General features: G+C 70.4%; 94 protein-coding genes, 1 tRNA gene and 6 pseudogenes (1 of these 101 cut by a window edge). 53 read left to right on the top strand and 48 right to left on the bottom strand.

Annotated elements, in window-relative coordinates; genetic code table 11:
• The first annotated feature begins 646 nt into the window (after positions 1-646).
• Together WHN02_RS07940 and WHN02_RS07935 are read left to right on the top strand one after the other, a co-directional pair.
• Positions 647-2,494 (top strand): 2-oxoacid:acceptor oxidoreductase subunit alpha, encoded by a 1,848-nt coding sequence (locus tag WHN02_RS07940; protein ID WP_434742744.1) that lies wholly within the window; start codon positions 647-649, stop codon positions 2,492-2,494.
• Entirely contained in the window at positions 2,487-3,521 is a 1,035-nt protein-coding gene (locus WHN02_RS07935) for a 2-oxoacid:ferredoxin oxidoreductase subunit beta (protein WP_434742743.1), read from the top strand. The genes WHN02_RS07940 and WHN02_RS07935 overlap by 8 nt, the downstream gene beginning before the upstream one ends.
• A 204-nt stretch (positions 3,522-3,725) precedes the next feature.
• Here WHN02_RS07935 and WHN02_RS07930 read toward each other — a convergent pair whose 3' ends face one another.
• Positions 3,726-4,742, bottom strand: a complete 1,017-nt coding sequence (locus WHN02_RS07930) for a potassium channel family protein (protein ID WP_434742742.1) — start codon at positions 4,740-4,742, stop codon at positions 3,726-3,728.
• 259 nt (positions 4,743-5,001) lie between these two features.
• On the opposite strand from WHN02_RS07930, the gene WHN02_RS07925 reads away from it, so the two are divergent.
• Positions 5,002-5,538 (top strand): hypothetical protein, encoded by a 537-nt coding sequence (locus WHN02_RS07925; protein WP_434742741.1) that lies wholly within the window; start codon positions 5,002-5,004, stop codon positions 5,536-5,538.
• Positions 5,539-5,724: 186 nt separating this feature from the next.
• A complete protein-coding gene (locus WHN02_RS07920) occupies positions 5,725-6,360 on the top strand; it encodes a GAP family protein (RefSeq protein WP_434742740.1) in 636 nt (211 codons plus the stop codon).
• Between the two features lie 53 nt (positions 6,361-6,413).
• Here the strand turns inward: WHN02_RS07920 and WHN02_RS07915 are convergent, their stop codons facing one another.
• Positions 6,414-6,980 (bottom strand): GrpB family protein, encoded by a 567-nt coding sequence (locus WHN02_RS07915; protein WP_434742739.1) that lies wholly within the window; start codon positions 6,978-6,980, stop codon positions 6,414-6,416.
• Between the two features lie 257 nt (positions 6,981-7,237).
• On the opposite strand from WHN02_RS07915, the gene WHN02_RS07910 reads away from it, so the two are divergent.
• Positions 7,238-7,378, top strand: a complete 141-nt coding sequence (locus WHN02_RS07910; RefSeq protein WP_434742738.1) for a hypothetical protein — start codon at positions 7,238-7,240, stop codon at positions 7,376-7,378.
• A 225-nt stretch (positions 7,379-7,603) separates the two neighbouring features.
• Here the strand turns inward: WHN02_RS07910 and WHN02_RS07905 are convergent.
• Both WHN02_RS07905 and WHN02_RS07900 read right to left on the bottom strand, forming a co-directional pair.
• Positions 7,604-7,676 (bottom strand) — tRNA-Arg (locus WHN02_RS07905).
• A 368-nt stretch (positions 7,677-8,044) separates the two neighbouring features.
• A complete protein-coding gene (locus WHN02_RS07900; RefSeq protein ID WP_434742737.1) occupies positions 8,045-8,263 on the bottom strand; it encodes a hypothetical protein in 219 nt (72 codons plus the stop codon).
• A 394-nt stretch (positions 8,264-8,657) separates the two neighbouring features.
• On the opposite strand from WHN02_RS07900, the gene WHN02_RS07895 reads away from it, so the two are divergent.
• The 3 genes from WHN02_RS07895 (at position 8,658) to WHN02_RS07885 (ending at position 11,528) form a co-directional block, all read left to right on the top strand.
• Complete coding sequence (locus WHN02_RS07895; RefSeq protein WP_434743865.1) at positions 8,658-9,863, top strand: IS256 family transposase; 1,206 nt, start codon at positions 8,658-8,660, stop codon at positions 9,861-9,863.
• 517 nt (positions 9,864-10,380) lie between these two features.
• Positions 10,381-11,064, top strand: a complete 684-nt coding sequence (locus WHN02_RS07890) for a DddA-like double-stranded DNA deaminase toxin (protein WP_434742736.1) — start codon at positions 10,381-10,383, stop codon at positions 11,062-11,064.
• Positions 11,061-11,528 carry an Imm1 family immunity protein gene (locus WHN02_RS07885; protein WP_434742735.1) on the top strand — a complete coding sequence of 156 codons (468 nt, stop codon included), beginning with the start codon at positions 11,061-11,063 and terminating at the stop codon, positions 11,526-11,528. Before WHN02_RS07890 ends, WHN02_RS07885 begins: the two co-directional genes overlap by 4 nt.
• Here WHN02_RS07885 and WHN02_RS07880 read toward each other — a convergent pair.
• The 4 genes and pseudogenes from WHN02_RS07880 to WHN02_RS07865 all read right to left on the bottom strand — a co-directional run.
• Entirely contained in the window at positions 11,499-12,710 is a 1,212-nt protein-coding gene (locus tag WHN02_RS07880; RefSeq protein WP_434742734.1) for a hypothetical protein, read from the bottom strand. The genes WHN02_RS07885 and WHN02_RS07880 overlap by 30 nt on opposite strands.
• Positions 12,711-12,910: 200 nt before the next feature.
• A complete protein-coding gene (locus WHN02_RS07875) occupies positions 12,911-13,426 on the bottom strand; it encodes a SigE family RNA polymerase sigma factor (protein ID WP_434742733.1) in 516 nt (171 codons plus the stop codon).
• Positions 13,427-13,726: 300 nt separating this feature from the next.
• On the bottom strand, positions 13,727-17,206 hold the full coding sequence (locus WHN02_RS07870; protein WP_434742732.1) for an RHS repeat-associated core domain-containing protein: 3,480 nt from the start codon (positions 17,204-17,206) through the stop codon (positions 13,727-13,729).
• Between the two features lie 42 nt (positions 17,207-17,248).
• Positions 17,249-17,323 (bottom strand): annotated as a pseudogene (locus WHN02_RS07865) (hypothetical protein); the annotation flags it as partial.
• 110 nt (positions 17,324-17,433) lie between these two features.
• Between WHN02_RS07865 and WHN02_RS07860 the strand changes: the two are divergent.
• The gene (locus tag WHN02_RS07860) at positions 17,434-19,926 is read left to right on the top strand and encodes a DEAD/DEAH box helicase (RefSeq protein WP_434742731.1); all 2,493 of its coding nucleotides are present in this window, start codon (positions 17,434-17,436) and stop codon (positions 19,924-19,926) included.
• Positions 19,927-22,953, top strand: a complete 3,027-nt coding sequence (locus WHN02_RS07855) for a UvrD-helicase domain-containing protein (protein ID WP_434742730.1) — start codon at positions 19,927-19,929, stop codon at positions 22,951-22,953.
• Positions 22,954-24,018: 1,065 nt separating this feature from the next.
• Here WHN02_RS07855 and WHN02_RS07850 read toward each other — a convergent pair.
• The 3 genes from WHN02_RS07850 to WHN02_RS07840 form a co-directional block, all read right to left on the bottom strand.
• Positions 24,019-25,143: a hypothetical protein gene (locus WHN02_RS07850; RefSeq protein WP_434742729.1), complete on the bottom strand. Its 1,125-nt coding sequence runs from the start codon at positions 25,141-25,143 to the stop codon at positions 24,019-24,021.
• A 226-nt stretch (positions 25,144-25,369) separates the two neighbouring features.
• Positions 25,370-26,491: an XRE family transcriptional regulator gene (locus tag WHN02_RS07845; protein ID WP_434742728.1), complete on the bottom strand. Its 1,122-nt coding sequence runs from the start codon at positions 26,489-26,491 to the stop codon at positions 25,370-25,372.
• A complete protein-coding gene (locus tag WHN02_RS07840; protein WP_434742727.1) occupies positions 26,488-27,189 on the bottom strand; it encodes a hypothetical protein in 702 nt (233 codons plus the stop codon). Before WHN02_RS07840 ends, WHN02_RS07845 begins: the two co-directional genes overlap by 4 nt.
• Before the next feature lie 307 nt (positions 27,190-27,496).
• On the opposite strand from WHN02_RS07840, the gene WHN02_RS07835 reads away from it, so the two are divergent.
• Complete coding sequence (locus WHN02_RS07835; RefSeq protein ID WP_434742726.1) at positions 27,497-28,510, top strand: DUF6244 family protein; 1,014 nt, start codon at positions 27,497-27,499, stop codon at positions 28,508-28,510.
• Positions 28,507-28,923, top strand: coding sequence for an Imm1 family immunity protein (locus tag WHN02_RS07830; RefSeq protein WP_434742725.1), 417 nt, complete (start codon positions 28,507-28,509; stop codon positions 28,921-28,923). The genes WHN02_RS07835 and WHN02_RS07830 overlap by 4 nt, the downstream gene beginning before the upstream one ends.
• Before the next feature lie 72 nt (positions 28,924-28,995).
• On the opposite strand, the gene WHN02_RS07825 is transcribed toward WHN02_RS07830, so the two are convergent.
• From WHN02_RS07825 to WHN02_RS07810, 4 genes and pseudogenes are all read right to left on the bottom strand, one after another.
• Positions 28,996-29,859 (bottom strand): IS3 family transposase, encoded by an 864-nt coding sequence (locus WHN02_RS07825; RefSeq protein WP_434743864.1) that lies wholly within the window; start codon positions 29,857-29,859, stop codon positions 28,996-28,998.
• A gap of 36 nt (positions 29,860-29,895) precedes the next feature.
• Positions 29,896-30,945, bottom strand: a pseudogene (locus WHN02_RS07820) (IS1380 family transposase); the annotation flags it as partial.
• 150 nt (positions 30,946-31,095) lie between these two features.
• Entirely contained in the window at positions 31,096-31,902 is an 807-nt protein-coding gene (locus WHN02_RS07815; protein WP_434742724.1) for a hypothetical protein, read from the bottom strand.
• A gap of 1,535 nt (positions 31,903-33,437) precedes the next feature.
• Positions 33,438-34,253 carry an ISAs1 family transposase gene (locus WHN02_RS07810; RefSeq protein WP_434742723.1) on the bottom strand — a complete coding sequence of 272 codons (816 nt, stop codon included), beginning with the start codon at positions 34,251-34,253 and terminating at the stop codon, positions 33,438-33,440.
• Between the two features lie 80 nt (positions 34,254-34,333).
• Between WHN02_RS07810 and WHN02_RS07805 the strand changes: the two genes are divergently transcribed.
• The 4 genes and pseudogenes from WHN02_RS07805 (at position 34,334) to WHN02_RS07790 (ending at position 36,617) form a co-directional block, all read left to right on the top strand.
• A complete protein-coding gene (locus tag WHN02_RS07805) occupies positions 34,334-34,582 on the top strand; it encodes a hypothetical protein (protein WP_434742722.1) in 249 nt (82 codons plus the stop codon).
• Positions 34,583-34,802: 220 nt separating this feature from the next.
• Positions 34,803-35,099, top strand: coding sequence for a hypothetical protein (locus WHN02_RS07800; RefSeq protein ID WP_434742721.1), 297 nt, complete (start codon positions 34,803-34,805; stop codon positions 35,097-35,099).
• A gap of 608 nt (positions 35,100-35,707) precedes the next feature.
• A pseudogene (locus WHN02_RS07795) lies at positions 35,708-35,908 on the top strand (hypothetical protein); the annotation flags it as partial.
• 424 nt (positions 35,909-36,332) lie between these two features.
• Positions 36,333-36,617: a hypothetical protein gene (locus WHN02_RS07790; protein WP_434744131.1), complete on the top strand. Its 285-nt coding sequence runs from the start codon at positions 36,333-36,335 to the stop codon at positions 36,615-36,617.
• 258 nt (positions 36,618-36,875) lie between these two features.
• On the opposite strand, the gene WHN02_RS07785 is transcribed toward WHN02_RS07790, so the two are convergent.
• From WHN02_RS07785 to WHN02_RS07765, 5 genes and pseudogenes are all read right to left on the bottom strand, one after another.
• A complete protein-coding gene (locus WHN02_RS07785) occupies positions 36,876-37,568 on the bottom strand; it encodes an excalibur calcium-binding domain-containing protein (protein ID WP_434742720.1) in 693 nt (230 codons plus the stop codon).
• 126 nt (positions 37,569-37,694) lie between these two features.
• Positions 37,695-38,795 carry a thiopeptide maturation pyridine synthase gene (locus WHN02_RS07780; protein WP_434742719.1) on the bottom strand — a complete coding sequence of 367 codons (1,101 nt, stop codon included), beginning with the start codon at positions 38,793-38,795 and terminating at the stop codon, positions 37,695-37,697.
• Positions 38,792-39,799 (bottom strand): thiopeptide-type bacteriocin biosynthesis protein, encoded by a 1,008-nt coding sequence (locus WHN02_RS07775; RefSeq protein WP_434742718.1) that lies wholly within the window; start codon positions 39,797-39,799, stop codon positions 38,792-38,794. The genes WHN02_RS07780 and WHN02_RS07775 overlap by 4 nt, the downstream gene beginning before the upstream one ends.
• Positions 39,796-41,532, bottom strand: a complete 1,737-nt coding sequence (locus tag WHN02_RS07770; RefSeq protein ID WP_434742717.1) for a lantibiotic dehydratase — start codon at positions 41,530-41,532, stop codon at positions 39,796-39,798. Before WHN02_RS07770 ends, WHN02_RS07775 begins: the two co-directional genes overlap by 4 nt.
• A 583-nt stretch (positions 41,533-42,115) precedes the next feature.
• A pseudogene (locus WHN02_RS07765) lies at positions 42,116-42,529 on the bottom strand (AAA family ATPase); the annotation flags it as partial.
• A 171-nt stretch (positions 42,530-42,700) separates the two neighbouring features.
• Between WHN02_RS07765 and WHN02_RS07760 the strand changes: the two are divergent.
• Together WHN02_RS07760 and WHN02_RS07755 are read left to right on the top strand one after the other, a co-directional pair.
• Positions 42,701-43,249, top strand: coding sequence for a hypothetical protein (locus WHN02_RS07760; protein WP_434742716.1), 549 nt, complete (start codon positions 42,701-42,703; stop codon positions 43,247-43,249).
• 61 nt (positions 43,250-43,310) lie between these two features.
• A pseudogene (locus WHN02_RS07755) lies at positions 43,311-43,751 on the top strand (dihydrofolate reductase family protein); the annotation flags it as partial.
• Between the two features lie 64 nt (positions 43,752-43,815).
• Here the strand turns inward: WHN02_RS07755 and WHN02_RS07750 are convergent.
• Together WHN02_RS07750 and WHN02_RS07745 are read right to left on the bottom strand one after the other, a co-directional pair.
• Positions 43,816-44,394: a hypothetical protein gene (locus WHN02_RS07750; RefSeq protein ID WP_434742715.1), complete on the bottom strand. Its 579-nt coding sequence runs from the start codon at positions 44,392-44,394 to the stop codon at positions 43,816-43,818.
• 73 nt (positions 44,395-44,467) lie between these two features.
• On the bottom strand, positions 44,468-45,553 hold the full coding sequence (locus WHN02_RS07745) for a TauD/TfdA family dioxygenase (protein WP_434742714.1): 1,086 nt from the start codon (positions 45,551-45,553) through the stop codon (positions 44,468-44,470).
• Between the two features lie 991 nt (positions 45,554-46,544).
• Here WHN02_RS07745 and WHN02_RS07740 point away from each other — a divergent pair.
• From WHN02_RS07740 to WHN02_RS07725, 4 genes are all read left to right on the top strand, one after another.
• The gene (locus tag WHN02_RS07740) at positions 46,545-47,504 is read left to right on the top strand and encodes an ABC transporter substrate-binding protein (RefSeq protein WP_434742713.1); all 960 of its coding nucleotides are present in this window, start codon (positions 46,545-46,547) and stop codon (positions 47,502-47,504) included.
• A gap of 184 nt (positions 47,505-47,688) precedes the next feature.
• On the top strand, positions 47,689-48,414 hold the full coding sequence (locus tag WHN02_RS07735) for an ABC transporter permease (RefSeq protein ID WP_434743863.1): 726 nt from the start codon (positions 47,689-47,691) through the stop codon (positions 48,412-48,414).
• Complete coding sequence (locus WHN02_RS07730) at positions 48,411-49,256, top strand: ABC transporter permease (protein WP_434742712.1); 846 nt, start codon at positions 48,411-48,413, stop codon at positions 49,254-49,256. The genes WHN02_RS07735 and WHN02_RS07730 overlap by 4 nt, the downstream gene beginning before the upstream one ends.
• 33 nt (positions 49,257-49,289) lie before the next feature.
• Positions 49,290-50,132: an ABC transporter ATP-binding protein gene (locus WHN02_RS07725; RefSeq protein ID WP_434742711.1), complete on the top strand. Its 843-nt coding sequence runs from the start codon at positions 49,290-49,292 to the stop codon at positions 50,130-50,132.
• Positions 50,133-50,179: 47 nt separating this feature from the next.
• Here WHN02_RS07725 and WHN02_RS07720 read toward each other — a convergent pair whose 3' ends face one another.
• Complete coding sequence (locus WHN02_RS07720) at positions 50,180-50,608, bottom strand: cold-shock protein (RefSeq protein WP_434742710.1); 429 nt, start codon at positions 50,606-50,608, stop codon at positions 50,180-50,182.
• A gap of 185 nt (positions 50,609-50,793) precedes the next feature.
• Positions 50,794-51,657: a PhzF family phenazine biosynthesis protein gene (locus WHN02_RS07715; protein WP_434742709.1), complete on the bottom strand. Its 864-nt coding sequence runs from the start codon at positions 51,655-51,657 to the stop codon at positions 50,794-50,796.
• Between the two features lie 116 nt (positions 51,658-51,773).
• Between WHN02_RS07715 and WHN02_RS07710 the strand changes: the two genes are divergently transcribed.
• Both WHN02_RS07710 and WHN02_RS07705 read left to right on the top strand, forming a co-directional pair.
• Complete coding sequence (locus tag WHN02_RS07710; protein WP_434742708.1) at positions 51,774-52,268, top strand: PhzA/PhzB family protein; 495 nt, start codon at positions 51,774-51,776, stop codon at positions 52,266-52,268.
• Between the two features lie 10 nt (positions 52,269-52,278).
• Positions 52,279-53,823 carry an FAD-dependent oxidoreductase gene (locus WHN02_RS07705; RefSeq protein WP_434742707.1) on the top strand — a complete coding sequence of 515 codons (1,545 nt, stop codon included), beginning with the start codon at positions 52,279-52,281 and terminating at the stop codon, positions 53,821-53,823.
• Here WHN02_RS07705 and WHN02_RS07700 read toward each other — a convergent pair.
• A complete protein-coding gene (locus WHN02_RS07700; protein ID WP_434742706.1) occupies positions 53,745-55,718 on the bottom strand; it encodes an anthranilate synthase family protein in 1,974 nt (657 codons plus the stop codon). The genes WHN02_RS07705 and WHN02_RS07700 overlap by 79 nt on opposite strands.
• A gap of 195 nt (positions 55,719-55,913) precedes the next feature.
• Here WHN02_RS07700 and WHN02_RS07695 point away from each other — a divergent pair, with 195 nt between their 5' ends.
• Complete coding sequence (locus WHN02_RS07695; RefSeq protein ID WP_434742705.1) at positions 55,914-56,567, top strand: isochorismatase family protein; 654 nt, start codon at positions 55,914-55,916, stop codon at positions 56,565-56,567.
• 23 nt (positions 56,568-56,590) lie between these two features.
• Here WHN02_RS07695 and WHN02_RS07690 read toward each other — a convergent pair whose 3' ends face one another.
• Both WHN02_RS07690 and WHN02_RS07685 read right to left on the bottom strand, forming a co-directional pair.
• Positions 56,591-58,150, bottom strand: a complete 1,560-nt coding sequence (locus WHN02_RS07690) for an MFS transporter (RefSeq protein ID WP_434742704.1) — start codon at positions 58,148-58,150, stop codon at positions 56,591-56,593.
• Positions 58,147-58,860, bottom strand: a complete 714-nt coding sequence (locus WHN02_RS07685) for a siderophore-interacting protein (RefSeq protein ID WP_434742703.1) — start codon at positions 58,858-58,860, stop codon at positions 58,147-58,149. The genes WHN02_RS07690 and WHN02_RS07685 overlap by 4 nt, the downstream gene beginning before the upstream one ends.
• Before the next feature lie 119 nt (positions 58,861-58,979).
• Here WHN02_RS07685 and yidD point away from each other — a divergent pair, with 119 nt between their 5' ends.
• The 4 genes from yidD to WHN02_RS07665 are packed head-to-tail and all read left to right on the top strand — an operon-like array spanning position 58,980 to position 65,728.
• Entirely contained in the window at positions 58,980-59,360 is a 381-nt protein-coding gene (yidD, locus tag WHN02_RS07680; protein ID WP_434742702.1) for a membrane protein insertion efficiency factor YidD, read from the top strand.
• Between the two features lie 30 nt (positions 59,361-59,390).
• Positions 59,391-61,634, top strand: a complete 2,244-nt coding sequence (gene recD2 / locus WHN02_RS07675) for an SF1B family DNA helicase RecD2 (RefSeq protein WP_434742701.1) — start codon at positions 59,391-59,393, stop codon at positions 61,632-61,634.
• Between the two features lie 33 nt (positions 61,635-61,667).
• Complete coding sequence (locus WHN02_RS07670) at positions 61,668-63,056, top strand: SWIM zinc finger family protein (protein WP_434742700.1); 1,389 nt, start codon at positions 61,668-61,670, stop codon at positions 63,054-63,056.
• Positions 63,053-65,728, top strand: coding sequence for a hypothetical protein (locus tag WHN02_RS07665; RefSeq protein WP_434742699.1), 2,676 nt, complete (start codon positions 63,053-63,055; stop codon positions 65,726-65,728). Before WHN02_RS07670 ends, WHN02_RS07665 begins: the two co-directional genes overlap by 4 nt.
• Before the next feature lie 57 nt (positions 65,729-65,785).
• Here WHN02_RS07665 and WHN02_RS07660 read toward each other — a convergent pair whose 3' ends face one another.
• Positions 65,786-66,130: a hypothetical protein gene (locus WHN02_RS07660; RefSeq protein ID WP_434742698.1), complete on the bottom strand. Its 345-nt coding sequence runs from the start codon at positions 66,128-66,130 to the stop codon at positions 65,786-65,788.
• Between the two features lie 315 nt (positions 66,131-66,445).
• Here WHN02_RS07660 and WHN02_RS07655 point away from each other — a divergent pair, with 315 nt between their 5' ends.
• Entirely contained in the window at positions 66,446-66,736 is a 291-nt protein-coding gene (locus tag WHN02_RS07655; protein ID WP_350895167.1) for a hypothetical protein, read from the top strand.
• A gap of 70 nt (positions 66,737-66,806) precedes the next feature.
• On the opposite strand, the gene WHN02_RS07650 is transcribed toward WHN02_RS07655, so the two are convergent.
• The 8 genes from WHN02_RS07650 to WHN02_RS07615 all read right to left on the bottom strand — a co-directional run bounded on the left by WHN02_RS07650 (position 66,807) and on the right by WHN02_RS07615 (position 78,226).
• Entirely contained in the window at positions 66,807-67,433 is a 627-nt protein-coding gene (locus tag WHN02_RS07650; protein ID WP_434742697.1) for a hypothetical protein, read from the bottom strand.
• A gap of 293 nt (positions 67,434-67,726) precedes the next feature.
• The gene (locus WHN02_RS07645) at positions 67,727-69,862 is read right to left on the bottom strand and encodes an alpha-glucuronidase (RefSeq protein ID WP_434742696.1); all 2,136 of its coding nucleotides are present in this window, start codon (positions 69,860-69,862) and stop codon (positions 67,727-67,729) included.
• Positions 69,863-69,929: 67 nt separating this feature from the next.
• The gene (locus tag WHN02_RS07640; RefSeq protein WP_434742695.1) at positions 69,930-70,613 is read right to left on the bottom strand and encodes a hypothetical protein; all 684 of its coding nucleotides are present in this window, start codon (positions 70,611-70,613) and stop codon (positions 69,930-69,932) included.
• Positions 70,610-72,127 (bottom strand): GH39 family glycosyl hydrolase, encoded by a 1,518-nt coding sequence (locus WHN02_RS07635; protein WP_434742694.1) that lies wholly within the window; start codon positions 72,125-72,127, stop codon positions 70,610-70,612. The genes WHN02_RS07640 and WHN02_RS07635 overlap by 4 nt, the downstream gene beginning before the upstream one ends.
• A 69-nt stretch (positions 72,128-72,196) precedes the next feature.
• Entirely contained in the window at positions 72,197-73,831 is a 1,635-nt protein-coding gene (locus WHN02_RS07630; protein WP_434742693.1) for an ABC transporter substrate-binding protein, read from the bottom strand.
• A gap of 62 nt (positions 73,832-73,893) precedes the next feature.
• Positions 73,894-74,838, bottom strand: coding sequence for a carbohydrate ABC transporter permease (locus WHN02_RS07625; protein WP_434742692.1), 945 nt, complete (start codon positions 74,836-74,838; stop codon positions 73,894-73,896).
• Complete coding sequence (locus WHN02_RS07620) at positions 74,835-75,821, bottom strand: ABC transporter permease (RefSeq protein ID WP_434742691.1); 987 nt, start codon at positions 75,819-75,821, stop codon at positions 74,835-74,837. Before WHN02_RS07620 ends, WHN02_RS07625 begins: the two co-directional genes overlap by 4 nt.
• Entirely contained in the window at positions 75,818-78,226 is a 2,409-nt protein-coding gene (locus WHN02_RS07615) for a glycoside hydrolase family 3 N-terminal domain-containing protein (RefSeq protein ID WP_434742690.1), read from the bottom strand. The genes WHN02_RS07620 and WHN02_RS07615 overlap by 4 nt, the downstream gene beginning before the upstream one ends.
• Positions 78,227-78,514: 288 nt before the next feature.
• Between WHN02_RS07615 and WHN02_RS07610 the strand changes: the two genes are divergently transcribed.
• Positions 78,515-79,558: a LacI family DNA-binding transcriptional regulator gene (locus tag WHN02_RS07610; protein ID WP_434742689.1), complete on the top strand. Its 1,044-nt coding sequence runs from the start codon at positions 78,515-78,517 to the stop codon at positions 79,556-79,558.
• Positions 79,559-79,579: 21 nt separating this feature from the next.
• Complete coding sequence (locus WHN02_RS07605) at positions 79,580-80,572, top strand: acetylxylan esterase (protein ID WP_434742688.1); 993 nt, start codon at positions 79,580-79,582, stop codon at positions 80,570-80,572.
• Between the two features lie 79 nt (positions 80,573-80,651).
• Here the strand turns inward: WHN02_RS07605 and WHN02_RS07600 are convergent, their stop codons facing one another.
• Together WHN02_RS07600 and WHN02_RS07595 are read right to left on the bottom strand one after the other, a co-directional pair.
• Positions 80,652-80,876, bottom strand: a complete 225-nt coding sequence (locus WHN02_RS07600; RefSeq protein WP_350895155.1) for a hypothetical protein — start codon at positions 80,874-80,876, stop codon at positions 80,652-80,654.
• Positions 80,877-81,025: 149 nt separating this feature from the next.
• Positions 81,026-82,129, bottom strand: a complete 1,104-nt coding sequence (locus tag WHN02_RS07595) for a sporulation protein (protein ID WP_434743862.1) — start codon at positions 82,127-82,129, stop codon at positions 81,026-81,028.
• Positions 82,130-82,441: 312 nt separating this feature from the next.
• Here WHN02_RS07595 and WHN02_RS07590 point away from each other — a divergent pair, with 312 nt between their 5' ends.
• From WHN02_RS07590 to WHN02_RS07575, 4 genes are all read left to right on the top strand, one after another.
• Positions 82,442-82,867: a TOBE domain-containing protein gene (locus tag WHN02_RS07590; RefSeq protein ID WP_434742687.1), complete on the top strand. Its 426-nt coding sequence runs from the start codon at positions 82,442-82,444 to the stop codon at positions 82,865-82,867.
• Between the two features lie 2 nt (positions 82,868-82,869).
• Positions 82,870-83,658 (top strand): molybdate ABC transporter substrate-binding protein, encoded by a 789-nt coding sequence (gene modA, locus WHN02_RS07585; protein WP_434743861.1) that lies wholly within the window; start codon positions 82,870-82,872, stop codon positions 83,656-83,658.
• Between the two features lie 92 nt (positions 83,659-83,750).
• Positions 83,751-84,521: an ABC transporter permease gene (locus WHN02_RS07580; RefSeq protein ID WP_434743860.1), complete on the top strand. Its 771-nt coding sequence runs from the start codon at positions 83,751-83,753 to the stop codon at positions 84,519-84,521.
• Positions 84,518-85,576 carry an ABC transporter ATP-binding protein gene (locus tag WHN02_RS07575; protein ID WP_434742686.1) on the top strand — a complete coding sequence of 353 codons (1,059 nt, stop codon included), beginning with the start codon at positions 84,518-84,520 and terminating at the stop codon, positions 85,574-85,576. The genes WHN02_RS07580 and WHN02_RS07575 overlap by 4 nt, the downstream gene beginning before the upstream one ends.
• Positions 85,577-85,587: 11 nt before the next feature.
• On the opposite strand, the gene WHN02_RS07570 is transcribed toward WHN02_RS07575, so the two are convergent.
• The 3 genes from WHN02_RS07570 to WHN02_RS07560 all read right to left on the bottom strand — a co-directional run bounded on the left by WHN02_RS07570 (position 85,588) and on the right by WHN02_RS07560 (position 88,453).
• Positions 85,588-85,920 carry a YnfA family protein gene (locus tag WHN02_RS07570; protein WP_434742685.1) on the bottom strand — a complete coding sequence of 111 codons (333 nt, stop codon included), beginning with the start codon at positions 85,918-85,920 and terminating at the stop codon, positions 85,588-85,590.
• Positions 85,921-85,956: 36 nt separating this feature from the next.
• A complete protein-coding gene (locus WHN02_RS07565) occupies positions 85,957-87,099 on the bottom strand; it encodes a magnesium and cobalt transport protein CorA (protein WP_434742684.1) in 1,143 nt (380 codons plus the stop codon).
• 250 nt (positions 87,100-87,349) lie between these two features.
• On the bottom strand, positions 87,350-88,453 hold the full coding sequence (locus tag WHN02_RS07560) for a magnesium and cobalt transport protein CorA (RefSeq protein ID WP_434742683.1): 1,104 nt from the start codon (positions 88,451-88,453) through the stop codon (positions 87,350-87,352).
• A 176-nt stretch (positions 88,454-88,629) separates the two neighbouring features.
• Between WHN02_RS07560 and WHN02_RS07555 the strand changes: the two genes are divergently transcribed.
• Entirely contained in the window at positions 88,630-90,609 is a 1,980-nt protein-coding gene (locus WHN02_RS07555) for an amino acid transporter (protein WP_434742682.1), read from the top strand.
• Positions 90,610-90,680: 71 nt separating this feature from the next.
• Here WHN02_RS07555 and WHN02_RS07550 read toward each other — a convergent pair whose 3' ends face one another.
• On the bottom strand, positions 90,681-92,222 hold the full coding sequence (locus WHN02_RS07550; protein WP_434742681.1) for a glycosyltransferase family 2 protein: 1,542 nt from the start codon (positions 92,220-92,222) through the stop codon (positions 90,681-90,683).
• Positions 92,223-92,459: 237 nt separating this feature from the next.
• Here WHN02_RS07550 and WHN02_RS07545 point away from each other — a divergent pair, with 237 nt between their 5' ends.
• Positions 92,460-93,359, top strand: a complete 900-nt coding sequence (locus tag WHN02_RS07545; protein WP_434742680.1) for an SDR family oxidoreductase — start codon at positions 92,460-92,462, stop codon at positions 93,357-93,359.
• Between the two features lie 120 nt (positions 93,360-93,479).
• Positions 93,480-93,899: an ATP-binding protein gene (locus WHN02_RS07540; RefSeq protein ID WP_434742679.1), complete on the top strand. Its 420-nt coding sequence runs from the start codon at positions 93,480-93,482 to the stop codon at positions 93,897-93,899.
• 39 nt (positions 93,900-93,938) lie between these two features.
• On the opposite strand, the gene WHN02_RS07535 is transcribed toward WHN02_RS07540, so the two are convergent.
• From WHN02_RS07535 to WHN02_RS07520, 4 genes are read right to left on the bottom strand one after another with little or no spacing between them, the layout of a single operon-like run.
• Positions 93,939-95,735, bottom strand: coding sequence for an IucA/IucC family protein (locus WHN02_RS07535; RefSeq protein WP_434742678.1), 1,797 nt, complete (start codon positions 95,733-95,735; stop codon positions 93,939-93,941).
• A complete protein-coding gene (locus tag WHN02_RS07530; protein ID WP_434742677.1) occupies positions 95,732-96,316 on the bottom strand; it encodes a GNAT family N-acetyltransferase in 585 nt (194 codons plus the stop codon). The genes WHN02_RS07535 and WHN02_RS07530 overlap by 4 nt, the downstream gene beginning before the upstream one ends.
• Complete coding sequence (locus WHN02_RS07525; RefSeq protein ID WP_434742676.1) at positions 96,313-97,605, bottom strand: lysine N(6)-hydroxylase/L-ornithine N(5)-oxygenase family protein; 1,293 nt, start codon at positions 97,603-97,605, stop codon at positions 96,313-96,315. The genes WHN02_RS07530 and WHN02_RS07525 overlap by 4 nt, the downstream gene beginning before the upstream one ends.
• Positions 97,606-97,636: 31 nt before the next feature.
• Positions 97,637-99,202 (bottom strand): pyridoxal phosphate-dependent decarboxylase family protein, encoded by a 1,566-nt coding sequence (locus WHN02_RS07520; protein WP_434742675.1) that lies wholly within the window; start codon positions 99,200-99,202, stop codon positions 97,637-97,639.
• Positions 99,203-99,395: 193 nt separating this feature from the next.
• Between WHN02_RS07520 and WHN02_RS07515 the strand changes: the two are divergent.
• The 13 genes and pseudogenes from WHN02_RS07515 to WHN02_RS07455 all read left to right on the top strand — a co-directional run.
• A pseudogene (locus tag WHN02_RS07515) lies at positions 99,396-101,447 on the top strand (penicillin acylase family protein); the annotation flags it as partial.
• Positions 101,445-101,993: a GNAT family N-acetyltransferase gene (locus WHN02_RS07510; protein WP_434743859.1), complete on the top strand. Its 549-nt coding sequence runs from the start codon at positions 101,445-101,447 to the stop codon at positions 101,991-101,993. The pseudogene WHN02_RS07515 and the gene WHN02_RS07510, both read left to right, overlap by 3 nt.
• 180 nt (positions 101,994-102,173) lie before the next feature.
• The gene (locus WHN02_RS07505; protein WP_434742674.1) at positions 102,174-103,448 is read left to right on the top strand and encodes an ATP-grasp domain-containing protein; all 1,275 of its coding nucleotides are present in this window, start codon (positions 102,174-102,176) and stop codon (positions 103,446-103,448) included.
• Complete coding sequence (locus tag WHN02_RS07500; protein ID WP_434742673.1) at positions 103,445-104,338, top strand: hypothetical protein; 894 nt, start codon at positions 103,445-103,447, stop codon at positions 104,336-104,338. The genes WHN02_RS07505 and WHN02_RS07500 overlap by 4 nt, the downstream gene beginning before the upstream one ends.
• Complete coding sequence (locus WHN02_RS07495; protein ID WP_434742672.1) at positions 104,335-105,411, top strand: PLP-dependent cysteine synthase family protein; 1,077 nt, start codon at positions 104,335-104,337, stop codon at positions 105,409-105,411. Before WHN02_RS07500 ends, WHN02_RS07495 begins: the two co-directional genes overlap by 4 nt.
• Entirely contained in the window at positions 105,408-106,514 is a 1,107-nt protein-coding gene (locus WHN02_RS07490) for an enolase C-terminal domain-like protein (RefSeq protein WP_434742671.1), read from the top strand. The genes WHN02_RS07495 and WHN02_RS07490 overlap by 4 nt, the downstream gene beginning before the upstream one ends.
• The gene (locus tag WHN02_RS07485; RefSeq protein WP_434742670.1) at positions 106,511-107,776 is read left to right on the top strand and encodes an MFS transporter; all 1,266 of its coding nucleotides are present in this window, start codon (positions 106,511-106,513) and stop codon (positions 107,774-107,776) included. The genes WHN02_RS07490 and WHN02_RS07485 overlap by 4 nt, the downstream gene beginning before the upstream one ends.
• Positions 107,773-108,594: a class I SAM-dependent methyltransferase gene (locus WHN02_RS07480; RefSeq protein WP_434742669.1), complete on the top strand. Its 822-nt coding sequence runs from the start codon at positions 107,773-107,775 to the stop codon at positions 108,592-108,594. The genes WHN02_RS07485 and WHN02_RS07480 overlap by 4 nt, the downstream gene beginning before the upstream one ends.
• Before the next feature lie 38 nt (positions 108,595-108,632).
• Entirely contained in the window at positions 108,633-110,198 is a 1,566-nt protein-coding gene (locus tag WHN02_RS07475) for an ABC transporter substrate-binding protein (RefSeq protein WP_434742668.1), read from the top strand.
• Positions 110,195-111,145, top strand: a complete 951-nt coding sequence (locus WHN02_RS07470) for an ABC transporter permease (RefSeq protein ID WP_434742667.1) — start codon at positions 110,195-110,197, stop codon at positions 111,143-111,145. Before WHN02_RS07475 ends, WHN02_RS07470 begins: the two co-directional genes overlap by 4 nt.
• An 11-nt stretch (positions 111,146-111,156) precedes the next feature.
• Positions 111,157-111,921, top strand: coding sequence for an ABC transporter permease subunit (locus WHN02_RS07465; protein ID WP_434742666.1), 765 nt, complete (start codon positions 111,157-111,159; stop codon positions 111,919-111,921).
• Positions 111,918-113,750: an ABC transporter ATP-binding protein gene (locus WHN02_RS07460; protein WP_434742665.1), complete on the top strand. Its 1,833-nt coding sequence runs from the start codon at positions 111,918-111,920 to the stop codon at positions 113,748-113,750. The genes WHN02_RS07465 and WHN02_RS07460 overlap by 4 nt, the downstream gene beginning before the upstream one ends.
• Complete coding sequence (locus WHN02_RS07455; RefSeq protein WP_434742664.1) at positions 113,740-114,330, top strand: GNAT family N-acetyltransferase; 591 nt, start codon at positions 113,740-113,742, stop codon at positions 114,328-114,330. Before WHN02_RS07460 ends, WHN02_RS07455 begins: the two co-directional genes overlap by 11 nt.
• Positions 114,331-114,388: 58 nt before the next feature.
• Here the strand turns inward: WHN02_RS07455 and WHN02_RS07450 are convergent, their stop codons facing one another.
• Complete coding sequence (locus tag WHN02_RS07450) at positions 114,389-114,898, bottom strand: SRPBCC family protein (RefSeq protein ID WP_434742663.1); 510 nt, start codon at positions 114,896-114,898, stop codon at positions 114,389-114,391.
• Positions 114,899-114,905: 7 nt separating this feature from the next.
• Positions 114,906-115,112, bottom strand: coding sequence for a hypothetical protein (locus tag WHN02_RS07445; protein WP_434742662.1), 207 nt, complete (start codon positions 115,110-115,112; stop codon positions 114,906-114,908).
• An 81-nt stretch (positions 115,113-115,193) separates the two neighbouring features.
• On the opposite strand from WHN02_RS07445, the gene WHN02_RS07440 reads away from it, so the two are divergent.
• Positions 115,194-115,343, top strand: partial view of a class I SAM-dependent methyltransferase gene (locus tag WHN02_RS07440; RefSeq protein ID WP_434742661.1) — the start only. Its footprint extends 609 nt past the window's final position; the window shows 150 of its 759 coding nt (coding positions 1-150); it begins with the start codon at positions 115,194-115,196; its stop codon lies off the right edge, out of view.

Here is a 115,343-nt window from a genome sequence, read left to right as displayed (position 1 = left end):
CAGACTACCGGCCGCACAGCGCGACCGCTCCGAACACGTTACGCATTTGTTTCCTTCCGGATCGCTTTCTCGGGGGGCGATTGCCAAATAATGGGTCTCCATCGCACGGTCACTGCGGTCGGACGCCCCGCACTCGGATGATTCCGGCGCTGGTGGCTCCCGACCGCGGCGTACCCGGGCCGGTGCCGGCAACGGCACCGCGTACGGGAAGCTGGGTGACCTGGGCGTTGGCACCGGACGGGGCGGCGGCGGCATCCAACGGCACCGGGGCCGTCGTCGCCTCCCCGGACACCAGCCCCGGACGTCGACGACGTCTCCCCGGCGACCGCGAGGGTCGTCGGAGGCCGCTTCACGGCCACCCCGGCACCCCGACGACGCGGTGCCGCGCGTGATCTGAATTACGGCGGGCGAGGCAAAGTGGGAGGTTTAGCCACCAACCACCCCCCGATCCAGTCCCAGTCGGCGGACCTCCGGGCCGATCGGACGGGCCACGGGACGTAGGCTCTCAGTGGAGAACCACAGCAGGCCGCGTCCCGCCACCGGGCCGGCGGCGGGGAAACCGAGGAGGTCGCGTGTCCGGGCAAGGCGAGGTCACCTTCATGTTCGGCCGCCCGGGGGACCGCACCCAGCGAAGCGAGGTACAGCCGTGACCAAGCAGGTCCGCCAACTGGATCGGGTGATCATCCGGTTCGCCGGGGACTCCGGCGACGGCATGCAGCTCACCGGTGACCGTTTCACCTCGGAGACCGCACAGCTCGGCAACGACATCTCGACGTTGCCCAACTTCCCCGCCGAGATCCGGGCTCCTGCCGGCACCCTGCCGGGGGTGTCCAGCTTCCAGGTGCACTTCGCCGACTACGACATCCTGACCCCCGGCGACTCGCCGAACGTGCTGGTCGCGATGAACCCGGCGGCGCTGAAGGCCAACCTGGCCGACCTACCCCGGGGCGCGGACATCATCGTCAACACCGACGAGTTCACCAAACGGAACCTGGCCAAGGTCGGCTACGCCAGCAGCCCGCTCGACGACGACTCCCTCGACGCGTACGCGGTCCACCCGGTGGCGCTGACCTCGATGACCGTCGGCGCGCTGGCCGAACTCGCGGTGTCGAAGAAGGACGCCGAACGGGCCAAGAACATGTTCGCCCTCGGCCTGCTCTCCTGGATGTACTCGCGGCCGTACGAGTCGACGATCCGGTTCCTGGAACGCAAGTTCGCCAAGCGGCCGGAGCTGGTCGCGGCGAACATCGCGGCCTTCCGGGCCGGCTGGAACTTCGGCGAGACCACCGAGGACTTCTCCGTCCGGTACGAGGTCAAGCCGGCGAAGATGCAGCCCGGCACGTACCGCAACATCACCGGGAACGCAGCGCTCTCGCTCGGCCTGGTGGCCGCCGGGGTCCGCTCCGGGCTGCCGGTGTTCCTCGGGGCGTACCCGATCACCCCGGCCTCGGACATCCTGCACGAGCTGAGCAAGCACAAGAAGCTCGGCGTGGTGACCATGCAGGCCGAGGACGAGATCGCGGCGGTGGGTGCGGCGCTCGGCGCCTCCTACGGTGGCGCGCTCGGCATCACCACCACCAGCGGTCCCGGCGTGGCCCTCAAGAGCGAGACGATCTCCCTGGCCGTGGCGTTGGAGCTGCCCCTGGTGATCGTGGACGTCCAGCGGGCCGGCCCCTCCACCGGGCTGCCGACCAAGACCGAGCAGGCCGACCTGAACATGGCGCTGTTCGGCCGGCACGGTGAGGCCCCGGTCGCGGTGGTCGCCCCGAAGTCCCCGTCGGACTGCTTCCACGCCGCCCTGGAGGCGGCCCGGATCGCCCTGACCTACCGGACCCCGGTGATCCTCCTGTCGGACAACTACGTCGCCAACGGCTCCGAGCCGTGGCTGCTGCCCGACGTGGAGACCCTGCCCGACCTGCGGGTCGACTTCGCCACCGAGCCCAACGGCGAGGACGGCACCACCTTCCTGCCCTACCTGCGCGACCCGGAGACCCTGGCCCGCCCGTGGGCCGTCCCCGGCACCCCGGGGCTGGAACACCGCATCGGTGGCCTGGAGAAGGCCGACAAGACCGGTGACATCTCGTACGACCCGGCCAACCACGACTTCATGGTGCGGATCCGGGCCACCCGGATCGAGACCATCCCGGTGCCGGACGTCGAGGTCGAGGACCCCGACGGCGACGCCCGGGTGCTGGTGCTCGGCTGGGGCTCCACGTACGGGCCGATCGGTGCCGCCTGCCGGGGGCTGCGTCAGCGGGGACTCTCCATCGCCCAGGCGCACCTGCGGCACCTCGCCCCGATGCCCGCCAACCTGGGCCAGGTGCTGCGCTCGTACGACCGGGTGGTCATCCCCGAGATGAACCTCGGGCAGCTCGCCCACGTGATCCGGGCGACGTACCTGGTCGACGCGATCGGCTACAACCAGGTCCGGGGCCTGCCGTTCACGGCCGCGGAGCTGGAGACGATGCTGGAAGAGGTCCTCAAGAATGTCTGAGCCAGTCGCCCTGAAGCTCACCGCCAAGGACTTCAAGTCCGACCAGGAGGTGCGCTGGTGCCCCGGCTGCGGTGACTACGCGATCCTCGCCGCCGTGCAGCAGTTCATGCCGGAGCTGAACATCCCCCGGGAGCGGATCGTCTTCGTCTCCGGGATCGGCTGCTCGTCGCGGTTCCCGTACTACATGAACACGTACGGTCTGCACTCGATCCACGGTCGGGCCCCGGCGATCGCCACCGGCCTGTCGGTCTCCCGGCCGGACCTGTCGGTCTGGGTGGTCACCGGGGACGGCGACGCCCTCTCCATCGGCGGCAACCACCTGATCCACGCCCTGCGGCGCAACGTCAACCTCAAGATCCTGCTGTTCAACAACCGGATCTACGGGCTGACCAAGGGGCAGTACTCGCCCACCTCCGAGGTCGGCAAGGTCACCAAGTCGACCCCGGTCGGCTCGGCGGACGCCCCGTTCAACCCGCTGTCGCTGGCGCTGGGCGCGGAGGCCAGCTTCGTCGGTCGGACCATCGACTCGGACCGCAAGCACCTCCAGTCGGTGCTGCGCGCCGCCGCCGAGCACCAGGGTTCGGCGTTCGTGGAGATCTACCAGAACTGCAACATCTTCAACGACGGGGCCTTCGAGCAGCTGAAGGAGCCCGGCGTCCGGGACGACCACCTGATCCGGCTGGAGCACGGCCAGCCCATCACGTTCGGCAAGGACGGGCAGTTCTGCGTCGTCCACCCGCCGGGCGGGTTCGGTCTGGAGGTACGCGACACCGCCACCACCCCGGCCGACCAGATCGTGGTCCACGACGCGGGGGTCGCCGACCCGGCGTACGCCTTCGCCCTGTCCCGCCTCCCCGGCCTCGACCTGCGCAACACCCCGATCGGGGTGTTCCGGTCGGTCGACCGACCCACCTACGACCGGTCGGTCCAGGAGCAGGTCGCCGCCGCCAAGGCCAGCACCACCGAAAGCCCCGAGCAGCAGCTCACCGGGCTGCTCGCCGCCGGCGACACCTGGACCATCGTCTGACGACGGCGGGATGACCGCCGTACCACGTCGGTAGTGGAAGTGGCCCTCCCCCGGGAGGGCCACTTCTTCCGTCTCCGCCCCCGGTGGGTGGCGGTCGGGATCCCCGTCCTTCGGGACGCGGGGGTCAGAGGCCTCGCCCTCGGGACGCCTCGGATCAGGGGCCTCGCCCTCGGGACGTCAGGTCAGGGGCCTCGGGACGTCAGGTCAGGACGACGAGGTGGACTGCTGGGGGCGGTCGTCGCGGACGTGCACGAGCATGTCGCCGGTCTCGATGGCGGCAGCGGCCCGGTCGGCGAGGGTGACCACCTTCCCCCGGCGGACCAGGGCGATGACCAGGCACTCCAACTCGCGGGGCGACCGGCCCACCTCGTCGCGCTGCGCGGACCGCATGGCCAGGGCCATCCCCTGCCCGGGGGTGAGCAGATCCTCGACCACGTCGATCAGCGGCGGAGCCGAGGTCGACAGGCCGAGGAGCCGACCGGCGGTCGCCGACGAGACGATCACGTGGTGGGCGCCGCTCTGCTTGAGCAGCGGGGCGTTCTCCGCCTCCCGCGCCGCAGCGATGATCCGCACCTGGCCGGCTGTCAGCTGACGAACGGTGAGGGCCACCAGCACCGAGGCGTCGTCGCTGTCCGTCGCGATGATCACCGCCTTGGCGCTGCGGACGTGCGCCTCGTTGAGGGTGGCCGACCGGGTCGCCGAACCCTCGATCGCGACAAGCCCCGCCGAGGTGGCCTGGCGCAGGGCGAGCCCGCTCTTCTCCACCACCACGATCCGGGACTTGTCCAGTCCGTTCTCCAACAGCGCCGAGACCGCGCTGCGACCCTTGGTGCCGTAGCCGCAGATGATGACGTGATCCTTCACCGTTCTCCCCCAACGGGACAGCCGGAGCCCGGTCCGGTACTGCTCGGTCAACACCTCGAGAGTCGTGCCGACCAGGATGATCAGAAAGAGGACCCGGGCCGGGGTGATGAACAGGACGTTCACCAGCCGGGCCGAGTCGCTGGCCGGGGTGATGTCGCCGTACCCGGTGGTGGAGAGCGACACCACCGCGTAGTAGAAGGCATCAAGGAGGGTGATGCCGTCCTCGTTGACGTCCCGGTAACCGTTACGGTCGAGATAGACGACGGCGACGACGGCGAAGACCAGGCCCACGGCGGCGGCCAGGCGAAGGCTGAGAGCGCGGAGCGGGCCACGCCGCTGCGCCGGAAAATGGATCACCGTCGAACCGGGACCACTGCGGTCAGGTGCACGTCCACAACATAGCGGGTACGTCCCCGACCCCACGCCGTGGTCCGCCGGTCCGCCCCTCGGCGGCTCCCGCCCGGCGGCGACCGTCACTCCCCGCCCGGCAGCTTCCGCGGCTCCCCGCCCGGCGGCGACCGCTACTCCCGGAAGCTGACCGCGGGCCGGTCCCGATGCCACCAAGCCGACTTCCCACCGTGACCGATCGGCAACCGTCGATCATCACACTGAAGGAGTGCGACGGACGGGGAACCTGGGACTGATCTGTGCGTTGATGCTGGCCGGGCTGACCGGCTGCAGCGCGCCCATCGAGGGTGCGGTCGGAGTACGGCTGGACGCCGACGGCCGGCTGGTCGGGGTCTTCGACTGGTGCCGGGGCAAGGCCGGGGCTGACACGATCATCCTCTATCTCAGCGAGGGCCTCGACGGGGTCACCGACAAGGTGATCCAACTCCAGCGGGAACCCGGCCGCAGCTCCCCCACCAGGGAGGAGGTCGTGCTGCTCGACCCGGCGGCCGGCTGGCAGACCGAGTCGGCACCGCCCACGTTGAACGACGGCCAGGTCTACAACCTGCGCGCGTGGAACGAGGACGAAGGCGCAGTGCAGAGCTTCCCCTTCCGGATCAGCGAGCTGCGCGGCCTGACCGGCCCAGACGTGATCCTCACCAAGCAGTGGGAGGGCGACGGCAGTGAGCACGGTGGTGGCTACGTGACCACGTTCCACACACCCGAGGGCTTCGCCGGCTACGCCGACGAGGTGTGCGACGCCTGAAGGTCCGCCCGCCCGGCCCCCGCGCCCATGCGGACCCCGCTCGTGCCGGTGCCGACCCTGCTCGTGCCGTGCGGGCCCTGGTGTTCTACCGAAGGCCCGCGACCGACCCGGCCGGTCGGGTCGGATCCTCGGAACAGCAACCTGGCGGGGTCGGTTCGGTGAGGATGTGACAGGAGGGAGGTGACGGTGAACCTGCTGAGTGTCCTACCGCTCGCAGTGGTGATGATCGCCGGTCCGCAGATCATCGCCGCGATCTTCCTCGCCTCCAGCCGGGACCCGAAGCGGAGTTCGCTGGCCTACCTGACGGGCGCCGGTCTCGCCATGCTCGTCGCGCTGACAGTGTGGTACGTCGTCTTCCACCTGGTCCGCGTGGCGGGGAGCGGACAGGACAGACATGACGGCACGCGTCGCGCGATCGACTGGGTGGTGCTGCTGGTTCTGCTGGCCCTGATGGTGACGGTCTTCGTCCGCCGCAAACGCACCCAGCCGCCGAAGTGGATGGGCAGGTTGCAGGAGGCCAAGCCCCGTTACGCCTTCGGGCTGGGCTTCCTGCTCTTCATCGCCATGCCCAGTGACCAGGCCAACATGCTCGCGGTCGCGGCGAGCCTGGCAGGCCACGACAGGCCGTGGTGGCACCTGCTGCCGTTCCTGTTCCTGACACTGCTGCTCCTGGCACTGCCACTGCTCGCCCTGCTCGCGTTCGGCCAGCGGGCGGCAGCGGCGCTGCCGAAGATCCGGGACTGGGCCAACGACCACTCGTGGGTGGTCAGCGAGGCGGTGATCCTGATCTTCATCGCGATCGTCGGCTCCCAGCTACTCTGACCACCACCACTCGCTGTCGCCAAGCGACATCAGGTACGGATGGCCGAGGTCGCTCATGCGTCACTCGCCCCGGGCCGCCAGCCGGTCTCCTGGGCCCAGTCGTCGGCCCGGTGGATCAGCTTCCAGGAGAAGTCCGCCTTCGCGTTCGTGTAGGCCAGCCCGTCGTGGGCGTGCTCGACGGCGACGACACGTTTGAGCTCGGCATACTGCTCCGCCGCGTCGGGGTGGGCGCGCAGGTAGTCACGGAACAGCAGCGGGAACTGCTGGGAGAAGCTGCCCGCCTCACGAACATGGACGTGGGTCCGCGGTTCGCCGGGCGGTTCCCGGAAGTACCGCTTCGTCCGCTCCGGGTTGGTGTCACGGTAGACGTACCCCAGGCTTTGCAACGGCACCCGGAACGGGTCGGTCGGCTCCAGCGCGGCGACCGATATCTGAATGTCGATCACCGGCTTCGCGGCCAGGCCGGGAACCGACGTCGATCCGATGTGGTCGATGCGCTGCGCGACGTCGCCCAGCGCCGCGCGCAGCCGGCTACCCAGCGCACTGAATCGTGCGGGCCACTCGGGGTCGTAGTCGGCGATCCGGATCACGCGTAAGCCCCCGGCGGTCTCCTGAGTCATCGGAAGGCTGCTCCTGTCAGTCACGACGGAATCCTTGTCACGATAGATAACTTTCGTCAGCTCTCCGGGAGAGCACTCGCGTGACCACTTCCGGTGCCTCCCTCGCGCCGCGGGTGCAGTGGGACCCGTGGCGCGGGTGCAGTGGGACCCGTGGCGCGGGTGCAGTGGGACCCGTGGCGCGGGTGTAGTGGGACCCGTGGCGCGGGGAGGTCGGCCGGCGGGTCGCGGTCACCATCCGCCAGGCGCGGAAGCTCCTCGTGGGGGTGTCATACGTCGGTCGGCGGGGGAAGGACGGTCGGCGGGGCGAGCGCCTGGTCGTCCTGTTCAAGGTGTACGCAAAGTGCCTCGACGGGGACCGGAGCCGGATGAACGAGCGGATCGAGGCGGCGCTGAGCTGATGGCCGCCGGTGTGGTGGAAGAGGTCGCGGCGGATGCTGCGGCCTCTTCGCTTTTCGCGGCTGTGACCTGCGGGAACGGGCGGCCCCAGCGGTCCTAGATCATTGCACGTGTTTTGCACGGAGGGCTGCAAACGGTGGCCTCGGGTGGCATCCGGCTGCACAGGTCGGCCGATCGATGCGGGATAGTATCCGCAGGCCAGGGAGCGTTTTCGCTGATCTTCGAGGTGCCCCCGGCAGGATTCGAACCTGCGACACACGGTTTAGGAAACCGATGCTCTATCCCCTGAGCTACGGGGGCGCGAGGCATCAGTCTAACGGCCTGTGGGATCACCCGGGATGGCAGGGAGCCGGCCGCGCGACCCAGGTCGTCCGTGCAGGCTTCACCCAGCCTCACCCCCGGCAGGGGGTCGATGCCGCCCGGGACCACACCGGCGACAGCGGGAACCCGCACAAGGACCCCGACCACCCTCTCCGGGTACGTCGGCGCAGGAGCTCTCGATTAGCTCACCACCGGCCACCCAAAGGCATCACTCGATCTACTTTTGACCGGAGGCAGTGGGACGTCACGGCCGGAACGCTCGGTTCCACGTGACAGCTCGCGGATCGATCCCGATGACGTCACAGCTCCTCGCCCGACCCAGGACAGCGCCCTGCCACTTCGCTCCCTCAGGAGAAGGCGAGACGGTCGACGTGGTCGGGTACCCACGGGCTCGGCTCGACCATCCAGCCGGGATCGTACCCGCGCACCGCCTCGATGAAGTCGGCCGGAGGCCCGTAGGAGTGGACGTCGACGTAGTGCGCGACGAGAGTCGGGGCGGCGAACATCACCCCGGGCCGCGAGGGGATCCGCAGCTCGGCGTGCCCCCGCAGCGCCGCCTCCGTCATCGCACCCACCGTGTCACTCGGGCAGAGGAGACACCGGTGGCACCCACGAGTGGTGTCGATCGAGGGACCTGCGGTGATCTTGAACAGCGCGTCCGTCAACCAGCTCGGGGTCGGTCCCGTGGCGAAGGTGTGCGGGGTGTCGAGCCAGCCGACGTTGACCCGCTCGTACGCAGGGCGGAAAAGTGAGCCACCCCCAGTCCAAACCGATGGTGTCGGCGTCGATGTACGTGTACGCGGCAAGGTCCTCGAAATGGGTCACGCCCCGCTGGTGGGTCTGTAGAAATAACGGCTGATCGACCGATCAAGGGAGAGACGCCAGATGACGACCGAGACCATCGTGGGACAGCCGGCCTCCGGGCCGGTGGGTGCGGTCACGGACGAGCAGTTGATCGCGATGCTGGTCGATCGTGCTCGTGGTGACGGGCTGCGGTTGACCGGTGAGGGTGGGCTGCTGCAGCAGCTCACGAAGCGGGTCCTGGAGTCGGCGTTGGACGGGGAGATCACCGATCACGTCGGCTACGACAGGCATGACCCGGCGGGTCGGGGTAGTGGGAACACCCGTAACGGCAGCAGGAGCAAGACGGTGCTCACCGATGTCGGGCCGGTCGAGGTTCGGGTTCCGCGCGACGCCGCGGGGACGTTCGAGCCGCAGATCGTGCGTAAGCGGCAGCGGCGCCTGTCCGGGGTCGATGACATGGTGTTGTCGTTGTCGGCGAAGGGGTTGACGCACGGGGAGATCGCCGCGCATCTGGCCGAGGTGTACGGCGCTGAGGTGTCCAAGCAGACCATCTCTACCATCACCGACAAGGTGATGGACGGTATGGCGGAGTGGCAGAACCGGCCGCTGGACCGGGTGTATCCGGTTGTGTTCATCGATGCTATCAACGTCAAGATCCGCGATGGGCAGGTCGCGAACCGGCCGATCTACCTGGCGATGGCGGTCACGGTCGACGGGCACCGGGACATCCTCGGTCTGTGGGCCGGTGACGGCGGCGAGGGCGCGAAGCACTGGCTGCACGTGCTGACGGAGCTGAAGAATCATGGCGTCCAGGACGTGTTGATGCTCGTCTGCGATGGGCTCAAGGGCCTGCCGGACGCGGTGGAGACGGTGTGGCCGCGCACGATCGTGCAGACGTGCGTGGTGCACTTGCTGCGCAACTCGTTCCGGTACGCGGCCCGCCAGGACTGGGACAAGATCGCGAAAGCGCTCAAGCCGGTCTACACCGCGGCGACCGAGGACGCCGCGACCGAGCGGTTCCTGGAGTTCGCCGAGGCGTGGGGCCGCAAGTATCCGGCGATAGTCAGGCTGTGGGAGAACGCCTGGGCGGAGTTCGTGCCGTTCCTCGCCTTCGACGTGGAGATCCGTAAGGTCATCTGCTCCACCAACGCGATCGAGAGCGTGAACGCCCGCATCCGCAAGGCCGTCCGCGCCCGCGGGCACTTCCCGAACGAGCAGGCCGCCTTGAAGTGTGTCTACATGGCGTTGATGAGCCTCGACCCCACCGGCACCGGACGCCGACGCTGGACCATGCGCTGGAAGGCACCCCTGAACGCCTTCCAGATCGCCTTCGAAGGCCGACTCACCCCGACCAACCACTGACCGCCTCAACAACCAAGATCAGCCGTTAACTTGACAGACCCCCTTTCGGCAGCGGTGGAGGCCCTGCTGCGCACGAGGGGTGCTACCCGCGCCGTTGAAGGACGCGGGCAAGCCAGGGCAGCTCGGGCAGGTGAACAGTGACGCACTGTTGAGTCCAGGCACGGCGTAGGGCCAAGAGGCTGAGCGTGATCCACCACAGGGCGATGCCAGCGGTGGTGCTGCGAGCGGGGCCGATGGTGGTGGCCCAGACCATCGCCACGGTGGTGGCGCCATCACGCTGTCGAGTTGCCCGCCGCCCACGCGGTGGCCTCCGGTTCCGCCAGCGTTGCGGCTGGTCTCGCCCGGGTGCGACAGGTACTTGGGCATGCTCGCTCCCGGCTTGTCGAGGCTGCGGACGTCCTGGGCGCGGCCTGCCGGTCCGTCGATCCGGTGGCGCACCAGCTGTCGCCGCAGGAGGTCATCGCCGCGCTTACACCTGTGGCGGTGGCGGTGACTGCGGCACAGGGGCGGGTGACCGGTGCGGGGGTCGGCGGTCGGCGAGGCGCGGCGGCTCGTCACGGCGGTGCTGCACGGAGGGCAGCCGGGCCCGACGCCAGCGGGCCTGGAGCAGGTGCTGGAACTCCTGGCCGCCGTTCTCAAGCGGAGCACCGAGGCCCGGGAACACGCCGAAGAAGCGCTGACACGGGCTCGTCAGATCGGCGGTGCGCAGGGTCCGGTGACGGGCGGTAGAAGCGACATCATCCGACCGCCCACCACACCCGACGCGCCCACGACCACGACCGACGTACCGGCATCCTCCGAGCCGCCACCCGCCTGGCTGTCGGAGGCCGCTCGTGACCTGCCTCGACAGGAGGCGAAGGACCCCACCTCCGGTGTCGCCCTGATCGGCGGCCAGCGGGTACCGATGAGATCCGGCCGGGAGCCGGCTACCGCCGCCGACCTCAAACCGGCCTACCAGCTCATCGCCACCACGACCGACCACCTGGAGGCCAAGCTCGCCGCCCGGATGCGCCGCGAACACCTCACCGACGCGGCCGTCGTGACCAACAACCCGCCCTGCGACTACACCCCCTACGGCTGCGAGAAGATCCTCTCCCGGCTCCTCCCCGCCGGCACACGACTGACCGTCTACGTACGCGACGATGACGGACAGGTACGCCACTGGCGCACCTACAACGGCAACGGAAAGGCGATCGCATGAAGGTGACCTGGACCTACGACCGAGGCGACCACCGCGACAACCACGAAACCGACGTGACCGAACCCGCCGCCCTGGAAACCCTCCTGGGTGAGATCCACCAGGCCGGCGAACCGGTCGTCGTCACCATCTTCTCCGACACCGCCGACGACCCCGACGACCTGCCACCCGGCCTCCAGGTCGGGCTCGGCCACCCCACCCACGCCTTCGCAGTCCACATCGCCGACACCGACGGCCACCTAACCCGATCCCACCGCCACCACTCCACGAGGAGATCTCCACTTCGACTTCGGCGGAGTGCCCACCGAGTACCCCGCAGCACACCTCCGGCTCCGCCCCGAGCCGCCATGCAGATCGCGGCCACCTTCGTCCAGAGCGGCGGCGCACCGCCGCACGTACCCGACAGCAGCGAACAGCCGAAGGCGGCCGAGCACGGGTCAGGTGGTTACCGCCGGCCGGCTTCGTGATCGGCGGATGCCCCAGATGGCCAGTGTCACCCCGATGGCGAGGAGCAGTCCGGTGCCGCCCGCGACGAGGGCGTACCAGCGGTACTGGGGTCCGATGCCGTCCGCCGGGAGTGTGCCGGGGTGGGTGAGTCCGCTGGCGATCGCCTGGTCGGCGAGGTCGACTCCGTGTACGGCCTGGTCTTCGCCGGTCAGGAGGGTCCGGGCGGTGCCCTGCGGGTCGAGGGCGGCGACGTCGGTGTCGTAGGCGGTCCACTCCCCGTTGGTGATGCCGTCGGGTGAGTCGAATCCGGCGACGGTGGCGCCGGGTTCGGGGCGGTACCGGGCCACCACCGCCGCCCCGTCGGGTGCCCAGCCGAGCAGCCGGAGAGCCACAAGGCCCTCCTGCTCCGGCAGTGTGAACCCGGGTACGGCCGCTCCGGTGGTGGGGGAGACAAGGGTGAGCTGCCAGCGGGCGGGGTAGGCGTCGCCGGTGCAACATTGCCGCTGCCCGACCAGGGTGAGGCCGGTGCCGTCGGGGGTCCAGGCCCCCTTGCCCGCCAGTCGGGTTCCCGCGGGCACGGTGAGGCGGTGCCGGGTGTGGCCCTCGACCGAGGCCACGACTATGGTCTCCCCCGACTGGTAGGCCAGGGTCCGCCCGTCCGGGGCGAAGGCCACGAGCCATCCGAAGGCGAGGTTGTCCGGTTCGAGGTCGGCGACCCTGGTGAGGCGACCGGAGGCCACCTCCAGCACCGAGAGCACCGCCCGACGCACCCGGTACACCTCTACCCCGTCGGCGCCGGCAACGTGGCCGCCGTCGACACCGACGACTGCCAGCAGGGTTCCCTGCGGTGACCAGGCAGCCGGAATGGTCTCCTCGGTCCCCTCGACCTCTGGTAGGGAACGCGTCCGACCGGTGGCGGCCTCGACGAGCTGATTCGGCAGGGCTACAACCCGACCGTCGGGCGACAGCAGCGCCTCCTCGCCCGCCCGGACCGGCCACCCGCTGGACACAAGCCGGTACTCGTCACTCCCAGCGGCGACCACCGCCACCGAACCCAGACTTGGCGGCTCGTACCACCAGTTCTCCGCCGTAAAGATGACGGAGGCAGCGGCAACCGGGCGGCGCTGCACCGACCAGCCACCCCACTGTGGCGCGCCCACCCGGTCCGGCACTGACAGTGCCACCCCCGGGGCAGCGGTCACCCCTGCGTGTGGACCCCGGCCAGGCCCTGTGAGGAGCCCTGGTACCGCGATGATGCCGAGAACAAGGACCAGCGCCAGTCCCGCCGCTCCCGCTCTGGTGCGCCGCTGCTGCCTGGCCTTGGCTGAGAGTAGGTCCTCGTAGGACAGGCCCGGTGGCAGCTCTGCCGTACCGTCCCGCATGGCCTCCGTGAGTCTGCCGGTCATGCCTCCGCCTTCTCGGTCACGTTGTCCACCAGGTGCGGTGCGATACGGCGCAACCGGGCCAGGCCGTCGTGCGCGTACCGCTTGACCGCCCCGACGCTGCAGTCCAGGACGGCGGCCACGTCGGCCTCGGACAGATCCTCGTAATACCTCAGCACCAGCACCGCCCGCTGCCGTGGTGACAGCACCGCGAGCGCCCGGTCCAGACTGATCCGAAGGTCCGACCTCCCGTGCGGGTCGACCGGAGGCGGCTCCGGCACCTGCCCCGTCACCAGCTCACGGATCCGCCGACGGCGACGGCCGGTCAGGTACACGTGGTAGATCGTCTTCCGGACGTACGCCTCCGGCCCGGTGTCACTGACCCGCCTCCAGTGCCGAAGCACCCGCAGCATGGCCGACTGCACCAGATCCTGAGCCAGATGGCGGTCACCGGTCAGCAGGTAGGCAGCCCGGGACAGCGCCCCGCCACGGGCTGTCATGAACTCCCGAAGTCCGGGGTACTGCTCCTCGGCCATCTGGCACCTCCACCGTCATTCACGCCGGGATCTGCCCTGCTGGTTGGTGACCTCACCGTGTGTCTTGGGTCACATATGTTTTGAAGTGTTCGCTCAGGGTCTACCACCCGTGCTTTGGGCAGAACTGGTCAAGCGATTGCTGGCCATCTTGGCGTTGCGCGGTTTGTTCGAGGACATTGAGAGGATGTCCTCAAGCTCGGCTGCTCTGGCCTGGCGATTCAGCTCACCGATGGCTGATTTTCCGGTCTAAGGAGCCCCGCAGCAAGGTGCACTGCGGGGCTCCGAACCAGGGTCGAGGGTTTAGTGCGGGGAACGAATGTGGTAGCTGCCGTGGACCACCGCCGTCCATCCGTCATTGATCGGGTACCAGATTCCGAAGAACCGATACGAATCAGTGTCCTGGAAGTAGCGCCTGGAACTCTGCGCGACCTGAAGCCACTTGTACTTATTCTTGGCGCACAACCGTACTGCTCCGCACCGATCTCGAGCGATCTTGGTCGGAACCCAGTGGGAGTTGATGACCCGGCCGCATCTCGGCCACTTGCACTTGCTTCCCTTGCCACTCACATCGCTGCAGTTGACGGGGTCCCCGAAGCAGTACTCATATGGGCCCGCGTTGCCGCCGTAGACAGGGTCCGGGGTAAGGAAGGAACCGGTGAGGGGGTTGTAGAGTCGGACACCCATCAGCACGATTCCTGCCGGTGTGTCGGCGGCACGTTGCGAGGTGCCGTACCAGCCGTACCGCCGTTGGCCGATACTACTGTCCTGGTACGCCAGTCCGTACTCGTCAGACCCGTGGACGATGGAAAGTCCCTCGTCCTGTTCCTGCACCGAGGCGACGATGACCTCTCGGAGGTCTTCGATTTGCCAGCTCACCTGCCCGTCGCTAGCCGAGAAAATCCCGACCATTCCTGCGACGCCCTTGATCGGACGGGTGTAGTGGCTGGGCGTCTCCTGGGTCCAGGAGGGGGCGTCCCTGTCACCGTCGTAGTGGTTCACTGACGAGGCCGTCGTACCATTCATGCTGTCCTGCCACGACCGAATTCGTTCACCGGTCACGTCGACCGTGTACTCTGCGGTTCGGCTCCCCTGCTCGAGGCTTCGGACCATGCTCGAGGAGTGGTAGGCCACCGTGATCGGATCGGCGGAATTGGCCGAATCGTTCCCGGGTATTGCCGTGGTCCGGCCCAGTTGGTCATAGGTGTAGCCACTGGAGACCGTTTTCCGGTCGGCTGTGTCGTGTGACCAGGTGCGTGCCCGGATGGCGCCTGTGGTGGAGCATTCGCCCTCGTCGTCTGGCGCGTACACGCTCCATGTGGTGCGGTTGGACGCGGCGTCGAACTGGTGCTGCCGGGTGATGCATTCGCCGTATTGCCGGTTCTCGCTTCTGGTGAGTCTGCCAGCCTTGTCGTAGTGATAGGTGGTGTTCGCCAGCGTCGAGGTGCTGGTGCGGATCTGCCCGTGAACGGAGGCGACCGTGGTTTCGAGAAGCAGGGTACAGTCCCCGGTGGAACAGTTCCGCTTCTCATAGTTGATGGAGTTGGTGGAACCGGCCTCGTCGATGCCGCGGGTCACGGTGATCCCGTCCGGCCAGGTCTCGCCCGTCAGGTTCCCGTCGGGGTCGTAGCTCCCGGTGAAGACCCCGGCCTGCGAGTCGTTGACCGAGGTCAGCAGATCGCGGTGCTCGGTTTCCCCACTGTAGGTATAGGTGCGTAGCGCCTTTCCGTCGTGGGTGGTCGCCTTCCGTCCCAGTAGGTCGTAGGTCGTGTTGGAGGTGACGCCGTCGGCATCGGTGTAGGACGTGAGCCGCCCGAGGCTGTCGTAGCTTCGGATGATCTCGGCGGCGACAGTTCCGGCGGTCACCGACTGGGAGCGCAGCAGCAGACCCGTTGGCGGGTCGTAGACATTCCGCTCTATCGGTACTTGGGTGCCGAGTGAGGTGGCTGCCGTGGTCACCTTCTCGTGGATGCGTCCGGCACTGTCATAGGTGGTCGTGACCGTGCGCAACACGCCTGCGGTGTTCTTCTCGGTCACCGACCTGGTTTGGCCGAACATGTTGTAGGTCGTGACCTTGGTCGGTACCTCCGGTCCGCTGGCGGCCTGGCCGCCGCTCTGCTCGCGGCACGGGATGCCGGCCCACTCGGGCCTGTTGTCGCACTCGCTGTGCCCGGAGCCGGTGCCGGCACGGTAGTGGATGACCTTCAGGGTCGCCGGCGTCGTCGTACTGGTGCCACCCCCCGGGGTGGTCGTAGACGTGACGTGCCCCGTCGCGGGGTCGTACTCGGTGCGTGTGGTGAGGGCCAGCCCCGCAGGATCAACGGTTTCGGCCGTGGGCTGTTGGAGGCTCCAGTTGTAGGCGGTGGTCGTGGTGCGTTCGTCGGAGTCCGTGACAGTGCTGTCGCCTGCCCAGACGCGAACCATTTCGGTCTTCGTCGTGACGAGGTTGTAGGGGTCGTCGCTGACGGGGGCGCCCTCGTCGTAGCTGAAGCGGGTCAACTTGCGACCTCTGGCGCTGTCGCCGTTCGGAAGGATGACGTCCCGTTCAGGCTCGAGCGTGGTGTCGACTCGCTGGCCGTCGGCCGTGTAGGTGTCGAGGGTGGAGAGGCGGCGGGCGATTCCACTTTCTGCGGCGGCGTCATCGGTGGGATGGGCACTCAGCGCGCGGTGGCGGTTCGCGGCCGTCAGGGTCTGGATGTTGTTCCCCCACCGGTCGTACCAGGTGGTGTCGATATGACCGCCGGGTTTGGCGGTGTTGACCAGACGAGCGTTGGCGTCCATGTACGTGACCGTCGCCCGCTGATATGAGGTGGGCAGAGTGCCGGAGGCGGGGTTTCCGTTCGGCAGTTGATCCGGGCGGAAGACGGCGGTGGCGTCGGTTGGTGCTTCCTCCTGCCCCCATCGGCTGGTTTGGGTGGGTGACAGGTCATAGGGTGCGCCGGATCCGGTCGTGGGCACCTTGTACACCACGGTCTGGGTGGCGGTTCCCGCTGCCAGGGCCGTGCGGGTTACCTGGTGCAGGCGGCCCTTGCCGGGGTCGCCCGGGATCGTCGTGTAGGCCAGATGCCAGGGATCCTGTCCCTTGGGCGTGATGGTGGCCAGGACCCCGTCGGCGTTGTAGCCGTACAGGGTGCGTGCCTGCCGGTTGACGCCTCCGTCGATCCAGTCCTGACGCGGGTCCCAGGCGGCCCGGAGCCGACCGGCGTTGTCGTAGGCGTAGCGGGAGACCACCACTGTCCGCATGGCTGGGGTGGCCAGGTCTGGGTCCCACGCGGTGAAGGTGATCTCCCGGAGCCGGCCAAGGTGGTCACCCCAGCCTGCCTCGGTTGTTCCTGTCGCGGTGGTGGCCGTAGCGTAGGTGAAGTTGACGGCCCGGCAGCCCCTAGTCACCGTTACACAGCTGACGCCGCCGGGGACGCCTGCCAGCATCCTGGTCGGGCGAATCACCTCGGTGCCGTTGACCGTCAGCCGTTCCCAGCTCAGGCTGGCGGCCTGACCGGCAGGGACGGTCACGGAGGTCGGGTGGTAGCTACCGACACTGGCGCCGGTGACCCGGGAGAATACGACGACGCTGCCGTCCTGGTTGGTGAGGGTGTACCGGTCGGTGCTCGTGGTGTAGACCAGCTTGAGCGAGTCGCTTCCGACCTCTGGATCGAAGGTGGTGGCGTTCCGGGCGGTGAAGCCGATCGTGTCACCCTCGCTCATCGTGACCTGTACGAGTGAGCCGTAGACGTGCAGGGAGGTGTACGGAGAATCCGCTCGTTCCACCTCGACGCTGGACACCCAGCCCGGGCCGAACATGTTGGCCGCGTCGGCGTCGGCGGACCGGCGCGTGTTGTAGGTGCGGCCGACGGTCAGGGCGCTCTCGAAAGACGTGACACCGACATCGGTCTCGGTCAGGGAGTAGTTGCCGGTAATCAGGTTGACGGCCCCCGGACCGAGGTCCTCCGACGCTGCTGCCGCGAGGGTCCTGTCAAAGGTGAACTTGATCGCCTGAGTGGCAGCACGAGATGCGCGAGCGGTTCGGTTTCGAGTTGACCGAGCTCACCGGTGCGGGGTTGACCGACCTCAAGGACCGGATCGAGTCGGATCGCCTGCACAGGAGGATGGCCTGGATCTGCTCGGTGGAGCGGCTACGGGCGTGGAAGGGGCTGACCGACGTCGAGCAGCTGGGGCTCCAGCTCGACCTAGTGATCGTCGACGAGGCCCATGTCTTCCGTAACTCGAACACCAAGAGCCACGCGTTGGGTGAGCTGCTGTCCCGTTGGGCGGATGCGTACGTTCTTCTCTCCGCGACCCCGGTGAACCTGCGCAACGACGATCTGTACAACCTCCTGGAACTGCTGGTGCCCGGCGAGTTCCAGGACCTGGCGGACCTGCAGGAGCGGATCGAGCCCAACCGTGTCCTGAACCGGATCACGGGTTCGCTGCTCGACGCCTCGGTCAGCAACGCCACACGTCGGCGGTGGTTGTCGGGTCTGTCCGACAGCTCGTTCGGACGGGTCATCACCATGCGGCCCGATTTTCTGCTGCTGCGCGGGCTCCTGGAACGGCCCCACCTGTCCCCGAGCGACGTGGTCCAGGTGAAGCGGATCTGCAGCGAGTTGGGCGGGCTCTCGGCCCAGGTCACGCGCACCCGCAAGATCGAGGTCCAGGAGGACAAGGCGGTGCGGGAGCCGCGCCCCGTCCAGGTGAACTGGACCCAGCGTGAGCAGGACTTCTATCAGGCATACCTGCAGTGGTGCGTCGAGCGGGCGAAGGTCAGGGACACACCGCTGCACTTCGGCATGCAGATGCCCCTACGCCTCGCGGGCAGCTGCCTGCCCGAGGCCGCAGCACTCGTGCTGGATACCGGGCAGACTACGGGCGTACAGGATGAGGTCAACGGCACGGCGACGGCGGTCGTGTCCAGCCCGGATGTGCCGCCGTCGCCGCGGTTGCGGGGGCTGGCAGCCGGCATCGACGTGGACACGAAGCTCGAGCGGCTCCTGGGCGTTGTCGACGATCTGGTCAGCCAGGGCAGGCAGGGACTCGTCTTCACGTTCTCCCGCAGGACGTTGGCCTACCTTGAGCGGCACCTACGAAACCGGTGCAGGACCGCGGTACTGCACGGTGGTGTGGGCAGGGACGACCGAGCCCGGATCATGGCCGAGTTCCGGGCAGGCGGGTACGACATCGTCGTTGCCACCAAGGTCGCGAGTGAGGGCCTGGACTTCGAGTTCTGCTCCGTCCTGGTCAACTACGACCTGCCGTGGAACCCGATGGAGATCGAGCAGCGTATCGGTCGGATCGACCGGATCGGCCAGACCGAACAGGAGATCGTGATCATCAACTTCACGACCCCCGGGACGATCGAGACCGACATCCTCGAGCGGGTACTCACCCGGATCGGGATCTTCGAACACGCCATCGGTGCCCTGGAACCGATCATCGAGAGTATGTGGCCCGAAGTCGAGTCCTGCCTGCTCGACTTCGCCCTGACCCCCGCACAGCGGGTGCAGCGCACCCAGGAGTTCCTGGCGGCAATCGCAGAACAGCAAAGGGCCGCCCACGAGATCGAGGCGGCGGCACCCCACCTCATATCGAGCGACGGCGTCGACATCGAGGGCCTCGAACCCGATCTGCTCGCATCCGGCCGGTACGTGGGGCAACAGGAACTGGCCCTGCTGGTGAGCGACTGGGTGGGCAGCTACGGCGGACACTGCCGGATCCACGGCGACCACGTGACGGTGATCGGCAACAGCGAGCTCGCCGGTCACGTCCGTGACCTCACACGGCGCGGTGACAAGACGAGATCCGAGGTCGACCGGATCCTCAGCGACCTGACACACCAACTGCCGATCCAACTGTCGCTGGACCAAGAGGAGTCCCGTACCACCGGGGTGCCGCTCCTGACGGCCAATCACCCGTTGGTACGGGCGGCGTTGGACGTGCCGGGGCACCGGCAGACGAGGTTCTCCGCAGTCGCGATGTCGGCACGGGAGGCCGGGGTGGCCCCGGGCATCTACCTCGTGCATCTGTGCATCGCCACCTGGAACGGTCTGAGGCCACTGCACGAGGTGTGGACCGTTACCGTTGACGCCCGGACCCTGAAGGTCGCCCCCGACCTGGGTGACGGGTTGATGGCCGCTGTGGCGGCCGGTGACCTGCGGCCCGCGTGGTTCGACGGCTCGGTCGACCTCCGGCCTGCGCTCGACGTGAGCACTGATCTGCTGGTGCAGAAGCAGATCCGGAGCCAGAACACGTTAGCGGCCGAGAACGAGGCGTTCCTCGCCTCCCGACGGCTCAGCGTCGAACAGGTGCATCAACGGCGGACAGAGTCGCTGGAGTCGCGCATCGCGACCCTGCGCGCCCGAGGCCGGCACCGCATGGTGCCGCTCTTCGAGGCCCAACAGCAGCGGGAGGACAACCGCCACGCGGGCCTCCTGCAGGACATCACGGCACGATCGACGGCCATGCTCAGCACCGAGGACCTGGCCGTCTGCGTAGTGGAGGTGCAGTAGATGGCCGGGATCAGCGACCAGGACCTCGCCTACGAGATCGCCACCAACCGGAGCTACCTTCAGGCGTTGGAGCGACGACTCGCCCGGAGAAACCCGGAGATTGCCGTCAGCGCCAACGAGCGCTACGTCGACAACGTCCCCCGAGGCGAACGGGCAACCATCGGTCCCCTCTGCGGCCGCGTCGGCCTCATCGGTCCGGACCGGGATCTCGGGATCGCCTTCTACATCGGCACGCGGTACCTCAACAGCACAGACTGGGACTATCCGGTCATCAACTGGGCCGCTCGGCAGGCGAAGGTGTTCTTCGACCCGTACACCGCCCACGAACTGGACCACGATGTGGTGGTGCGCCGCACCCTGACGGCGCGGGGTTCCGAGGTGGTACACGCCTCCGACGACTGGGTGGTCACGGTGCCCGTCGACCAGTCGCCCTTCAAACCGGGGAAGCTGGACGTCCCTCCGGCACCGCCGCGCCGCCAGTCCGCGCGCCGCGCCGGTTCGACACCCTCGCCTGCCCGTGCTGCCACCCCGACAGACCACCCGGCAGGGCAGACACCCGCAGCCAGGCCGGCAGCTTCACCCGCTCCGCCATCCAGGCCAAGAAAACCGGGGAAGAAGCCGACGCCGGCGGCACCCACAGCGAGTGGCGCCACCTCGGCAAAAAGGGGAACCGCCGGTCGCCTGCCACTGCCGGCCAAGCCTGCGGACCTGGCAACATGGCATCCGAACGGACCGCTCGTCGTCGCCTTCTCGGGGGACTTCCGGGTGGACCCCGACGCTATCGCGGCCGTGCGCTCGGTCGACGTGTTGCGGTACCTGGGCCGCAAGCGACGACGCGTGCTCGTCGTGTCAGCCTGGACCACCCCGATTCCGAAGATCGTCGGCAGGATCCACACCGCCGCAGCTCTCGTCGGACTGTCCACCGCTGATGTTTGCAAAGTCATAACCGTCGTTCAGGAGACCGATTGGCTGGTCGGGATCGCCGGGTACCCCCGCTTCACGGACAGCCGTAAGCCGGACAGGCTTGACGTGGGCCGGTACGTCCAAGACCTCGTGGAGCAGGCCGTGCAGCTCTGCCACCGACGCCTGGGTTGGGCGGAGCGCACCGTGGACCTGTCGGTGAAGCTCGAGGTCGCCTACGAGGTGATCCGCATGGGCGGTGTGCCCACCGAACCGCTGAGGCTCGGCAGGTACTCCGCAGAGTGGATCGAAACCCTCCCGCCGTTTCGATCCGCTTGGGGGCAACTCCGCTATCTCGCGCTCTTCGCCCAACTGGTCACCTCGATCAAAGGACCCGACAGCCAGAAGCCCTACGGCCACGTGATCGTCCATGGCGAGCACGACCTCTCCGGCCTGGCCTGTGCAGTCCTACGCGCGAACAACCCCACCGCCGAGTGGACGGTCCTCACGGAACTATCCGGCCCAGGATCGCCGACCACAGACAGGCGCCGCATGGTCGACTTGGTTGAACGCCTCGGAGTCGCGGACAACCGCAGAGAGATCGACGTGATCGCCGTACTCGGTGCCGGGCTGGTCAGACATACGATCGCCCTGCCCAGACCGAAAGTCGCTCCCGCCCCGCCACCCGAATCCCCCGATCGAGGCCCTCAACCGACCGAGCACCGACAGCGGTCGGCAGCGGCCATCGACCTCGAGAACGGCATGCGTGCCGTCGACGCGGTGCGCTACGCCCTGCACGCGCCCCGGACAGAGGCGATGACCTCCGTGCTCGCCACTCTCCAACCTGACCAGTACCGCCTGGTGACCCAACCGCCGACGATGCCCCTGATCATCCAGGGGCACCCCGGAACCGGAAAGACGATCATCGCGGTGCACCGCGCGGGCTACCTGGTCAACGAGGAGGCGACGAAGAAGAGCAGCATCCCACGGGTGCTGCTACTCGGACCTACCGAACAGTACGTCCGCCACGTCTCACGCACGGTCAGGGAACTCGACACCACCGGAGCCATAACTGTCAAGTCGCTACCCGAATGGCTCGCCGAACTCGCTGGTCTGGGCACTGCGGCACAGCCGGGCGAGGGCACAGCGGAGGACGTCGGCGGCTTCATCGTAGGCTTGGCGAAACACGCGGTCCTGGAGTGCCAGAAACAGCCGGAGTGGAAGGCGAGCCGCCTGCCCGACAAGGTCAGAATCGCCTACGAGGCCATCCGCAGTAGCAGCGACCCGGACGGACGCCCGCCGACCAGCCAGACGGAGCAACGGTGGATCGAGACCCTCCCACCGTTCCCGAAGGCCTGGGGAAAACGCCGCTACCTTCCCCTATTCGCGCAACTGGGCCTTCTCCTCAGCGACAGGCGGTCCAGGTACGGGCACATCGTCGTCGACGAGGCCCAGGACGTCTCGGAACTCGAGTGGGAGATCATCCAGGCCCACAACACCAGCGGACGATGGACGATCGTCGGCGACCTGAACCAACGCCGCCGCCTGGACATCGGCCACCTCGACTGGCACCAACTGGCGAGACGGCTTCACATACTTCCCGACGCCGAGCTGTTCGAACCCGAGGTCGTGGAACGGGGATACCGGTCCACCCAGCCGATTCTCGACTTCGCCAACCGGCTCCTCCCCGCCAGCGAGAACCAGCCCTGCTCGCTGCAGACCGAGGGGCCGGAGCCAGCAGTCATCCGAGCCAGCACACCCGGCAAGCGCGACCTCCGAGCCGTCACCGAGGCGGGCAGGCTCCTGGACTCGTACCCCGGTGGGACGGCGGCGATCATCACCACCGATCCGGAGGCCATCGACAGGTTACTTCTGAGCGACGGGTGGCGACGGACGGACACGGCACCGGGTGCGGGCGACTGGACCAGGGAGGAACGCCGGCTTGCCGTCCGCACGCCCGACTCGGCGAGAGGTGTCGAGTTCGACGGGGTCGTGGTCGTGGAGCCGCGCTACTTCGTGCGACAGGAGGAATTCGCCGGAACCCTGTACACCAGTCTGACCCGGGCGAACCGGGAACTCGTCGTGGTGCACAGCAAACCGCTACCTGATCCGCTCACACAACGCTGACGCACCCGGAAAGTCGTAGGCAGCTCGGAGCCGGGGCTGTGCGAGCATCGGGTGATGGATGCCCTGCCCGGCTCCGCGCCGCCGCCCTCTTCGGCGCAGGGGTTACTGGACCTGTTGGAGAAGGCGGGCGGCTCGCTGCAGGTTCTTGATCCACCCGAGCAGGTGCGGGCGGCGTGGCGTCGACTGATCCACGTGGTGCGCTCTGACGGGCACGTGCCGAAGGGTTGGCATCTGGTCCACCGGGGCCGCAACTCCGGTGACCTCGTCATCGAGTTGCGCAGGGGCCGGCATCCGAGCAGGCGTTACCAGCCGGGTGGCCGCTCGCCGGTCCCCGTCCCGGACCTGCTGGTGGATCCCCATCCGGTCGTCGACGGGTTGCGTGACCAGCCGGGTCGGCTGCCGGAGTCTGAGGAGAACCGGTCCCGGACGCTTCTGCTCCTTCAGGCGCTGTGTGACCAGGCGGGGGCACGCGGGTGGGATGTCCGTTCGGGTCAGGACGCACTGCTCAGCGTGGTGGTGGACGGACAGCCGATCGAGGTGCGGGTACGGGAGGAGAGCGGGGCCCGGTGGGCGCTGCGCCTCGTACTGACCGTGACCGACGCGGAGGGCGGGGTAGCGCAGTGGAAGGACTACGCCCGCAAACGCCTCGAGGACGAGCTGCGCGCGATTCTCGAGGACCTGCGCCGACGCGGTCGGCGGTTGCGCGACCGCCGGGAGGCGGCGGTGCGGGCGAAGCAGTCGCGGCTGCGGCATGAGCGCGAACGGCTGGTCACGGCACACCGGGACCAGATCCTGCGGGAGCAGGTCAGTGCGTGGCTGCTAGCCGAGGACATCCGTGCCCACTGCGGTGACCTGGTCGCCGCCGGCATGCCGGTCAAGGACCCGTGGCTGGCCTGGGCACACACCTACGCGGACGGCCTCGATCCGTTGGCCGACCCGCCGGGCATCCCCGACGATCCCCCACCGTCAGCCACCGTGCCGGTGCCACCTCGACGGTCGGCCGAGGTCGTGACGACACCTGGAGCGGCCGTGGCATCCGAACCGCCGCTGGTACCACGGCTAGTATCAGTGCCCCGGGGGCAGGAACGGTCGGAGGTCGTCGCGCCCGGGTTTCGGGGTCTTCGGCACACCCTCCGGGTTGAGCCGGGGATCCACCCGGTCGGCGTACCGCAGGATCCAGTCCGCCCACGCCCGCACCGGGTCCGCGCGGTCCGGTCGCAGGTCGCCGGCGACGCCCAGCAGCGCTGCGGCGTAGGCACGGGCGTCGTTGGCGAACTGCCGCTCGCCGATACGCGCCTGGATGGTCGTGCGCCGGTGGTTCTCGGCGAACTGGCGTCGGGCCTCGATCTCCCTCCGTTCGCGCTCGCGCATGTACTGGAGCTCGCGGCGTCGGTCGGCCTCGCGGCGCTCTATCAGCAGGTCGGCCCATCGCTCGACATGGGTGAATACCTCGCCGAGTTGTGTGCGCAGGGGTGTGTCGGGCGTGTCGGTCCAGGTGTCGTACCCGCGCCGCCGGGCCGGGTGCACCTGCGTGATCGTCAGTAGCAACGGCTTGCCCTGCTCGCCGGAGAGCTGGATCGGGAAGTCTTCCCGGTCGATGCGCAGGATGAGGTGGCCGCGGTCGTAATGGTCCCGCCTGTTGTGCTGGAACAGGGTTTCGTAGCCCCGGAACTCGGCCTCGGTGATGATGGCCTGCCAGATCTGGCGCATCCGCTGCATCGGCCGACGCCTGGGCATCAGGTACGGACGGTCCTGGTAGATCATCCGCTCCGGGTAGTCCAGTGCCTCGGTCAGGTCCTCCACGATCGGGTGCGGGCGGCGCACCGTTGAGGGGACCGGCACGACCCGGCCGAGGAACTCCCGCGTACGGGGCCGGGGCCGTGGCGGAGCAACCCACTGCCGGGTGGGCGTCTCCGGTGGCGGCATGACGGGCGACTCGACGCCCTGCCGGTCCACCTCGACCAGCAACAGGGACATCCCACCCGGAGACGACCAGGTACGTAGCCGCTGCGGACCGGCCCGCAACAGCCGCAGCCTGGCCACCTTCGCCGCATGCCGCCACCCGGCCAGGGTCACCTCGTCCAGGGCTTCCAGGCTGAGCCGTCCACCCGCCTCCCTCACCCGGTCGAGGACCAACTCCGCCGTCACCACTTCCGGCGGCCCTTCTCGTCCGGGTCCAGCAGGTGACATGGCAACCTCCGAAACGTGCGTGGGTATCGCGTCAGCGGCACTTCACGCAACGAGCGTGTCGTTCATCCGGCAACGGCCCACCAGTCCAGCCTCCTGCCCGCCGACGCACGGCTGTCTCCGGTCACCGGAAGGAGATAGCTCCCGCTATTGTCGTCGGCGTCGTGATCGACGGATAACCCGGCCGGCACCTGCGGGGAGTAGACCGACATTTCCCGTTCCTCCCCTGTCAGGTACCCACGGGGGTAAGTCGTAGCTCGGGGAGGTGTTCGGTGGCGGCGTCGATCACGGTGCGGGCGAGGGCTGGTGGTAGGCCGGCCTGGGCGGCGAGGTGCTCGATGGTCGTGTGCTGTTGGTCGAGGAGGTCGACGGCTTTGCCGAGCAGGGAGGGTTGTTCCCGGGGGCCGAGGTCGCCGGGTTCGGGGTGGCCCCACTGGGCGAGCAGGCTCATGCCCCGTCGGTAGGTGTGGTCGCGGTAGATGCCCAGGTCGTGTCCCCGGTACACGAGGGCCTTGAGGCTGATGCCCCAGCGGCGTTTGACCTCGTGCAGCCGGTCGAAGTCGAGGCGGGCGGGCAGTTCGTCGGCCAGCGTGGTGCTGGGGGCGAGGAATTCTGAGGCGAAGGCGGTGGCTTCCCGTTCCAGGATCTGGCTGCCGGGTTCGGCGTCGTGGTGCAGCAGCAGGTGGCCGAGTTCGTGGGCGGCGTCCATCCTGGAGCGGGCCTTGTCGTTCTTGGCGGGGTTGAGGAAGACGAAGGGGCGTTGGCCGTACCAGTGGGAGAAGGCGTCGACCCGTTCGGAGGCGTCGGGCAGGGACAGCACGATCACCCCGTGTGCCTCCAGGAGTCGTACCATGTGCGGCACCGGGCCGTCGTCGAGCCCGAACTCCTTGCGGGCCGTGGCCGCGACCACGCGGAGGTCCTCGGCCCGGGTTGGTTCCGGCAGGTCGAGGGGGGGCAGCCGCAGTTCGGGCAGGCGCAGGTGTCGGCTGACGACCTCGATCATCCGCCAGGCGACCTCACCGAAGGCCTCCGCCTGGTCCCGTTCCGCCTGGCTGGTGGCCCGCAGGCTGCGGAAGTGCGCCCGCCCGGGCGACGGCGGAGCCGGGACGCCGGCGGCGAAGAACTCCACCGGCATCGCCAACGCCAACGCGAGCCGGGCGAGCACGGCCGCCGAGGGGCGGGCCTGTCCCAGCTCGTATTGGCTGACCGCCGCCGCCGTCACCCCGACCTGCCGGGCCAGTTCGTTCTTGCGCATCCGCCGCCACCGGCGCGCCAGCCCGAGGGCGTGGGGCTCGAACGCGGCGACCGCCGCGGTGACCGGTACTGGTGGGCGGGGGGTTCCGCCCGTCACGCCGGTCGGCCGGTGCCGCCACCGAGCGCACGGCCGGCGACGCGAGCGGACCGCAGGGTTTCGATCGGCAGCTCGGGGACCGGCAGTTCGTCGTGGCGCTGACCCGGCACCCCGGCCGGGTCACCGAGGACGGGCAGGGGCGTTCCCGCCGTGAGGGCCTCACCGAACCAGAGCGTCACCTCGAACCACGGCGATCCGCCCTCTCGGTTGTCGCGGGGCAGGCCGAGGTACGCCGTGGCCTCACCGGTGGTGATGTCGCCGGTGTGGGCGACCCGCAGGTGCCGCTTCGGCGGCACCACGCCGGCGAAGACCTCCGGGAACTGCTCGGCGTCGTCGAAGGCCAACTGCCCGTCGCGGCTGTTCTCCACCGCCCCGCCCAGGCGGGCCTCGCTGCCCTCCCACCGGATCGACTCGATCCCACCCTGCAACGAGTACAGCCGCACCACGTACCCGGCGCAGAGGATCTCCAGGGAGTTGTCCTCCACCCGCACCCGCACCCCGTCGACCCCCTCGAAGGTCGCCTTCCCCAGGTTGGTGAGGTTGCGCCACACGGTGGTGCCGAAGCTCATCGCGTCGTCACCGAGTTCCGGCTCGTGCCGGTCCGCGGCCCGCCGGTACACCTGCCGGATCAACCCGCCCAGCGGCTCCAGCACACCCCGCCCGTCCAGCACCACCACCGCGTCACCCAACAAACTCATGACCCAGAATCTAGCCCACACCACAGTTGATGTTGCGGAAATCAAGCAGACGACACGCCCACCGGTGGCTACCCAGTCCTCACTAGCCCTGCGAACACAGGCGAGGGCGCCTTCGGGTTCAGTAACCCCAGCGGCGCCGGAGGCGGAATTCCGGCGCTGAAGCCCGGCGCAGGATGCCCAACGACCCGGAGGCGAGCGCACCACCGCACCGGCGACCACCGGCGGTCCCAGTTCGACAAACAGCGTTCCGCCAATGGGTCTTACGCTGCCATTGCCGCGTAGGGCGTTGGGGGTGGGTGAGGGCAGGATGTCACTGACCGGCACCGTACGTGCCGACCTGCAGGCGATGGCCGCAGGTGTGGCCCGCGCGCAGCAGGTGGCCACTACGGTCGATCAACGTGTCGAGCAGACCGCCGCCCGCGCGGTGGCCTCCGGTTTCGCCGGCGTCGCGGCCTGTCTCGCCCGGGCGCGACAGGTACTCGGGCACGCCCGCTCCCGGCTGGTCGAGGCTGCGGATGTCCTCAGCACGGCCTACCGGTCCGTCGATGCGGTGGCGCACCAGCCGTCGCCGCAGGAGATCATCGCCGCGCTTACACCTGTGGCGGTGGCGGTGACCGCGGTACAGGGTCGGGTGACCGGTGCGGGATCGGCGGTCAACGAGGCGCGACGGCTCGTCACAGCGGTGCTGCACGGAGGGCAGCCGGGCCCGACGCTGGCGGGCCTGGAGCAGGTGCTGGAACTCCTGGCAGCCGTTCTCAGGCGGAGCACCGAGGCCCGGGAGCACGTCGAGGAAGCGCTGGCACGGGCTCGTCAGATCGGCGGTACGGAGGGGCCGGTGACGGGAGGTGAAAGCCACATCAGCCGACCGCCCATCCCAGGCGACGCGCCCACGACCACGACCGACGGACCGACATCCTCCGAGCTGCTACCCGCCTGGCTGTCGGAGGCCACTCGTGACCTGCCTCGACGGGAGGCGAAGGACCCCACCTCCGGTGTCGCCCTGATCGACGGCCAACAGATACCGATGAGATCCGGCCGCGAACCGGCTGCCGCCGCCGACCTCAAACCGGCCTACCAACTCATCGCCACCACGACCGACCACCTGGAGGCCAAGCTCGCCGCCCGGATGCGCCGCGAACACCTCACCGACGCGGCCGTCGTGACCAACAACCCGCCCTGCGACTACACCCCCTACGGCTGCGAGAAGATCCTCTCCCGGCTCCTCCCCGCCGGCACACGACTGACCGTCTACGTACGCGACGATGACGGACAGGTACGCCACTGGCGCACCTACAACGGCAACGGAAAGGCGATCGCATGAAGGTGACCTGGACCTACGACCGAGGCGACCACCGCGACAACCACGAAACCGACGTGACCGAACCCGCCGCCCTGGAAACCCTCCTGGGTGAGATCCACCAGGCTGGCGAGCCCGTCGTGGTCACCATCTTCTCCGACACCACCGACGATCCCGACGACCTGCCGCCTGGCCTCCAGGTGGGGCTCGGCCACCCCACCCACGCCTTCGCGGTCCACATCGCCGACACCGGCGGCTACCTCACCGACCCCACCGCCACCGCTCCACAACAAGGTCTCCACTTCGACTTCGGCGGAGTACCCACCGAGTACCCCGCAGCACACCTCCGGCTCCGCCCCGAGACTGCCATTCAGATCGCGGCCACCTTCGTCAGGAGCGGCGGTGCACCGCCACGCGTGCCCGCGACCAGCGAATAGCCATGGGCTCTACCAAGGCTGTTGGGGCGGTATTCGGCGGAGTGAGTTCCCCCCGCTTTGATGGAGCGGTGGTTACCTGCTGCCGGCTGGTGCCGGGATGGCGATAGGTGGTTCGGCTGGTTGCGTCTGGTGGGTGTGCCAGGCGGTCTCGTACTCGTTCGGGCTGAGGTAGCCCAGCTCGCGTTGGATGCGGCGGGTGTTGTACCAGCCGTCGATGTAGGCGAAGATCGCGTTCTCGGCCTCGTCGCGGGTCCGCCACGAGGTGCGGTAGACGAGTTCGATCTTCAACGTCGACCAGAAGTTCTCCATCAGCGCGTTGTCGTATGAGTCGCCGACGGAGCCCATCGAGGGCAGGATCCCGTTGTCCTGCAAGCGTTCGGAGAAGCGGAACGACGTGTAGTTCGACCCGCGGTCGCTGTGGTGGATCAACTGGCCGTCGCGGACGTCGCGCGACCAGATGCCGTATTCGAGGGCGGCGAGGATCAGGTCGGTGTCGCAGCGGTCGGAGGTCTTCCACCCCACGATCCGGCGGGAGAACACATCCCGGACCGCAGCCAGCCAGAACACGCCCTCACCGCACGGAATGCGGGTGGCGTCGGCGACCCACAGACGGTTCGGCCCGGCCGCGGTGAACTGCCGGTTCACCAGATCCGGCGCCGGCGTGTGCCGGGGATCCTGCTTCGTGGAGCCGCCGCGCCAGCCGCGACGCAGGAACGCCCCCTGCCAGCCCTGCTCAGACATCAACCGCTCCACGCGTTTGCGGCCGACGTGGATGCCGTCGCGGCGTAGCTGCCGGTGGACCCGGTCCGCGCCGTAGGTGCGCCCGGAGGTCTCCCAGATCTCGTGGATGTTCGAGATCAGGCCCAGGTCGACCACGTCCCGGTCGCAGGGCTGCTCGGCCTGCTTGACCCACGCGTAGTAGGTCGAGGCGCCGATGTTCAGGACCCGTAGCAGGAGCGCGACCGCGAACTGGCGGGCGTGGGCTCGGTGCCGGGCCTCCAGGTGCTGGATGCTGCCGCCGCCGGGCGGGGTGTCGGTGGCCATGACCTGGTGCCGCCAGCCTTCGATGGTGTCGAACAGGGTCAGTTGGGCGCCGGGGTGCGGGCGTTCCCGGCGGACCAGGAACCGGGTGCCGGGCGGCCAGCCGTCGTCGTCGAACAGGCCGGTGATCTCGCAGACCTCGGCATGGTCACGCAGGTCCCCATCGGTGTCGACGGCGGGGGTCCAGTCGGTCGCGGCGCGGATCGCCGTCCGCACGGGTTCGGTGATCGCGGCGCCGACGGAGAATCGGATGTCGAGGTGCTGGGCGCGCAAGGCTCGGATGTGGGTGAGGAAGCCGTGGCTGGAGCCGGCGGAGTCGCTGCGTAGCAGGATGGGGGTGCCGTGCCGGGCCGCGTCGGGGATCTGGGTGAGGGCCTGGTCGAGCACGGTGATGTGGTCGGCGGTGGTGTTGGATCCGGCCCGGCCTTCCCGTAGCAGGCCGGCGAGGGCTTCGCCGGTGTTGTCCAGGAAGCACAACAGCGGGTGGTAGCCGAACGTCTTCTTCCAGGTGCGGGTCGCCGCTTCCTTCTCGGAGTGGCAGATCACGATGGTGGCGTCGATGTCCAGGACCAGGCCGTCGACCGGGCGGCCGGCCACCGTGGGCTGCGGCAGGTCGCCGCGGACCTCGGCGTGTTGGGCCCAGGCGACCTCGCGGGCTCGGGCCCGCGCGGCACGCAGGTGGGCCAGCATCGGCTCGTCCAGTCGGGACAACAGCCGCCACGCGGTCGGGTCGGAGGCCACTGGCCCGAACAGACCGGCCTCGTTACGCAGCACCGCGAGATCAGCGATGGCCTCGCCGCCGTCGGCGAGCATGACCGCCAGATCGACCGCGATCCGACCCGGATCGTGCCCGCCCCGCCGCTGCCGCAGCCCGGCCAGGGCCTCACCGAACGCGCCGGTCAGCCCGGTCGCATCGGCCAGGTCAGCGAGCAGCCGGGCACCGACGTGACCCACCACGCCCCGCCCGCCCCCGGTCACCATGATCTTCGGACGTGTTGCGGTAGCCTTCACCCAGCAGGTGCCTTCCGTGACAGGAACATGGGACTCTCGACAAGCCCTATTTTCCCAGATCAGAAGGCACTTCTTCGTTCTCAGCCCAGTCCGTGGACAGCCCTTACCGAAGGGCCGAGGCTAGAGGGTGATACGCACCTGTTCTACCAGATGCCACACACCCAAAGCCGCCGCGAAAGCTAGGCATATTGAAGCTGCGAAGTAAGTCCAGCGAGGGTTTCGTCTCTTAGCCGCCAAGGCGAGTGTAGGCACAATGAAGGAAGCCAAGAGAATAATCAGTCCACCTGCAATGCTTGTCGCACCTTGTGCAGCGACTCCGTAAAAGGCAAGAGGTGTAAGCGGGTAGACGGCAGGACCTGCAAGAATCCCCACTGTTAGGCCAGCCGCCACCGCCGCGAACTTTTCCTTCTTCGATCCGACAACATATCCCAACGAACCGACTGCAAGCCCTGCGACGATTGAGAGGCCAATCCAGAGGAGGATACCGGTTGCCATAGACTCCAACTGCGCGAGCAACCCCAGGCGGGCAGCCGGCTCACCTTCACGGGGCAGAGCGTATCCCCCCGACCGAGTTCCTGAGGCAACGATGAGAAAATAGTAGGTGACGGTGGCCACAACTAGCGAGGCGATTGCAGAGGAAACACATCTCATCCACTTGGCAAACAAGATGGACACTACGAAGGCAGTCAGAGCCCAAGCGGACCCCGCACTAATCGTCGAGGCCAGCAAATCACGCATAGGCGGCGAGGCAATTTCACTGAAGAACGACAGGAGTCCCAGACCGCCACCAAGCCCCAGTAATGCCATTCCTTGAGCGAGACCCTTAGAAATGATCCGATTAGAGGAGCGATGGGTGACGGAATCTTCGCTCGCAGTCTCGTTCGAGGCGAAGGCAGCGCCCTCGCTTTTATTTTGCCCTATCCGCACTATGCCCTCTTCTGGCAGTTCGTAATGATAACCGCGCGAGGACGCGTCGTGTCGCCCCTCGCTATGGGATCGAGAACCTCTTCGTCGAAGAATCTCCGATCCCTCTCAAGCAAGGTCTTATAGAATGGCGAATTCGGTACGTCGGCAAGCCGCGAGGCCGCAGCCGCCCTCACGGAAGACAACTCCGCTTCGAGCCAGGTCGAACCCCATGAGCAGAACCAATAGAAGCTGACGTCATTCTTGGCGGATCCCTGTTCATAAACCGCTGGCTTGCCATCTGGCCCCTCTCCAGAGTAAGGCTCGGCCGGCCAATTCCAGCCAGGGGCCAATTCCCAGTTCCTTGCTTCAGCTCGATACTCGCCGATCGTCTCATCTTTCGAAAGATATCTATTGCCGCTGACGCCACTGCTACAACCAGCAGCAAGAAGAGCGATGCCACAAATGGCAGTTAAGCCGAATCCGAAGCGCCAATTACTTTTCATAGCTCATCCCGCGAACGCCCTTGGGGATGACCGAGTAAGTCATCCCCAAGCTCCAACATTCTGTCTCTTGAACGATCAGTAGTATTGCTCACCAGTGAACGTGTGACTGCAGTTATTGCAGGTACTGGTCCTCATTAGGGCATTCCTGAAGCCCTGGCCAGCCGGAAGCAGTCCTTGATTCTTGGCTGCGTTGCTAGCGTTGTGGCGAACGGCCGGGTAGAGGTTTCTGCCATCGAGCCCAACCAGAGCAAGCCACAGACCGTCGGGGAGACCCGAAGCGAAGTTCGGAACCTTCGTGAACTTCGCCTGAACCTGCCCCTCCCCGACCTTGAAGCGGTGATTGCTTGAGAAGTGCCAGCGGTCGTTTGAGCTGTAAGTCGCCCCGCTGATCGAGTGCCAACTTGCAGCCTGCGCGGGCGACGGAGCCAAGAGGGTTACGCTTACAAGGACTGCTGCGAGACTGGTCAGTGCGGCCTTAAAGCCGAGACGCATGCCGCTAGGAAGCTTCATTAGCCAACTTTCTGGTTTGCGATGAGGTTTCGATTACCGGCCCTGGTCGAAGTATTGACACTTTCCTGTGATGGCAGAAAAAGAGACACCTCCCCTCAAGAACTGACGCGCTGACATCAACCATCTTCGCAGCATTGATTACCAACGTCAAGATCAAAACTCCGTTTTCTTGTAGTGGCCAGGATCCTGACAGAAGCAGCCATCCGAGTAACCAGAGACTTGGAAGGTGAGAATGATTCGGCCCTGAAGGCGGGCCTCGGTGAAATTCCCGAGAGCATCCAGTTCGGACGGTTAAAGGAAGAAGCGTCGTTGTTTATGCGAGTAGGAGAGGTTCTGGCAATGAACTGGCTGACTGGATCCGGTCGATACGCAGCCCGAAGGACGGGAACAACTACCGGCGCTGCAACCGGTGCCAGCCCGCGCTTCCCGTCGTCTACGAATCTGCTGCCGTGGACACCTACCTCAACGACTGACCGCCCCATAGAGGGCAGGTAGCAGCCAGGACCATTGCGTAGTCGTGTTACCCCTGGTCACGGTCGGTTTTCAGGTGGTCACGGCGTCGATGAGCTCGCGAGGGCGGTGGTTGGCGCGCCGGGTAGCTTCGGCGATGTTGGTGGCCCCGTCGATGCGGTGGCATCTGATTGCGGCGTTATGGAGCGTGGCGAAGACGGCGGGTCCGTTGCCGGTCCGGGCCTGATGAGCATCCTCACGTAACGTGACATCCCGCACATGATGGAGGCGATTCTCGATGTGCCATTCCGATCGGGCCCAGGTGCCCAGATCGGCGGGCTGGGCTTGGCCGGCGGGCAGCGAGACGGTCAGGTACGCCGTTTCGCGGCTGGTCTTGCCCTTGACCGTGCGGGTCCGGGTAATACGGACGGCCTGTTCGGCGTGAGGGAAACCCAGCCCGCCCGGAGTCTGGAGGGTCAGCGCCTTGACGGTGCGGGTCTCCGTACGGCCGTGACCGCTCTCGCGGTTCTGGGCCCCGACCGGGACCTGCGCCCAGGGCAGGGCCTTGAGCGGGGCGAACAGCGTCGGCTGGTTGGCCTTGACCGCGACCATCAACTGCCCGCCGCCAGCGGCGAGTAGGTCAGCGTGTCCGGTCTGGGCGTGCAACGCGTCCGCGACGACCAGGACGCCTTCCTGTGATCCCCACACCGCCGCGACCAGGCGCAGCAGCGCAGTGAACGCCGGGATCTCATTCGACTTCGCCGCAGTCTGGACCTGGGCGAGCACGATCCCGGTGCTCACCTCGTACGCCGAGAGCAGATGAACCTGCCGCCCGTCGGCCAGCCGGGCACCGCGGACGACCTTCCCGTCGACGGCGACGACCAGACGCCACCGGCGCCCGGCGATCACGACCGGCCCAGCCCGGCCCCGTAGCCAGCGGGCCCAACCGAGATGTCGCCCAGAACCAGACCAATACCAACGAGGGCCAGGTGTTGGCGGTCTTCGCGGAAGCGTTGCGGGAGTTCGGCCGGCTGGTGCCGGAGGACCAGCAGCGCCGGTACGAGATGGTCGCTTCCGAGCTGGAGCAGGAGGCGGCCAAGGAGCAGCCGGATAGGGGTTGGGTGCGGTCGCTGCTCGAGCGGGGGAAGAACCTGCTGGTAGGTGCTCCGGCGAACCTGCAGCACCTGGCCCAGGTGGCAAAGATCGGGTTCGACCTCTATGGGCAGGGTCTGGCCTGACCCGCGTACCGTCTTCCTCCGTCGCTAAACCTGCGGCCCAGGTGGACTTCGCGATGTGGTCGCACGCCGGATACCTGCTGCCACCCACGGCGTCGACCGAGCCGCCGTGCCCGGTGTGGTGCGATGGGACGTGTCTCTTCAAGGACGGCGTCCGCCTGCGCGCTCGACACGTGCTGGCTGTGCACGGCCAGCACGTCGAAGCCGCCGACGAGACCAAGTCGTGACGGTCGACCTTGAGGCATTCAACACGCCCGACAGGCACGGAGACCAGCCGCCGTCGGTGACGCTGGCGGTCAACAACCCGGAACAACGCACTGCCGACTACAGCAAGCTCGAAGGGTTGGACCCCGCGACGGTCCGGGGCTTGGCCGCGTCGTTGCTGTCGGGCTGCTGGGAGGGCGCGGCGGTCGGGCTCATCCCCCAGAAGGCGGCGGAACTCGGCGCGTCACCTGATCGCCGCGGCCCGGGCCACCTCCGTAAGCGCGACCGTCGGAACCTGACCTCGACGAGGCGGTGAGCGGGGTAGCCCGGACCTCCGCATCATGAGGTCCGGGCGGCTCACCCAGAGTACGGTCATCTACGGGTTCGTTGGGCACGCTGACCGTGGAAGACTTCACTCGGTGAGGTGAAGTAGACGGGCCAGCGGCCAAAAAGTGCTGAGTCGGCGGTGACTCGGCGGACCTCCGGCAACCGATCACAGCAACGCCGAGCATCGACTGATGTCACTCGAAAAAATGCGCCGACCTCCAGGTCAACCGAACGCGCATAGATGTCCGACAATCATTAGGAAACCGATGCTCTATCCCCTGAGCTACGGGGGCGCGAGGCATCAGTCTAACGGCCTGTGGAATCACCCGGGATGGCAGGGAGCCGCCCACGTGACCCAGGTCGTCTGTGCAGGCTTCACCCAGCCCCGCCCCGCAGGAGGTCGATGCCGCCCGGGACCACACCGGTGACAGCGGGAACCCGGACAAGGACCCCGACTACCCTTGTCTGGCGCGTCGGCACGACGTGCGGTGCACGCGCTAGGCCTTTGCTACCCAACGCCCATTCCGAACATCACCTTGCCGCAAATCGAACACGACCTCCCCCGCAGGTTGAAGACGTCGCGGCTTCCACGGTGCCGTGCCGACACCGCATCTGATTCCGCGGCAGGCCGCCGTGCAGGTCGACGCCGCTCTCGCCGACGCCCGCGTCGTGCTGACCAGTGGGGCACGCAAGGCAGGCTGGAACACGCTGGTCCGCAGTGTCGCTGGCGACCCTCTCGCCGAGCGCCGCGATCTCCACAGGGCGCAGGACCACGCGGCGGCGATCGCCGATCCGGTCGTACGATCTCACCGCCCGCCTCCACTACCGACACGGCCGGTCGGGGTATCCGTGGAGGGCGTAAGGCCACTGCAAGCTTGGCCGGTCCTGGTTGAGGTTCCGCACACTGCTCGTCGGTCACGTCTTCTGGGCACTGCCTCCCGGTCACCCACGATCCGCCCAACACCATCAGCGCTGAAGATTTGGGACCACTATTCACATCGCCGCATCAAAGGACACGAACACGGTGATGAGACCAGGAAAGCCTCGATCAACCGGCAGGGAACAGTTCGGCCAGAAGCCCCACGAAAACGCCGCATGGGATTCCCGGTAGTCGGATTGTGGACCGAAGGAAGAACCTCTCCCCGGCTTAGCATGAACCGCAACATTCATCGACTGACGCCCACGGTCCGACTCGGGGCTTGGGCGCGTGGAGAGGAGCCTGATGCGCAAACAATCGCTGCGGCAGCGACTGACCCGGTCCATCATGGTGGTCACCCTGGTGGCCAGCGGTCTGGGCGTGACGGCCGGGGCCGCCCAAGCCGCCCCGGTTCCCGCCGTCACCGCGGCCGTGAGTACGGCGCCGGTAACGATGGCGGCGGGTGGGTGGGGACTCCAGGGCGTCTTTCCCGACCCGATCACCTGCCACATCGCCGGAATCGCCTCCGGGCGGGAGTACGTCTGCGTCTGGTACGTCCTGGCCTGGGCACTGAACGTCTGGCAGGACTAATCGAGCGGTTCCGAAGTCAGGGGTCGATGTCGGGGCGCGAAGAAGGGGCATCCGGAATCATGCCGTGACGCATGAGAAGGACGTCCTTTCCCACCGCACCGTATGTGAAGATCACCCCGAGCATTCGCACACCCCGCCGACGAGGCAGACCGCCACAGATCACCGATTCCGGACTGGTCTGCCTCGCCGTGGCACAGGTCCTGCCGAAGGTGCGCCAGGAATCCCGCTGGATCTGCGCCCTGGTGGCCCGGCCGCCTCCTACTCGCAGGCGATGCCGTCGCCGTCGCGATCCAGGCGTCGGGAGTAGCCCGGATCGCCGCGCCGGATCGGTGCCTTCCCGGCGGCCCGTACCGCTGTGCAGTTGGCGTAGTAGACGTTGCCGTCGTTGTGGTCCAACTCCCCACGGTCGCCGTTGCCCCGGCCCGGCTCGCAGGCCTCCCCGTCCCCGTCCCGGTCGAGTTCCGGCCGGTAGCCGGGTTCGCCCCTGAACAGGGGTGCCACCCCTGCGGCACGAGCAGCGTCGCAGTTCTTGTAGTACGGCCCCGACTTGCGGGCGGTGGACGTGGGAGCGGGCTTCCGGGTGGTGGTCGCCGGTGCGGGCTTCCGGGTCGTCGTCGCCGGGGCGGGCTTCCGGGTGGTGGACGTGGGGGCCGGGTCTCGGGTGGTGGTGGCCGGGGTGGGCTTCCGGGTCGCGGTGACCAGGGTTGGTTCCGGGGTCGGTGACTCCGACGGCTCGACCGGCTGGTCGGGCGAGGGGGTCGGCGGGGTCTGCTCGGGTGCGCCTTCCGGCTGGAGCCCTTCTGCGCGGGCCTTCGCGGCCTGCGACGCCGAGGGCGGCTGGTCGTCGCCGGAGAACGAGGCTATCGCGCCGCCGCAGCACAGGACGAGGACGACGGCGGCGGCGAGACCGACGATCGGACTGGGGTTCTTTGTGGATGGTCGTGTGGTCACGCCGTGCAGTGTGTTCGGGGGCGACGACGGCAGTCACCGGCTGTTCGGGTGGCGGCGGTGTCAACTAACTGACGGCACAGTCAGGGTGAGCGGCGTGGTGGTCCGGACGTCGGAACGGTGCCCGGTTCACCGTCGGTCGGCGACGAACTGCCGGGCCCGGGCGACAGGTGAGACGTCGTACTCCTCTTCGACCGTGCGGGCCACCAGGTGGCAGAGCAGATAGCGCTGGGTCGGCACGATCCCGATCCGGCTCAGGTGGGAGTAGAGCTGGTTGATGGCCAGCCGGTGGCAGCGGAACCACACCTGCGACAGGACCTCCCTGTGGTGGTCGGGCGTCTCCCGGAGGATGTCGTGGAACTCGATGCGGTGCCGTAGCTCCATGTCCTGCTGGTCGAGGTGGTCGAGGTCGATCGCCCCGGTCGTGAACAGCGGCTCGGCCAGCGCCTTCTGACGTCGGACGATGTCCAGCCAGGCTGCGACGAGGGGTTCCGTCCGGGTTCCCGCCGCGATGGCTTCGGTGGCGTGCAGCCGGTCGCGCAGCGCCGGACGGTGGCGATGGTACCGCTCGTCGAAGGCGCTGCGTACGGCGTCGGGATCGGCGGTGTATCCCAGCAGCGACTCGACGTGCGAGCGGAACGACATGGACCCCCGGGAGATCGGCGGGACGCTCAGGTGACCGAAGGCGAACATCAGGTCCAGGGCGTGTCCGATCCGGTCCACCCCGCCGCTGCGGACGGCGGCCAGGGTGTCGAGGGTCAGGGCGGTGCTGTCGGCGTACCCGTCGGCGAGCAGGTTCGCCAGGGCGGCGCTGCCCAGGACGTGCCGGCGGTCCTCGTGGGGCTCGAACTGGAGGGTGTTGTCCGGGTACCAGGGGGTGAGCGGGCCGGGGTCGGCCTCGCGGACGGCGAGCCGCCGGTGCGCCGCCAGGTGGTCGGCCTCCCGCAAGGTGGCCGTCGAGGGATTGTCGTCCAGGTACGCGGTGAGGTGGCTGTGGGCGGTGGGACGCACCACCTCCGCCCAGAGTTGCGGGGTGGTCCGCAGGTTGATTCGCAGGTGGGGGCCACGGCGCCAGTGTCGGAGCAGGTGGGGTCGGTCGACGACCTCGGCGAGTGTGGCCAGCAGGGGCCGTACGCCGTCCAGGATCAGGTCGTCCTTCTCCTGGGCGTGGTACCGGATCTGGATGCTGTACCAGCCGGGTTCCTCTTGCGGCGGGCGGGTGTGCGTCATGCGTCCTCCTGTTCACGGGCCGGATCACCGATGTCGACGCAGGTCGCGTGGACGAGGTAGTGCAGCTGGGTCTCCTGGTCGACACCGATTCCCAGCCGGTTGCAGAGCAGGTGCACGCAGCGGAGCAGGACGGCAAGGAGTCGCTGCTCGTCGCGGGTCGGACCGGTGTCGGCGGCGAAGCGGGCGGCCACCGCCCGCAGGTCGGGGTGGAACTCTCCGGCCCGGTGCAGCTCCGAGAGCTCCCCGTGGAGCCGGTGGATCGACTCGGACCAGGCGGCGGCGAGGGGTTCCGGATCCCCCGACGGAGGCGACCCCCGATCGGGGGGCCAGCAGCCGGACACCAGTCGGCGGAGCGGGGCGCGTTGCCGCTGGTAACTGCTCCGCCGCCGACCCCGGTCGTCGGGAGGGGGCCAGCCGGACCGGGATCGGGCCAGCAGGTGGGCCAGGCGGTGCCGGTCGGGTTGCCACGCGGCCAGCGCCGAGGCCAACGCGACGACCGCCAGGCGGGAACGGTGGTTCGGGGACACCGGGCGGGCCAACGCCGACAGGGCCACCCGACTGGAGTCGGTGAAGTGGCGTTCGACGGCGCGGGTGGCCGTGGGGCCGCCGAAGACGGCGTACTCGGGGTGGTAGGGCAGGGCCTCCACCACGTCGGGTGGGCGGATCCGCCGGTCGTGGTCGGCCCGGTCCTCGATGTGGGCGTACCGCTCGGCGAGGGCCGACCACTGTTCGACGGAACCGGACAGTGGGGTGGGGAACCGGGCCAGGTGCCCTTCCAGGGCCGACCGGGCCCGGTCGGCGACCTCGGCCGCCAGGTCCGGCCGGGTCGGCAGCAGTCGGAGCCGCAGGTGCGGCCCGCCCTCCCAGTACCTGATGAAGAAGAACTGGGCGAGTCGGCCGTCGGCCTGCAACGAGGTGACCAGCGGTGCGACGGTCTCGGTGAGCAGCCGGTCGTGGTCACCGCTGTGGAAGGCGTGCAGCGACAGCCAGGGCGGCGCTGTCACGTCGGGCCGATCTCGACGACGTACTCGGTCACGTGTCGGCCCTCGGCGCCGAAGGTGGGGGCGTCGGCGAGTTGCGGCAGGGCCTCCCGGAACACCAGCACCGCGTCGGGCTCGCGGAGGAGTCGCTCGAAGAGGCGTACGAGAAGCAGGTTGCCCAGGTCGAGGTAGACCGGCTTGACCGGTCCGGGGGGCCGGTCCGGCCCGGTGGCCGTGACGTACGACCGGTGGGGGATCCGGTGGTCGGCGAACCACCCGGCCAGGGTCAGCAGGTACTCGGCGTCGTCGACCCCCTTGGGGCGGCTCGGCACGAGGTCGGCGGGGACCCGCCAGGAGGCCCGGGAGACCGTCACCCGGCCGATCGAGAGTCGGGGGCTGCGCCACACCGCCCGGGGTGGGTGCTCCGGTGGTCGGTCGAAGATCTGGGTGGTCGGGGCGGCCGCGTTCGGCACGTCACCGAAGAGCTGGACCAGGAGGCGGGCCAGTCTGGGCAGCCGGGCCCCGGCCATCATGCCGGTGTGCGCGATGCGGACCGCCTTCTCGTCGCCGCGCCGGAGCAGGTGCAGCGTCGGGGTCGCCTCGTCGACGACGACGACCAGTTCGTCGAGGGGGATCCGCTGTCGCGGTGGACGGGCGCTGACCGTACCCGGGTAGGAGATCTCGTGGCCGACGGCCGGGGAGCGCAGGTTGACGTTGCTGCCGAAGAGTCCGGTGAGTTCGGCGAGGCAGCCGGACGGGTCGGGGGGTGACGACACGGACAGGTCGACGGTGTCGGTCCCGTCCGGTGTGGCCTTGGCCAGGAGCCGGCGTACCCGGCTGCGGACCGCGCCGTGGCCGGCGCCGACGCCGTTGAGTACGAGCCGGAGCCCGTCGGCGGCGGGTACCTGTTGGACGAAACAGGCCAGCGCCGGGGCGGGCCGGACCCACCCGGGCCACTCCTCCACCGACCTGCGGACCTGCGACGGGTCGACAGTGACTCCGTCCGGCGTGGCCTCGGGGCCTGCCCAGAGGGCGGTGAGGGCCTGCTGTCGGAGCCGGTGCAGCCACCGCACCTCGGCGAGGGTGCTGCGGGCCGGGTCGGTGGGTTCCCCCGGACGCAGCAGCCCGGCGAGCTCGGCCACTGTCGTTTCCGGATCGGGGTCGACAGTCATCCGGGACAGTTCCCGGTGCAGTTCGAGCAGCCCGATCCGGGTCCCCGCTCCGAACCGGTCGACGAGGACCCGGTGGGCCACCAACCGGACGACGGTCGAGTGCTGGAAGAGGGCCAGGAACCGGTGGATCACGTGCAGGTCGGCCACCGCCGGACCCCACCCGGCCCCGCCGAGACGGACCGGGTCGGCGGTGAGGACGGCGTTCTCCTGGAAGAGGTTGCGGGCCGGCAGGGGTACACCTGCGACCTGACCGCTCACCGCCTCGAACCCGGCACGGATCCGGTGGTGCAGCTCTCGGCGGCGGGTGGTCCCGGCGTCGGGGGTCGGATAGGCGTCGAGGGCGTCCGCGAGTTCTCGCAGTGCACCGGCGGCGGGTGATTCGTCGCCGAGCCAGGCATGGAGGTCACGCAGGTGGTCGGCCGACTGGTCGGCGAAGGGCGGTTGGACCTCGAAGAGCCCGACCTCCACCAGCCGGTCGAAGACCCGGGTGCCGGCTTCGCCACCGAGGCGGCGTCCGATCTCCGCGAGGGGCGCCCCGGCACCGACGGCCTCGATGGCCGTGCGGACCGGCGGGGTGAGGAGCACCCCCTGGATCCGCTCGCGTCGCGGGTGGCCGAACCAGATCCGTCCCTCGGCCACCTCGGCGTCCGGGGCGGTGACCACCCAGTTCGACGAGTCCGGCGGCCTCGGCGGATTCCGCGACGTCGGCAGGTAGCCCCAGCTCCTGTGCGGCCAGGGTGATCAGATCCAGGTTGCCTGTGGAGTCGGCCGCCGCCACGAGCAGCCAGAGGCGTACCTCCTCCCCGAGCCGGCACACCTGCCTCAGGTAGTGCTGTTCGAGGTGCCGTCCGACGGGCAGCGGTTCGTCACCGAAACTGGACTCGGTGAGCTGCTGGATCGTCAGCTCTGCGGCCAGGTCGACGAGCGCGAGCGGGTTCCCGTCGGTGGCGGCGACCACCTTGGCGGCGACCAGTGGATCGATCGGGCCGGGCAACGACCGGGTGAGCAGCCGGCGCGCCGCCTCCTGTGGCAGGCCGGTCAGGGCCACCGTGGCGATACCCGCCGCCCGGCTCGGGAACGCCGCCGTCGTACGGGCGGCGAGCAGCAGTGTCACCGGTTCCGCCGCCAGGCGACGCCCCACGAAGGCGAGGACGTCGAGGGACTCCGCGTCCAGCAGGTGCGCGTCGTCGACCGAGCACACCACCGGGGTCGACCCGCCCGCCGCGCCCAGCAGACCCAGCACGCCGAGGCCGACCAGGTAGCGGTCGGGTGCCGGGCCGGTGACCTCACCGGCGGCGACGAGCAGGGCCTGCCGGTGCCCGTCGGGTACGGCGTCGAGGTGTCGACGCAGCGGTCGGATGAGCCGCTGTACGGCGGCGAAGGGCATCGTGATCTCGGCCTCGAACCCGTCGACTTCGAGCAGCTGTCTGCCGGTCAGGTCGCCGGTGGCGGCCTTGAGCAGGGTCGTCTTACCGATCCCCGGGTCCCCGAGGAGGAGCAGGGAGCCACCTCGGCCGTCCCGCCCGTTGCCGAGCAGCGTGCTGATTCTTCCCAGTTCCGCATCGCGACCGAGTAGCTCCACGACTCCCCCACCGAGTGACTCCCGCCGATGGGTAGGACGATACGAAAACCAACACGTGCATCGATACACACATTGTTACGTTGTGTTTACCTCGGGTGTCGGCGAGGCTGTCCCCGGACACCGACCGCAAGCTGCCACGGGTACGTCGTCCTGCGGCGGGTACTCACGACCATGGCGCGATACACGAAGCCCGAGCTGCGGGAACGACTCAAGGACGAGATCCGGGCCGGCGACCGGGGCGGCAAGCCGGGTCAGTGGTCGGCGCGCAAGTCGCAGCTGCTCACCAAGGAGTACGAGAAGCGCGGCGGCGGTTTCGAGGGTCCGAAGGACGAGCGCCAGAAGTCCCTCCAGCGCTGGGGCGACCAGAAGTGGCGTACCCGGCAGGGCACCACCCGGGCGCGGCACGACGGTGAGACCGACCGTTACCTGCCGGACAAGGCGTGGAAGCAGCTCTCCCCCGAGCAGCAGCGGGCCACCGACGCCCGTAAGCGCCGGGAGTCGACTTCCGGCAGGCAGTACGTCCCCAACACCGGGCCGGCCAGACGGGCGCGCCGCGACGCGGCGAGCGTGCCGCTCGCGGAACTCCCGGTGGCCGAGGCGACCCGGCGGGTCCGTGACCTGGACACCGGTCAGTTGAAGGCGGCGTTACGCGCGGAACGGGCCGGAAAGGGGCGTAAGACCCTCATCCAACGGCTCGAATCGGCGCTGGCCCGCCGCTGAGCCGTCTCCGGCTCGCCGGGCGACCGGTTCCCTGGGCCGTCGCTCTGGTACCAAGCCCCCCAGGGGCGAGGAGCTCGGGGAGACCTCGGCGCTGATGTTCGGGCGTCACAGTTACGAGGCCTTCGCCTCGGTCTGGCCCCGGTCGGAGGATCACGCCGCCTACCGGGACCTCCCGAAGTACGTGGTCTCCACGACGCTCGGCGACGACGCCCTCGTCGACGGGTGGGGTGAGCAGTCCATCCTCCGCTCGGTGGCGGACGTCGCCGCCCTCAAGCAGACCGACGGTGGGGCGATCTTCGTGCACGGCAGCGCCGAACTCGCTCGTGGCCTGGCCGACGCCGGGCTCGTCGACCGGTACCACCTGCTGGTCTTCCCGGTGCTGCTCGGCGAGGGCAAGAGCGTGTTCTCCCGTCGGGAGCAGCGGGAGCAGCGGCTGGCGCTGCGGGATTCCGCCGCCTACGGCAACGGCGTCCTCAAGGCCGTCTACGAGGTGGTCCGCTAGCCGTCGGGTGCGACCGCACCGCCGGTACCGACGTCGGTCGGGGGCGACCGGCCCCCGGCGTCGGTCACTCGGCGACGGCGCGGAACACCACTGTCACACTGAACGTCGCACCGTCGACCTGGTACGCGTAGCAGCCCGGGCCGTCGACCGTGGTGCTGGCCGGCAGGTCGTTGTCGGGGCGGGTCAGGACGGCGTGGTGCCCGCCGTCGCGCGGCTCCCCGAGGTAGGAGAACTCCACGCCGGCCCGGCCCGGCCCGTCGATCCGCCCCGCCCGCACCAGCACCGGACCGGCGTAGCCGGATCCGATCCACCGGACCTTCTTCGTGTACGTGCCGTCCGGTCGCCGGTCGAGGTCACGCAGTCGCAGGACCCCGTCGTCGAAGTAGTCGGCGACGGGGTGGAGCGGACCGGGACCGAGCACCCGGCCCGCCTGGTCGGGGTGGGGCCAGGGGCTCGGCTCGGTGACCGGGCAACCGCCGCCGGACGGCACGGCGGGCAGCCGCAGCGGCGGGGCCACGAAGGGGGTGGGCGACGCCGACGACGGCCCGGACGACGCCGACGGGGTGTCGTCGGTGGTGCCGTCGCAGGCCGCCACCGTCACCAGGAGCACGGTGACCACAAGTGCCCGAACCGCTCTCGTCACCGTCGCATTATCGGCCGGTGGCGATGGATTCCGCAGCCCCGTCGGCGGCGTCCGCAGTGGAGGCCGACGCGGGTCAGTGACCCCAGTCCTGCCGGGGTACCACCGCCTCGCCGATCCTGAAGTGCCCCGCCTCGGTCGTGGTGGTGGAGGTGTCACGGGTCTCGGACCTGTCCATCACGACGTGCCGTCCGAAGTGGGGCACCAGTGGCCGACCCACGTCCCGCTTGAGCCAGAGCCGCAACAGGTGACGTCGGCGCTCCGGTTCCGGGTGGTCGACGAACTCCGTCCGGGAGTGCAGGGCGGCGTAGTTCAGCAGCCACTGGGTGTCCCCCGGCTGGAAGTCCATGTCCAGGGCGACTCCGGGCTCCTGGCTGACCTCGTCGAGCAGGTCCAGGACCTCGATCTGCTCGGGGGTGAGTCGGGGCACGTCCCGGTGGTTCTGGGCGGCTTTGATCATGCCGGTGCCGGCGTACATGCTGAAGACTCCCGACGTCCGACTGACGATGGGCGAGGTGTACCAGTCGGCCGGGGCGTCCGGATCCTGCTTGCGCCAGTCGAAGTACCACGGCTCCAGCAGGAGGGGAGCCAGGTCGGGGCGGCGGCGCAGCACCTCGTTGAAGAGGGTGGCCCCGCTGACCAGGCTGCTCGCGCCCCCCTCCTTCGCGGGGCGCAGGCACAGCAGGGCGACCACGTCGGAGCTGTCGGAGTGGAAGGGCAGCCGGTCCCGGACCCGCGACGGTACGGCCGAGCGGTCCCGCAGGGTCTTGTCGCTGGTGGCGATCACGTGGTCGACCAAGTCGCCGAGTTCGTTCTGCCGCATCGGGACTCCCAGGTGGAGTCCCATCAGGTAGAAGACGGCACCGGCGAGGGCGTCGTCGTACCGGTGGGTGGGCAGCCCCCGGACGAGGACGAACCCTCGGCCGGAGTCCATCTCCCGGCCGATCTCGGCGATCACCGCCGCGCAGACCGGCACCGGGTACTCCGCCGGGGTGACGGTACGCAGGTCCGGGTCGTCGGCGACGAACCGGCGGCCGACCCGTTCCAGCTCGTCGACCTGCTCGGGGGTCAGGTGGTGGATCCAGCCCCCGTCGGCGGCGAGTTCGTCGCCGCGCCAGACGAAGGGACCGGTGACGGGGTGCAGAACTGAGGAAGCAGTCATCTGGGGTACGTGCTTTCTGGTCTTTCGCCCACGGACCGGCTCGCGAGGATGGGGTGACCCGGGCGCTGGGGTACGGGTGTCCACCCACCTGCCCGACTGGGGTACGGGAGGGGGCGGACGCTCGTGCGTCGGGTTGCCGGGGGCGGGGCGGGAGTTGACCGGGATCCACGACCGGCCGTACGGCCGTTGCGTCCGGAGGGGACGGTGGCCTGGCGGCCACGGGTCGGGGTGACGGTTCGGGCGCCGGGGTCGACAGGCTCCTGCACACCGGTGACCACCGACGACGGGTCGACTCACCGGCGGGGTGAGTGGCGTCGTACTGGGGTTCGGTGATCCCGTGGTGTTTCGGGCAGGCGGGGACGACCGGGCGCGGAGCGTCCTAGAAGGGGACGAGGGCCTTGCCGGCGCCGGTACCGGGACGGATAGCGGGGAACTCGGGACCCTTCCAGTGACCGATCGGCGCCCGGGTGATGGCTGGAAGGCCCGCGACGGGCTTCTCCATGCTCATGTTCACCCCCGGGGGATCGGTGCCGTGGCGCTATCTGTGAGAGAGAAGGTAGCCGCCCCCACTGGGCGCGTCAACAGAGAGAACGTATCGCAGTGCGATCTGCCCTCATCGGCGGATGAATCCCGGAGAGCCCGCTTGAGCAGGCAATTCGGTCCAGTCGCCGCCCAAGTAACAACCTGGTTTCGACGAGATGCGAGACACCATTTCGCATCTTGACACGGGTGGGAGTGGCCCGTACCTTCTGCTCCAAGCCGGCGAGGCTGACAGGGTGCTGCTGGGGTGCAGCCCGACCGACTCGCGACGATCGGCGACACACTCAGCTTCACGGTGCACCGCACCTTTCTGCCGCTTTCCTCCGGAGTGGGCCACGGGCCTTCCGGATCACCTCATTGTCAGCGAGCACTGCTTCCGACACCCGCTTCCACCACCGAACGTCCTCGGTGGTGGTCGTCGAGGGCACCTGCGCAGGGACCAGGAGACGACATGAACAACCGACGCTTGGGCGCGACAGCGGCCATCTCCGCACTGCTTCTCGTCACCGCCTGCGGTGGTGGCGACGACGCCTCCGCCGACGGCACCACGAAGGTCTCGGTCACCACGTTCGGGTGCGAGATCTGGAACACCTGGGCGACCGGCAAGGGGATCTACGCCAAGCACGGCCTGGAGGTCGAGCTGGTCCGCTCCGGTGGCGGCTCCGCAGCGGTGGCCGCGGTGCTCTCCGGTGCTGCGGACTTCGGCTACGTCAACGGGTACACCGCCATCAACGCCTACAACACCGGGTTCCCGATCCAGATGGTGTCGGGGGCGAACGTCAACGCCCTCCCCCCGGCCGCACCCGCCCAGGGCGTCTTCGTCGGCAAGGACTCGCCCATCACCGCTCCCGCCGACCTGGCCGGAAAGAAGATCGCGGTGAACGAGGCGAACGGCATCAACCAGATCGTCACCGCGAGCTGGTTGAAGGCCAACGGCGTGGAGCCGGAGAGCGTCAGCTTCGTGGCCCTGCCCTTCGCCGAGCAGATCCCCGCCGTCCTCGGCGGCAGGGTGGACGCCGCCCAACTCGGCTACTCCCTGCTCGGCGACCACAACGACAGCGTCCGCAGCCTGGCCGACCCCTTCGCCTCCAGCGAGAAGGTCTACATCGCCACCTACGTGGCGTCGAAGACCTTCGTGGCCGGCGGGGACGCCGCCGAGCGGTTCCACGAGGCGCTGAAGGAGACCACCGAGCAGCTCGAAGACCCCGCGAACACCGCCGAGTCCTTCCAGCTGCTCTCCGAGTGCCAGAAGGTGCCGGCCGAGACCCTCGCCGCCCAGCCGCAGAACGCGTTGGAGCCCAGCCTGGACATGGCGAGCCTGGACCGGATGTCCCAGCAGATGGTGGACCTGAAGCTCATCCAGGAGAAGCCGGACCTCGGTCCCTTCGTCGCCGAGTTCGCCAGGTCCTGACCGGAGTCGGCGCGGGTGACCACACGATCTGCGAGGGAGAGGACGCCAGATGGCCTCCGGGATTCCAGCGACTCGGACACCTGAGTCTCCAGCGCGGCCTGCGCCCGCCTCCGACGTGCCCGCCCGGGCACGTCGGAGGCGCCCGGTACCCGACTGGGTGATCGGGGTGGCGGGGGTCGTGACCATGTTTCTGCTCTGGGACCTGGTGGTCCGGACCGGTGCCGTGTCCCAGGACTCCCTGCCCTACCCGGCGACGACGATGCTGCGCGTCGGGGAGCTCCTGATCGATCCGGGCTTCCTGTCCGAAGTGGCCCAGACGCTCTGGGCCTGGCTGGTCGCCATGGTCGTCGCCAGTGTCGTCGGCATCCCGTTGGGGCTGCTCCTCGGCTACTTCACGTCCCTGTACCGACCCGCCTCCTCCCTGATCCACGCGGGCCGGTCGGTGCCCTCGTCGGCGTTCCTCCCGGTCGCCATCCTGCTGTTCGGGCTGGGCTCGCAGATGAAGGTGGCGCTGGCGATCTACGCCATCTTCTGGCCGATCCTGCTGAACTCCATGTACGGCGTCCGCGACACCGAACCCCTCATGCTGGCCACCGGACGGACCATGGGGTGGGGCCGGATGCGGCTGCTGCGGCGGGTGGTCCTGCCCTCGGCGGCCCCCTCCATCGCCACCGGGCTGCGGGTGGCCAGCTCGACCGCGCTCATCGTGGTCCTCTCCGCCGAACTCCTCGGCGCGACCAGCGGGGTCGGCACCGTGATCACCACCTATCAGCAGGCTCAACGACCCGACTTCGTCTACGCGGGGATCCTGCTGGTGGGGCTGCTCGGCATGCTGCTGTACTACGGCTTCAACCTCGCCGAGCGGGTCGCGGTGCCGTGGGGTCACGCCCAGCGGGGGAGCACACGATGACCGACCACGGTGCCACTCGTACGACATTCGTCGACCTGACCCTGCGGACGGGCCGGTTCGTCCAGTCGCTCTGGCTGCTCGCCCTGGTCCTGCTGGTGTGGGAGGTGGTGGGCCGATGGGTCGGCTCCCTCTTCGTACCCCCGGTGTCGCAGATCTTCGTCGCCTTCGTCGACACCTGGCTGACCACGACGCCCTCGACCCTCTTCCTCAGCGAGCAGTTCCTGACCGACGTCCTGCCCAGCCTGGCCCGGCTCGGCCTCGGGTACGGGGCGGCGGCGGCCATCGGGATCTGCGCCGGCATCCTGATCGGGGTGTGGCGCCCGGCGGGGGCGTTCTTCAACCCGCTGATCCGACTCGGCATGTCTGTGCCGGTCACCGCCCTCCTGCCCATCGCCATCGTGATCTTCGGCATCACCAGCGGCATGAACGTGTTCCTGATCGCCCTGGGCTGCCTGTGGCCGATCCTCATCAACACCTACGACGGTGTCCGGGGCATCGACCGGACGATGGTCACCGCCGCGAAGAGCCTGCGGCTGACCCGACGTCGTTACTTCCTCCAGGTGCTGCTGCCCGGCGCCAGTCCCGCCATCTTCGCCGGCCTGCGGATCAGCATCGGGATCGCCCTGGTCCTCATGGTGATCTCCGAGCTGTACGCCGCCACCGCCGGCCTGGGCTTCTACATCGTCAACCAGCAGCGGTTGTTCCGGTTCCCGGAGCTGTGGTCGGCGATCGTCCTCCTGGCCCTCCTGGGCATCGCGTTCAACGCGCTCTTCGCGCTCGTCGAACGGGTGCTGCTCGGATGGCACCGCAGTGCGAAACCCAACGACGCGGACCGTCACTAGCCGGCACACGCCACGAACCCCGAGGAGAACGAGATGGACCCCGTGACGATCCAGCAGGACCCGCCCGGCCCGGCGGGGACGCCGGTGCTCGACGTCCGTCAACTCAGCAAGTCGTACCCCTCCCGCAAGGGAGACGTCCTGGCGGTACGCAGCATCGACTTCGCCGTGCACTCCGGCGAGTTCGTCTCGGTCGTCGGCCCCTCCGGCTGCGGCAAGACCACCCTGATGATGTGCATCGCGGGACTGCTCCCCATCACCGGCGGGAGGGTGGACTTCCAGGGGGAGACCATGTCGGGTCCCCGCGAGGGCGTCGCCGTCGTCTTCCAGGACTACAGCCGTTCCCTGTTCCCCTGGCTGACTGTGGAGAAGAACGTCACCCTGCCGCTGCGGGACCGTGGCCTGCCGCGTACCGAGATCCGGGAACGGGTTCGGGAGGCGCTGGACATGGTGAACCTGGCGCACGCCGCGGCCCTGTATCCGTGGCAGCTGTCCGGCGGCATGCAGCAGCGGGTGGCGATCGCCCGGGGACTCGCCGTCCGACCCCAGATGTTGATCATGGACGAGCCGTTCGCCTCGGTGGACGCCCAGACCCGGGCGAGCCTGGAGGACCTGCTCCTCAAGGTGTGGGCCGAGACCGGCACCACAGTGCTCTTCGTGACCCACGACATCGACGAGGCCGTCTACCTGTCCGACCGGGTGGTCGTGCTCTCGCAGGGTCCGTCGGTGGTGGTCGCGGACCTGGCCGTGGCCATCGAACGCCCCCGACACCAGATCGCCACGAAGCAGCTACCCCTGTTCGGTGAGCTTCGCGAGGAGGTCTACTCCCTGGTCATGGCCGCCCAACGGCGGACGTCGCTCTCGGGCGACCCGGCCTGACCCGGCCACCGGGGCGGTCCTACCGGTCCGCCCCGGTGGCGTCGGCCTCAGGCCTCGACCCAGCCGTGGGCGCGGGCCCGCTCGGTCAACGCCTGCCTGATGGTCGAGATCTGCCCGGCGGTCAACGCCGGTGCCCGCTCGATGAGCAGCTCGGTCACCTCGGTCATGAACTCCCGCGAGGAGAGGACGTCGCAGAGCCCGTCGTCGTCGCCCGGGGCCACCCGCGCGGGTGCCCGCTCACCGACGGGACGCTCCACCCGGGTCACCGGAGCGTCGAGGATGCTGACGCTCGCCACCTTGAGGCCACGGTCACCCTCCTCGACCTCGTACTCCACCTTCATGCCCGGGTGGACCTCGTGCCGCCGCTCCCCGAAGTCGTTGGCGTGGACGAACACGTCCTCGCCCCCGGCCGACGGGGCGATGAACCCGTAGCCGCGCACCTCGTCGAAGCGGATGACCCTACCTACCAACGCCACAGCAACCACCTGTTTCCCGACAACTCGCCACCACCAACAACGCGTACCGGCCCGGCCGGTACGGGGTGTCGCACCCGGTCGGCGCCGGTCCGGCCCGACGAAGGCCCGGCACCGCACCCCACCGACCCACGATCACCGGCTCCCATTTGACCACGTCCCGACGGAACCGCACAGGCGACTCCACCTCATTCGCCGCCGTCGTCGTCGACCCCGTCGATGAGGAACTCACCGCGTCCGACGACGACGGCGGCACCGGCCACCTCCACGGCGTCGAACCGGTCACCCTGCCCCCAGGCGCTGGCCGTCATCGTCGAGGGACGCCCCATCTCGACGCCCTGCCGGATCTCGATCTGCCTGCCGTGGTCGATCCGGCCGTGTCGAACCAGGTGCACGGCGAGAGGTCCGGCCGCCGAGCCGGTCGCGGCGTCCTCGACCACCCCGTAGGCCGGAGAGAACATCCTGGCCCGCCAGTGGCTGCCGACGCCGACGAAACAGAAGGCGCTCATGTCCGGCAGTGTCGACAGGACTCGCAGATCGGGCCGGAGCCCCGACAGTTCCTCGATGTCGCGTACCGGGAAGAGAACGTGTCGGGGACCGTTGCGGTACGCGTACACGACCGGCTCCGCCGGTGCGGCCCCGAGGCCCTCGGCGAGCGTGGCGGCGTGCTCGTACGGCTCCCACGTCGGGACGGGCTGCCGCATCCGGGCCGTCAGCACCCGCCCCCTGTCCTGCTGGAAGGTGAACTCCACGTCCCCCACCATCGTCTCCATGACCAGTGTCCGGCGCTCCCTGAGGTGGGCCAGGGCGACGGCCGTACCCAGTGTGGGGTGACCGGCGAACGGCAGTTCACGGGTCGGCGTGAAGATGCGGACCCGGACGTCTGCGGTCCCCTGTGGAGGGAGCACGAACGTGGTCTCCGACAGGTTCGTCTCTACGGCGAGTGACTGCATCTGGTCGGTCGACAGTCCGGTCGCGTCGAGGAGGACAGCGACCGGATTCCCGGCCAACGGGGTGTCGGTGAAGACGTCGACGATCATGTACTGGTACATGATCGGAAACCATAGGGCGACAGGCATACCGCCTCCGACCTGGGCTTGCGAGGTGCGAGGTGGTGGGTGACCATCGTCCTGCACCCAACCTCTCAGGCACATTCGAGGATGACGACATGTCGGACAACGATCTTACCGAGCGCAACTTCGACGCTGACCGCGAGTTGCGGCGACAGAACCGGGCGGTGGTGGAGGAGTATCTCCGCGTGACCGAGGGGCCACCCCGGTTGCAACGGCACCGGCTGCTCGCCGAGGACGCACACGGTGGACTGTGGACCACCGACACCGGGGAACCCGCTGCCGTACGCGGCCGGGAGAAGCTCGCCGAGATGGCCGCCTGGTCGCTGGACTGCTTCCCGGACTGGAAGTGGTTCAACATCGAGGTCTTCGAGACACAGGATCCGAACCACTTCTGGGTCGAGTGCGACGGCGAGGGCCAGATCCTCTTCCCGGACTACGAGCCCGGCTTCTACCGCAACCACTTCATCCACTCCTTCAAGCTGGCCGACGGGAAGATCACCGAGATCCGGGAGTTCATGAACCCGTGCGAGCAGATGCGGGCGCTCGGCATCGAGGTTCCCGTCGTCAAGCGTGGCGGAATCCCCCGGTAGGGCAGGAGACATGTCAGTCCCGGTGATCGTGATCGGTTCGGGGGCGGCCGGTCTGGGCGCGGCGCTGGCCGCTCGGGCGGCCGGAGCCGAGGTGACACTCGTCGAGGCGACCTCGACGATCGGCGGCACCACCGCGTTGTCCAGCGGCGCGGTGTGGGTGCCCGACAACCACGTCGCCGAGCCCGGCACGGACGGTGCGGAGTCGGCCACCCGGTACCTGGACTCCCTGGCCGGCGGCGACGTCGCGCCCGCTCTGCTGAGGCGGTACGTCGTCGAGGCACCACGGGTCGCCCGATGGCTGGAGGAGCACACGGCGCTGCGCTGGCAGGCTCTGCCGTACCCGGACTGTCATCCCGAACGGCCCGGCGGCAGGGGTGCGGGGGTGCGGTCGCTGGAACCCCACCCGTTGGCGGCCTCCGAAGCGGTGCTGACGCGGATCCGCCCCCCGCTACCCTGGCGGCCCCCGTTCACCTTGAACGAGTTGACGGCGGGGCACACGGCCGGTGAGGTGGCGGCGCAGCGGCGCAGCACCCTGACCGTGGTCGGTGGGCAGGCGATGGTCGCCGCCCTGCTCTCCGCCGCCCTTGACGCGGGTGTCGTGGTCCGGTCCTCGACCAGGGTCACCGAACTGTCGCCGGACGGCGTGGTCGTCGGGGGCCGTCCGCAGCTCGGGCGGGTGGTGCTCGCCACCGGTGGTTTCGAACGTGACCCCGCTCTGCTGCGGACGTTCCTGCGCGCTCCGGTCCGCGGCCTGGTCGGCGCTCCGGGAGCCGCCGGGGACGGACTCCGGCTGGCGATGGCGGCCGGTGCCGCGCTGGGGAACATGTCCGAGGCGTGGTGGTGTCCCACGATCCGGGTCCCCGGGGACGAGGTGGACGGGTTCCCGGTGTACCGGATGTTGTTCGCCGAGCGGGCCCGCCCCGGATTCATCATGGTGGACAGGCATGGACGACGGTTCACCAACGAGGCGCAGAACTACAACGACGTCGGTCGCGCCATGCACAACTTCTCGGCGGCGGAGTTCCGCTTCGACGCCGACCCGTCGTGGCTGGTGTTCGACGGGTCGGCGCGTGGGCGTTACCCGATCGGCCCGGTGCGGCCGGGTGATCCGACGCCGCAGTGGCTGTCGTCGGCGGCGAGCATCCCCGAACTCGCCGACCGGATCGACGTCCCCCGGGAAGCACTCCTCGACACCGTCGAACGGTTCAACCGGGCCGCCACCTCCGGAAGAGATCCCGACTTCGGCCGGGGGACCGGAGCGTACGATCGTGCGCTCGGTGACTCCGGCGCCGAGCACGTGACCCTGCGCCCGCTCACCGAGCCGCCGTACTTCGCCGTCGCGGTGCACGCCGGTCTGGGGGGCACCAAGGGCGGACCCCGCACCGACGGGGACGGCCGCGTCATCCGGGTCGACGGTTCGGTGATCCCCGGTCTGTACGCGGCCGGCAACGCTGCGGCCAGTCCGTTCGGGCTCGCCTATCCGGGAACGGGGGCGACCCTCGGCCAGGCGCTCACCTTCGGTGTCCTGGCCGGGAGGGCCGCCGCGACGGACTGAGGATCACCGGAGGCCGCCGAGCCGGTCGTGGGCACCGGGTCGCCGAGCAGCGACACCAGGGTCTCCCCGAGGATCGCCAGGCCGTCCAGGGACAGCACCGACTCCGGGTGGAACTGCAGGGAGGTGAAACCGGGGCCGCGCAGCGCGTGCACCTCGCCGCTGTCCGGGTCCCGGCAAACGGTCACCGGGGCGGACAGACCGGGCGGGTACAGCCGGTCCTGGTCGGTCACCGCCGCGAACGTGTTGTAGAACCCCACGGTCCGCCTGGTCCCGAAGAGGCTTATCTCCACCTGCCGGCCCTGGTTGGGCACGGGTTTGCGGACGATGCGCATCCCGAGCAGTGAGGCCAGGATCTGGTGGCTGAGACAGACCGACAGCAGGGGGGTGCCAGCATCGAGGACCCGTCCGGTGAGCCGGCGCAGCCCGGCCATCCTGGGGTTCCCGTGGTCGAGCGGGTCGCCCGGCCCGGGGCCGAGGACCACCAGGTCGTGATCGGTGATGTCGAGGCTCTCGGTGTGCCGCCGGATCGTCGGGACCAGGCCGAATGCCGAAAGCTGGGTGGCCAGCATCGCGGTGAAGCCGTCCTCGGCGTCCACGACGAGCACCCGCCTCCCGGTCAGCAGGGGGTCGGCCACCTGTCTGCCGTGTGGGTCCCGGCGCCAGAACGACGCGAGTCGGCTCTCCCTGCGCGCCAGGACGGTGTGGACCGTCGGGTCGTCGGCCATCGGGCTGCGAGGAGGGACCTCCCGGCCCGGGGAGTCGCCGGCCGTGCCGATGGCCGCCAACAGTCCCGAGATCTTCGCGTGGGTCTCGGCGACCTCCGATCCGGGGTCGGAGTGGCGCACCAACGTGGCTCCGACGCCCACCTCCAGCCGACCGTCGGCGTCGATCTCGGCGGTACGGATGAGGATCGCGGAGTCCATCTCGGGGACACCGGACTCGTCCCTGCCGATCAGAGCCACGACGCCCGCGTAGTAGCGACGACCTGTCGGCTCGTACCTGGAAACCACCTCGCACGCGCTCTTGAGGGGGCTGCCCACGACCGTCGGCGCGAACATGGTCTCGCGCAGCACCTCACGCGGGTCGAGCGGGGTGCGGCCGGACAGCAGGTACTCGGTGTGCGTGAGCCGGGCCATTTCCCGCAGCGTGGGGCCGGTCAGACGTCCACCGAGCGGGCACATGGCGGCCATGGTCTTCAGCTCCTCGTCCAAGACCATGTTCAGCTCGTCGGTCTCCTTGGGGTCAGCGAGGAAGGCGAGCAGGTCGGGCAGGTCGGGTCCGTGCGGCGGATACCTGTGGGTGCCGCTGATCGGGTTCATCACGACGGTGCCCGAGGTGAGGCCGGCGTGCAGCTCCGGGCTGGCCCCCACGAACGTACGCCCCTCGGCGTGGACCAGGAACGTCCAGTAGGAGCCCTGTTCGCCGGTGAGCAGGCGGGCGAAGACAGCCAGTGCCGATCTGACCGAGTAGTCCGGGATCTCGGCGACGAATCTGCGACTGACGACGAAGTTCGACCCCTCTCCCCTTCCAATTTCTTCGGCCAGCACAGCGGCTACGGTATCTGCGTACTCCCGGTCGTCGACGTCGAATTTGGCACCCCTGAGGGAAATCCGGTCCCGAGGCAGGGCGAGCAACGCGTCCGACAAATTCACGCGCTCACTACGACGGATCTTCAGGACAATTATCGGCACGTTGTCGTCAACGCAGGCGAACCCCCTCTCGACGATCTGTCGATAGGGCACGACCACTAGAGATTCCCTGCTGAGGCCGGACTCCACCCCGGCGGCGACCGGGATCTCCCCAAGGGACCAGCAGCTCTCGGAGTCTCCGGTCAGGACTTCGACGAACTGCCCTCGCCCGGGTCGGTACACCAGTGCGAAAGTGGGATCGTCCATTGCGAGCAGATTATCGATGGATTCCACATCAGACACTGGCTCGGGCGCATCCACATCTTCTCCAAACTGCGGGGCGATGGCGTGCGCAGGAGTGTATGCTGCCGATGAGGAACAGCCGAGGAGTGTGGTTCGAGCTAACCCAAAGAATTGCCGATGTCACACTCAGGCACCAATACTGCTGCAGAGCGAGACAGCATGGGCATCCCCGCGATCACCCCGTACCCTATGCCTGACAAGTCCGAACTGCCCGATAAGGTGGTCCCCTGGCGTGCGTCACCCCGCCGGGCGGCCCTCCTGATCCACGACATGCAGAACTACTTCGTCGACTTCTTCCCGCCGAGCGAGCCACCTCGGACCACCCTCGTCGACAACGTGGCCCGCCTGCGGCGACGATGCGTGGAGTTGGGCATCCCGGTGCTGTACACCGCCCAACCGGGTCGCATGACCGACGAGCAGCGCGGCCTCCTCAAGGATGTCTGGGGTGCCGGGATGACCGACTCACCGGAACACACAGCCATCGTTGCCGAGTTGACCCCCGGTCCGGCCGACCAGGTATTCACCAAATGGCGCTACAGCGCCTTCCACCGATCGGCGCTCAAGGACGAGCTGGCCGAACGGGGACGCGACCAATTGATCATCTGCGGAATCTACGCTCACATCGGCTGTCTCGCGACCGCCTCCGACGCATTCAGTCACGACATCCAGCCGTTCCTCGTCGCCGACGCGATCGCGGATTTCACGCCGGAGCAGCACCTGCTCGCACTGGACTACGCGGGGCGGCTGTGCGCCGCCACCCCCGACACGGACACAGTCCTGGCGGACCTGTCGCGTGGCCTCGCCGGAGACTAGGTCCCCGACTCACCCCGGATCGCTCACCGGCCCGCCGGTACGGCCCGACGTACCCCGTCGGGGCGTACCCCGGTCTCCGGCAGGACCGGCTCGGGGCCGGACGGGGCCGGGGTACGCCGACCAGCCCGGTGCACCAGCAGCCCGGCGAGGCATCCCCCGACGAGGACGGCCACCGCGCCGACGGTCTGCCCCACCACCACGGCGTCGTTGAACGCCGAGGCGACCTCGTCCCGTTCGGCGGCGGTACCGGCGGCGGCCACCGCGGCGGGGAAGGACCCGGCACCGGCCAGGGCCACCGGGAGGGCGGCGGTGAACCGGGCGTTGAGGACCGCCCCGAGGACGGCGACGCCGAGGCTGCCGCCCACCTCGGACATGGTCCCGTCGATCCCGGCCCCGGTGCCGGCCCGCTCGGGCGGAATGGAGCTGAGGACCGCCTCCACGATCGCCGGATTGGCCACCGCGCAACCCGCCCCCATCAGCAGCAGACCGACGAGCAGGACCGGGTAGCCGTCGGGCGGGGCGTACGCGGCGACGACCAGCCCGGCGGCGAGGGTGGTCATCCCGGCGGCGATGGCCAGCGGGATCCCGAGTCGTCGGATCAGCAGGGCCGCGACGCCGCAGACGTTGAGCAGCACCACTGTGAGCGCGAAGGGGGCCATCCGGGCGCCGGCCTCCCAGGCCGGGTACTCCCTGACGAACTGAAGCTGCTGGGCGAGCAGGAACAGCGCCCCGGCGCTGCCGAAGGTGATCAGCACGACCCCGGAGATCGCGCCGACGAAGCGTCGGTTCCGGAAGAAGTGAACGTCGAGCATTGGCGCCGGGGTGTGTCGTTCCCAGGCGACGAAGGCGGCGATCAGCACCGCTGCGCCCACCGACGCGCCGAGCACCGGCCGGGACGTCCAGCCCTGCTCCGGCCCCTGGATGATGGCGAAGACGGCGGTGCCGAGGCCGACTGTGGACAGCAGCGCGCCGACCAGGTCGAGGCGACCGGCGCGGTGCCGGGACTCGGGGACCAGGACCAGGGCGGCGACCAGGCAGATCGCCACGACGGGCAGGTTGACCAGGAAGATGGCGGGCCACCGGTAGTGGGCCAGGAGGAGACCACCGACGGGTGGACCGGCGGCGAAACCGAGGGCGTTGACCGCCGCCCAGATCCCGATCGCCCTCGGGCGTTCGGCGGGGCCGAACACCTGCATCGCGACGGCGAGGGTGGCGGTGGTCAGCAGCGCACCGCCGAGCCCGAGCAGGCCCCGGGCGGCGACCAGGTGGGCGGAGGTCTGGGAGGCGGCTGCGGCGGCCGAGGCCAGCCCGAACACCACCAGTCCGACCAGCAGCATCCGGCGGCGGCCGTACCTGTCGACAACGCTCCCGGCGGTGAGCAGGAGACCCGCCATCACCAGGGCGTACGCGTTGATGACCCACTGGATGTCGGCCGTGGTGGCACCGAGGTCCCGGGTCAGCGACGGTACCGCCACGGTGAGGATGGTGTTGTCGAGCACCACGACGAGTTGGACGAGGCAGAGCACGGCCAGGACGAACCACCGGGACCGCACCGGGACGGTGCCGGTGGGGCCGGCGGTCACCTGGCGTTCCAGTATCCGAGGGCGGATATCTGGTGCCGGGGCACGCCGAGGCCCCGACGCAGGTGGCGGGCGACGGCCCGGGTGGTCCCCGCCTCACAGGCCACCCAGTGGTACGCCCCGTCGACGGCGACGGGCAGGGCCGCCTGGACGGTCTCGACGAGGTGTCGTCCATCGTCGAGCCGGGGCACCCACACCACCTCCTGACCGGTGCGGGTCCGGTGGGTGAGGCCCTTCTCGTCGTCGGTGGCGTACTCCAGCCAGATGGTGGCCGGGAGGTCGCCGACGGCGTCGAGGAGGCTGTTGACGGCGGGCAGGGAGGACGAGTCGCCGACCACATAGAGGTGGCTCGGGGTGGGGTCGGGCAGGGTGAAGGCGCTGCCCTGGAGGGTCGCGTGGATGGTGTCCCCCGGTGCGGCGGAACCGGCCCAGCGGGCCGCGCACCCGTCGTGCAGGGCGAACTCCAGGTGGAACCGGCCGGTGGTCGGGTCCGGGTCGACGAGTGTGTACGCGCGCTGGTGCGGACGGCCTCCGTTGTCGAACCAGAGCCGGATCCACATCGTCGGGTGGACGTCGACGGCTGTGAGCAGTCCTCCACCGTCGACGTGCAGCCGGTGGAGGGTGTTGCTGACCCGCTCGGAGTCGAGCACCGTCAGCCGGAAGTCCCGGCCCCCCATGGCCTTGAGCACGAGTGCTCCCCAGCTCCGCTTCACGTCCGCCTCCCACTCCACTCCGGGTTAGGTTAGGTTAACCTAACCGTCCCCGTATGGGGAGGGGTCGATCACCCTCGGGTGACGCTTTACAGGTGGCGGGGGTGTCGGATCATGTCCCCATGTTCCGTGAGATCCGGGAGCGGGCCCGGTACAACCGCCGACAACAACAGAAGAACTCCCGCTCCAAGAACCCCGACGGCTGCTGCGACTGCTGCGACGTCTTCGGGCTCTTCTCCAGCATGCTCCTGCTCGGTTCGGCAGCCGCCGCGGCGACCGGCTCCCCCGTTGTGGACCGGGCCGGGCTGGCCGCCATCCGGGGCTACCGACGGTGGCTCTCCCCGCACTGGCCCGGCCGGTGTCGTTTCACCCCCACCTGCGGCGCGTACGGCCTGACCGCAGTGGAGCGGTACGGGTTGGCGGTCGGCGGACGGCTCGCCGCCGACCGGGTCCGGCGCTGCCGCCCCGACGTCGTACGCGGCACCCACGACCCGGTGCGCTGAGGCGGGCACCACGGCGGCAGGATGACCCTGGTGAACGATCGTCCCTCGACGGCCGTCCTGGACGCGGTCCTGGAACGGCTGACCTACGTCAACGAGGAGACCGGCTACACGGTCGCCAGGGTGGCCACCGAACGCGGCACCGACCTCCTGACAGTGGTCGGGGCGCTGCTCGGTGCCCAGTGCGGGGAGAGCCTGCGGCTGCGGGGCCGCTGGTCGTCGCATCCGCGCTACGGCCGACAGTTCGAGGTGGACTCGTACACCACGGTACTGCCCGCCACCGTCCAGGGAATCCAGCGGTATCTCGGATCCGGCCTGGTCAAGGGGATCGGGCCGGTCTTCGCCGAGCGGATCGTGGCGCACTTCGGGCTGGACACCCTGCGCGTCATCGAGGAGGAGTCGGCCCGACTGGTCGAGGTCCCCGGACTCGGGCCGAAGCGGACCGCGAAGATCACCGCCGCCTGGGAGGAACAGAAGTCGATCAAGGAGGTGATGGTCTTCCTCCAGGGGGTCGGCGTCTCCACCTCGCTCGCCGTACGGATCTACAAGCAGTACGGCGACACCGCCGTCGACGTGGTGACCGCCGAGCCGTACCGGCTGGCCGCCGACGTGTGGGGGATCGGGTTCAAGACCGCCGACACGATCGCGCGGTCGGTCGGCATCCCGCACGACAGCCCGGAACGGGTCAAGGCCGGGTTGGCGTACACCCTCTCCGAGGCGACCGACGACGGACACTGCTACCTGCCGGTCCCCCAGCTCGTCACGGAGGCGGTGAAGATCCTCGACGTCCCGGCCGACCTGGTCTCCACCTGCCTGGACGACCTCGTCGGCGAGGAGGGGGTGGTCCGGGAGACGCTTCCCGCCGAGGCGGCCCCCGCCGGTCGGGCGACCGACGGGGCACCGATCGAGGCGGTCTACCTGGTCCCGTTCCACAGGGCGGAGCAGTCCCTCGCCGGGTCGCTGCTGCGGCTGCTGCACGGCACCGCCGACCGGATGCCGCACTTCGGCACCGTCGACTGGACGAAGGCGTTGGCCTGGCTGCGGGCCCGCACCGGCGCGGAGCTGGCCCCCGAGCAGAAGCAGGCGGTACGCCTCGCGCTGACCTCGAAGGTCGCGGTCCTGACAGGGGGTCCCGGGTGCGGCAAGAGCTTCACGGTCCGCTCGATCGTGGAACTCGCCGCCGCCAAACAGGCGAAGGTGACACTCGTCGCGCCGACCGGGCGGGCCGCGAAACGCCTCGCCGAGCTGACCGGGCACCCGGCCGCCACAGTGCACCGGCTGCTGCAACTGCGTCCCGGTGGGGACGCCGCGCACGACCGGGACAACCCCCTCGACGTGGACCTCCTGGTCGTCGACGAGGCGAGCATGCTCGACCTGGTCCTGGCCAACAAGCTGGTCAAGGCGGTCCCGCCGGGGGCGCACCTGCTGCTCGTCGGTGACGTCGACCAGCTCCCCTCGGTCGGTGCCGGGGAGGTGCTGCGGGACCTGCTCGCCGCCGAGGCGGTCCCCCGGGTCCGGCTGACCCGGATCTTCCGCCAGGCGGCGGAGTCGGGGGTGGTGACGAACGCCCACCGGATCAACGCCGGCCGTCCACCGCTGTTCGACCGGATGACCGACTTCTTCCTCTTCGCCTGCGACGACACCGAGGCCACCGCAGCGCTCACGGTCGACGTGGCGTACGACCGGATCCCGGCGAAGTTCGGCCTGGACCCCCGCCGCGACGTGCAGGTCCTCACCCCGATGCACAGGGGTCCGGCCGGGGCGGGGGCGCTCAACACCCTGCTCCAGCAGCGGCTCACACCGGCCCGGGAGGGGCAGCCGGAGCGGCGGATGGGCGGCCGGGTCTTCCGGGTCGGCGACAAGGTCACCCAGATCCGCAACAACTACGACAAGGGGCAGGCCGGGGTCTTCAACGGCACCGTCGGGGTGGTCGTCGCGCTCTCCACCGAGGAGCAGACGCTCACCGTCCGCACCGACGAGGACGAGACCATCGAGTACGACTTCGACGAACTCGACGAGCTGACCCACGCGTACGCGGTGACGATCCACAGGTCGCAGGGCTCGGAGTATCCGGCGGTGGTGGTGCCGTTGACCACCAGCGCGTGGATGATGCTGCAACGCAACCTGCTCTACACGGCAGTCACCAGGGCCAGGAAGCTGGTGGTGCTCGTCGGTTCCCGTCGGGCCCTCGCGGCGGCGGTCCGGACCGTCGGGGCGGGACGCCGACACACCGCCCTGACCCACCGGCTGGCCGGTCCGCAGCCGCGCATCCGGTGACTTCTGTCGGGGGTCTGCCCTAGCGTCCCGAACGTGAGCGCAGTTCAGACGTACCGGTATCTCGGGTCCTCGGCCCTCGGACAGGGTGGCCTCGCCCTGCAGACCAGCGGTGGACCGGCACCCCACCCCCGTTTCTTCGACGGCTTCCTCACCACGCCGCACGCGGCGGCTGTCGGCCTCCTGGCGGTGGCGGAGGTGGCCCGCACCCGCTACCACCGCCCGGTGAGCCCGGCGAGCCTCGACCCGGTGGTCACCGGCAGCCGGGACCGGCTGCGGTTCGAGTCCTTCTCCGGGTGCTGCGGGGTGTACGCCCGGATGGACGCCCTCCCCGAGGGGCTCGACGGCGACGTGGTGGAGCACGGGACGACGAACGTCGACGTGAACAACCCGCTGCGGGAGGCGTTGGCCCGGGTCGGCGGCCTCGACCCGCTGCACATGTCGGTCGGCCCGGACGACCTCACCGTCTCCACCCTCGACGGCCCGGTGGTGGAGAAGAAGGTTCCGTTGCCGGTCCGCTGGCTGCGCGGATTCGCCGAGGTGCAGGTGCTGGCCGCCAGGTTCGAGCCCCGGGCGGAGATCCCGGCGACCGAGGCGGCGGCGTTCCTGCGTCGACTGCCCCCCACCAACGACCGGGCGGTCCTCTGGGTGGTGCCGGCCGGGCGGACGCTGCGGCTGACCTCCCGACCGGTGCCGGGGGCGGTCTGCCTGGCCGGGGCGAGCCGGCTGGTCGCGCTGCGTCCGATGCTGCGGTTCGCCAGGACCCTCCGGGTGTACGGGCCGACGGTGGCGGCCGGTTCCGCCCCGGTGCCCAGCACGTGGGAGCTGGACACGGGGGCGCTGCGCCTCTCCCTGACCCTCTCCCCCGAGCCCTACCGGGGTTTCTCCGGGGAGGGGGCGGCGTTGACGGCGCTGGCCGGTGACGACGTGGTCGACGACGCCGACCTGGTCTCCGCCCTGCTCTCCTGGGATCCGACGATCGACGTGGACCACCTCGCCGGCCAGGCCGGCTTCGACCCCGCCCGGGTCCGGGGTGCCCTGGCCCAGCTCGGCACCGCCGGTCGGGTGGGGTACGACGTCGCCGAGGGGGCCTACTTCCACAGGGTCATGCCGTACGACGCCGGTCGGGCCGAGCGGGACAACCCGCGCCTGGTCGGGGCCCGCGCCCTCCTCGACGCCGGTGCCGTGGAGGTGGACGGGTCCGGGGTGTCGCAGGGTGCGCCGACGTCGGCGACGGTCCGCAGCGGGGACCAGGTCTACCGGGTCCGGCACCTGCCCGACGGCGCGTTCACCTGCACCTGCCCCTGGTGGGCCAAGCACCGGGGGCAGCGGGGTCCGTGCCGACACGCCCTGGCCACCGGGATGGCCCTGACCCGGGGGTCGGCCGACCAGTCCACCACCGACCAGGTCGAGGAGCGGGTGTGAGCCGGCGCGACGAGATCATGAAGAGCGCCGTCCGGCGGCGGCGGGAGCTGGCCGAGGGCGGCACCAGCGACCTGTTCGAGCTGATCGACAAGAGCGCCGCCCACCTGATCGTGGCGGCCCTGAGCGACCTGTCGGAGCAGCGCCGCCGGGAGATCGGCGTCGAACTGACCGCCTGGGTCAAGCGCCGTGAACGCGACGAGTCACGGTGGTGGACGGCCAGCACCGGCACCGCCCTGGCGGTCGCCGTGGTGGGGTGCCTGCCCACCGCCGCGCAGGCCGCAGCGGTCCTCACCCGCCGCTCCGTCGCCCTGGACGGCGATCGTGCCGCCGAGCTGGTGTGCCAGGTCGCCGAAGCACGGAAGATCACCTGGCTCGGCGACCTGGCCCACCGGCTCGCCGCCCGGCTCAACCAGCAGAGCTGGATCGACAGGTGGCGGTTCGTGGCAGCGCTGGTCCGGGCCACCGGGGTCGAGCCCCCGATCGACGACCAGTCGGTGCAGCTCTGGTTGAGCAGTGTGCAGTTCCCGGACCGCCCCGGTCGGGGGCGACGGCAGCCGCTCGCGGGCCAGCTCCGCGAGGACCCGTTCCTGCCGTACATGCTGCCCCGACTGTTCCAGGTCGACGGGATCGGCACGGCGATGAACTTCGACCTCGTCGACCGCGACTGGGAGAACCGGGAGCGGCACGCCCTGGTCACCGCGTTGGTGAAGCTGGCCGGCGAGGGCCTCGTCGACCGGACGACGCTGATCGACGGCGCGTCGGGTCGGCTCCTGCGGGGGGACAGACCCAGCGCCCTGCGGGCCTTCGTCACCCTGCTCGACCTGCTCGCGCCGACCACCACCGAGGTCACCGCCCGGACCACCGACTACCTCCGGCTGCTCACCGACGCCCCGGCCCCGGTCGCCACGATGGCGCAGAAGCGGCTGCGGGAGCTTCCCGACCTTCCGCTGGACTCGATCCTCGACGCCTCCCGGGAGGTGCTGTACCGGCCGGACAAGACCCTGGTCAAGGCGCAGCTCACCTGGCTCGACAAGGTGGCCCGCAAGCCGCACCGGGATCGGGCGGCGGAGATCGCCGAAGTGATCGCGGTGGCTGCCGAGCACCCCGCGGTGGAGGTACGCGACAGGGCCACCGCCCTGGCCGCCAAGCACGGCTTCGACCCGGCGGCGGGCGACGTCGGCCCGGCGGTCGCCGAACCACGCGGCGACGACCTGCCCACCCCCGCGCCCCCGGCCCCGTCCCCGCCGCCGATCACCGACGTCGACGAGCTGGCCGAGGAGGTCGCCGGTCTGCTCGGCACCCCACGCCAGGGCACCCCGATGGAGCGGATCCTCGACGGGCTGGTCCGGCTCACCGCCCTCGACGCCGCCCGGGTGCACGACGCCCTCGCCCCGGTCGTCGCACGCCGGCACTGGTCGTGGGCCAACCTGCACAGGTGGGACCCGTTCTGCCTCTGCGAGGTGGTCACCGACGTGTTCACCACCGCCGGGGCCAGGCACCCGGTACGGCGGCGCAGCCGGTGGGAGTCGCTGCTGGCCGCCGTACGCCGGGCCGACCCGTCGCCGAAGGAGACGGAGCTGGTCCCCACCGACCCACGGGTGCCCGCCGTACACCGACTCCTGCGGGCCCGACTCGCCGAGATCGGGATGCACCTCGACGACCCCGGGAACACCGGGCTGATCGCCGACCCCACCTCGGTCAACGGTCAGCTCGACCCGCTCGCCCTGCTGGAGCGGCTGACAGCGCTCGGCGACCGGCAGCCCTGGCACTGGGACTTCACCCAGGCCCTCCTGCGGCTGCCCACCGGCCCCGACGACGCCGTCGCCGACAAGGCCGCCGCCCTGGGCACCCCGGCGGGGGACCGGATGGCCGCCTGGCTGCGCGGCGGCGGGCTGCCCCAACCTGTCATGCGGGCCACCACCACCTCGGTCCGCCCGAAGGACGTCAGCCGCTACGACGCCGCCTACTTCCGCGAGGTCGCCCGCCGGGTCCTGGTGGAGCTGCGGCCACCGGAGGGGTACCAGGACCGGTACGGGCTGCTCACCGCCGATGCGGCCTACCCGGGGCACGCCTACGGCGACGTCGGCTGGGACCGGCACTGGCCGTCGCTCCTGCCCGGACACCGGGGAGTGGTCGCCGCGGTCGCCCTGCCGATCGTGGTGAACACCGCAGACCAGGACCAGCGCGACGGGACCGCCATCCTGCCCCTGCTGGCCGAGACGACCGGCCCCGGCGGGGTGGCCCTCGACCTGGCCGTCGCCTACGGTCTGGGTGCCCGGTACGACGCGGACCGGGTGGCCACAGTGGATGCCCTGCTGGCGATGGCGGCGGCCGGCACGTTCGACCCGGTCGGCACCGGGCAGCAGCTCGGCACGCTCGTCGTCGCCGAGCTGGTGAAGCTGTCCCGGGCGATCGGGCCGCTGCGCGACGCCGCCCTGGCCGGTGCCCCGCTGACCGTGTGGCGGCTGCTCGCCGCCGCGCTCCCCGGGATGCTCGCCGCCGGGCGCTCCCCCCGTGGCCTGCCCGATCTGCTGACCCTGTCCACCGAGACGGCCACCACGACAGGGGTCCGGATCGAGGTCCCCGGGCTGGCCGAGGTCGCCGACCGGGGTGGGTCCAGTCGGCTGGTCACCGAGGCCCGTCGGCTCCGTACCGCCCTCGCCACGATCTGACCCCGGGCGGCGGGGACTTCCGATTGGCCGGAGGCCCCCGCCGGATCCGGCGGGCCGTCACCCGCTGGTGTGCCCCCCGTGTCCCGGCCCACGGCCGGTCGACGGTGCCGGTCCGGTCTGGGACCGCTCGGACGGCCGGGTGGCCGAGGACTCGGGACCGGGTCGGGTCCCCTGGTCGGCACCGGGCAGGTCACCGGCCGATCCCGGCCGGCCGGTCGCCCGGGCGGCCTCGGCGGTCGCCGCCTGGTTCCGACCGAAGTAGCCGGGTGGGGCGTTCTGCTCCGTCCGCTCGTACCCCGGCGGGAGTTCTGCCCGGTGGTCGCTGAACCACCTGGGGTTCTTCGGGTCGAAATCGGTGAGGTACCGGGCCACCTCCGTCACCGTCGCGTCGGTCGAACTCACGCTCGCCGTCTGGGGCTCCCGGACTCTGCGGTCACGTAGGACGGGCCGAGGGGCGCGGTCGGGGCCTGACGTCGACGCGGAGCTGCGGCCGGGTCGGGGCGAGGTCATCCGCGCCGCAGCCACCCGCGACACGTCCGCGTCCGGGCGGGGACCCCGGTCCTGGCTCGGCTCGGGCGTACGCCACGCCGAGTGTTGCGCTAACCAGGATCTGTCGTCCTGATCAGGCATCGTCGCTCTCCATCCTGGGGGTTCAGTGGGCCGAACCACTGTCGGTCCGGCCTGCGATCATCCTGCTTGGTTGCTACCGTCGAGGTCATGGCCATGCAGCGGAGCGGCAACCTGCCGAAGCAGGCGAACATCCTGTCGGGCCTCGCCGGGACCGTCGTCTTCTTCGGCGTCCTCGGCGCGTTCCTCATCGTCGTCGGCGCGGCGGACGGGCCACGACTGGCTCCGGCCGCGATCTGCGTGCTCGCCGGCGTGCTCGCCGCCGGCTACTACGGGGTACGCCGTCAGCCGCTGCTCGCCGCCGGTCTGCTGAACATCGCCAGCGTCCTGCTCCTCTTCGGCGCCCTCGCCCTCACCACTGTCCTGCAAGCCGGGGCCTGACCCGCCCGGGTGGCGGTGCCGCACCACCCGGACCGGCCGGCGTCTCCTCCCGACGGCAGGCCGACCTCCGTCAAGAGGTCTTTGCCCGCTTGGCGGAACGGCCTCCCTGAGTGTCGACCTTCGCGGGGGTGGACGGGCTGGACGGGTCTGCGTGGCCCGGCTGGCCGCTCCCCTGAACCCGCGACGCAAGCCATCCCGGAGTGAGCATCCCCGTGCCACCTGGTAGCGGGGAGGCCGAAGCGGCGACAGCCGAGACGTCTCGCTGGTCGGGTGCGGCCTCATCGATGTGGATACGCGGTGGTGGCATCGTCGGTGCCGCGAGGGCATCCCCCAGCGACGGGAGTTGCCCCATCGTCTGCTCAGGCGCTGCTCGCAGGTTCAGCTTCTCCAATTGCTCCGTCAGGTCCCAGTCCTTGCTGTTCTTAGCCCTGGACTTATCCAATTCACCGAGAACCATTTCCGCACCATGAAACTCGCGACCTTCAAGGTAGGTTTCTTTCATCATCACCATTTGGTTGTGCAGATCGGGGTTTGCGCGGGTCCCCGCCTTATCATTCCTCAGAGCTTCGTACACTGCGGCGAATTGACGGTAGTTGCTTTCTTCGAGCAGGTTTCCGTACTCCCGAAACTCGGGCCTTTCGTACCATTCCTGTTCTGGGGTACTCCGACCGTCGTCACGTGTGGGGCTGTCGGCCATGGGTGGGCTCCGTCCGGGGGTCGGGTCTGCCTGTCGACTGCTCTACGTGCCGCCCGTGACTCGGTTCGATCCCTTCGCCGATTTCCGGCGGAATGTGGCGTGGCACTCATGACGCCCCGACCTCGCCCCACCGCCCGGCCCGACCCCGCCCGCAGCGGTCCGCGCCCGAGCGCAGCTCGGCCGCATCGATGCGGACCTTGGACAGAAACTGTCAGGTGCTGACAGAAACCGTCCAAGATTCGCAGGGGATACCGCGCGTAGAGCGTGTTAACAGCCGGGGGGCAGTGACGGGGTCAGTAGATGCGGCGGCCTCGCTCGTCGGGTACGCCGGACTTACGGAAGAAGTACGCGTTGATCTGGTCGCGCCATTCCCGGGCGCTGCGGAGTTGCTCGTCGAGGCGTTCGGCGACCCGGGTGAACACCGGTGCGTCGATCGTCCCGCGTAGTCGACGCCAGCGTCGTCGCATCGTCTCGACCTGCTCGAACCCGGCGAAGTGGGTGTCGTAGATGTGCTGGATCACAGTGCTGCCGTTGTGCAGGACGTGGGCGTACGGAACGTGGTGGAAGAAGAGGAGCAACTCGTCGGGGCACCGCTCGACGGACTCGTACACCTCGGACCAGGGGTACGGGTACTGGCCGGTGTAGCCGGTGCCGGTGGCCCGGGTCCGGTCCACGCCCACCCCGTCCCGGTCGGCGTGGTGGTAGGTGCCCCACCTGCTGTACTCGTACCCGTCGACGTCGGGTCCGTAGTGTCCGGCCGGGTCGACCATGAAGCCGACGCCCAGCGGGGCGGTGTAGCGCTCGTAGGTGTGCCAGGAGTCGCCCATGATCTCGTGCAGGGTCTCCCGGACCAGGTCGGGGTCGGCGGTGCTGCCGGGCGGGAAGGTCAGGTCGATCCACTCGTCGAGGACGGTCCGGGGTTCGAGGCCGGGATCCCAGGCGAGCCGCCCGTAGGCGTACAGGTTGGCCTGGGCCAGGGGGTGTCCACACCAGAACTGGTCGTCACCCACGTTGGCGACGGCGACCATCCCTCCGCCGTGGCCGAGCCCGCTGCGGCTCGGATCGGTGTAGCCGGTCGGTCCGGGGGTGGCCGTCCCGGCGGCGATCTCCGCCACTGTCCCGCCGTCGGGTCCCCAGGGGTGGAACCGGAGGATCTCGCTCCAGTGCGGGCCGAGGTAGCAGACGTGCCGCTGCTGGCCTGTGTACTCCTGGGTGACCTGGAACTCGACGGCCAGGCGGGTCGCCGGCATCGCGGTGATCACCGGGGAGACCGGCTCCCGGGCCTGGAAGTCGATCGGCCCGTACTTGACCTGGAGGATCACGTTGGTACGGAAGTCGCCGTCGAGCGGGGCGAAGTGGTCGTACGCGGCCCGCGCCCGGTCGGTGCTGCGGTCCCGCCAGTCCTGGTGGTGGTTGTAGACGAAGGCCCGCCAGTGCACCACACCCCCGAGCGGGGCCAGCGCCTCGGCGAGGAGGTTCGCCCCGTCGGCGTGACTGCGGCCGTACGTGAAGGGGCCGGGCTGCCCCTCCGAGTCGGCTTTGACGACGTACCCGCCGAAGTCGGGGATCCGCTCGTACACCTGCCGGGTGGTGGTGGCCCACCAGGCGCGGACCTTCTCGTCGAGCGGGTCGGCGGTGGCCAGGCCCCCGAGGGTGACCGGGGCGGCGAAGCTGACCGACAGGTGAAGGCGGATGCCGTACGGCCGGAGCGTGTCGGCGATCTCGGCCACGTCACCGAGGTGGTCGGTGAGCAGTCGCGTCTCCACCGGGCCGACGTTGACGTTGTTCACCGAGATGGCGTTGATCCCGACGGCGGCGAGCAGTCGGGCGTACGCCCGGACCCGGGCCAGGTCGCGTCGGGCCACCCCGTGCCGCCAGAAGATCGACCCGCCCGCGTAGCCCCGTTCGACCTGCCCCATCACCGGATGGCAGGAGACGTTGTCCCAGTGGTTGAGCATCCGGCGGCGCAGACCGGGCCGGTGCCGCTGGGTGGACAGGTCGGGTGAGTACGCCGCCGCCCCGAGCCGGACCAGGTGGAACAGCCCGTACAGCAGTCCGGCCGGGCCACCGGCGAGCAGGACCGTCACCTCCTCCACCCGGGTCAGCAGGAAACCCTCGTCGCCGATCCCGCCGCCGCGTTCGTGCAGGGCGGCGACCGCCCTGGCCGCCGGTTCGGGCAGCGGGCCGGCCCAGCGCAGCGCGAGGACCACGTCGACGGGTCCGGTCGGTTCCGGGTCACCCCCGGACGACACCGGGTACGCCGACCGCCGTACCCGGCCGCCGAACCGGGCGCAGGCCAGGGTGACCTCGGTGAGTACGGTGTCGACGAGCGGCCCGTCGCCGTGCACCAGGACCCGGCGGGAGCCGAGTGGACGGAACGCCTCCGGGGCCAGCCAGGCCGGGTGGACGGCCTTCTCGTCGCCGATCACGAATCCTCCCGAAACACCACGCCGGGCCTGAAATCCACAGTGGAACGATGGTAGTCGATCAGTCGGCTCACGCGACGAACTCCCGGGTCAGCCTGGTGGTCATGGGTTCGCCGATCCGCAGCTGCGCCCAGACGAACAGCACGCCGAACAGGGCGAGCACCGCCTCGGAGAAGACCGCCACGACACCGGCCCCGGCGGCCGCCAGCAGCAGGGTGCCCACCGGCACGCTGGGCGTACGGACCAGGAAGTACAGGGCCAGCCGGAGGACGTCCCGGGTACGGAAGTCGAACAGCGCGGTGACGGTCAGGGCGGTCACCCCGACCACTGTCACCGCGACGCCAACCAGCACCGACGGCACCACCCACCAACCGGGTACGGCGGCGGCGTCGAGGTGGGTGAGGTTCACCGCGACGACCGCCACCCAGAGCAGCGTCGGCACCCAGACCCGCAGCGCCGCGACGACGTTGACCCGGTACCCGCGCAGGAACAGCCGGGCCGGGTGCAGGTCGGTGAGGTCGAGCCGCTGGTGGTGCAGGGCGTAGAGGGCGGCGCAGACGGCCGGGCCGACAGGTGTCAGGCAGACCACGAGCAGTGGCAGGTTGCTCGGGTCGGTACCGAGCCCGACCAGGCCGACCAGGGCGGGGAGGGCGGTGGCGAGCAGGAGGAGTTCCACCACCAACAGGGTGTGGATCCGGGCGGCTGCCCGCGACAGCGGCCCGTCGCCGAACTGCCCGACCGTCTGCGAGGTCACCGCCGGTCCCCCAGCAGGCGGGTGTCGTCGCACCAGGGCGGGGTCTCGTCCACCACCGGGGTCAGTTCGGCGAGGGTCACCTCGTGCCGGGTCAGGCTCAGGTCCAGTTCGACCCGCCCGGCCACCACCGGCGTCGCCCGGTGGGTACGGGTCGGCTCGGACGCCGCCCGCAGGTCGTCGACCTGTCGAGGGCTCGGAGAACGGGGACGACCCATCTCCTGCCAGGCGGCGAAGGCGTTGCCCGCCTCCTCGCCGACCGAGGAGCGGAGCAGGAACGCCGACGCGGTGCCGGGTGGCCCGAGCGGGACCGACAGCTCCACCGTGTGCCGTTCGGGCACCGGCTCGCGGCCGGTGACGTCGACCGGCCCCCAGGCCAGCACCGCGATCCGCCCGTCCGGGTGCCGGGTCACCAGGTGGTCCTCGCCTCGGGCCAGGACCTCGTCGCCGAGTCGGGCGACGAAGGCGTACAGGTGGTAGGTGGGTTTGCGGATCTGCCTGTGGGTGAGCAGGCCGAATCCGCCGTGGAACAGCGCCGTCGGGATGCCCTGCTCCTCGAACACGTCGCAGAACGTCCAGTACGAGAAGGAGTCGACGAGGTCACCCCCGGCGGCCAGCACCGGGGCGAGGTACGCGGCGTGCAGCGCGGTGTCGTGGATCGGGTTGTCCGGCCGGTACGAGGAGTTGAACTCGGTGATGTGCACCGGCAGCCCGGCCAACGGGGTGTCGGCCAGGTGCCGCGCCGGGGCGGCGAACTGTTCCAGCAGGTGGGTCGCCGGTTCCAGGGTCTGGTACGTGCCGAACGGCACGTGCCGGGCCGGTCCGGAGGTGTAGGCGTGTCGGCTGACGAAGTCCACCGGGACCCCCCGAGCGGTGACGTACTCGGCGAAGGGGGCCAGCCACTCGTCGGCCCCGGGTGAGATGGCCGGGCCGCCGACCTGCAACGCCGGGTCGACCTCCTTGACCGCGTACGCGGACACCTCGTAGAGCCGGTGGTACGCGTCGCGGTCGGCGCCGGCCCAGAAGTCGGTCAGGTTGGGCTCGTTCCACACCTCGATCGGCCAGTGCCGGACCTCGTCGAGGCCGTACCTGTCGACGAGGTGGCCGATCGTGGCGCGGACCAGGTCGGCCCACTCCGACCAGGAGGAGGGTGGGGTGACGTTGCCCCGCCACCAGAACACCGTCTGGTCGCCGGAGGCGAGGGCCGACGGCATGAAACCCAGCTCCACGAAGGGTTTCACGCCCAGGTCGAGGAAGCCGTCGACGATCTGGTCGAGGTAGCCGAACGAGTGGTGCACCCGGCGGGTGCCCTCGTACTCGTAGGGGCGGTGGACCCCGACGCCGTCGCTGAGCAGGCCGTGCCCCCGGATGTGCCGGAACCCGATGTCGCGCTGCACCATGGCCAGGGAGTCGTGGTAGTCGCGGCGCAGCGCCAGGTCGAGTCGGCCGGTGCCGACGCAGGCCCGCCAGGCGTCGGGGAACCGGCCGACGGGCTGGTCGGCGACGATGTGACGCATACCTGTCCTCCGTGGGGCGTCGACGCGGGTCGGGGTGGGAGCCCCACAGGTGCCGGGCTCCCACCGTCGTCAGCCGTTGGCCTTGCGGAACCGTTCGTACGAGCTGTTGACCAGCTCCAGGTACGCGTCCATGTTCTTGCTCCGCAGCTCGGCGACGTAGGCGTCCCACTCGGTCAGCGGTCGTTGGCCGAGGATGAACCGCAGGGTGTTCTGAGTGACGTGGTCCTTGAGCGGGGTCTCCCAGAGCGACACCTGTTCCCGTTCCTCGTCGGTGAACGGGTACGGCGGGGCCACCTCGACCGGTCGGCGTGCGTTCATCACCCGCTGGAACTCCATCTCCTCGGCGGAGAAGAGGGACTGCACCAGTTCCAGGTTCCCGCCGTAGGTGAAGACGCCGTTGTGGAAGCCGAAGTCCTTCTGGAGGTGCGTGCCGGCGTTCGGGTTGAGCCCGACCATGTCGACGTCGGAGGCGAGGGTCCGTTTCCCGGCGGCGTCCCGGGTGAAGGTGGTGCCCTCCACCCCCCACTTGGCGAACTCCTGACCGGCGTCGGAGTAATAGAGCCAGTCGACGAACTGCATCATGGCGACGAAGTTCTCGCTCTCCCGGGCCTTGCTGTTGATCATGACCCCGCTCTCCAGGCGACTTGCCGGGTTGATCTCCCCGGCCGGGCCGACCGGCAGCGGGATCTTGGTCAGCTTCGCCTCCGGCAGGGTCTTGGCCAGGTCGGGACGGTACTCGTTGACGAGGCTCTGGGCGTTCGACCCGATGACGAACGACTTGCCGTTGGCGAGCTTCTGCCGGGCCTGGTCGTCGGTCTGGGTGAAACTCTCCGGGTCGAGGAGCCCCTCGGCCACCAGCTTGTTCAGGTACGTCAGCATCTGCCGGTACTGCTCACTGGCCCCGGTGTAGACGAACCGCCCCTCCCCCGGGACCCAGGTGGCGTGCTGGAAGGTCCACCCGGCCCGGGTGCCGAACGAGGAACCGACGATGCTCAACATCGAACCGCCGGGGGTCGGCTTGCTCCACCGGTCCGAGTAGGGGTAGCTCTGCGGGTACCGGGCCTTCATCGCCTTCAGGACCGCGTACACCTCGTCCCAGGTCTTCGGGATCTCCAGGTTCAGCTCGTCCAGGACGTCGGTCCGCACCGCGATCGAGTACTCGTGCCACGGCTTCTCGTGCACCCCGGGGAGCAGGTAGAACTTCCCGTCGGACTGCCGGAGCTGGTCGATCTCCGGCCCGAGGTTCCACTTCTCGATCTTGTCCTTGAGGTTCGGCATCAGGTCGAGGTAGTCGCTGACCGGGAGGATCGCGCCGGAGGCGACGTACGCGTTCTCCTGCGGGTGGTACGTCTTCGGGATGATCAGCGGGGCGTCCCCGGCCCCGATCAGCAGGCTGCGCTTCTGCTCGTAGTCGCTCAACGGCACCGCCACCGGCTCCAGCGTGACGTTGGTCCGCTTGGTCAGCTCCGACCAGAGCAGCCAGTCGCTGCGCAGCGGGTAGAACGTGTGGTTGTTGTAGAGCACCGAGAAGTCGAGTGGTTCGGTCGCCGTGAACTGGTCGCCGACGCCGTAGTCGGCCATCGCGCCGATCCGGTTGCCGGAGAGGTCGGTCGACTCCTGCGACTCCTCGGAGCAGGCGACGAGACTGAGCGCGAGCAGCCCGCTAACGGCGATCGCCGCGCCGCGCCGCATTCGATGGTGCATGGCTCGTCCTTTCGATCGGTGGTGGTGGGTGGGGTGGTGCGACTGTGCGTCGGCCGGCCCGATCACCCCTTGACCGCGCCGAGGAGCACGCCGGAGACGAAGAACCGCTGGAGGAACGGGTAGACCGCCAGGATCGGCAGGGTGGTGAGCACGATGGTCACCGACTGGAGGGTGGCCGCCGCCTGCACCGCGTCGGCGTCGGGGACCGCCCCGGCCGAGCCCGCACCCGTCGCACCGGCGATCAGGTTGCGCAGGTAGACGGTGACCGGGAGCAGTTCCTGCCGGTCCAGGTAGAGGAACGCGGTGAACCACGAGTTCCAGAAGGAGACCGCGTAGAACAGCACCATCGTGGCGATGATCGCCTTGGACAGGGGCAACACGATCCGCAGGAGGGTCCCGTACGTGTTCAGCCCGTCCACCGCGGCGGCCTCCTCCAACTCGGCCGGCAGGCTCTCGAAGAACGCCTTCATGACCAGCAGGTTGAACACGTTCACCGCGTTGGGCAGGACCACCGCCCAGATGCTGTTCTTCATCCCCAGGCTGGTGATCAGCACGTAGTTCGGGATCAGTCCGCCGCTGAAGAACATGGTGAACAGGGCGACCCCCACCAACGCCCCGCGCCCCCGGAGCCGGTGCTTGGACAGGACGTACGCGTAACAGGTGGTCAGCACCAGGGAGATGGCGGTGGCGACCACCGTGTAGACGACGGTGTTGCGATAGTTCGTCCAGAACATCGCGTCGGACGTCACCAGCCGGTACGCGGTCAGGTCGAACCCCCGGGGCACCAGGTTGACCTGCCCCGAGATGATGTACGCCTCGTCGCTGAGCGAACGGGCCACGATGGTGACGAAGGGGTACAGGGTCACCACCACGACGGCGGTCAGGACGATCCCGTTGACGACCTGGAAGACCCGGTAGCCCCGGCTCTCCCCCGGCCCCCGCCCCCGCCGCCCCGGCGTCGTGGGGGTACCGCGTCGGCCCGGCGTCGGCTGCGCAGAGCCGGTCACCACAGGCCCGTCCCCACCGTACGGCGGGAGATCAGGTTCGCCGAGACGACCAGGATCAGCCCGATGACCGCCTCGAACAGGCCGATCGCCGCCGCGTAGCTGAAGTTGCTGGACTCGAAGCCCATCCGGAACAGGTACGTCGAGATCACGTCGGCGGTCGGGTACGTCAGCGGGTTGTAGAGCAGCAGGATCTTCTCGAAACCGACGGCCATGAAGCTGCCGATGTTGAGGATCAGCAGGGTCACCATCGTCGGCCGGATCCCGGGGAGGGTGACGTGCCAGGTCTGCCGCCACCGGTTCGCCCCGTCGATCCGGGCCGCCTCGTAGAGGTTGTCGTCGACTGTGGTCAGGGCCGCGAGGTACAGGATCGTCCCCCACCCGACGGTCTGCCAGACCTCCGAGGAGACGTAGACCGCCCGGAACCACTCCGGCTGTTGCAGGAACGAGACGGGGTCGCCCCCGGCGGCCCTGACGATCTGGTTGACGGTGCCGTCCACAGACAGCAACTGCATCACCATCGCCGCGACGATCACTATGGACAGGAAGTGCGGCAGGTACGACACGGACTGGACGAAACGCTTGAGCCGACGGGCGCGTACCTCGTTGAGCAGCAACGCCAGCACGATCGGCAACGGGAAGCAGAACAGCAGGGTGAGGGTCCCCAGCACCAGGGTGTTCGTGAACACCTGCCAGAACGTGGGGTCGGTGAAGAACATCCGGAAGTAGCGCAGCCCCACCCAGTACTCACCGAAGATGCTCCCGCCGGGCTGGAACCGGCGGAACGCGATCACGTTCCCGACCATCGGCAGGTACCTGAAGATCAGGAAGAACAGCAGCGGCAGGACGGCGAGCGAGTAGAGCTGCCAGTCCCGGCGCAGCGCCTGCCGCCAACTCCGCCGCCGGGGGCGTACCACCCGCTCCCGGACGACCGGCGTCCCGCGCGGCGGGTCCACCGCCGGGGGCCGCCGGGTGCCGGTGGTCATCGTCGCGGTTCCGACCCGACGGTCACCGTCGGCGCGACGTCGGCCCGGTCGACCGTGACGGTGGTGAGCAGCTCCCGGTCGTGACCGACCTGACGCTCGGCACCGGCCAACCGCAGGGACACCGTCGCCGACGCCTCCCCACTGGACCTGCCGAACCGCAGCTGCACGTCGCCGGGCTCCACGATCCGTCGACCGTCGCGCCCGGTGAAGGAGGCGACGTCGGCGGGGACCCGGAACGTCACGTCCGCCGCCGCGCCCGGGTCCAGCGGCACCCGGGCGTACCCGACGAGCCGGACCACCGGGCGGGTGGTCTGGGCGACCGGGTCGTGCAGGTACAGCTGGACCACCTCGGTTCCGGCCCGCAGGCCGGTGTTGCGGACGGTGATCCGTACGGTGGTCTCGCCGTCGACGGGCCAGTCGACAGGAACGGTCGACGTCCCCTGCACCGCGTCGGGAACCCCCGCGTCGGTCCACTCGAAGGTGGTGTAGCCGATCCCGTGCCCGAACGGGTAGGCCGCGGTGGGGTCCACCGAGGAGACCTCCGACCGGCGACCCAGCGGTGGGGAGAGGTACGTCCCGGGCAACCCCCCGGCGGTACGGGGCACGCTCACCGGCAGTCGGCCGGAAGGGTCCACCGCGCCGGTGAGCACCTCGGCGAGGGCCTGTCCGCCACGCTGACCGAGAAAGAACGCCTGGACGACGGCGGCGGCACCGTCGAACTCCGGGCCGAGGGCGTACGGCCGCCCGGTCATCAGGACCAACACCACCGGAGTGCCGGTGGCGAGCACCGCCCGGGCCAGGTCGGCCTGCACCCCGGGCAGGCGGAGGTCCTCGGCGTCGCAACCCTCCCCGGAGGTGCCCCGGCCGAACATGCCCGCCCGGTCGCCGACGGCGAGGACGCAGACGTCGGCGGCGCGGGCCGCCTCGACGGCCGCGTCGATGCCCGTGGTGTCGTCCCCGGTGACCGCGCACCCCGGTCGGTGCACGAGGTCGGGAAGGAACCGGACGAGTTCGTCGCGCAGCGACGGGATCTCCAGGCCCAGCCCGTACTCGGGGTGGACTCCGACGTGGTTGGGGAACGAGTAGCAGCCCAGCAGGGCCGTCGGGTCGTCGGCGACCGGGCCGACCAACGCGACCCGCAGCCCGGAACGCAGCGGCAGCAGCCCGTCGTTGCGCAACAGCACCACTGACTGGCGGGCCAACCGCAGTGCCACGTCCCGGCCGGACTCGTCGTCGAACCGGAGTCCGTCGACGTCGGTCGGCAGCCCCTGCCAGTCCTCGTCGAGCAGGCCCAGCTCGGCCTTCTGGACCAGCACCCGGCGCAGCGCCCTGTCGATCAGCGCCTCGTCGACCCGTCCGGCCCGGACCGCGGCGACCAGACCGGGACCGAACGCGTCCACGGTGGGCAGCTCCACGTCGATCCCGGCCCGCAGGGCGAGCCGGGCCGCGTCCGTACCGTCGGCGGCGACGCCGTGCACGGTCTGGAGGAACCGGACGGAGAAGTAGTCGGCGACGACGGTGCCGGTGAACCCCCACCGGTCCCGCAACAGGCCGGTCAGCAGCCCCTCGTCGGCGGCGGACGGGAGACCGTCGATCTCGGTGTAGGAGTTCATCACCGAACGCGCCCCGCCGAGCCGTAGCGCCATCTCGAACGGGGGGAGGACGACGTCGGCGAGTTCCCGGGGACCCATCGACACCGGGGCGAGGTTGCGTCCGCCCCGGGAGGCCGAGTACCCGGCGAAGTGCTTGAGGGTGGCGACGATCCCGGCCCGTTCCAGCCCCCGGACGTACGCCGCACCTGTCGTTCCCACCAGGTACGGGTCCTCGCCGATGGTCTCCTCGGTCCGCCCCCACCGGTAGTCCCTGGTGACGTCGAGGACCGGGGCCAACCCCTGGTGCACTCCGGCGGCCCGCATCGACCTGCCGATCCGCCCGGCCATCTCCTCGACCAGGTCCGGGTCGAAGGCGGCACCCCAGCCCAGCGGTGTGGGGTAGACGGTGGCCCGCCAGGCGGCGAAACCGGTCAGGCACTCCTCGTGGACCTGGGCCGGGATGCCGAAGCGGTTCGCCGCCACGATCTGCGCCTGGGAGGCCGCCAGCGAGCGGGCGCCCTGCACCGGGTCGACGGGGGCGCTGCCGAACGGGCGGGTGAGTTGGCCCAACCCGTACCGGATCAGCTCGCTCCACTGTGGGGCGTCGTCGGCGAGCATGTCTGCCTGGTGCGGGGCGACCCCCTCGCCCGAGGCGTCCGCGCCGACCCAGACTCCGACGAGTTGGGCGACCTTCTCCTCCAGGGACATCAGCGGAATGAGCGCGTCGGCCCGGTCGGTGGGGGGCAGCTGCGGATCGCGCCAGGCGGCGTCTCCGGACGCCGGGCCGGTGTCGACGGGCAACTGACTTCTCATCCGGACCCCTTAGCCTTCGACCGCGTCTGCCCAGGTGGTGGCCGCATCGCCGCCGCCGAGAACAGCCCGAAAGTTTCGGCAACAAGTGCGGTATCTGTTTCGGAAACCTAGGTGTCCGGCCCGAATGTGTCAAGGCCCTCAGATCGACTGTCGACTTTCCCTGTTCACAGCGGATATGCAGTCGACCTCGTACGATGATCACGAGTTTCAGGATCTTGGTACGCGTCGCGGACAACCCCGCGTGCTAAAGTTCCTCGAAACTTTCGCCATGGTCTGGATGAGGCTCCGATGACAGTGCTGCGCCCGCCCACGGCGTCCCCCACCACTGCCGCCACCATCGCCACCATCGCCGACGAGGTCGGTGTCTCGGTCGCGACGGTCTCGAAGGTCCTCAACGGCCGGTCGGACGTCTCCCCGGAGACCCGGGCCCGGGTCGAGGAGAGCCTGGAACGCAACAGGTACCGGCGACGCAGCCGCCGCCAACCGGCCAGCGCCGGCCAGATCGACCTGGTGTTCCACGAGTTCGACTCCGAGTGGGCCACCGAGATCCTGCGCGGCGTCGAGGCGGTCACCGCCACCGCCGGGATCGGATTGGCGGTCTCCCAGCTCGGCGGCGCACACAGCCCCTCCCAGGCGTGGCTGGACGCGGCCCTCGCCCGCCGCCCCCTCGGCGTCCTCTTCGTCCTGTGCCACCTGACCGAGCCCCAGCAGCAGCAACTGCAACGGCAGTTGATCCCGTTCGTCGTCGTCGACACCGACAGCGCCACCTCGGCGTCGGTGCCCACGGTCGGGTCGAACAACTGGAACGGCGGGCTGCTCGCCACCCGCCACCTGCTGGAACTCGGCCACCGGCGGGTCGCGATCATCTCCGGGCCGCAGGACGTCCTGTGCAGCCGGGCCCGGGCCGCCGGATTCCGGTTCGCCCACGACGAGGCGGGCCTCACCGTCGACCCGACGCTGGTCCGCTACGGAAGCTTCTACGTGGATGCCGGCTACCACCACGGCATGGAGCTGCTCAGCCGGCCGGACCGCCCGACCGCCATCTTCGCCGGATCCGACCTCCAGGCCATGGGGGTCCTACGGGCCGCACGGCAGCTCGACCTGCGGGTCCCCGAAGACCTCTCCGTCATCGGGTACGACAACCTGCCCTTCGCCGCCTGGATCGGCCCCGCGCTGACCACTGTCAACCAGCCCCTCCGGGACATGGCCGGGACCGCCGCGCAGATGCTCCTCGACCTGGCCCGGGGCACGGAGCTGTCGACCAGCCGGATCGACCTGGTGACCGAGCTGGTCGTCCGGGAGAGCACGGCACCACCGAACCCGCATCCCTGACCGCCCCCGCAGCGAGGCCCGATGCCCCTCTTCGACCTCCCCCTCGACGAGCTCGAACGGTACGCCCCCGCCGTCGCCGAACCCGCCGACTTCGACGACTTCTGGCAGTCCACCCTCGCCGAGGCCGCCACCCGCCCGGCCCTGGTCGACGTCAGGCCCACGCCGACCGGACTACGACTCGTCGACACCTGGGACGTCACCTTCGCCGGATACTCCGGTGACCCGGTCCGCGCCTGGTACACCCGCCCCCGTGAGGTCGACATCCCGCTGCCCACCGTCGTCGAGTACGTCGGCTACGGGCGGGGTCGGGGCCTGCCCCACGAGCGGCTGCTCTGGCCGGTCGCCGGGTACGCGCACCTGCTGATGGACAGTCGGGGTCAGTCCGGCCGGTACGGCCCCGGCGACACCCCCGACCCGTACGGTGCTCCCGGCGGCCCGTCACCGGTCACCTGGGGAATCCTCGACCCGTACGACTACTACTACCGTCGGCTGATCACCGACGCGGTCCGGGCCGTCGCCGCCGCCCGGGCACTGCCCGGGGTGGACGTCCACCGGATCGTCGTGACCGGCAACAGTCAGGGCGGAGGACTCGCCCTCGCCGTCGCCGGACTCGTCGCCGACCTCGCCGCCGTGCTGACCACCGCCCCGTTCCTCTGCCACGTGCAACGGGCCCTCGACCTCACCGACGCCTCGCCGTACGGGGAGATCGTGCGGTACCTCGCCGTCCAGCGGGACGTGGAGGCGACGGTACGGCGGACCCTCTCCTACGTCGACGGGGTCACCTTCGCCCGACGGGCCGTCGCACCGGCCCACTTCGGCATCGGCCTGCGCGACCCGGTCTGCCCACCGAGCACCGGATTCGCCGCGTACAACCAGTACGGCGCGGCGAACGGCCGACCCGTGCCGCCGGAGCGACGGATCCACACCTACCCGTTCAACGGGCACGAGGGCGGCGAGGCCGTCCACACCCGACGTCAGCTGGACTGGCTGGCCGACACCCTCGCCGGGCGGTGAACTGCCGACGCCCGGCGGCCGGTGGTCTTCCCACCGGTGCCGCCGGGCGTCGGAGCGGGTCAGTGCCGCCCGGAAGGGGTCAGCGGGCGTCGCCGGTGAGGGCGACGAGCGCCTGCGCGGTCCGGAAGTACGGGTTGCGGCCCAGGTCGCCGACGGTGGTGATGTTGAAGGCCTCCTTGAGCAGCTTGGCGTCGCCGTCGCTCACCCCCAGGAGGGCGGCCACCGGGGCGTCGACCAGCTCGGCCACGCTCTTGTCCTGGTACGACTTGTCGACGAGCTTGGTGAAGTCGGCGGTGACGGGCATCGGTACTCCTTTGCAAGACCCGAACGGGACAATCCCCCTCGGATACGGTTGAACTTCACGAATTACATCATCAATGGCTGCCGTACGTCCACTGTGGACCGTAGTGGCCCGACGGACGGCGCTGGAGATCGACGGAAGTGCGGGTGGGCTCAGCCCTCCTCGCCGCCCTCCTCCTCGTCGCCCTCGAAGGCGTCGAAGACCTCGTCGGCGACCATGCCCCCGGCGAAGCCCAGGGCGGCACCACCGGCCACCCCCGCCACCACCGCACCCATCCCGGGTCCCCGACGCTCGTGGTGTTCCTCCTGGTACCCGCCGTGCGGGGCACCGTACCCGGGCTGGCCGTACGCCGGCTGGCCGTACGCCGGCTGGCCGTACGCCGGTTGGCCGTACCCGGGCTGGGGCGGGTAGCCGGGCTGGCCGTGGCCGGGCTGGGCCGGGTAGCCGGTGGCGGTGCCGTAGCCCCCGCCCAGCAGGGACTGACGCTGGTCCAGCGCCTGACGCAGCCAGCCGTCGACCTGGGCGGCCCAGTCGGTGCCGTCCGCATCGGTGTGGGCCACCCGGTACCGGCCGTACGAGTCGTGACCGGGGGTGAAGAGTCCGCCCCGCTTGTCGAACTCCAGGACCACGTCGACGCCGTACTCGTTGGCCACGAAGGTCAGCTCGACCTCGTTGATCCCGTGCGCGTACTGCGGAGCGGCGAAGTACTCGACCTCCTGGTAGAACGGCAGGCTCTGCTGGAGGCCGGAGATGTAGCCGTGCTCCAGGTCGGCGCCCTTGAACTGGAATCCGAGTCGGCCGAACGCCTCCAGGATCCGCTCCTGCACCGGCAACGGGTGCACCTGCACCGGGTCGAGGTCGCCCTTGTCGACGGCCCCCCGGATCGCCACCTCGGTACGCAGACCCAACGTCATCCCGTGCAGGGGCTGCCCGTACAGGCTGGTGACCGGGGTCTCCCACGGAACCGGGAACTGGAACGGCAGGGCCAGGTGCTGCCCCTCGCCCAGGTGGAGGCCACCGGCGACCTGGATCCGGTGGAACTCGACAGCCGCGTCGTGCTCGGTCTCCGCGCCGTCGACCTCGACCCTGGTGACCAGGCCGAGCACGATGTGGTCGATCTCGGCGTCGCTGCTGCCGCCGGTGAGGTTCACCTGCCCGTCGAGCAGCAGACCGGGCCGCGTGTGCGGGTTGGACAGGACCGTGTCGACGCTGGGTGCGCCCACCCCGAACGCACCCAGCATCCGCTTGAAGACCACGTACTTCTCCCTCACCAGCCGGCGTGTCCGCAAGGACCCGACCTGGACGTGAACAGACCTCACCACAACCCTTGCCAGCAGAGACGATCATCGTCGTCCTCAGTGGATCCAGGCTTGGCGGGGAAGCTAACACCGCTAACTGAGAGGTTGCTGAGTGCATCCGACCGACTACCGAGAGGTAACTTGTCGACACCGGCCGGACGGAGCGGAACGGTCGGGTCGCATCCGCGAACCCAGATTCGCTTCAGTCACCGCATCTGCATGTCCATAAGCCGATTCACCCTCGCAACAACGAGCCGATACCCTGACCCGGTGACCACGTACCGGATCGGCGAGGCCGCCGACCTCCTCGGCGTCAGCACCGACACCGTCCGGCGGTGGGTCGACGCCGGACGGCTCCCCGCCACCCGCGACGACCACGGGCACCGCATCGTCGACGGCGTCGACCTCGCCGCGTTCCTGCGGAGCCAGCGGACCCGCCCCGACGACCGGGCCGAGGAGTCCTCCGCCCGCAATCGGCTACGTGGCATCGTCACCTCGGTCGTCCGGGACGCCGTGATGGCCCAGGTCGACATCCAGGCCGGGCCGTTCCGCATCGTGTCGTTGATGAGCCGGGAGGCAGTCGACGAACTGGGCCTCACCGTCGGGTCCGTCGCCGTCGCCGTCATCAAGTCGACGACCGTGGTGGTGGAACGGGCCGCCCCCACCGTCGGCAGCCAGCGAAGGAGCACGCCGTGACGATCCCGAGGATCCCTCTCGCGCCGGTCGCCCTGATCACTGCGGCGCTGCTCGCCGTCGCCGGGTGCGGCACCACCGACCGACCGGGCGGCGACCGCGACGGCACGACAGTCACCGGCACCGTGACCGTCTTCGCCGCCGCCTCGTTGACCAGCGCGTTCACCACCATCGGTACGCAGTTCGAGGCGGCCCACCCCGGGGTCGTCGTCCGGTTCAACTTCGCCGGCAGTTCCGGCCTGGCCACGCAGATCACCGAGGGTGCCCCGGCCGACGTCTTCGCCGCCGCCGACCCGGCCACCATGGCCAGGGTCACCGAGGCTGGTGCCGCCGAAGGCCCGCCGACCACCTTCGTCCGCAACCAACTGGTCGTCGCCGTCGCCCCGGGCAACCCGAAACGGATCACCGGGCTGGCCGACCTGACCCGACCCGACGTCCAGGTGGCGCTCTGCGCCGAACAGGTCCCCTGCGGGGCTGCGGCCCGTCGGGCCCTGGCCGCCGCCGACGTCGACGTCGAGGTGACAGCGGTGACCCTGGAACGGGACGTCAAGGGGGCGCTGGCCAAGGTCACCCTGGGCGAGGTCGACGCCGCCCTCGTCTACCGCACCGACGTCCGGGCCGCCGAGAAGGTCGACGGGGTGGAGTTCCCCGAATCCGGCGCAGCGATCAACGACTACCCGATCGTCGGTCTCGCCGACGCCCCCAACCCCACCGGGGCGCGGGAGTTCGTCGCGTACGTCCTCTCCGAACCGGGCCGGACGGTCCTCACCCGAGCCGGTTTCCAGACCCCGTGACCGGCCCCGCCCCCGTCCAACCCGGTCGACGGCGGGTACGCCGACGAGACCGGCCCCCGGCCCGACGCAGCGCCGGCACCACCAGGGCGAGGATGCCGGTGGCCCTCCTGGTGCCCGCCGGACTCGGGCTGTTCTTCCTCACTGTGCCGCTGGTCGGGCTGTTGGTGCGTACCCCCTGGGCGACCCTGCCCCACCGACTCACCGAACCGGGCGTCCTCGCCGCGCTCCGCCTGTCGGTCCTGGCCGCCACCCTCGCCACAGTGCTCTGCCTGGTGCTCGGCGTCCCCCTGGCCTGGCTGCTGGCCCGGGTCGACTTCCCCGGCCGACGGCTGGTCCGAGCCCTGGTCACAGTGCCGCTGGTCCTCCCGCCGGTGGTCGGCGGCGTGGCCCTCCTGCTGGTCTTCGGCCGCCGAGGGCTGCTCGGCGGGTGGCTCGACCAGACCTTCGGTCTCACCCTGCCCTTCACCACCACGGCGGTGGTGCTCGCCGAGGCGTTCGTCGCGATGCCGTTCCTGGTCATCGCGGTCGAGGGCGCACTGCGCGGAGTCGACACCAGGTACGAGGAGGCCGCCGCGACCCTCGGAGCCGGACGGTGGACCACCTTCACCCGGGTCACCCTGCCCCTGGTCGGCCCCGGGATCGCCGCCGGGGCGGTGCTCGCCTGGGCCCGCGCCCTCGGCGAGTTCGGTGCCACCGTCACCTTCGCCGGAAACTATCCGGGCACCACCCAGACCATGCCCCTGGCGGTGTACCTGGCCCTCGAAACCGACCTGGAGGCGGCGATCGTGCTCAGCCTGATCCTGCTCGTCGTCTCGGTGGCGATCCTCGCCGCGCTCCGGGACCGCTGGCTCGGCACCACGTGACCGGCCCGCTGCTCGACGGACACCTCGTCGTCGACCGGGGCGACTTCCGGCTCGACGTACGACTGCACGTCGCCGCCGGGGAGGTGGTCGCCCTACTCGGCCCCAACGGCGCGGGCAAGACCACCGCGTTACGGGCACTGGCCGGACTGGCCCCGCTGCACGCCGGTCACCTCGTTCTCGACGGCGTCGAACTGGACCGTCCCGGACACCGCCACCCGGTCGGTCCGGAGCACCGCCGCATCGGGGTGGTGTTCCAGGACTACCTCCTCTTCCCGCACCTCGACGTGCTGGACAACGTGGCGTTCGGCCCTCGACGGCAGGGCCTCGACAGACGGGCGGCCCGTCGTCGGGCCGCCGACTGGCTCGACCAGGTCGGCCTCGCCGACCACGCCCACCGACGGCCCCGGCAGCTCTCCGGGGGGCAGGCCCAGCGGGTCGCCCTGGCCCGGGCGTTGGCAGTCGAACCGACCCTGCTCCTGCTCGACGAGCCGCTCGCCGCCCTCGACGCGGGCACCCGGCTGGACACCCGGGCCCGACTGCACGGACACCTCGCCGAACACCCCGGCGCGGCAGTGCTGGTCACCCACGACCCCCTCGACGCGTTGGCCCTGGCCGACCGGCTGGTCATCGTGGAACAGGGACGGATCGTCCAGGAGGGCGACGCCACCACGGTCACCACCCGACCCCGCACCGAGTACGTCGCCAGACTGGTCGGACTGAACCTGCTACGGGGTACGGCCGACGGACACCGGGTCACGGTGCCGCCGGGCCTGACCCTGTCCACCGCCGACCGGCTCCACGGCGACGTCTTCGTGGCCTTCCCACCCACCGCCGTGGCCCTGCACCCCGACCGACCCGAACCCGCCGAGAACACCTGGTCGGCAGAGGTGGTCGGGGTGCAACGGCACGGCGACCACCTCCGGGTCGAGCTGACCGGCCCGGTCCGGGTGAACGCCGACCTCACCCCACCCGCCGCTGCGGCCCTGAGACTCACCCCCGGCACGCACCTCTGGGCCACCCTTCCCCCCACCACCTCCCACACCTACCCGGCGTGAGGGTCCCTTCCCTACCCCCGGGGGGCGTACATGATGATGGCGACGCCGAGGAGGCAGACGGCGGCGCCGGTGAGGTCCCACCGGTCCGGCCGGAACCCGTCCATGACGACGCCCCAGGCCAGCGACCCGGCGACGAAGACCCCGCCGTACGCGGCCAGCACCCGGCCGAAGTTGGGGTCGGGTTGGAAGGTGGCGACGAACCCGTACGCCCCGAGGGCGATCAGTCCACCGGCGATCCACCACAGGCCACGGTTCTCCCGGAAGCCCTGCCACACCAGCCAGGCACCCCCGATCTCGGCGACGGCGGCGAGGGCGAACAACAGGAGCGAGCGCAGTGGTGTCACCTGCCGGACCGTACCGTGTCGGGTGGGTGGCGTCGGTCAGAGCCAGTTGCGACGCTTGAAGATCAGGTAGAGGGTGCCGCAGACCATGCCCATCATCGCCACCGCGAAGGGGTATCCGAACCGCCAGTGCAGTTCGGGCATGAGGTCGAAGTTCATCCCGTAGACGGTGCCGATCAGGGTGGGGGCGAACAGGATCGCCGCCCACGAGGAGATCTTCTTGATCTCCTCGTTCTGTTCGTAGCTGGCCGCGGTCAACGCCCGCATCTCCTCGTTCTGCTGCTGGGAGACGAGGGTGGCGTTCACGGTGAGCATGTTCTGCAGCAGGTGCCGGAACCCGTCGACCCGCTCCACCACGTGGGTCAGGTGGTCCGCGACGTCCCGGAGTCGGCGTTGGAGTTCGGTGTCGGTGCCGTACTTGGTGTATCCGGCGGCGAGGTTGTCCAGGACGCCGAGGAGGGGGCGGGCGGCCCGCTGGAACTCGATCACCTCGCGGCTGAGTTCGTAGATGCGTCGGCTGACCTTCGGGTCGCCGCCGAACACCTCGGTCTCGATCTCGTCGATGTCGTTCTCCAGCCCGGCGACCACCGGGGCGTACCCGTCGACCACCTGGTCGAGGACGGCGTAGAGGACCGCCTCCGGCCCCCGGGCCAGCAGACCCGGGTCGGACTCCATCCGACGTCGTACGGCGGCCAGGTCGGGGGCCTCCCCGTGCCGGACGGTGATCACGAAGTCGGGGCCGATGAACAGGTGCAGTTCGCTGAACTCGACGTGTTCGCGGGAGTCGACGTACCGGGCGGCGCGGAGGACCACGAAGAGGGTCTGGCCGTACCGCTCCAGCTTGGGGCGCTGGTGGGCGGTGATCGCGTCCTCGACGGCCAGGTCGTGCAGCTTGAACTCGCGGGCCAGCGAGGCGATCTGACCGGCGTCCGGGCGGTAGAGGCCGATCCAGGCCATCGCCCCGTCCTGCCCGTCCAGGCAGCGGTACGTCTCGGCGAGGCTCTCCGGGGACGCGTACCGCCGCCCGCCGGTGTAGACGGCGCTGTCGACCAGTCGGCTCTCGGCGGTGGTCCTGACGTTCACCGGTACGGCGGGCCGGGGGCGGGGTGCGACGGCGGTACCGCCGTTGCCCCACCGTCCGAGGGCGTTGGTGAGGGCGAACGCGCGCAGCTTGGCGGGCATGGGGGGACTCCTCGGCCAGGGATGACGGGATGGTCCGCCCCTGGGGCCGACGGCAGGTCAGTCGGGGGTGCTCGCAAGGGCGGCGGTGGTCGTCGAGCTGGTACTCGGAGGTTCGCTACTCATGGCGTGACCACCTCCCCTCGCGTCGTCGTACGCACACCGACCCGCACCGATGGCGAGTGCGCCGCGCGAAAGCTTAACCCGCCTTCGCGTCGACTCGTCCACCGCCGTAGCGGAATTCACCTGCCCGTCACAACCACCCCCGTCGTTTGAAGATCAGATAGAGGCTGCCGCAGACCAGTGCCATCAGCAGCAGCGCCAACGGGTAGCCCAGTGGCCAGTGCAGTTCGGGCATGAGGTCGAAGTTCATCCCGTACACCGTGCCGATCAGGGTGGGGGCGAACAGGATCGCCGCCCAGGCGGAGATCTTCTTGATCTCCTCGTTCTGTTCGTAGCTCGCCGCGGTGAGGCTGCGCATCTCCTCGTTCTGCTGCTGGGACACCAGTGTCGAGTTCACCGTCAGGATGTTCTGCAACAGGTGCCGGAACCCGTCGACCCGCTCCACCACCTGGGTCAGGTGGTCGAAGACGTCCCGCAGCCGCTGCCGTACCTCCTCGTCGGCGCCGTCCGGCGCACCCCCGGTGACCAGCCCGTCCAGCATCCCGAGGAGGGGGCGGGCGGCCCGCTGGAACTCGATGACCTCCCGGGTCAGCTGGTAGATGCGGCGGCTGGCGTTGGGGTCGCCGCCGAACACCTCGGTCTCGATCTCGTCGATGTCGTTCTCCAGCCCGGCGACCACCGGGGCGTACCCGTCGACCACCTGGTCGAGCACCGCGTAGAGCACCGCCGCCGGACCCCGGGCCAGCATCTGCGGTTCGGACTCCAGTCGGCGTCGTACCGCCACCAGGTCGGGGGCCTCACCGTGCCGCATGGTGATGACGAACCGGGGGCCGAGGAAGAGGTGCAGTTCGCTGAACTCGACCACCTCCCGTCTGTCGACGTACCGGGCGGCCAGCAGGACCACGAACCGGGTGTCCCCGTACCGTTCGAGTTTGGGCCGTTGGTGGGCGTTGACGGCGTCCTCGGCGGCCAGCTCGTGCAGCTGGAACTCCCGGGCCAGCGAGGCGACCTGCACCTCGTCCGGCCGGTAGAGCCCGATCCAGGCCATCGAGCCGTCCCGCTCCTGAAGACACCGGTACGTCTCGGCGAGGCTGGCCGGGGAGGCCTGCCGCCGACCGGCGGTGTAGACGGCGCTGTCGACGAGTCCGCCGGGCTCGGGTGGGTCGGCGTAGAGCGGGTGGGTTCCGTGTTCGTCGAGCCAGCGCCCGAATCCACCGGTCGACGGCTCGGTCATCACCGTCTCCCTCCCGCGAACCGCCGGCGGACCGCCCGCGAACCGCCCGCGAACGAGATGGCCACCACCGGCTCGGCACCCCCACCCACCTGCTGATTCTCCCCGCATCGGCGGATCGGTTGGCGACATCCGGCGCATACTCACGGTGACCGGGCCGGGCATGACGGGGGCAGCGGATGGGTGCGGGTTCGCGGATCCCGACGGCTCCCCGTCGGCTCCGGTCGCTGCGCGCCTGGTTGCTCACCCCACCGGATGTGGGTCCCGCGCGCCATCCCGGCCCGTTGGCGGCCACGCCGCAGACCCGCCGTCACTCCTGGTGGCGGGTGATGTGTCTGACCGGGGTGGACTACTTCTCCACGCTGGGATACCAGCCGGGGATCGCGGCGCTGGCCGCCGGGGCGCTCTCCCCGGTGGCCACCCTGGTGTTGGTCCTGGTGACCCTGCTCGGGGCGTTACCGGTGTACCGGCGGGTGGCGGTGGAGAGCCCGCACGGCGAGGGGTCGATCGCCATGCTGGTCCGGTTGCTCCCGTACTGGCAGGGCAAGCTGTTCGTGCTGGTCCTGCTCGGGTTCGCGGCCACCGACTTCATCATCACCATCACCCTGTCGGCGGCGGACGCCACCGCCCACCTGGACGAGAACCCGTTCTGGCCGACAGCGTTGAAGGGCCACGAGGTGGTGGTGACCCTGGTGCTGGTGGCGCTGCTGGGGGCGGTCTTCCTCATGGGTTTCAGTGAGGCGATCGGCGTCGCCGTGGTCCTGGTCGGGGTGTACCTGACGGTGAACGTCGTGGTGATCGGCGACGCGCTGTGGCGGGTGGCCACCCATCCCGGTGTGTTCGCCGACTGGTCGGCCGCGTTGACCCGGCAGCACGGCGATCCGGTGTCGATGGTCGCGGTGGCGCTCCTGGTCTTCCCGAAGCTGGCGCTGGGGTTGTCGGGCTTCGAGACGGGGGTGGCGGTCATGCCCCACATCCGGGGTACGCCGGGCGAGCCGGAGGCCCGTCCGGTGGGACGGATCCGGGCGGCCCGTCGACTGCTGACCACCGCCGCCGTCGTGATGAGCGTCTTCCTGGTGACCAGCAGCGTCGTCACCACCTTCCTGATCCCGGCGGAGGAGTTCCGGCCGGGTGGGGCGGCCAACGGGCGGGCCCTGGCCTACCTGGCGCACGAGAACCTGGGGCAGGTGTTCGGGACCGTCTACGACGTCTCCACCATCGCCATCCTGTGGTTCGCCGGGGCGTCGGCGATGGCCGGGTTGCTGAACCTCGTCCCCCGTTACCTGCCCCGGTACGGGATGGCGCCCACCTGGTCCCGGGCGGTCCGGCCCCTGGTCCTGGTCTTCACAGCGGTGGCCTTCCTGATCACGATCGCCTTCGGCGCCGACGTCGACGCCCAGGGTGGGGCGTACGCGACAGGGGTGCTGGTCCTGATCACGTCGGCGGCGACGGCGGTGACCCTGTCGGCGCACCGACGTCGGCAGACCGGCCGCCGGTTCGCCTTCGCCCTGATCACCGTGGTCTTCGTCTACACGACCGGGGCGAACGTGGTGCAGCGCCCGGACGGTGTGAAGATCGCCGCGTGTTTCGTCACCGGGATGCTGCTGGTCTCCCTGCTGTCCCGGTTGTCCCGCGCCTACGAGCTGCGGGTGGACACCGTCGACCTGGACCCGCAGGCGCGGTGGATCATCGACGAGGCCGCCCGTCGGGGGCGGATCCGACTCGTCGCGCATCCGGTGGCCGACCAGCGGCCCGAGGCGTACCGGGAGAAGGTGGCCGAGACCCGGGCGGACCACGAGATCCCCGGCGACGCCGACCTGATCTTCGTCGAGGTACGGGTCACCGACCCGTCGGACTTCGAGACCAGCCTTCCGGTCCGGGGCAGGACGGTCGGGGCCGGGACGGGTGAGGGCGGGTACCGGGTGCTGGCGGTGGAGAGCACCTCGGTGCCGAGTGCGTTGGCGGCGCTCCTGCTGCACGTGCGGGACCGCACCGGCCGCCGTCCCCACGTCTACTTCTCCTGGACCGAGCAGGGACCGCTGGCGAACCTGCTGCGCTACCTGGTCGTCGGCCGGGGCGAGGTGGCGTACGTGACCCGGGAGATCCTGCGTCGCCAGGAGCCGGACCGGTCCCGCCGCCCCCACGTCCACGCCGGCTGACCGGATCGCGTCGGCCACGTGCCCGTCGGCCGCCCCGGGTCCGCGCCCGCCGCCGACCGGGGCGGGCCGGGTCAGCCGGTGCCGACCCCGAGGAGTCGGCGGATCCGGCGTCCGATCCGGGCCTGCAACGGGACCCTGGGGGGCTCGGGCGGCGTGGGGGGCGTCGGGGCGACCCCGTCGGCCGGCACCTTCACCGGCTTCGGCAGCCGGGTGTCCAGGGTCCACCCACAGTTGTGGATCCGGGCCTTGAGCACCCAGGTCCCCTCGGTCCGCCCACCGTTGAGGGTGGCGAAGTCGATCCGGGTGGTGCTGCGGTGGACGAGGTGGAACGCGCCGGGTGGACCGCCCGGCGCGGGGATCCGCTCGGTGCGTGACTCGACGGGCAGGAAGACCTCCTCGCTGGTCTCCTTGCGGAGGGCGACGAGATCCATCTTCGCCGCGGCCACCTGGGCGGTGGCGTCGGCCCGGTCCGCGTCGACCTCGGGCACCGGGAGGGTCAGCAGGTCCCGCCCCTCGTCGTGGACGAAGGTGACGGGCTGTTCACCGGAGACCAACCCGCCGGAGACCTCGACGGTGAGGACCGTCCCGTCAAGGTCGCGTCGGTCCAGGGTGGCGGTGGCGCGGATGCCGGTCTCCCACTCGGCGAGGGAGCGCAGGTCGCCGAGGCGGCCCTGCTCGGCGAGGTACGCCACCACCCGCTGTCGGGGTGGCAGCCCGGCGGCGACGCCGGGCGAGAAACGGTCCCGGATGATGTTCCGGACCTGGTGGGCGACCTTCTCCGTCCAGTCCTCGGGGGCCTCCAGCAGCGCCTTCCCGGCGAGCCTGTTGACCATTTCGTTGCGCAGCCACCGGCGGTGCAGTCTGTCGCGCAGCGGTCCGGGGCGGGTGTACCCGTCGACGACGTCGAGGGCCTCACGCAGATTGGTGTAGTAGCCCTCCGGATCGAGCCGGGTGGCGGTGACGTTCCCCGCGTCGGGCCGCCGGAAGTGGTGGTAGCAGGCGTAGTCGGCGAGTACGCAGATCCGGCGGGCGACGAAGTACGACCTGACCACCATGACGTGGTCTTCGAGGCGGCGTCGCCCCTCCGGGAAACGGATCTCGTTGTCCAGCAGCATCGACCGTCGGAACAGCTTGTGACAGGTCATGCTGTCGATCAGCGGGGCGTTCTCCAGGGTCGCGTCGAACCGGTTCCTGCGGAACAGCTCCCGGGGCACCCCGCGCCCGTGGCCGACCATCTTGCCGATGACCATGTCGGCGTCGTACTCGTGGGCGCAGGCGTGCAGGCGTTCCAGGGCCTCGTCGCCGAACCAGTCGTCGTCGTCGGCGAAGAAGACGTACTCGCCCCGGGCCTGGTCGACGCCGAGGTTGCGGGGGCGCGACGGCCAGCCCGAGTTCTCGATGTGCAGGACCCGCATGTTCGGTTCGGTGGCGACCAGTTCGTCGAGGCGGGCCGGGGTCTCGTCGGTGGACCCGTCGTCGACGAACAGGACCTCGAACTGGTCCCGAGGCATAGACTGACGCTGTAGCGAGATGATCAATTTCTCGATGTACGGCCCGGGGTTGTAGGCCGGCACCACGACACTCACCTTGGGCTCGTTGGCTGTGATGGTCATGCTCTCTTCCTGAGCAGTGGTCGTCCTCACCCAGGAAGACGATCGTCGAAGGCGAACGGTTGCGGTGTCGCACTCAGACTATTCCCGTTTTGACGCGGAATCCGCCTCTCATCCGTCGCCGGGAGTGGCGACTCGCCGTGGCGATGCCGGACGGAACCTTCCTCCCAACCTGATTGATCCAGTGCCGACGGGGAAGTTTCCCCAGCACGGACGGGCACCTTTCATGGGAGGGATGAAATGGCTCACAACCAGTTTCAGCAGCAGGACCCCAAGGACCAGTTCCGCTCCCCGGACGAGCAGACCGGCGGGCAGCAGTCGCCGCCGGGCCAGACGGGCAAGATGCCCGACACCCCCGACCACGGGGAACGGAGCTATCGGGGCAGCGGTCGGCTCACCGGGAAGCGGGCCGTACTCACCGGCGGGGACTCGGGGATCGGCCGGGCGGTCGCCATCGCGTACGCCAGGGAGGGCGCCGACGTCCTCTTCACCCATCTACCCGAAGAGGAGGAGGACGCCCGGGAGACGGCACGGCTGATCACCGAGGCCGGGCGGACGGCGGTGCCGGTGGTCGGTGACATCCGCGACGAGGGGCACTGCCAGGACGTGGTCGAGCGGGCGGTCGCCGAACTCGGCGGCGTGGACATCCTGGTCAACAACGCCGCGTACCAGATGGCCCAGGAGGGCGGCATCCTCGACATCGACACCGAGCAGTTCGACAGGGTGCTCAAGACCAACCTGTACGCGATGTTCTGGCTGACCAAGGCGGCCGTACCGCACATGGGCGAGGGGTCGGTGGTCATCAACACCGCCTCGATCCAGGCGTACCAGCCCTCGTTCCAGCTGTTGGACTACGCCACCACCAAGGCGGGGATCGTCAACTTCACGAAGGCGCTGGCGGAGAACCTGGCGGACCGGGGGATCCGGGTCAACTGCGTGGCACCGGGCCCGATCTGGACCCCGTTGATCCCGGCCACCATGCCCGAGGAGAAGGTCGAGTCGTTCGGCGGCGACACCCCGCTGGGCCGGGCCGGTCAACCGGCGGAACTGGCCCCGGCGTACGTCTTCTTCGCCTCGCAGGAGTCCAGTTACATCACCGGTGAGGTGCTCGGTGTCACAGGCGGCAAGCCGCTCCCCTGACCGACCCCGACGCGGCGGTCGCGGGGTGTCGCATTCCTGACCGACCTTCGGCCGACAGGCATGGATTCCGGCTGGTCAGGGTAATTGATCGACATGGGCACGCTCCACTTTTCCGCACCGATGGTGAAGGCCGTCGAGGTGCAGCAGTGGCGACTGACGACCGGGGCGGAGCTTCGTGAACTACGCGCCTCCCTGCATCGCACGCTGACCGGCAACCAGCTGCTCGACGGGGAGAAACTGGACGACGTCCCCGAGCAGATGGCGTTGGTGGCGACCGAACTCGCCACCAACGCCCTGCGGCACGGGCTGCCGCCGACGATCGTCACGCTGTTCAGCGCCGACGAGTGTCTGCTGCTGGACGTTGCCGACCACGACCTGGGCACGGTCCCGGAGTTGGCCGACACCCGCCCCGCCGAATCCGGCGGACGGGGTCTGCTCCTGGCCCGTCGGCTCTCCCTCGACGTGGGCTGGTACGCCACAGCGACCACCAAGCACATCTGGGCGACGTTCCCGCGCCGCGCCGGCAGACCGAGCCCCTGACCGGTGGGGCCGCACCCGGTCAGGGTGCGGCCCCACCGGTCACCGGGGGCGGTGCGGTGCGATGGGGTTGGCGAGGGAACCGATCAGTTGCAGGGCGGCCGACGGGTCGGCCAGGTCCACCATCTGCCGGTTGTTGCGCAGCTGGAGCCGGTTGAGGCAGGAGAGCGCGAACTCCTCGGTGAACAGGTCGTAGCGGGCGAGCCGGTCGGCCAGGTGGGGCACCCGGTCGCGGTAGGCGGCGGCGCACTCGGCGACGGTCCGCCAGAACTCGTCCTCGGCGAGGACACCGGCCTCGGCGAGGACCGCGTTGAGGTGCCGCAGGAAGCAGTCGAAGACGTCGGTGAAGATCGACAGCAGCCGCTCCTCCTCCGGGACCCGGACCTGGATCCGGCCGACCAGGGGCGGCAGCTCGACGTCGGGGTCGAAGACGACGATCTCCTCGGCGATGTCCTTGAAGATCACCCGCTGCACCACCCCGCCGTCGAGCACCAGGATGACGTTCTCGCCGTGCGGCATGAAGGCCAGGTCGTGGGCGTAGAAGGCGTGCAGGAGCGGAGTCAGGTACGCGTCCAGGTAGCGCCGCAGCCAGTCGGCCGCCGGCAGCCCGGACTCCTCGATCAGCGCCGCCGTCAGGGACCCGCCCGCCCGGTCGGTGTGCAGCAGGGAGGCCATCGTGGCCAGCCGCTGCCCCGGCTCCAGTCCGGGCACCGGGCTCTCCCGCCAGAGCGCGGCCAGCATCTTCCGGTACGGGGAGTACCTGTCGGTGGCCGCCTCGTACTGCCTGTTGCGGTAGCCGACGGCGGCCCGTTCCCGCAGGATGGTCAACCCGGTGGACCGGAACACCTCGTCGGCGGCGATCAGGTCGGCGAGCCAGTCGTTGATGGCCGGGGTGGCCTCCATGTACGCCGCCGAGAGCCCTCGCATGAACCCCATGTTCAGCACCGACAGGGCCGTCTTGACGTAGTCCCGGTGCGGGTTGGTGGCGTTGAAGAAGGTCCGCACCGACTGCTGCGGCAGGTACTCGTCGGGTCCCTCGCCGAGACAGACCAGGTGCCGTCGGGCCACCTCACCGGCGAAGGTCACCGACAGCTTGTGGAACCACTGCCAGGGGTGCACCGGGATGAGGTGGTGGTCGTCGAGGTCCAGGCCGAGGTCGGCCAGGGTCCCGGCGAAGTGCTTCAGGGTCTCCTCGCCGAGTTCCTGCCGCAGGAAGGTGGAGTGGTCCAGCTCGGTCGAGCAGGTGAAGACCGAGTGGTCGCGGTGGGCGGCCAGCCAGATCAGGCGTACCGGCTGGGCGGCCTCCGGCGCGTACCGGTGCTGGTCGTGGCTGCCGTACCCGAGTCGGCCGTTGTTCGCCACGAAGCAGGGGTGCCCCTCGGTCATCCCCGACTCGATGCTCTGGAAGTCGGCCCGCGCCAGGGCCGCCGCGTCCACCGCTGGTTTGTGCAGCTTGAACGCCCCGCCGGCCAGGGTGGCGCTGATCTCCTCCAGGTAGACCGGGAGGATCTCGTCGGTGAGGCCGAGCGCGCCGCGCAGCTCGGTGCAGAACTCGACGGCGTCCACCGGCAGTTCGACGCCGTCGCGGTGCCGGGTGAGGCTCGCCAGGTCGATCTGCCAGTGCTCCAGGGCGAGCAGCCGGGCGGTGAACCGGTAGGTGACGGTGGCGTCGTCGCTGCGCACCTCGTACCACCGGGGGCCGGGGTCGGCGGTGGCGACCGGGGTGGGGACGATCAGGCGTTCGTGGGCGAACTCGGCGAGCGCCTTGCGGACCAGGTGTCGGTTCGCGGTGGCCCAGAGTTCGGGGGTCAGGTGGGCGACGGCCTCGACCGGATTCACGCCGGCACTCCCTTCTGCCCGACGGCGGCCGTGAAGGCCGCCCGGGTGGCGGTACTGAGCAGGGCTTCCTTGGTGGGCAGGGTGACGGTTCCGACGACTGTGAACCCGACGGCGGCGTTGAGGGCCTGGACCGCCCTGTTGTCGACGTCCGGCTCGACGACCACCCGGCGCACCGAGGGGTCGGCGAAGAGCCAGGTCATCACCGTGGTGATCACCGCCCGGGTGAACCCGGGGACCGGCTGGTCGGTCGGGGCGCAGAGGAAGTGCATCCCCACGTCCCCCTCCTGCCTGTCGTAGCGGCCGACCAGCTCCACGTGCGCCGGGTCGTACCGCTCGGCGAGGAAGGTCGGTCGCCCCCGCCACAGCCCGAGGTACGCCTCGTGGTGCGGGTGGTCGGCGATCCGCTGGTACTCGGTGACGACGGCGTCGAGGTCGGCCTCCTGCATCAGCCAGTACGCGGCCTTCGGGTGGGTCACCCACCGGTGCAGCAGCGCGGCGTCCCCCACCGGGTCGAGGGTACGCAGTGCGAACTCACCGAGCCGGGGGTCGGTGTGCCGGAACACCGTCTCCCCGGCGGTCACGACGCCTCCCCGGAGGGGGCGCCGAACTCCTGGAAGGCGATGCTCTTCTCGATCGGGTAGTGCTCCCGCCCGAGCAGGTCCCGGATGATCGACGAGTTCCGGTACGGCCCCATCCCCAGGTCGGGTGAGGTGACGCTGTGCGTGTGGGTGCCGCTGTTCTGCAGGAAGACGCCCCGGCCGGTCTGGTCGACGCTGTAGTTGCGGGCCACGTCGAAGCGGCCGTGCGAGTCGAACCGGAGCCGGTCGGTGATCCCGGCCAGGAACTCGGGGACCTGGTAGTGGTAGCCGGTGGCCAGGACCAGCCCCTCGGTGTCCAGTGTGAAGTCCCGGCCCTGTTCCACCTGGCGCAGGCCCAGGGTGTACCGGCCGTCGCCGTGGACGGCGCTGGTGACCTCGGTGTTGGTGAGCAGTCGGGTGTCGACGGGTCCGGCGATGCTCCGGGCGTAGAGCAGGTCGTAGATGTCGTTGATCAGGTCCGAGTTGATCCCCTTGAACAGGTTCTTCTGTTCGCTCTCCAGCCGGTACCGGGTGGGCTCGGGCAGACCGTGGAAGTAGTCCACGTAGTCCGGCGAGGTCATCTCCAGGGTCAGCTTGGTGTACTCCAGCGGGAAGAACCGGGGCGACCGGGTCACCCAGGTCAGCTGGTAGCCGTGGGTGTCCTGGTCGGTGAGCAGGTCGTGGTAGATCTCCGCCGCGCTCTGCCCGCTCCCGACCACTGTCACGCTGCGCCTGGCCCGCAGCGCCTCCCGGTGGGACAGGTACGCCGAGCTGTGCACCACGTCCCCGTCGAGGTCCCGGCAGGCCGGCGGCAGGTACGGCGGGGTGCCGGTGCCGAGGACCAGGTGCCGGGCGGTGAAGGTGGCCTGTCCACCGGTCGCCGCCACGGTGGCGGTCACCGTGTAGGTCTCGTCGGCGTCGTCGTACCGCACGTCGGTGACCTGGTGGCCGAAGCGCAGGTGCGGGAGCTTCCCGGCCGCCCACCGGCAGTAGTCGTTGTACTCGGTGCGCAGCGGGAAGAAGCTCTCCCGGATGTAGTACGGGTACAGCCGCCCCTGTTCCTTCAGGTAGGCCAGGAACGAGTAGGGCGAGGTGGGGTCGGCGAGGGTGACCAGGTCGGCCAGGAAGGGGGTCTGGAGGCGGGTTCCGGCCAGCAGCATCCCGGGGTGCCAGTCGAAGTCCGGCCGGGCCTCCAGGAACACCCCGTCGAGGTCGTCGAGGGGTTCGGTGAGGCAGGCCAGGCCCAGGTTGTACGGGCCGAGCCCGATGGCGACGAAGTCGTGGGTGGACATGGGGTGCTCCAGACGCGAGGGGCGGGTCATCTCAGACGTGGCAGGTGAGGGTGGCGGCGCGCTGCTGTCGGGCGTACCGGCGGGCGTGCCCGGCGAGCAGGTCCAGCACGTACGCGACGTCCGCCCCGGTGGTCTCCGGGTTGAGCACCGTGAACTTGAGGTACTGCCGACCGTCGACGACGGTCCCGGCGACCATTCCCGCGCCGGAGGCGGCGAGGGCCTCCCGGGCGTACCTGTTGGCGGCGTCGGCGAGGTCGTGGTCGGCGTCGTCGACCGGTCCCCCCTCGCCGGTGTCGGGCAGCCACCGGAAGACCACGGTGCTGAGCTGGGAGCGGGTCACCACCTCGAAGCGCGGGTCGGCGTCGAGCATCCGCCACGCCTCGGCGGCCCGGTCCAGCACCTCGTCGAAGAGGTCGCCGAGGGCGTCGGCACCCATGACCCGGAGGGTGAGCCAGAGTTTGAGCGCGTCGAACCGTCGGGTGGTCTGGAGGCTCTTGTCGACCTGGTTGGGGATGCACTCCTGCACCGTCCACGCCGGGTTGAGGTAGTCGGCGTGGTAGGTGGCGTGCCGCAGGGCGGCCCGGTCGCGGACCAGCAGGGCGCTGGAGGAGACCGGCTGGAAGAAGGACTTGTGGTAGTCGACGGTCACCGAGTCGGCCCGTTCGATGCCGTCGAGCAGGTCCCGCCGGGTCCGGGAGACCAGCAACCCGCAGCCGTACGCGGCGTCGACGTGCAGCCGTACGCCGTCGGCGGCGCAGGCGTCGGCGATCGCCGGAAGGGGGTCGATCGAGCCGAAGTCGGTGGTACCGGCGGTCGCCACCACCGCCATCACCACCAGGCCCTGCTGGTGGCACCGGTCGAGTTCCCGGCGCAGCGAGACCGGGTCCATCCGGCGGGTGGCGTCGGTGCCGACGGTGACCACCGCGTCCGGGGCGAGGCCGAGCAGGGTGGCCGCCTTCTGGACGCTGAAGTGCCCGGCGGCGGAGGCCAGGATCCGCAGCCGGGGCAGGAGGTCGGCTCGGGTGGCCGGGCCGGGGCGGTCGGCTGCGGCCCGGGCGCAGGCCTCCTCCCGGGCGATCAGCAGGGCCTGGAGGTTCGACTGGGTGCCGCCGCTGGTGAAGACGCCGTCGGCGGTGGGGCCGAACCCGATCCGACCGGCCGTCCAGTCGATCAGGCGACGTTCGATGAGGGTCCCGCCGGCGCTCTGGTCCCAGGTGTCCAGGGAGGAGTTGACGGCGCTGAGGATGGCCTCGCCGAGCAGGGCCGGGAGCACCACCGGGCAGTTGAGGTGGGCCAGGTAGCGGGGGTGGTGGAAGTAGACGGCGTCGCGCAGGTAGAGCTCGTCGAGTTCGTCGAGGGCGGCTGTCGTCTCGCCGAGGGGTGCGTCCAGGTCCACGGCGGCGATCTGCGGGGCCAGCTGCGCCGGGGTGATCCCGGTGAAGGGTCTGTCGGTGCCGGCTATGCGTGTGGCGACCCTGTCGACTCCGGCTGCCAGGACCCGCCGGTACTCCTCCACCGTCCCGTCGTTGAAGAGGTGCTCGCGGCCGCTGGCCGGATGGATCGGTGCGTTCTCGACGGGCTCACCGGGCTGGCTCATGGCAGGTCCTCCACGATCTACAGTGGACAAACGGTGCCCGGCGCCGTCCCCGGACGCATCGACCGGGCCCTGCTCCGGGCGACACCTCGCGATCGACCGGGGACGACCTGCGATGGCGACTTAGGTTAACCTAACCTAATCACCTGTCAATACTTCTCGCCACTCGAACACACCGGAGCCCACACTGTCTGTCATCAACGAGCGGGTGTTCCGGGACCCCTGGGGCGTCCCCCACCTCCGCGCCGACGACCACCTCTCGCTCGCGTACGCCCAGGGAAGGGCCACTGCGCTGGACCGCGCCTGGCAGCTCGAAGTGGAGCGACACCGAGCCCAGGGCAGTAGCGCAGCGTTCCTCGGCACCGAGGCCGTGCAATGGGACACATTCGCCAGACAGGCCCGCCTCGTCGACACCGCCCGCCGGTGTCACGCAGGCCTCGACCCGGCCACCGCCGCCTGGGTGGGGGCCTACGTGGACGGGGTGAACGCGGGGCTCGCCGAGGGTGCCGCGCGGGCTCCCGAGTTCGCCGCGACCGGTGTCGTCCCCGGGCGGTGGGAGCCGTGGACCCCCCTGACGCTCTGGCTGTCGCACCACATCCTCTTCGCCGGGTTCCCCAGCAAGCTGTGGCGCGAGGAGGTGGCCCGACACCTCGGCGACGGGGCACTCGACCTCTTCGCCGCCGACGGGCCGGTGAGCGCCGGAAGCAACGGCTGGCTGGTCGCCGCCGGGCGGACCGCCACGGGCGCGGCGTTGATCGCCGGTGACCCGCACCGGCTCAGCGAGGACCCCAACGTCTACCAGCAGGTCCGGCTCGCCTGCCCGGAGTACGACGTCCTCGGGTTCGCCGTGCCCGGCGTCCCCGGGATCGCCCACTTCGGGCACGCCGGATCGGTGGCCTGGGCGATCACCAACGCGATGGCCGACTACCAGGACCTGTACGCCGAACGTCTGCGGCGCGACGGCGACGCCGTCCAGGCCCTCGGCCCGGACGGCTGGGCCGACGCGCACGTCCACGTCGAGACGGTCGAGGTGGCCGACGCGGACCCGGTCCGGGTCGAGGTCGTCGAGACGGCACGCGGCCCGGTCGTCGTCGGCGGGCCGGAGGGCGTCGTCGACGACCGGCACGGGTCGAACGCCGTCAGCCTCCGCTACCCACCCCGGGTCCGGGGCGACCTGGGCTTCGACGCCCTCCCCGCCCTGCTGCGGGCCCGGACCGTCGGCGACGTCGACCGGGCCCTCGACGGCTGGGCCGAACCGGTGAACGTGGTCCTCGCCGCCGACACCGACGGGGGGCTGCTGCACCGGGTCGCCGGGGCGGTCCCGGTCCGTCACCCTGACAACCTGCGACGGGTCGTCCCGGCCTGGGACGCCGGACACGCCTGGCAGGGCTGGCACACCACGATGGCGCACGCCGAGGTCGACGGGGTCGCGGTGATGGCCAACCAGAGCGGGATCGCCACCGGGTACGGCGTGGAGTTCGCCCCGCCGTACCGGGCCGACCGGATCAGGCACCTGCTCGACGCGGGCACCGGGTGGACCGCCGACCGGATGCCGGAGGTCCACACCGACACGTACCTCGCCTCGGCGGAGCCGGTGCTCGCCCGGCTCGCCGCCCTCGACGGGCTCGACCCGGCCGCCACCGCCCTGCGGGACCGGCTCCTGCGCTGGGACCGCCGGATGGACGCCGACAGTGCCGACGCCGCCGCGTACGCCGCCGTCCGACACGCCGTGGTACGCCGACTCGCCGCCCGACCCGCGTTCGCCGGGCTGGCCGGGCCGCTGCCGTACCCGGAGATCTTCCGGCCCTGGCTGTCGCTGACCTCCCGGGTCGGGTACGCGCTGGCCCCCCTCCTGGCCGACGACCGCCTCCCCGACCTGGACCGCGACGGCGCCCTGCGAGCCGGGTTGACCGACGCCGCCGCCGACCTGGACCCGACCGTGACGTGGGGGGACGTGCACCTGGTGAACCCGTGGCGGGTGCCGGTGACAGTCGCGGCCGAGCGGTTCCCGGGGATCTCCGGTGACCACGACTGCGTCCTCGCCACCTCCAGCGTCCCCGGGGTGACCGACTACGCCCTGCGGGTACCGGTGGCCCGGTACGTCTGGGACCTCGGCGACAGGGGGGCCGGCGGGTGGGTGGTGCCGTTCGGCGCGTCCGGCGTCCCCGGCGACCCGCACCACCGCGACCAACTGCCCCGCTGGGTGGCCGGTGACCTGGTCCCGGTGGTCACCGACTGGGCCCGGCTGCACCTCTGCACGGACGTGCCCGGCTTCGGGCGGGTGACGATCCGACCGGTCGAACCGGTCGCCGACCTGGACGTGATCCACTCCTGGGTCGGCCAGGAGCGGGCCCGGTTCTGGGGGATGCGGGACCTGGACCGGGAACGGGTCGGCGAGATCTACGCCTTCCTGGACTCGCTGGACACCCACCACGCGTACCTGCTGCACCGGGACGGGGTGCCGGTGGCGTTGTTCCAGACGTACGAGCCGGAGCACGACCCGGTCGGCGAGGCGTACGACGTGCAGCCCGGCGACTTCGGCATCCACCTGCTGGTCGGCCCGCCGTCCACCGACGGGGTGGAGCCCGGATTCACCGGCACCCTGCTGCGGGCCTTCCTCGACTTCGTCCTGGCCACCCCCGGCCGGACCCGGATCGTGGCCGAGCCGGACGCCCGCAACGCCAAGGCCGTCGCCCGGTTCGTCGGTGCCGGGTTCGTCCTCGGCCCGCAGATCGACCTACCGGACAAGCGCGCCCAGCTGGTCTTCCTCGATCCCACCACCCTCCCCGGCTGAGGTCGGCCGGACCCTCGACCTGTCCACCGGCTGTTCTCCACGGCCCCCTCGGTGCCCACCGCACCGAGGGGGCCGTGACCTTTCCACCCGGCGTCTCCGGCGCGCAACACCCGGGGTTCTTGCTAACGGAAATCATTTCCATAAGGATGGGGGTCTCTGAAGAGCTGGACGGGAGACGAGATGGGCCATCTGTTGGTCGTGGAGAGCTGGGTGGGCGCGATGAGCGCCCTGTTGCCGAGAGCCGTGCGGGAAGGAGGACACCGCTTCACCTTCCTCACCCGGGACCTGCACCACTACCTGCGCACCACCCCTGCGGGCACGGTCCACCCCCTGCTGGCGGCGGAGAACGTCCTCACCACAGAGACCAACGACGTACCGGCGCTGTTGGCCCACGTGTCCCGGCTGCACGACACCTTCGGGTTCGACGGCGTGCTCACCTCCTGCGACTACTACCTGGGCACCGTCGCCCGGGTCGCCGCCCACCTCGGGCTCCCCGGCGCCGCCCCGGAGGCCGTCGAACGGGCGTACCGCAAGGACCTGGCCCGCGCCGCGCTGCGCCGCGCCGGGGTGCCGGGGCCGGAGTTCGCCGTGGCCCAGGGGTGGGCCGAGACGGTCACCGCCGCCGAGGAGATCGGCTACCCGCTGGTCGTCAAGCCCGTCGACCTCTGCGCCGGGATGCACGTGCGACGGGTCGACGACACCGCCGGACTCCGGGCCGCCTTCGACGCCCTGGCCGAGTTCCCGGTCAACGCCCGTCGCCAGCACCGGGTCCCCCTGATCCTGCTGGAGGAGCTGCTCACCGGCCCGGAGGTGAGCGTCGAGACCGTCACCTCGGCCGGCGTCACCACAGTGGTCGGAGTGACCGGGAAGCGGCTCGCCGGGGCACCGTGGTTCGTGGAGAGCGGCCACCTCTTCCCCGCCGACCTGCCACCGGAGGTCGGCCGGGCCGCCGCCGACACCGCCGTCGCGGCCCTCGCCGCCGTCGGCCTCGACCACGGGGTGGCCCACACCGAGCTGCGGTTGACGGCTGCCGGTCCCCGGGTCGTCGAGATCAACCCTCGGCCCGCCGGAAACCAGATCACCGAGCTGATCCGCCGGGTCACCGGGATCGACATCCCGATGGCGTACGCGCAGCTCGCCCTCGGCGAACAGCCGGACCTCACCCCCACCGACACCGGGGTACGCAGCGCCGCCATCGCCTTCCTGCTCCCGCCCCGGGCCGGAACGGTAGCGGAGATCACCGGGGTCGACCGGGTGACGGCCGATCCCCGGGTGGTCGACCACTCCCACCGGCCCGCCGGGCACCGGACCGACGACGCCAACAGCAACAACAGCTACCTCGGGCACGTGACCACCGTCGACACCACCGGCCCGGGAGCCCTCGACGTCGCCGAGGACCTGGTCGCCGGCCTCGACGTCCGGTACGCCGACGAGCTGACCGGGATCCCCGCGTGACCGCCCCGACCACTGCCGGCACGCCCCGACCCGGCGACCCGACGGCGGGTCCGACACCTGCGGGTACGCCGATCGGGCAGACCGGATACCTGTCGGTGGACGACCTGCGGGCAGCGGTGTCGGCCTGTCGACTCGGCCCCGACCCGACGGCCACCCGGGTCGACGTCGGGTTCGTCACCAGACAGGGCGCCCGGCACGCCGGGCGCAACCGGGCGTACCGCAACGAGGTGCTGAGTCTGCGGGTCGGGGCGGCCGTCGGCTCCTGTGCCGTGGAGCCGGGGGAACTGCCCGACGACGTCGCGTACGACTGTGTCGGGGCGACCGTCGCCGACCTGCTCACCCACCCGCTCACCCCGGTCCGGGTCGCGGCGCTGGACGCGTACCTGATGGCGGCCCGCCCGCACGGGGAGTCCGGCGCGGAACCGGTGCTCCTGCCCGCCGGGACGTCGCTCGCCAAGTCGACGGCGCGGGCCGCCTCCGTGGTGGACCTCCTCCGGGTCCGGCCGCCGACCACCGTCCTGGTGGTCGGGGTGGTCAACTCCCTGCTCGCCGAGCTGCGCGGCCGGGGGTTGCGCTACCTGCCCTGCGACCGGGTCGGCGGGGTCACCGAGTGGGGCGAGCGGTGTCACACCGACCCGATGCCGCTGCTCGACGCGGCGGGGGCGCTGCTGGTCTCCGGGATGACAGTGGGCAACGGGACCTTCCAGCCGCTGCTGGAACACGCCCGGGACACCGGCAAGCCCCTCGTCGTGTTCGCGCAGACCGGCAGCGCGGTGCTGCCCCGGTTCCTCGGTGCGGGGGTGACCGGCGTGTCGGCCGAGCCCTACCCGTTCTTCTGGCTCGACGGCGGCCCGACCACCCTGCACCGCTACCGGACGGTGCCGGCATGAGCGCCCCGCACCTGCTCACCCTGGTCGGCCGGACCCCGGTGACGTACGTGGAGGCACCGCTGCCGTACCGGCACGGCGGGTTCTGGGCCAAGGTGGAGTGTGCCGGGCCGGGCGGGATGAAGGCCCGTTCGGCGGTGGCCATGCTGACCGCCGCCCGTGCCCGGGGAGAGCTGACCCCGGGTGCCCCGGTGGTCGAGTCGACGAGCGGCACCCTCGGGATCGGGCTCGCCTTCGCCGGGCAGGCCCTCGGCCACCCCGTGCACCTCGTCGTGGACCGGGAGCTGGAACCGTCGATGCGGGCCCTGCTCGGGGCGTACGGGGCCCGGTTGGAGATCGTCGACGCACCCGACCCGGTGGGTGGCTGGCAGCGCGCCCGGCTGGACCGGCTGGCCGCCGTACGGGCCGGGACGCCCGGTTCGTGGTGGCCGGACCAGTACCACAACCCGGACAACGCCCACGGGTACGCGGGCCTCGCCGACGAGGTGGCCGGGCAGGTCGACGAGGTGGACGTGCTGGTGTGCAGCGTCGGCACCGGCGGGCACAGCGCCGGGGTGGCCCGGGCCCTGCGCCGCCACTGGCCGCACCTGCGGCTGGTGGGCGTGGACACCGTCGGTTCCACGGTGTTCGGCCAACCCGCCCGGCCTCGGTTGATGCGGGGGTTGGGCAGCAGCATCCACCCGGGCAACGTCGACCACGACGCCTTCGACGAGGTGCACTGGGTGGGGCCGGCCGAGGCGGTGGAGAGCTGCCGCCGGTTGGCCCGGTACGCCTTCGTCACCGGCGGGTGGAGCACCGGGGCGACCGCCCGGGTGGCCGCCTGGGTGGCCCGGACCGAGCCGGGTTCCCGGGTCCTGGCGATCTTCCCCGACGGCCCGCACCGGTACCTGGGGACGATCTACGACGACGGGTGGTGCGCCCGGCACGGGCTCCTCGGCCCGACCCGGGGACACCCGGTGGAGATCGGGCATCCGTGGTCGGTCGAGGTGACCCGGTGGAGCCGCTGCCGCACCGTCCTCGACCCCCTCCGGTCCACGCCCCTCACCCCCGCCGAACGCAGTGAGGTGGCGGCGTGAGCGAGCGCAGCGAGCGGATCAGCGATGCCGGGGGCGGGAGCGGGCGGATCGCTGTGTGGTGGGCGGGGTATCCGCTGGTCCTGCGTGAGCCGCTGCGGATCTCCCGGTCCAGCATGGCGCGCCGCGACGCGGTGGTGGTGCACCTGGGACACGGCGGGCACACCGGCCACGGCGAGGTGGTGACCAGCGGCTTCCTCGGGCTGGACACCGACCGGATCCACTCCCACCTGACCCGGCTGGTCGACCGGGTCGCCGGGTACGACGCCCCGGAGTCGCTCCGGGACGACCTCCCGACGGTCACCGCCGACCTGCATCCCGGTGTCGCCGCCGCTGTCGACGCCGCAGTCCACGACCTGCTCGGCAAGCTGACCGGGGTGCCGGTGCACCGGCTGGTCGGCGCCCCGGAGCCGGGAGCGGTGGGCACCGCGTACACCATCGGGTTGGTCTCTGCGGCCGAGGCGGGGACGGCCGCCGGTCGGCTGGCCGCCGCCGGGTTCGGGGTGTTGAAGGTCAAGGCCGGGGACGCGCACGACCTGGACCGGGTCGCGGCGGTCCGCGCCGCCGCCCCGGACGCCCGGCTCCTGCTCGACCCGAACGGCGGGTGGACCCCGGAGGAGGCCGTCCGGCGGCTGGAGGCCCTGGCCCGTCACCGGCTGGACGCCGTGGAGCAGCCGATCGCCGCCGGTCGGGTCGACAGGCTGGCCTGGGTGTCCGCCCGGACCCCGGTCCCGGTGGTCGCCGACGAGGACGCGGCCACCGAGGCCGACGTGCCCCGGCTGGCCGGTGCGGTGGCCGGGGTGAACGTGAAGCTGGCCAAGTGCGGGGGGATCGGGGCCGCCACCCGGATCGTCGCCGCCGCCCACGACCACGGGATGGACGTCATGCTCGGCTGTCTGGTCGCCAGTTCCCTCGGCATCGCCCCGGCGCTGCACCTGGCCGGGTACGCCCGCTGGGTCGACCTGGACGGCCATCTCCTGCTGGCCGAGGACCCGTGGACCGGCATCGGTGGCCACGACGGGGTCCTGCACCCGGGGGACGCCCCCGGCCTGGGCGTCACGTCCCGGCTGACCGGTCGGGTCGACCCGGCGGGGGTGACCCGGTGACAGCGACCTGGCGTACGCTGCGCAGCTTCCCGACGGCGATCCAGCTCCTGGTGGTCAACCAGTTCGGGGTCAACGTCGGGTTCTACCTGCTGCTGCCCTTCCTGGCCGGTTACCTCGCCGACGACGTCGGGCTCTCCGCCGCGCTGATCGGGTTGATCCTCGGGGTCCGCAACCTCAGTCAGCAGGGGCTGTTCCTGCTCGGTGGCACCGCCGCCGACCGACTCGGGTCCCGAGGCGTGATCATCGCCGGTTGTGCGCTGCGTACCGTGGGATTCGGGTTGTTCGCGGTCGGGGTGTCCCTGCCGGTGCTGCTCGCCGCCTCGGTGCTGTCCGGGCTGGCCGGGGCGCTGTTCAACCCGGCGGTCCGGGCCTACCTGGCGCAGGCCGCCCCGGACCGGCGGGCCGAGGGGTTCGCCCTGTTCAACGTGTTCGCCAGCGCCGGGTCCCTGGTCGGGCCGCTGCTCGGCGGGGCGCTGCTGCTGATCGACTTCCGGGTTGCCGCCCTCGGCGCGGCCGGGGTGTTCGCCGTGCTCACCGTCGCCCAGGTGCTGGTCCTGCCGCCGCAGCCGAGGGTGGCCAGCGGGCAGAGCGTGCTCGGCGACTGGCGGGAGTGCGTCACCGACCGCCGGTTCATCGCCTTCACCCTCGCCCTGAGCGCCCTGTACGCCTCTCAGAACCAGCTCTACCTGGTCCTGCCGGTGCAGGCCGAGCAGGCCACCGGGCATCCGGGGGCGGTCGCCGCGCTGTTCGTGGTCTCCACGGTGGTGACCCTCGCCTGGCAGGTGCCGGTCACCGCCGCGTTGCAGCGGCACCTGGCCCGGGGGCCGGCGATCGCATTGGGACTCGCCGTCCTGGGCGGCGGTTTCCTCCTGCCGCTGGTGTCGCTGCCCGGCCCGGCCCCGGTCCGGCTCCTTCCGGTGTTGGGAGCCGCGCTGCTGCTCGCGGTCGGGGTGATGATCGCCCAGCCGTTCGTCCTGGAACTCATCCCGGCGTTCGCCAGGGGCGGGTTGACCGGCACCTACTTCGGGTTGTTCTACCTGGTCTCCGGGGTGGTCGCGGCGGTCGGGACGGCGGCCGTCGGCCGGGCCATGGACGACGCGACCACCACCACTGCGGTACCGGCGGTGGCCTGGCTCCTCTGCGCCGGGCTGGGCCTGGCCTCGGCGGGGTCGGTGTGGCTGCTGCACCGCGCCGGGTGGCTCACCCCCCGCCCGGTCCCGGCCACACCGGCACCCGTCGTCGCCGGGGAGGTCAGGCGGTGACCGGACCGACGGTCGTCTCGGCGAACCTGCTCACCGACAACCCCCAGCTGTACGAGGCACAGTTCCCCGACCCGGAGCACCGGGCCGCCCGGTTCGTCGCCGACCTGGTCGACAGGTACGCCCCGGAGTCCGGCCGACGGCTGCTCGACGTGGGGTGTGGCACCGGACGCGACGCCGGGCACCTCGCCGGGTCGGGCTGGGCGGTCACCGGCATCGACGTGTCGGAGCGGATGCTCGCGTACGCCCGGGACCGCCACCCCGGCGTCCGGTTCGTCGCCGCCGACATGCGCGGGTACGCCCTACCCGGCCCCTTCGACGTGATCACCTGCCTGGACAGCGCCCTGCTGTACTGCCACACCAACGCCGACCTGACCGCCTTCCTCGCCCGCTGCCACGCCCACCTGACCCCGGGTGGGCTGCTCGTGGCCGAGATGCGCAACGGCGCGTACTTCCTCGGGGGCGGCACCGACCTGCTCGACGGGGAACGGACCCGGACGGTGCACTGGCGCGGCACACCCTACACATCGCACACTCTGTTGTGGATCGACCACGGTGAGCAGTTGCTGCGACGGAGGCGGACGTGGACCTGGCCGGGTTGCCCGCAACCCCTGGTGCAGACCTCTGCCTGGCGGCTGCTCTTCCCGATGGAGCTGCGACACCTGCTGGACACCGCGGGCTTCGACGTACCGGCCCTCTTCGACACCCCCGGCCCGCGCACCGACCCGGCGTGGCACGCCGGGGCCGCCGTGGGCACCGGACTCACCGGCGACCGGCTGCACCTGGTGGCCCGCCGCCGCGCCGACAGCGCAACCCGCTGACCGGCCGACCCACCCCTCGCTCCACGGAAGGAACCTCCATGAATCCCCCCTCGCTGCGTGCCGCCGGGCTGAGCCGACGTGCCCTGCTCGGCGGCGCGGTCGCCCTCTCCACAGCCGCCCTGGCCGGCTGCGGCGGTGACCCGGGTACGCCCGGCACCGGCCCCGGCTCACCTCGACGCGGCGGCCGACTCCGCGCCGTCTTCGCCGGCGGTGGTGCCAACGAGACCCTCGACCCGCACCTGGCCAACCTGTTCAACGAGGCGTCCCGGGCCAAGGCGGTCTTCGACAAGCTCGCCGACTACGGCTCCGACGTGTCGATCGTGCCCCGGCTGGCGAGCACCTGGGAGCCGAACACCGACCTGACCCGGTGGCGGGTCACCCTCCGGGAGGCGACCTTCCACGACGGCCGTCCGGTCCGGGCCGCCGACGTCCTGCACAGCTACGCCCGGATCACCGACCCGAAGCGGGCGTTCCGGGCCCGGGCCAGCCTCGCCCTGCTGGACCTGCGCGCCAGCCGCGCCGTCGACGACCGGCGGATCGAGTTCGCCCTGACCCGCCCGTACGCGGAGTTCCCGAACCTGTTGGCCGGCTTCGGCGCGTACGTGGTGCCCGAGGGGACCGACACCTTCGACAGGCCGGTCGGCTCCGGCCCGTTCCGGTTCGAGTCCTTCCAGCCCGGCCGGTCCCTCCTGCTCAAGCGGTACGAGGACCACTGGGACGGTGCGCCCTACCTCGACGAGCTGGAGTACCTGATCGGCAACGAGGAGTCGGCGCGGATCAACGCCCTGCTCGGCGGGCAGGTCGAGTACGCCCACGACATCACCCCCACCTCCGCCCGCACCTACGCCGGCGACGACCGGGTCGACGTCGTGGCGATGCCCAACAGCACCATGCAGGGCTTCACCATGAAGGTCGACCGACCCCCGTTCGACGACCGGGACCTCCGCGAGGCGATGTTCCTGCTGACCGACAGGCAGCAGCTCGTCGACACGGTGCTCTCCGGGGCCGGACAGGTCGGCAACGACCTGTACGGCAAGGGCTACCAGCACTACGCCGACGACATCGCCCAGCGCACCCCCGACCTGGACCGGGCCCGTTTCCTGATCCGCCGGGCCGGCGCGGAGGGACTCCGGGTCGCCCTCGACACCGCCGCCGTGGCCAGCGGTTTCGTCGAGGCCGCCAGCACCTTCGCCGAACAGGCCCGACAGGTCGGGCTGACAGTGGTGCCGACCACCGGGAACAAGGACACCTACTGGCGGGACATCCTCACCAACGGGTCGTTGGCCTCCTACCGGTCCGGGGCGATGCCGATCGAGACGCACATCTCGCAGCGGCTGCTCACGAACAGCACCACGAACGCCACCCGGTGGACCCGACCCGACTTCGACGCCCTCTACGTCCGCGCCGTCTCCAGCACCGACGAGGGGGCCCGCCGCCAGGCGTACGGGGACATGCAGCGGATGCTGCACGCCGAAGGCGGCTTCCTGATCTGGGGATTCGCCGACTTCCTGGTCGCCACCGCCCCGAGGGTGGGGGGCGTGGCCGTCAACGCCCCCGCCAACACCCTGGACTGGGCCCGCTTCGACAAGGTCTGGTTGGGTTGAGCCTGCACCGGTACGTCGGCCACCGGCTGCTGCTCGGCCTCGGGCAGGTCGTCGGCGTCGCCACCGTCGTCTTCGTGCTGACCGAGGCGCTGCCCGGGGACGCCGCAGTGGTGATCGCCGGGGAGCAGCCCGACCCGGCCCGGATCGCCGCCGTACGGGAGCAGTTGGAGCTGGACCGGCCCGCCGTGCAGCGGTACCTCGACTGGCTCGCCGACCTGCTCCGGGGGGACCTGGGCGTCTCACTGGTGTCCGGGCGGCCGGTGGTCGACGTGCTGACCGGTAACGCCGCCCCCACCGTGCTCCTCGCCGCAGTCACACTGCTGCTGCTTGTACCGGTGGCGGTGGGGGTGGGGATGCTCGCCGCCCGACGCGAGGGCGGCCGACTGGACCGGGCCCTGTCCGCAGTGGTGGTGGGTCTCTACGCGGTACCCGAGTTCGCGCTCGCCGTCCTCCTCGTCGCCCTCTTCGGGGTGCACCTCGGGTGGTTCCCGCCGACCGCCGTCGGCACCGGCGGGAACCTGCTGGCCCAACCGGCGGTACTGGTCCTGCCGCTGGTCGTCCTGCTGGCCCGGCCGATCTGCTCACTGAGCCGGCTCACCCGGGCCGGGATGATCGAGGCGGCCGGGTCGGCGTACGTGGCGCACGCCAGGAGGCTCGGGATCCCGGGGCACCGGCTGTGGCTGGGACACGCCCTGCCCAACGCGCTGGCCCCCGTGGTCCAGCAACTCGCCCGGACCACTGACTGGCTGCTCGGAGGGGTGATCGTGGTCGAGGCGGTCTTCGTCATTCCCGGACTGGGCACCGCCCTCGTCGACGCGGTCACCGCCCGGGACGTGCCCACGATCCAGGGGCTCTGTGTGCTGGTCGCCGTGGTCACCGTCGCGGTGAACCTGGTCGCCGACGTGGTGGCGTTCCGGTTGGCACCCCAGACCGGGGCGGTCCGGTGAGGCCCCGGGCGGTGGTTGGCGCGGTGCTGCTCGCCGTACCGCTGCTCGTCGCCCTGGTCGGGCCGGTGGTGGCCGGGGAGCCGGGCGGGCGGGGACGCCCGTTCGTCGGGGACGGCCCGCTGGGGACCGACTTCGTCGGCCGGGACGTCCTCACCCAGGTGCTGCTCGGGGGACGGACGGTGGTCGGGGTCGCGGTGGCGGCCACCGCGCTGGCGTACCTGGTCGGCGTGCCGCTGGGCCTCTGGGCCGCGACCACCCGACGGCGGTGGCTGGACGAGCTGCTGATGCGCCCCCTGGACCTGATCCTGGCGATACCGGCCCTCCTACTGTTGATCATGCTGTCGGCGACGGTCCCGCGCGGAGCGGTCGCCCTCGTGGTGATCGTCGCGCTGATCGGCCTCCCCGAGGTCGCCCGGATCAGCCGGGCCGCCGCCCTGCCGCTGGCCCACGGCCCGGCCATGGAGGCGATGCGGTCGTACCGGGAGAGCTGGTCCCGCCGGGCCGTCGGCTACATCGGCAGAGGGGTACGCCGAGTGCTGCTCGCCGACGCCGGGGTCCGGTTCATCGGGGCGCTGTACCTGGTGGCCACCGCCAGTTTCCTCGGCATCGGGGTGGCCCCGGACGCCGCCGACTGGGCGGTGATGGTGGACCGGAACCGGGCCGGACTGGCCCTGCAACCCTGGGCGGTGGTGGCCCCGGCCGCCCTGGTGGTCGCCCTCGCCATCGGCGTCAACCTCACCACCGACCACCTCCTCGCCGGAAGGAAGGGCCGGTGACGGGGGCGGTGGACGGACCGGTCGCGGTACGGGTGGTGGGGTTGCGGGCCGAGGCCGGTGGGCGACGGCTGCTCGACGGGGTCTCGTTCGACCTGGCCGCCGGGCGGATACTCGCCGTCGTCGGGGCGTCCGGCAGCGGCAAGACCACCCTCGGCCGGGCGCTGCTCGGCGAGGCCGGTCCGGGGGTCCGGCTGACCGGGACGGTGCAGCTCGCCGGGCGTACCGTCACCACTGCGCAGCCACCGCCACCGGGCGGCGTCGGGTACGTACCCCAGCACCCGGCCGCCGTGCTGAACCCGGTACGCCGGATCGGCCCGGTGCTGCACGAGATCGCCCGCCGCCACCCACCCGTCGACGGCGAGCGCGAAAGCGACGACGGCGACGGCAGGGGCGACAGCCGAGGTCGGGGCTGGATCGGCGGCCGGTGGGGGGTCGGGCGGGAGTCGGCTCGGGCGGCTGTCCGGGGGGTGCTGGAACGGGTCTCGCTCCCAGCCGACCGGGGAACGCTGCGCCGTTTCCCGCACCAGCTCTCCGGCGGCCAGCAGCAACGGCTGGTCATCGCCCACGCCCTGCTGGCCGGGGCCCGGCTCCTCGTCGCCGACGAGCCCACCACCGGTCAGGACAACCTGACCCGGCAGGACGTCGCTGCCGAACTCGCCGCCCTGGCGTCCCGGGAGGGACTGGCAGTGGTGCTGCTCAGCCACGACCTGCACCTGGTTCGGGCGGTCGCCGACGACCTGCTCGTCCTGCACCGGGGCGTACCCGTCGAGTCCGGACCGACCGGGAAGGTGTTCGCCGTACCCCGGCATCCCTGGACCCGACGCCTGGTGGCCACGACCGGGCCGACCGACGCGCCGGGACACCTTCGCACCGCAGCCGAGACCCGACAGCGCGAGGACCGACAGCGCGAGGAGAGACCGCGCGAGGACGCAGACCGCGAGTACGCACACCGCGAGGAGCGGGCCGGTGGTCGACGGTTGCTCGACGTGCGCGGACTGGTGGCCGGACACGGTCCGAACACCGTCCTGCGGGTGGTGGACGTCCAGGTGGCAGCCGGGGAATGTCTCGCTCTGGTCGGCCGCTCGGGCAGCGGTAAGACAACTCTCGCCCGTTGTGTCGCCGGGCTGCACCGGCCGCGCGCCGGAACCGTCGCGTTGGCGGGTCGACCGCTCGCCGCCACTGTGGACGACCGCAGCCTCACCGACCTCGCCTCGGTGCAGTACGTCTTCCAGGACGCCCGGGCCGGTTTCGATCCCTGGCGGACGGTCCTCGACCAGGTGGCCCGCCCGGCGGTACGGCTGCACGGCCACCCTGTCGACGTGGCCCGCGCGGCGGCCCGCGCCGCCCTGGATCGGGTGGGCCTGGCCGGGGACCTGGTGACGCGTAACCCGGGGCGGCTCTCCGGTGGGGAACTGCACCGGGCTGCGCTGGCCCGCGCCCTGCTCGCCGGGCCCCGGCTGCTGGTCTGCGACGAGATCACCGCCGGGCTGGACGGGGTGACCCGGGATCGGATCCTCGACCTGGTCGACGAGGTACGCCACGCGGACGGGTTGGCCCTGCTGGTGATCAGCCACGACCGTGACGTGGTGGCCCGACTGGCCGACCGGGTGGCGGTCCTGCACGACTGTCACATCGTCGAGGAGGGTCCGGCGGCCACCCTGCTCACCGCGGCTCGGCACTGGTTGACCCGGTCGTTGCTACCCGACGACGTCACACCAGACCGCACGCCACAGGACGCCGTCGCGCCCGGTCCGCCGGCAGACGCCGTCACGCCCGATCGCACAGGAAAGCCGATTGCACAGGAAAGAGTCAGTTCGGATGATCAGTGACATCCTCGGCGGGTATCAGGTCCAGCTCGCCGGACAGCACCATCTCGACGGCGCCCGGGGCGTCATGCTCGACACCTTTTATCACGTCTTCGGTCACGGGTACCGTCCCGAGTGGCACTTCGACGTGATCGACCTCGATGGGACGTACCTGCGGCCGGACCGGCACGCCCTCTTCGTGGCGACCCTCGGCGACCGGGTGGTGGGCACCACGGCGGTCCGTGCCGCCGGGCCGAAGAGCCCGCCGCATCCGGAGTTCCTGGCGCGACGCTATCCGGACGCCACTACCGCCCAGCTCTTCCGGGTGTACGTGGATCCGGCGCACCGCCGTCGGGGCCTGGCCCGTGCCCTGGTGGAGCTGGCGGTGGCCTTCGTCGCCGACCAGCCCGGGTACCGGGACCTCTACCTGCACACCGACACCGGTACGCCCGGCGCGGAGGCGTTCTGGCGGTCGATGGCCCGACCGGTCCACGACGCCCGGGACGGCACCTGCCGGACCGTCCACTTCGAGATCCCCCTGCCGGGTCGGGACGGCACCGGTCGGGCACCGGACCTGTTCGCCGCCGCAGCCGCAGCAGGCTGAGCGGCTGACCGGGTCGACGGGGTGGTCGGCAGAGGCCGCCCCGTCGGCCCGGGCCGGTTCAGCCGGCGGTGGTGCCGTCTGCCGCTGCGGTGAGCAGGTCGTCGATCTGTCCGATCCCGGCGGCCAGGCCCTCCTCCATGCCCATGGCGACGAGCTGTTCGAGCTGTTCGGCGCTGGCGAAGTGGCTGACCAGGGTCATCCGGGTGCCGGTGTCGATCTGCTCCAGGGTGACCACGGCGTGGGTCGGGGTGTCGGTGGGCAGCGGTTCGCCGTCCTGTCCGGCGAACCCGTCGTCGAACGCCAACCGGGTCGGCGGGTCGATGGCGGTGAAGGTCCACCAGCCGTACGACTTCTCGCCGTCCGGGCCGGTCATGTGGTAGCGGACCGCGCCGCCGACGGTGAACTCGTGCCGGTCGACGGTGGCGGGCCACCCGGGCGGACCCCACCACCGTTCCAGCTGACGCGGGTCCTGCCAGACCTGCCAGACACGGTCGACGGGGGCGGGGAACTCGGAGACGACGGTCAGCGTCAGCGCCGCTTCGTCGCGGTGGGTGCTGGTCACTGGCATGGGTGGTTCACCTTCCTGGGTCTTCGGTCAACAGTTGGTCGATGGCATGGATCCGGTCTCGCCACACCTGCTCGTACGCGGCGAGGAGGCGGGAGGCCCGGCGGAGCGCCGTCACGTTTCCGTACACGATCTGTTCTCTGCCGCGTCTCTCCTTGGTGACGAGGGTGCCCGTTCGTTGGCCGCCACCGCTCCACTTCGCAACCACCCCACCCATCGGCGAACAATTGCCAAACATGTGCAGCAGGACCGGGACACCGCTGGACACCACGCCGGATCGGTAACTAGCGTGCCCATCATGACCCCTTACGTACTGGATGCTCGGGCCTGGCAGGAGAGCTGGGACCGGCAGCAGGAAGCCTTCATGCCGGACCGGGAACACCGCCTCGACGCCCTGCTCGACGCGGTCGAGGCAGTCGTCGACTCCCCCACTCCTCAACTGCTCGAC

Source organism: Micromonospora sp. SH-82 (assembly GCF_051132485.1).
In the GTDB taxonomy this organism is placed as follows: domain Bacteria; phylum Actinomycetota; class Actinomycetes; order Mycobacteriales; family Micromonosporaceae; genus Micromonospora.
This window is presented reverse-complemented; position numbering and strand designations above follow the sequence as displayed.

Excerpts from the sequence above, each read along its gene's own strand:
- WHN02_RS07935 (WP_434742743.1), top strand. The coding sequence starts at position 2,487 with ATGTCTGAGCCAGTCGCCCTGAAGCTCACCGCCAAGGACTTCAAGTCC.
- WHN02_RS07915 (WP_434742739.1), bottom strand. The coding sequence starts at position 6,980 with ATGACTCAGGAGACCGCCGGGGGCTTACGCGTGATCCGGATCGCCGAC.
- WHN02_RS07900 (WP_434742737.1), bottom strand. The coding sequence starts at position 8,263 with ATGACGGAGGCGGCGCTGCGGGGGCACGCCGAGCTGCGGATCCCCTCG.
- WHN02_RS07895 (WP_434743865.1), top strand. The coding sequence starts at position 8,658 with ATGCTGGTCGATCGTGCTCGTGGTGACGGGCTGCGGTTGACCGGTGAG.
- WHN02_RS07885 (WP_434742735.1), top strand. The coding sequence starts at position 11,061 with ATGAAGGTGACCTGGACCTACGACCGAGGCGACCACCGCGACAACCAC.
- WHN02_RS07875 (WP_434742733.1), bottom strand. The coding sequence starts at position 13,426 with ATGGCCGAGGAGCAGTACCCCGGACTTCGGGAGTTCATGACAGCCCGT.
- WHN02_RS07860 (WP_434742731.1), top strand. The coding sequence starts at position 17,434 with ATGCGCGAGCGGTTCGGTTTCGAGTTGACCGAGCTCACCGGTGCGGGG.
- WHN02_RS07855 (WP_434742730.1), top strand. The coding sequence starts at position 19,927 with ATGGCCGGGATCAGCGACCAGGACCTCGCCTACGAGATCGCCACCAAC.
- WHN02_RS07850 (WP_434742729.1), bottom strand. The coding sequence starts at position 25,143 with ATGTCACCTGCTGGACCCGGACGAGAAGGGCCGCCGGAAGTGGTGACG.
- WHN02_RS07840 (WP_434742727.1), bottom strand. The coding sequence starts at position 27,189 with ATGAGTTTGTTGGGTGACGCGGTGGTGGTGCTGGACGGGCGGGGTGTG.
- WHN02_RS07835 (WP_434742726.1), top strand. The coding sequence starts at position 27,497 with ATGTCACTGACCGGCACCGTACGTGCCGACCTGCAGGCGATGGCCGCA.
- WHN02_RS07830 (WP_434742725.1), top strand. The coding sequence starts at position 28,507 with ATGAAGGTGACCTGGACCTACGACCGAGGCGACCACCGCGACAACCAC.
- WHN02_RS07790 (WP_434744131.1), top strand. The coding sequence starts at position 36,333 with ATGCGCAAACAATCGCTGCGGCAGCGACTGACCCGGTCCATCATGGTG.
- WHN02_RS07780 (WP_434742719.1), bottom strand. The coding sequence starts at position 38,795 with ATGACGCACACCCGCCCGCCGCAAGAGGAACCCGGCTGGTACAGCATC.
- WHN02_RS07760 (WP_434742716.1), top strand. The coding sequence starts at position 42,701 with ATGGCGCGATACACGAAGCCCGAGCTGCGGGAACGACTCAAGGACGAG.
- WHN02_RS07745 (WP_434742714.1), bottom strand. The coding sequence starts at position 45,553 with ATGACTGCTTCCTCAGTTCTGCACCCCGTCACCGGTCCCTTCGTCTGG.
- WHN02_RS07740 (WP_434742713.1), top strand. The coding sequence starts at position 46,545 with ATGAACAACCGACGCTTGGGCGCGACAGCGGCCATCTCCGCACTGCTT.
- WHN02_RS07735 (WP_434743863.1), top strand. The coding sequence starts at position 47,689 with ATGTTTCTGCTCTGGGACCTGGTGGTCCGGACCGGTGCCGTGTCCCAG.
- WHN02_RS07730 (WP_434742712.1), top strand. The coding sequence starts at position 48,411 with ATGACCGACCACGGTGCCACTCGTACGACATTCGTCGACCTGACCCTG.
- WHN02_RS07725 (WP_434742711.1), top strand. The coding sequence starts at position 49,290 with ATGGACCCCGTGACGATCCAGCAGGACCCGCCCGGCCCGGCGGGGACG.
- WHN02_RS07715 (WP_434742709.1), bottom strand. The coding sequence starts at position 51,657 with ATGTACCAGTACATGATCGTCGACGTCTTCACCGACACCCCGTTGGCC.
- WHN02_RS07710 (WP_434742708.1), top strand. The coding sequence starts at position 51,774 with ATGTCGGACAACGATCTTACCGAGCGCAACTTCGACGCTGACCGCGAG.
- WHN02_RS07705 (WP_434742707.1), top strand. The coding sequence starts at position 52,279 with ATGTCAGTCCCGGTGATCGTGATCGGTTCGGGGGCGGCCGGTCTGGGC.
- WHN02_RS07700 (WP_434742706.1), bottom strand. The coding sequence starts at position 55,718 with ATGGACGATCCCACTTTCGCACTGGTGTACCGACCCGGGCGAGGGCAG.
- WHN02_RS07695 (WP_434742705.1), top strand. The coding sequence starts at position 55,914 with ATGGGCATCCCCGCGATCACCCCGTACCCTATGCCTGACAAGTCCGAA.
- yidD (WP_434742702.1), top strand. The coding sequence starts at position 58,980 with ATGTTCCGTGAGATCCGGGAGCGGGCCCGGTACAACCGCCGACAACAA.
- WHN02_RS07655 (WP_350895167.1), top strand. The coding sequence starts at position 66,446 with ATGGCCATGCAGCGGAGCGGCAACCTGCCGAAGCAGGCGAACATCCTG.
- WHN02_RS07650 (WP_434742697.1), bottom strand. The coding sequence starts at position 67,433 with ATGGCCGACAGCCCCACACGTGACGACGGTCGGAGTACCCCAGAACAG.
- WHN02_RS07635 (WP_434742694.1), bottom strand. The coding sequence starts at position 72,127 with ATGCGTCACATCGTCGCCGACCAGCCCGTCGGCCGGTTCCCCGACGCC.
- WHN02_RS07630 (WP_434742693.1), bottom strand. The coding sequence starts at position 73,831 with ATGCACCATCGAATGCGGCGCGGCGCGGCGATCGCCGTTAGCGGGCTG.
- WHN02_RS07620 (WP_434742691.1), bottom strand. The coding sequence starts at position 75,821 with ATGACCACCGGCACCCGGCGGCCCCCGGCGGTGGACCCGCCGCGCGGG.
- WHN02_RS07615 (WP_434742690.1), bottom strand. The coding sequence starts at position 78,226 with ATGAGAAGTCAGTTGCCCGTCGACACCGGCCCGGCGTCCGGAGACGCC.
- WHN02_RS07610 (WP_434742689.1), top strand. The coding sequence starts at position 78,515 with ATGACAGTGCTGCGCCCGCCCACGGCGTCCCCCACCACTGCCGCCACC.
- WHN02_RS07605 (WP_434742688.1), top strand. The coding sequence starts at position 79,580 with ATGCCCCTCTTCGACCTCCCCCTCGACGAGCTCGAACGGTACGCCCCC.
- WHN02_RS07600 (WP_350895155.1), bottom strand. The coding sequence starts at position 80,876 with ATGCCCGTCACCGCCGACTTCACCAAGCTCGTCGACAAGTCGTACCAG.
- WHN02_RS07580 (WP_434743860.1), top strand. The coding sequence starts at position 83,751 with ATGCCGGTGGCCCTCCTGGTGCCCGCCGGACTCGGGCTGTTCTTCCTC.
- WHN02_RS07565 (WP_434742684.1), bottom strand. The coding sequence starts at position 87,099 with ATGCCCGCCAAGCTGCGCGCGTTCGCCCTCACCAACGCCCTCGGACGG.
- WHN02_RS07560 (WP_434742683.1), bottom strand. The coding sequence starts at position 88,453 with ATGACCGAGCCGTCGACCGGTGGATTCGGGCGCTGGCTCGACGAACAC.
- WHN02_RS07555 (WP_434742682.1), top strand. The coding sequence starts at position 88,630 with ATGGGTGCGGGTTCGCGGATCCCGACGGCTCCCCGTCGGCTCCGGTCG.
- WHN02_RS07550 (WP_434742681.1), bottom strand. The coding sequence starts at position 92,222 with ATGACCATCACAGCCAACGAGCCCAAGGTGAGTGTCGTGGTGCCGGCC.
- WHN02_RS07545 (WP_434742680.1), top strand. The coding sequence starts at position 92,460 with ATGGCTCACAACCAGTTTCAGCAGCAGGACCCCAAGGACCAGTTCCGC.
- WHN02_RS07540 (WP_434742679.1), top strand. The coding sequence starts at position 93,480 with ATGGTGAAGGCCGTCGAGGTGCAGCAGTGGCGACTGACGACCGGGGCG.
- WHN02_RS07525 (WP_434742676.1), bottom strand. The coding sequence starts at position 97,605 with ATGTCCACCCACGACTTCGTCGCCATCGGGCTCGGCCCGTACAACCTG.
- WHN02_RS07520 (WP_434742675.1), bottom strand. The coding sequence starts at position 99,202 with ATGAGCCAGCCCGGTGAGCCCGTCGAGAACGCACCGATCCATCCGGCC.
- WHN02_RS07505 (WP_434742674.1), top strand. The coding sequence starts at position 102,174 with ATGGGCCATCTGTTGGTCGTGGAGAGCTGGGTGGGCGCGATGAGCGCC.
- WHN02_RS07495 (WP_434742672.1), top strand. The coding sequence starts at position 104,335 with ATGAGCGCCCCGCACCTGCTCACCCTGGTCGGCCGGACCCCGGTGACG.
- WHN02_RS07475 (WP_434742668.1), top strand. The coding sequence starts at position 108,633 with ATGAATCCCCCCTCGCTGCGTGCCGCCGGGCTGAGCCGACGTGCCCTG.
- WHN02_RS07455 (WP_434742664.1), top strand. The coding sequence starts at position 113,740 with ATGATCAGTGACATCCTCGGCGGGTATCAGGTCCAGCTCGCCGGACAG.
- WHN02_RS07450 (WP_434742663.1), bottom strand. The coding sequence starts at position 114,898 with ATGCCAGTGACCAGCACCCACCGCGACGAAGCGGCGCTGACGCTGACC.
- WHN02_RS07445 (WP_434742662.1), bottom strand. The coding sequence starts at position 115,112 with ATGGGTGGGGTGGTTGCGAAGTGGAGCGGTGGCGGCCAACGAACGGGC.